Source organism: Knoellia sp. Soil729, from assembly GCF_001427985.1.
Lineage (GTDB): Bacteria > Actinomycetota > Actinomycetes > Actinomycetales > Dermatophilaceae > Knoellia.
Map to the genome: position 1 here is coordinate 678,486 of NZ_LMSA01000002.1, position 114,587 is coordinate 793,072.

108 protein-coding genes, 2 tRNA genes, 1 other RNA gene and 1 pseudogene (2 of these 112 cut by a window edge) are annotated in these 114,587 nt (G+C 69.4%); 46 read left to right on the forward strand and 66 right to left on the reverse strand.

Going from position 1 to position 114,587, the window contains the following annotated elements; translation table 11 throughout:
- Both ASG74_RS08235 and ASG74_RS08240 read left to right on the forward strand, forming a co-directional pair.
- Positions 1–208: the 3' end of an FG-GAP repeat domain-containing protein gene (locus ASG74_RS08235; protein WP_162252792.1), read on the forward strand. 2,000 nt of this gene lie to the left of the window's left edge; the window shows 208 of its 2,208 coding nt (coding positions 2,001–2,208); the start codon falls outside the window, past its left edge; its stop codon occupies positions 206–208.
- A gap of 109 nt (positions 209–317) precedes the next feature.
- A complete protein-coding gene (locus tag ASG74_RS08240; RefSeq protein WP_056141348.1) occupies positions 318–2,228 on the forward strand; it encodes an FG-GAP-like repeat-containing protein in 1,911 nt (636 codons plus the stop codon).
- Positions 2,229–2,231: 3 nt separating this feature from the next.
- On the opposite strand, the gene ASG74_RS08245 is transcribed toward ASG74_RS08240, so the two are convergent.
- Positions 2,232–3,002 carry a maleylpyruvate isomerase family mycothiol-dependent enzyme gene (locus ASG74_RS08245; RefSeq protein ID WP_200942547.1) on the reverse strand — a complete coding sequence of 257 codons (771 nt, stop codon included), beginning with the start codon at positions 3,000–3,002 and terminating at the stop codon, positions 2,232–2,234.
- 92 nt (positions 3,003–3,094) lie between these two features.
- Here ASG74_RS08245 and ASG74_RS08250 point away from each other — a divergent pair, with 92 nt between their 5' ends.
- The 4 genes from ASG74_RS08250 to ASG74_RS08265 are packed head-to-tail and all read left to right on the forward strand — an operon-like array spanning position 3,095 to position 7,937.
- Positions 3,095–3,547: an SCP2 sterol-binding domain-containing protein gene (locus tag ASG74_RS08250; RefSeq protein WP_056141352.1), complete on the forward strand. Its 453-nt coding sequence runs from the start codon at positions 3,095–3,097 to the stop codon at positions 3,545–3,547.
- 2 nt (positions 3,548–3,549) lie between these two features.
- The gene (locus ASG74_RS08255; protein ID WP_200942548.1) at positions 3,550–5,127 is read left to right on the forward strand and encodes an AMP-binding protein; all 1,578 of its coding nucleotides are present in this window, start codon (positions 3,550–3,552) and stop codon (positions 5,125–5,127) included.
- 47 nt (positions 5,128–5,174) lie between these two features.
- Positions 5,175–7,139, forward strand: coding sequence for a diacylglycerol kinase family protein (locus ASG74_RS08260; protein ID WP_056141354.1), 1,965 nt, complete (start codon positions 5,175–5,177; stop codon positions 7,137–7,139).
- Between the two features lie 9 nt (positions 7,140–7,148).
- Complete coding sequence (locus tag ASG74_RS08265; RefSeq protein ID WP_056141356.1) at positions 7,149–7,937, forward strand: dioxygenase family protein; 789 nt, start codon at positions 7,149–7,151, stop codon at positions 7,935–7,937.
- 79 nt (positions 7,938–8,016) lie between these two features.
- On the opposite strand, the gene ASG74_RS08270 is transcribed toward ASG74_RS08265, so the two are convergent.
- The 11 genes from ASG74_RS08270 to ASG74_RS08320 form a co-directional block, all read right to left on the reverse strand.
- Positions 8,017–8,313, reverse strand: coding sequence for a hypothetical protein (locus ASG74_RS08270; RefSeq protein WP_056141358.1), 297 nt, complete (start codon positions 8,311–8,313; stop codon positions 8,017–8,019).
- An 11-nt stretch (positions 8,314–8,324) separates the two neighbouring features.
- Positions 8,325–10,070 (reverse strand): sodium:solute symporter family protein, encoded by a 1,746-nt coding sequence (locus ASG74_RS08275; protein ID WP_056141361.1) that lies wholly within the window; start codon positions 10,068–10,070, stop codon positions 8,325–8,327.
- 104 nt (positions 10,071–10,174) lie between these two features.
- Complete coding sequence (locus ASG74_RS08280) at positions 10,175–10,678, reverse strand: MarR family winged helix-turn-helix transcriptional regulator (RefSeq protein WP_235498859.1); 504 nt, start codon at positions 10,676–10,678, stop codon at positions 10,175–10,177.
- 35 nt (positions 10,679–10,713) lie between these two features.
- A complete protein-coding gene (locus ASG74_RS08285) occupies positions 10,714–12,708 on the reverse strand; it encodes an ABC transporter ATP-binding protein (RefSeq protein WP_056141363.1) in 1,995 nt (664 codons plus the stop codon).
- Complete coding sequence (locus ASG74_RS08290; RefSeq protein ID WP_056141365.1) at positions 12,705–14,441, reverse strand: ABC transporter ATP-binding protein; 1,737 nt, start codon at positions 14,439–14,441, stop codon at positions 12,705–12,707. The genes ASG74_RS08285 and ASG74_RS08290 overlap by 4 nt, the downstream gene beginning before the upstream one ends.
- Complete coding sequence (locus tag ASG74_RS08295; RefSeq protein WP_056141369.1) at positions 14,441–15,061, reverse strand: TetR/AcrR family transcriptional regulator; 621 nt, start codon at positions 15,059–15,061, stop codon at positions 14,441–14,443. The genes ASG74_RS08290 and ASG74_RS08295 overlap by 1 nt, the downstream gene beginning before the upstream one ends.
- A 131-nt stretch (positions 15,062–15,192) precedes the next feature.
- On the reverse strand, positions 15,193–15,390 hold the full coding sequence (locus ASG74_RS08300) for a hypothetical protein (RefSeq protein ID WP_056141372.1): 198 nt from the start codon (positions 15,388–15,390) through the stop codon (positions 15,193–15,195).
- A gap of 32 nt (positions 15,391–15,422) precedes the next feature.
- Positions 15,423–16,922, reverse strand: coding sequence for a DUF7059 domain-containing protein (locus tag ASG74_RS08305; RefSeq protein ID WP_056141376.1), 1,500 nt, complete (start codon positions 16,920–16,922; stop codon positions 15,423–15,425).
- Positions 16,923–16,925: 3 nt separating this feature from the next.
- The gene (locus ASG74_RS08310) at positions 16,926–17,636 is read right to left on the reverse strand and encodes an AIM24 family protein (protein ID WP_056141379.1); all 711 of its coding nucleotides are present in this window, start codon (positions 17,634–17,636) and stop codon (positions 16,926–16,928) included.
- A gap of 220 nt (positions 17,637–17,856) precedes the next feature.
- Positions 17,857–20,337 carry a sodium-translocating pyrophosphatase gene (locus tag ASG74_RS08315; protein ID WP_056141383.1) on the reverse strand — a complete coding sequence of 827 codons (2,481 nt, stop codon included), beginning with the start codon at positions 20,335–20,337 and terminating at the stop codon, positions 17,857–17,859.
- 157 nt (positions 20,338–20,494) lie between these two features.
- Positions 20,495–20,866 (reverse strand): STAS domain-containing protein, encoded by a 372-nt coding sequence (locus ASG74_RS08320; RefSeq protein ID WP_056141387.1) that lies wholly within the window; start codon positions 20,864–20,866, stop codon positions 20,495–20,497.
- A gap of 129 nt (positions 20,867–20,995) precedes the next feature.
- Between ASG74_RS08320 and ASG74_RS08325 the strand changes: the two genes are divergently transcribed.
- A complete protein-coding gene (locus ASG74_RS08325) occupies positions 20,996–23,287 on the forward strand; it encodes a DEAD/DEAH box helicase (protein ID WP_056141390.1) in 2,292 nt (763 codons plus the stop codon).
- A gap of 65 nt (positions 23,288–23,352) precedes the next feature.
- Positions 23,353–23,895 carry a hypothetical protein gene (locus tag ASG74_RS08330; protein ID WP_082569599.1) on the forward strand — a complete coding sequence of 181 codons (543 nt, stop codon included), beginning with the start codon at positions 23,353–23,355 and terminating at the stop codon, positions 23,893–23,895.
- A gap of 108 nt (positions 23,896–24,003) precedes the next feature.
- Here ASG74_RS08330 and ASG74_RS08335 read toward each other — a convergent pair whose 3' ends face one another.
- From ASG74_RS08335 to ASG74_RS08380, 10 genes are all read right to left on the reverse strand, one after another.
- A complete protein-coding gene (locus ASG74_RS08335) occupies positions 24,004–24,417 on the reverse strand; it encodes an Rv3654c family TadE-like protein (protein WP_056141393.1) in 414 nt (137 codons plus the stop codon).
- A complete protein-coding gene (locus tag ASG74_RS08340; protein WP_056141396.1) occupies positions 24,414–24,773 on the reverse strand; it encodes a TadE family type IV pilus minor pilin in 360 nt (119 codons plus the stop codon). The genes ASG74_RS08335 and ASG74_RS08340 overlap by 4 nt, the downstream gene beginning before the upstream one ends.
- Positions 24,770–25,072 (reverse strand): DUF4244 domain-containing protein, encoded by a 303-nt coding sequence (locus ASG74_RS17860; protein ID WP_327034660.1) that lies wholly within the window; start codon positions 25,070–25,072, stop codon positions 24,770–24,772. The genes ASG74_RS08340 and ASG74_RS17860 overlap by 4 nt, the downstream gene beginning before the upstream one ends.
- 25 nt (positions 25,073–25,097) lie before the next feature.
- Positions 25,098–25,805, reverse strand: a complete 708-nt coding sequence (locus ASG74_RS08350; protein WP_056141403.1) for a type II secretion system F family protein — start codon at positions 25,803–25,805, stop codon at positions 25,098–25,100.
- On the reverse strand, positions 25,802–26,512 hold the full coding sequence (locus ASG74_RS08355) for a type II secretion system F family protein (protein ID WP_056141406.1): 711 nt from the start codon (positions 26,510–26,512) through the stop codon (positions 25,802–25,804). The genes ASG74_RS08350 and ASG74_RS08355 overlap by 4 nt, the downstream gene beginning before the upstream one ends.
- Positions 26,509–27,735 (reverse strand): TadA family conjugal transfer-associated ATPase, encoded by a 1,227-nt coding sequence (locus ASG74_RS08360; protein ID WP_056141410.1) that lies wholly within the window; start codon positions 27,733–27,735, stop codon positions 26,509–26,511. Before ASG74_RS08360 ends, ASG74_RS08355 begins: the two co-directional genes overlap by 4 nt.
- Entirely contained in the window at positions 27,732–28,481 is a 750-nt protein-coding gene (locus ASG74_RS08365) for a hypothetical protein (protein WP_156465329.1), read from the reverse strand. Before ASG74_RS08365 ends, ASG74_RS08360 begins: the two co-directional genes overlap by 4 nt.
- 122 nt (positions 28,482–28,603) lie before the next feature.
- Positions 28,604–29,356: an HpcH/HpaI aldolase family protein gene (locus tag ASG74_RS08370; protein WP_056141416.1), complete on the reverse strand. Its 753-nt coding sequence runs from the start codon at positions 29,354–29,356 to the stop codon at positions 28,604–28,606.
- A 537-nt stretch (positions 29,357–29,893) separates the two neighbouring features.
- On the reverse strand, positions 29,894–30,748 hold the full coding sequence (locus tag ASG74_RS08375; protein WP_056141419.1) for a Fic family protein: 855 nt from the start codon (positions 30,746–30,748) through the stop codon (positions 29,894–29,896).
- 11 nt (positions 30,749–30,759) lie between these two features.
- A complete protein-coding gene (locus ASG74_RS08380; protein ID WP_056141420.1) occupies positions 30,760–31,590 on the reverse strand; it encodes a thioesterase family protein in 831 nt (276 codons plus the stop codon).
- A 194-nt stretch (positions 31,591–31,784) separates the two neighbouring features.
- On the opposite strand from ASG74_RS08380, the gene ASG74_RS08385 reads away from it, so the two are divergent.
- From ASG74_RS08385 to ASG74_RS08420, 8 genes are all read left to right on the forward strand, one after another.
- Positions 31,785–32,978 (forward strand): sensor histidine kinase, encoded by a 1,194-nt coding sequence (locus tag ASG74_RS08385; RefSeq protein ID WP_200942549.1) that lies wholly within the window; start codon positions 31,785–31,787, stop codon positions 32,976–32,978.
- Between the two features lie 41 nt (positions 32,979–33,019).
- A complete protein-coding gene (locus ASG74_RS08390; protein WP_056143355.1) occupies positions 33,020–33,844 on the forward strand; it encodes a LytR/AlgR family response regulator transcription factor in 825 nt (274 codons plus the stop codon).
- Complete coding sequence (locus tag ASG74_RS08395) at positions 33,841–34,242, forward strand: hypothetical protein (protein WP_056141422.1); 402 nt, start codon at positions 33,841–33,843, stop codon at positions 34,240–34,242. Before ASG74_RS08390 ends, ASG74_RS08395 begins: the two co-directional genes overlap by 4 nt.
- Positions 34,235–35,767, forward strand: a complete 1,533-nt coding sequence (locus tag ASG74_RS08400; RefSeq protein WP_056141424.1) for a sodium/solute symporter — start codon at positions 34,235–34,237, stop codon at positions 35,765–35,767. The genes ASG74_RS08395 and ASG74_RS08400 overlap by 8 nt, the downstream gene beginning before the upstream one ends.
- 296 nt (positions 35,768–36,063) lie before the next feature.
- Positions 36,064–37,848, forward strand: a complete 1,785-nt coding sequence (locus ASG74_RS08405; RefSeq protein ID WP_056141427.1) for a KAP family P-loop NTPase fold protein — start codon at positions 36,064–36,066, stop codon at positions 37,846–37,848.
- Complete coding sequence (locus ASG74_RS08410; RefSeq protein ID WP_056141428.1) at positions 37,848–38,627, forward strand: hypothetical protein; 780 nt, start codon at positions 37,848–37,850, stop codon at positions 38,625–38,627. The genes ASG74_RS08405 and ASG74_RS08410 overlap by 1 nt, the downstream gene beginning before the upstream one ends.
- Positions 38,624–39,901 (forward strand): hypothetical protein, encoded by a 1,278-nt coding sequence (locus ASG74_RS08415; RefSeq protein ID WP_056141430.1) that lies wholly within the window; start codon positions 38,624–38,626, stop codon positions 39,899–39,901. Before ASG74_RS08410 ends, ASG74_RS08415 begins: the two co-directional genes overlap by 4 nt.
- Positions 39,888–40,652 (forward strand): TatD family hydrolase, encoded by a 765-nt coding sequence (locus ASG74_RS08420; protein ID WP_056141435.1) that lies wholly within the window; start codon positions 39,888–39,890, stop codon positions 40,650–40,652. Before ASG74_RS08415 ends, ASG74_RS08420 begins: the two co-directional genes overlap by 14 nt.
- A 191-nt stretch (positions 40,653–40,843) precedes the next feature.
- On the opposite strand, the gene ASG74_RS08425 is transcribed toward ASG74_RS08420, so the two are convergent.
- Positions 40,844–41,869: a transposase gene (locus ASG74_RS08425; RefSeq protein WP_235498860.1), complete on the reverse strand. Its 1,026-nt coding sequence runs from the start codon at positions 41,867–41,869 to the stop codon at positions 40,844–40,846.
- 456 nt (positions 41,870–42,325) lie between these two features.
- Positions 42,326–42,580: a hypothetical protein gene (locus ASG74_RS08430; RefSeq protein WP_056141437.1), complete on the reverse strand. Its 255-nt coding sequence runs from the start codon at positions 42,578–42,580 to the stop codon at positions 42,326–42,328.
- A 242-nt stretch (positions 42,581–42,822) separates the two neighbouring features.
- On the opposite strand from ASG74_RS08430, the gene ASG74_RS08435 reads away from it, so the two are divergent.
- Positions 42,823–43,215 (forward strand): hypothetical protein, encoded by a 393-nt coding sequence (locus ASG74_RS08435; RefSeq protein ID WP_200942550.1) that lies wholly within the window; start codon positions 42,823–42,825, stop codon positions 43,213–43,215.
- Positions 43,216–43,427: 212 nt separating this feature from the next.
- Here ASG74_RS08435 and ASG74_RS08440 read toward each other — a convergent pair whose 3' ends face one another.
- Together ASG74_RS08440 and ASG74_RS17620 are read right to left on the reverse strand one after the other, a co-directional pair.
- A complete protein-coding gene (locus ASG74_RS08440; RefSeq protein WP_156465330.1) occupies positions 43,428–43,973 on the reverse strand; it encodes a hypothetical protein in 546 nt (181 codons plus the stop codon).
- Positions 43,974–44,234: 261 nt separating this feature from the next.
- A complete protein-coding gene (locus ASG74_RS17620; protein ID WP_056141442.1) occupies positions 44,235–44,444 on the reverse strand; it encodes a hypothetical protein in 210 nt (69 codons plus the stop codon).
- 242 nt (positions 44,445–44,686) lie between these two features.
- Here ASG74_RS17620 and ASG74_RS08450 point away from each other — a divergent pair, with 242 nt between their 5' ends.
- The 5 genes from ASG74_RS08450 (at position 44,687) to ASG74_RS16920 (ending at position 46,866) form a co-directional block, all read left to right on the forward strand.
- Positions 44,687–45,577, forward strand: coding sequence for a tyrosine-type recombinase/integrase (locus tag ASG74_RS08450; RefSeq protein ID WP_200942551.1), 891 nt, complete (start codon positions 44,687–44,689; stop codon positions 45,575–45,577).
- A gap of 48 nt (positions 45,578–45,625) precedes the next feature.
- Positions 45,626–45,871, forward strand: coding sequence for a toxin HicA (locus tag ASG74_RS08455; protein WP_056141447.1), 246 nt, complete (start codon positions 45,626–45,628; stop codon positions 45,869–45,871).
- The gene (locus ASG74_RS08460; RefSeq protein WP_235498861.1) at positions 45,871–46,218 is read left to right on the forward strand and encodes a type II toxin-antitoxin system HicB family antitoxin; all 348 of its coding nucleotides are present in this window, start codon (positions 45,871–45,873) and stop codon (positions 46,216–46,218) included. The genes ASG74_RS08455 and ASG74_RS08460 overlap by 1 nt, the downstream gene beginning before the upstream one ends.
- A gap of 91 nt (positions 46,219–46,309) precedes the next feature.
- Positions 46,310–46,594 carry a type II toxin-antitoxin system Phd/YefM family antitoxin gene (locus ASG74_RS08465; RefSeq protein ID WP_056141450.1) on the forward strand — a complete coding sequence of 95 codons (285 nt, stop codon included), beginning with the start codon at positions 46,310–46,312 and terminating at the stop codon, positions 46,592–46,594.
- Positions 46,591–46,866: a type II toxin-antitoxin system RelE family toxin gene (locus tag ASG74_RS16920; protein WP_082569602.1), complete on the forward strand. Its 276-nt coding sequence runs from the start codon at positions 46,591–46,593 to the stop codon at positions 46,864–46,866. Before ASG74_RS08465 ends, ASG74_RS16920 begins: the two co-directional genes overlap by 4 nt.
- A 688-nt stretch (positions 46,867–47,554) precedes the next feature.
- On the opposite strand, the gene ASG74_RS08470 is transcribed toward ASG74_RS16920, so the two are convergent.
- On the reverse strand, positions 47,555–48,757 hold the full coding sequence (locus tag ASG74_RS08470; RefSeq protein ID WP_056141453.1) for an FUSC family protein: 1,203 nt from the start codon (positions 48,755–48,757) through the stop codon (positions 47,555–47,557).
- Between the two features lie 431 nt (positions 48,758–49,188).
- Here ASG74_RS08470 and ASG74_RS08475 point away from each other — a divergent pair, with 431 nt between their 5' ends.
- Positions 49,189–50,655, forward strand: coding sequence for an MFS transporter (locus ASG74_RS08475; RefSeq protein ID WP_235498862.1), 1,467 nt, complete (start codon positions 49,189–49,191; stop codon positions 50,653–50,655).
- A gap of 59 nt (positions 50,656–50,714) precedes the next feature.
- On the opposite strand, the gene ASG74_RS08480 is transcribed toward ASG74_RS08475, so the two are convergent.
- From ASG74_RS08480 to ASG74_RS08495, 4 genes are all read right to left on the reverse strand, one after another.
- The gene (locus ASG74_RS08480) at positions 50,715–52,856 is read right to left on the reverse strand and encodes a DEAD/DEAH box helicase (protein WP_056141458.1); all 2,142 of its coding nucleotides are present in this window, start codon (positions 52,854–52,856) and stop codon (positions 50,715–50,717) included.
- A 255-nt stretch (positions 52,857–53,111) separates the two neighbouring features.
- Positions 53,112–54,305: a glycine C-acetyltransferase gene (locus tag ASG74_RS08485; protein WP_056141461.1), complete on the reverse strand. Its 1,194-nt coding sequence runs from the start codon at positions 54,303–54,305 to the stop codon at positions 53,112–53,114.
- Positions 54,306–54,382: 77 nt separating this feature from the next.
- Positions 54,383–55,423 carry an L-threonine 3-dehydrogenase gene (tdh, locus tag ASG74_RS08490; RefSeq protein WP_056141466.1) on the reverse strand — a complete coding sequence of 347 codons (1,041 nt, stop codon included), beginning with the start codon at positions 55,421–55,423 and terminating at the stop codon, positions 54,383–54,385.
- Positions 55,424–55,442: 19 nt separating this feature from the next.
- Positions 55,443–55,958, reverse strand: a complete 516-nt coding sequence (locus ASG74_RS08495) for a GNAT family N-acetyltransferase (protein ID WP_235498864.1) — start codon at positions 55,956–55,958, stop codon at positions 55,443–55,445.
- A 231-nt stretch (positions 55,959–56,189) separates the two neighbouring features.
- On the opposite strand from ASG74_RS08495, the gene ASG74_RS08500 reads away from it, so the two are divergent.
- From ASG74_RS08500 to ASG74_RS08515, 4 genes are all read left to right on the forward strand, one after another.
- Positions 56,190–56,531: a DUF485 domain-containing protein gene (locus ASG74_RS08500; protein WP_235498865.1), complete on the forward strand. Its 342-nt coding sequence runs from the start codon at positions 56,190–56,192 to the stop codon at positions 56,529–56,531.
- 3 nt (positions 56,532–56,534) lie between these two features.
- Positions 56,535–58,178 (forward strand): solute symporter family protein, encoded by a 1,644-nt coding sequence (locus ASG74_RS08505; protein ID WP_056141469.1) that lies wholly within the window; start codon positions 56,535–56,537, stop codon positions 58,176–58,178.
- Positions 58,179–58,421: 243 nt separating this feature from the next.
- Positions 58,422–58,688 (forward strand): hypothetical protein, encoded by a 267-nt coding sequence (locus ASG74_RS08510; RefSeq protein WP_056141472.1) that lies wholly within the window; start codon positions 58,422–58,424, stop codon positions 58,686–58,688.
- Between the two features lie 124 nt (positions 58,689–58,812).
- Positions 58,813–59,349 (forward strand): AMIN-like domain-containing (lipo)protein, encoded by a 537-nt coding sequence (locus tag ASG74_RS08515; RefSeq protein WP_056141476.1) that lies wholly within the window; start codon positions 58,813–58,815, stop codon positions 59,347–59,349.
- Positions 59,350–59,427: 78 nt separating this feature from the next.
- On the opposite strand, the gene ASG74_RS08520 is transcribed toward ASG74_RS08515, so the two are convergent.
- Both ASG74_RS08520 and ASG74_RS08525 read right to left on the reverse strand, forming a co-directional pair.
- A complete protein-coding gene (locus ASG74_RS08520) occupies positions 59,428–60,318 on the reverse strand; it encodes a phenylalanine 4-monooxygenase (protein WP_056141478.1) in 891 nt (296 codons plus the stop codon).
- 176 nt (positions 60,319–60,494) lie between these two features.
- Positions 60,495–61,370 (reverse strand): hypothetical protein, encoded by an 876-nt coding sequence (locus ASG74_RS08525; protein ID WP_156465333.1) that lies wholly within the window; start codon positions 61,368–61,370, stop codon positions 60,495–60,497.
- A gap of 173 nt (positions 61,371–61,543) precedes the next feature.
- Between ASG74_RS08525 and acs the strand changes: the two genes are divergently transcribed.
- Positions 61,544–63,526 carry an acetate--CoA ligase gene (acs, locus tag ASG74_RS08530; protein ID WP_056141483.1) on the forward strand — a complete coding sequence of 661 codons (1,983 nt, stop codon included), beginning with the start codon at positions 61,544–61,546 and terminating at the stop codon, positions 63,524–63,526.
- Positions 63,527–63,637: 111 nt separating this feature from the next.
- Here the strand turns inward: acs and ASG74_RS17625 are convergent, their stop codons facing one another.
- Positions 63,638–63,886: an AMP-binding enzyme gene (locus ASG74_RS17625; protein ID WP_235498866.1), complete on the reverse strand. Its 249-nt coding sequence runs from the start codon at positions 63,884–63,886 to the stop codon at positions 63,638–63,640.
- A gap of 226 nt (positions 63,887–64,112) precedes the next feature.
- Positions 64,113–64,898: pseudogene (locus tag ASG74_RS16925) on the reverse strand (AMP-binding protein); the annotation flags it as partial.
- 239 nt (positions 64,899–65,137) lie between these two features.
- Here ASG74_RS16925 and ASG74_RS08550 point away from each other — a divergent pair.
- A complete protein-coding gene (locus ASG74_RS08550; protein WP_200942553.1) occupies positions 65,138–65,707 on the forward strand; it encodes a TetR/AcrR family transcriptional regulator in 570 nt (189 codons plus the stop codon).
- Here the strand turns inward: ASG74_RS08550 and ASG74_RS17320 are convergent.
- From ASG74_RS17320 to ASG74_RS08575, 5 genes are all read right to left on the reverse strand, one after another.
- The gene (locus tag ASG74_RS17320) at positions 65,676–66,362 is read right to left on the reverse strand and encodes a Crp/Fnr family transcriptional regulator (protein WP_056141504.1); all 687 of its coding nucleotides are present in this window, start codon (positions 66,360–66,362) and stop codon (positions 65,676–65,678) included. The two genes, ASG74_RS08550 and ASG74_RS17320, sit on opposite strands and share 32 nt — an antisense overlap.
- A 370-nt stretch (positions 66,363–66,732) precedes the next feature.
- Positions 66,733–68,313 (reverse strand): peptide ligase PGM1-related protein, encoded by a 1,581-nt coding sequence (locus ASG74_RS08560; RefSeq protein ID WP_056141506.1) that lies wholly within the window; start codon positions 68,311–68,313, stop codon positions 66,733–66,735.
- On the reverse strand, positions 68,310–69,452 hold the full coding sequence (locus tag ASG74_RS08565) for a response regulator (protein ID WP_056141509.1): 1,143 nt from the start codon (positions 69,450–69,452) through the stop codon (positions 68,310–68,312). The genes ASG74_RS08560 and ASG74_RS08565 overlap by 4 nt, the downstream gene beginning before the upstream one ends.
- Positions 69,449–69,829: a response regulator gene (locus ASG74_RS08570; protein ID WP_056141512.1), complete on the reverse strand. Its 381-nt coding sequence runs from the start codon at positions 69,827–69,829 to the stop codon at positions 69,449–69,451. Before ASG74_RS08570 ends, ASG74_RS08565 begins: the two co-directional genes overlap by 4 nt.
- Positions 69,826–72,525 (reverse strand): response regulator, encoded by a 2,700-nt coding sequence (locus ASG74_RS08575; RefSeq protein ID WP_056141514.1) that lies wholly within the window; start codon positions 72,523–72,525, stop codon positions 69,826–69,828. The genes ASG74_RS08570 and ASG74_RS08575 overlap by 4 nt, the downstream gene beginning before the upstream one ends.
- Positions 72,526–72,717: 192 nt before the next feature.
- Here ASG74_RS08575 and nhaA point away from each other — a divergent pair, with 192 nt between their 5' ends.
- A complete protein-coding gene (gene nhaA / locus ASG74_RS08580) occupies positions 72,718–74,070 on the forward strand; it encodes a Na+/H+ antiporter NhaA (protein ID WP_056141517.1) in 1,353 nt (450 codons plus the stop codon).
- Between the two features lie 47 nt (positions 74,071–74,117).
- Positions 74,118–74,504, forward strand: a complete 387-nt coding sequence (locus ASG74_RS08585) for a phage holin family protein (RefSeq protein ID WP_056141518.1) — start codon at positions 74,118–74,120, stop codon at positions 74,502–74,504.
- 90 nt (positions 74,505–74,594) lie between these two features.
- On the opposite strand, the gene ASG74_RS08590 is transcribed toward ASG74_RS08585, so the two are convergent.
- Together ASG74_RS08590 and nth are read right to left on the reverse strand one after the other, a co-directional pair.
- Positions 74,595–75,266 (reverse strand): NUDIX hydrolase, encoded by a 672-nt coding sequence (locus ASG74_RS08590; RefSeq protein WP_327034683.1) that lies wholly within the window; start codon positions 75,264–75,266, stop codon positions 74,595–74,597.
- Positions 75,263–76,045 (reverse strand): endonuclease III, encoded by a 783-nt coding sequence (nth, locus tag ASG74_RS08595; RefSeq protein ID WP_056141522.1) that lies wholly within the window; start codon positions 76,043–76,045, stop codon positions 75,263–75,265. The genes ASG74_RS08590 and nth overlap by 4 nt, the downstream gene beginning before the upstream one ends.
- A gap of 85 nt (positions 76,046–76,130) precedes the next feature.
- Between nth and ASG74_RS08600 the strand changes: the two genes are divergently transcribed.
- Entirely contained in the window at positions 76,131–76,808 is a 678-nt protein-coding gene (locus ASG74_RS08600) for a Crp/Fnr family transcriptional regulator (protein WP_056143381.1), read from the forward strand.
- 3 nt (positions 76,809–76,811) lie between these two features.
- Here ASG74_RS08600 and ASG74_RS08605 read toward each other — a convergent pair whose 3' ends face one another.
- The gene (locus ASG74_RS08605) at positions 76,812–77,606 is read right to left on the reverse strand and encodes an MBL fold metallo-hydrolase (protein WP_056141525.1); all 795 of its coding nucleotides are present in this window, start codon (positions 77,604–77,606) and stop codon (positions 76,812–76,814) included.
- A gap of 177 nt (positions 77,607–77,783) precedes the next feature.
- Here ASG74_RS08605 and ASG74_RS08610 point away from each other — a divergent pair, with 177 nt between their 5' ends.
- On the forward strand, positions 77,784–78,686 hold the full coding sequence (locus ASG74_RS08610) for a hypothetical protein (protein WP_056141528.1): 903 nt from the start codon (positions 77,784–77,786) through the stop codon (positions 78,684–78,686).
- A 99-nt stretch (positions 78,687–78,785) separates the two neighbouring features.
- Here the strand turns inward: ASG74_RS08610 and ASG74_RS08615 are convergent, their stop codons facing one another.
- Genes ASG74_RS08615 through ASG74_RS17170 form a run of 3 tightly spaced genes read right to left on the reverse strand, consistent with a single transcriptional unit; the run spans position 78,786 to position 80,167 of the window.
- Complete coding sequence (locus tag ASG74_RS08615) at positions 78,786–79,484, reverse strand: NUDIX hydrolase (RefSeq protein ID WP_056141529.1); 699 nt, start codon at positions 79,482–79,484, stop codon at positions 78,786–78,788.
- Positions 79,485–79,532: 48 nt separating this feature from the next.
- The gene (locus ASG74_RS08620) at positions 79,533–80,006 is read right to left on the reverse strand and encodes a RidA family protein (RefSeq protein ID WP_056141532.1); all 474 of its coding nucleotides are present in this window, start codon (positions 80,004–80,006) and stop codon (positions 79,533–79,535) included.
- A gap of 2 nt (positions 80,007–80,008) precedes the next feature.
- Complete coding sequence (locus ASG74_RS17170; RefSeq protein WP_156465334.1) at positions 80,009–80,167, reverse strand: DUF4177 domain-containing protein; 159 nt, start codon at positions 80,165–80,167, stop codon at positions 80,009–80,011.
- Positions 80,168–80,204: 37 nt separating this feature from the next.
- Here ASG74_RS17170 and ASG74_RS08625 point away from each other — a divergent pair, with 37 nt between their 5' ends.
- Positions 80,205–81,239: an ArsA family ATPase gene (locus tag ASG74_RS08625; RefSeq protein WP_056141535.1), complete on the forward strand. Its 1,035-nt coding sequence runs from the start codon at positions 80,205–80,207 to the stop codon at positions 81,237–81,239.
- On the forward strand, positions 81,239–82,399 hold the full coding sequence (locus ASG74_RS08630) for an ArsA family ATPase (RefSeq protein ID WP_056141538.1): 1,161 nt from the start codon (positions 81,239–81,241) through the stop codon (positions 82,397–82,399). The genes ASG74_RS08625 and ASG74_RS08630 overlap by 1 nt, the downstream gene beginning before the upstream one ends.
- Before the next feature lie 84 nt (positions 82,400–82,483).
- Here ASG74_RS08630 and ASG74_RS08635 read toward each other — a convergent pair whose 3' ends face one another.
- The gene (locus ASG74_RS08635) at positions 82,484–82,795 is read right to left on the reverse strand and encodes a WhiB family transcriptional regulator (protein ID WP_056141542.1); all 312 of its coding nucleotides are present in this window, start codon (positions 82,793–82,795) and stop codon (positions 82,484–82,486) included.
- A 205-nt stretch (positions 82,796–83,000) separates the two neighbouring features.
- Between ASG74_RS08635 and ASG74_RS08640 the strand changes: the two genes are divergently transcribed.
- A complete protein-coding gene (locus ASG74_RS08640; protein WP_082569605.1) occupies positions 83,001–85,457 on the forward strand; it encodes a transglycosylase domain-containing protein in 2,457 nt (818 codons plus the stop codon).
- A gap of 88 nt (positions 85,458–85,545) precedes the next feature.
- Here ASG74_RS08640 and ASG74_RS08645 read toward each other — a convergent pair whose 3' ends face one another.
- Positions 85,546–86,007: a GatB/YqeY domain-containing protein gene (locus tag ASG74_RS08645; RefSeq protein ID WP_056141545.1), complete on the reverse strand. Its 462-nt coding sequence runs from the start codon at positions 86,005–86,007 to the stop codon at positions 85,546–85,548.
- A 43-nt stretch (positions 86,008–86,050) separates the two neighbouring features.
- On the opposite strand from ASG74_RS08645, the gene ASG74_RS08650 reads away from it, so the two are divergent.
- The 3 genes from ASG74_RS08650 to ASG74_RS08660 all read left to right on the forward strand — a co-directional run bounded on the left by ASG74_RS08650 (position 86,051) and on the right by ASG74_RS08660 (position 88,125).
- Entirely contained in the window at positions 86,051–86,992 is a 942-nt protein-coding gene (locus tag ASG74_RS08650; protein WP_056141546.1) for a metallophosphoesterase, read from the forward strand.
- 98 nt (positions 86,993–87,090) lie between these two features.
- Positions 87,091–87,167: transfer RNA gene (locus ASG74_RS08655), tRNA-Pro, on the forward strand.
- 100 nt (positions 87,168–87,267) lie between these two features.
- On the forward strand, positions 87,268–88,125 hold the full coding sequence (locus ASG74_RS08660; protein WP_056141550.1) for an ERCC4 domain-containing protein: 858 nt from the start codon (positions 87,268–87,270) through the stop codon (positions 88,123–88,125).
- 4 nt (positions 88,126–88,129) lie between these two features.
- On the opposite strand, the gene ASG74_RS08665 is transcribed toward ASG74_RS08660, so the two are convergent.
- Positions 88,130–89,095 (reverse strand): hypothetical protein, encoded by a 966-nt coding sequence (locus ASG74_RS08665; RefSeq protein ID WP_056141552.1) that lies wholly within the window; start codon positions 89,093–89,095, stop codon positions 88,130–88,132.
- A gap of 339 nt (positions 89,096–89,434) precedes the next feature.
- On the opposite strand from ASG74_RS08665, the gene ASG74_RS08670 reads away from it, so the two are divergent.
- Complete coding sequence (locus ASG74_RS08670; RefSeq protein WP_056141555.1) at positions 89,435–90,058, forward strand: hypothetical protein; 624 nt, start codon at positions 89,435–89,437, stop codon at positions 90,056–90,058.
- Positions 90,059–90,135: 77 nt separating this feature from the next.
- Here the strand turns inward: ASG74_RS08670 and ASG74_RS08675 are convergent, their stop codons facing one another.
- The 8 genes from ASG74_RS08675 to ASG74_RS08710 all read right to left on the reverse strand — a co-directional run bounded on the left by ASG74_RS08675 (position 90,136) and on the right by ASG74_RS08710 (position 99,489).
- On the reverse strand, positions 90,136–91,335 hold the full coding sequence (locus ASG74_RS08675) for a pyrophosphate--fructose-6-phosphate 1-phosphotransferase (RefSeq protein ID WP_056141559.1): 1,200 nt from the start codon (positions 91,333–91,335) through the stop codon (positions 90,136–90,138).
- Between the two features lie 96 nt (positions 91,336–91,431).
- Positions 91,432–92,424, reverse strand: a complete 993-nt coding sequence (locus tag ASG74_RS08680; protein WP_056141562.1) for a LytR C-terminal domain-containing protein — start codon at positions 92,422–92,424, stop codon at positions 91,432–91,434.
- A gap of 129 nt (positions 92,425–92,553) precedes the next feature.
- Positions 92,554–93,615: an aspartate-semialdehyde dehydrogenase gene (locus tag ASG74_RS08685; protein WP_056141565.1), complete on the reverse strand. Its 1,062-nt coding sequence runs from the start codon at positions 93,613–93,615 to the stop codon at positions 92,554–92,556.
- Positions 93,616–93,644: 29 nt separating this feature from the next.
- Positions 93,645–94,928: an aspartate kinase gene (locus tag ASG74_RS08690; protein ID WP_056141568.1), complete on the reverse strand. Its 1,284-nt coding sequence runs from the start codon at positions 94,926–94,928 to the stop codon at positions 93,645–93,647.
- Positions 94,929–95,128: 200 nt separating this feature from the next.
- Positions 95,129–95,734, reverse strand: a complete 606-nt coding sequence (locus ASG74_RS08695; protein WP_056141571.1) for a DUF5063 domain-containing protein — start codon at positions 95,732–95,734, stop codon at positions 95,129–95,131.
- Positions 95,727–96,326, reverse strand: coding sequence for a recombination mediator RecR (gene recR, locus ASG74_RS08700; RefSeq protein ID WP_056141575.1), 600 nt, complete (start codon positions 96,324–96,326; stop codon positions 95,727–95,729). Before recR ends, ASG74_RS08695 begins: the two co-directional genes overlap by 8 nt.
- A gap of 140 nt (positions 96,327–96,466) precedes the next feature.
- Positions 96,467–97,144, reverse strand: a complete 678-nt coding sequence (locus ASG74_RS08705) for a lysophospholipid acyltransferase family protein (RefSeq protein WP_056141578.1) — start codon at positions 97,142–97,144, stop codon at positions 96,467–96,469.
- Entirely contained in the window at positions 97,141–99,489 is a 2,349-nt protein-coding gene (locus ASG74_RS08710) for a DNA polymerase III subunit gamma and tau (RefSeq protein ID WP_200942554.1), read from the reverse strand. Before ASG74_RS08710 ends, ASG74_RS08705 begins: the two co-directional genes overlap by 4 nt.
- 192 nt (positions 99,490–99,681) lie before the next feature.
- On the opposite strand from ASG74_RS08710, the gene ASG74_RS08715 reads away from it, so the two are divergent.
- The gene (locus ASG74_RS08715) at positions 99,682–100,329 is read left to right on the forward strand and encodes an ABC transporter ATP-binding protein (RefSeq protein WP_056143384.1); all 648 of its coding nucleotides are present in this window, start codon (positions 99,682–99,684) and stop codon (positions 100,327–100,329) included.
- Between the two features lie 5 nt (positions 100,330–100,334).
- Entirely contained in the window at positions 100,335–101,744 is a 1,410-nt protein-coding gene (locus ASG74_RS08720) for a hypothetical protein (RefSeq protein WP_056141583.1), read from the forward strand.
- A gap of 8 nt (positions 101,745–101,752) precedes the next feature.
- Here the strand turns inward: ASG74_RS08720 and ASG74_RS08725 are convergent, their stop codons facing one another.
- A complete protein-coding gene (locus ASG74_RS08725; RefSeq protein ID WP_056141587.1) occupies positions 101,753–102,184 on the reverse strand; it encodes a DoxX family protein in 432 nt (143 codons plus the stop codon).
- 94 nt (positions 102,185–102,278) lie between these two features.
- Here ASG74_RS08725 and ASG74_RS08730 point away from each other — a divergent pair, with 94 nt between their 5' ends.
- Complete coding sequence (locus tag ASG74_RS08730) at positions 102,279–102,980, forward strand: DsbA family oxidoreductase (RefSeq protein ID WP_056141590.1); 702 nt, start codon at positions 102,279–102,281, stop codon at positions 102,978–102,980.
- Between the two features lie 21 nt (positions 102,981–103,001).
- Here the strand turns inward: ASG74_RS08730 and ffs are convergent.
- The 8 genes from ffs to ASG74_RS08765 form a co-directional block, all read right to left on the reverse strand.
- An RNA gene (gene ffs / locus ASG74_RS16935) (signal recognition particle sRNA small type) lies at positions 103,002–103,098 on the reverse strand.
- Between the two features lie 53 nt (positions 103,099–103,151).
- Positions 103,152–104,096: a BadF/BadG/BcrA/BcrD ATPase family protein gene (locus ASG74_RS08735; RefSeq protein WP_056141592.1), complete on the reverse strand. Its 945-nt coding sequence runs from the start codon at positions 104,094–104,096 to the stop codon at positions 103,152–103,154.
- Entirely contained in the window at positions 104,093–105,013 is a 921-nt protein-coding gene (locus ASG74_RS08740; protein ID WP_056141595.1) for an N-acetylmuramic acid 6-phosphate etherase, read from the reverse strand. The genes ASG74_RS08735 and ASG74_RS08740 overlap by 4 nt, the downstream gene beginning before the upstream one ends.
- Before the next feature lie 48 nt (positions 105,014–105,061).
- Positions 105,062–105,946, reverse strand: a complete 885-nt coding sequence (locus ASG74_RS08745) for a MurR/RpiR family transcriptional regulator (RefSeq protein WP_056141598.1) — start codon at positions 105,944–105,946, stop codon at positions 105,062–105,064.
- Positions 105,947–105,955: 9 nt separating this feature from the next.
- Positions 105,956–107,680: a serine hydrolase domain-containing protein gene (locus tag ASG74_RS08750; protein WP_056141602.1), complete on the reverse strand. Its 1,725-nt coding sequence runs from the start codon at positions 107,678–107,680 to the stop codon at positions 105,956–105,958.
- Positions 107,677–109,005, reverse strand: coding sequence for an exo-beta-N-acetylmuramidase NamZ family protein (locus ASG74_RS08755; protein WP_056141604.1), 1,329 nt, complete (start codon positions 109,003–109,005; stop codon positions 107,677–107,679). The genes ASG74_RS08750 and ASG74_RS08755 overlap by 4 nt, the downstream gene beginning before the upstream one ends.
- Positions 109,006–109,100: 95 nt before the next feature.
- Positions 109,101–110,888, reverse strand: a complete 1,788-nt coding sequence (locus tag ASG74_RS08760; protein WP_056141607.1) for a glycoside hydrolase family 3 protein — start codon at positions 110,886–110,888, stop codon at positions 109,101–109,103.
- A 329-nt stretch (positions 110,889–111,217) separates the two neighbouring features.
- Positions 111,218–111,305 (reverse strand) — tRNA-Ser (locus tag ASG74_RS08765).
- A 123-nt stretch (positions 111,306–111,428) separates the two neighbouring features.
- Between ASG74_RS08765 and ASG74_RS08770 the strand changes: the two genes are divergently transcribed.
- From ASG74_RS08770 to ASG74_RS08780, 3 genes are all read left to right on the forward strand, one after another.
- Positions 111,429–113,348, forward strand: a complete 1,920-nt coding sequence (locus ASG74_RS08770) for a propionyl-CoA synthetase (RefSeq protein ID WP_056143387.1) — start codon at positions 111,429–111,431, stop codon at positions 113,346–113,348.
- An 83-nt stretch (positions 113,349–113,431) separates the two neighbouring features.
- A complete protein-coding gene (locus ASG74_RS08775; RefSeq protein WP_056141609.1) occupies positions 113,432–114,355 on the forward strand; it encodes an AEC family transporter in 924 nt (307 codons plus the stop codon).
- An 18-nt stretch (positions 114,356–114,373) separates the two neighbouring features.
- Positions 114,374–114,587, forward strand: the beginning of a protein-coding gene (locus ASG74_RS08780; protein ID WP_056141612.1) for a CDP-alcohol phosphatidyltransferase family protein. It continues 443 nt past the right edge of the window; 214 of the gene's 657 nt are visible here — the first part of the coding sequence; the start codon lies at positions 114,374–114,376; the stop codon falls past the right edge of the window.

Genomic DNA, 114,587 nt, shown 5'->3' on the forward strand with positions numbered 1-114,587 from the left:
CCGGGGCGGATTCGCATCACGCGTCCAGATCGGCACCGGCTGGGGGAACTTCGGAGCGGTGCTCCCACTGCGAGACTTCAATGGCGACGGCAAGGCCGACATCGGCGCCATCACCATGGACGGCAAGCTGTTGATGTATCCGGGCAATGGTCGCAGGGGCTTCCTCCCCGCCAAGCAGATCGGCACCGGGTGGGGCGGCTTCTTCTGATTGCCGGGCTCCACGGCACGGCAACGACTATTCTTTCGCTGCCGTGCCGTGGGGACGGTCGCACCGCGGGATGACGCATCGCCCGCCGCCATCCGAGAGGGCAACGCCAGTGCCCAGCACCCTCCGACAACTCCTGTCGTCCCTCGCCATCGCCTGCCTCGGGGCCACAGCCTTCGCTTCGTCCGCCAGCGCAACCGCCACGGCGGACACGACCGCGCCCATCCTCACCCGGGCGACCCTGCCCGAGGGCACCTACGGCCCAATGGGCGAGCACCAAGCCATGACGTTCTCACTCACCGTCACCGACGAGAGCAACATCAAGTACGTCGTGATTCGTCACCTCCATGAGGATCCGGCGCTCAGGGCCACTCCGCTCGAGGCGCGCTGGTATGGCGACGACCTCGATGTGCAGGCGCTGACCTGGACGACGTCCGGTTGGTACTCCAACCAGTCACCACTCGACGGCCCCTACCTCGGATCCTCCATCTATGTCGAGGACGTTGCGGGCAACGGCGCTGAGTACCGCTCCGATGGCTCCGTCCGGTACTCGAGCGGTGCCACCGGAACCCATGAGGTCGACCTGAGCCTCCGCCTGACGGTCGCTGCGGGACGTGATGTCACACCTCCAGTGCTGAGCAGTTTCTGGGCGCCCGAACAGGCCGTGGCCGGTTATGCCGGTCCGGAAGCCTTCTTCTCCTTTGACGTCGTGGACCCGATCCTCTCCACGATCAACGTCTTTGGCCGGGTGGGTGACGGGCAGGAGATCGACTTCGGCCGGGAGACAGCCCTGTACGGCCGGCAGAGAGGAAGCATCCTGTTCCGGCCGTCAACCATCGGCGAAGCACGTGTCACCCGCGTGGTTCTGACCGACAGCAACGGCAACCGGTCGACCTACTCCGCCGACGGTCGGGTCCTGAACCAGCCAGCGCTCGGCCTCCCGGTGACGACCACCGAGCACGATCTGGGGCTGGCCTCCCAAGTGACCCGCATCGTGTCCCCGACGATCGTCGGTCTCGGCGCCACCCCGAAGACAGGTTCCATCGATATCGCATGGTCCCAGCCCGCCTTCAACGCCTACCGCCTCACCGTCCAGCCCGGCAACAAGATCATCACTGGCGAAGTCGACTGGTCGGTCGGCTACACGCGACATGCGACCATCACGGGTCTGACGAACGGGGTGGCGTACACCGTAGCGGTCACGCAGGTCACCCAGCAGGGCCTGGACCTCGACTCGGCGACGGTCACGGCGGCTCCCCGGATGGGTCCTGTCCGGGTGTTCGGCACCGGCGACCGCAGCAAGGACGGACGCGCCGACCTCTGGGCCGCCCTCGCCCCGACGGCCACCAACCGCGCAGCCACCTGGCGCATCTACCAAGGTGCTGGCGGTGGCAAGTTCAAGAGCACCTTGAGCACCACGATCCCCGCGACCCGGGCACCGATCCCGGGATCCTCGACCGGCAAGGGGCCCGGAGCACCACTCGGGGTGCTCTATCTCAACGGTGGCGACCTCATCCAGCCGACCACCACCAGTACCCGCGTCCTCGGTCATGGGTTCAACGTCTTCCGCACCATCGACGCCTCATCGGACCTCACCGGTGATGGCATCGCCGACCTCATCGGCATCACCCCCGCCGGAGACTTCTACCGCTACACCTCCACCTCCACCGGGGCCATCGGACGGGGCGTGCGACTCGGCGGCGGCTGGCAGACCTTCCAGGCTGTCTTCTCACCCGGCGACTTCGACGGTGACAAGCGCTCCGACATCGTGGGCGTCGATGGCCTCGGCAAGCTCTGGCTCTACCCCGGCAACGGACGCGGCGGCTTCCTCACCAAGAAGCAGATCGGCAGCGGCTGGGCCGGCTTCGGTTCGGTGTTGCCCATGCGTGACTTCTCCGGAGACGGCAAGGTCGACATCGGCGCCATCACCATGGACGGCAAGCTCCTCATGTATCCCGGCAACGGACGCGGCGGCTTCCTCACCAAGTCCCAGATCGGCACCGGCTGGGGCGCCTTCCTCTGAACGTCACCACTCGACGCGGGAGACCTCGCGCCAACGAGTGAGCATCGCCTCATCGGTGGTGACGATCTCGTTCCCGCGGTTCCACAAACCGAGGTAGAGCTGTGCTGCCGTTCCACTGAACCTCACTTTGGCTGTGGCCAGCTCGCCTGAATCGCTCGTATGCCGTGTGGTCACTGCTGGCTCTTGGCTCACCGCGACGAGCCAAGCGGCATCGACGTCGATGGGGGACACCGCAATTCGCACCAGCGCATCGCTGCGGAGCCGACTCTTCGATCGCGGCAGAAAGCCGGTGAGCAGCTCGTCGAGCCCATCAGCAGCGAAGGGTGGGTCGATCTCGGCATCGTTGGCGGACGGCATACGAGCAAGGTGTGCGGACAGGGCGTCAAAGGCATGGATCGTCGTCTCATGGCACTGTCGGCGAGCCCAGAAGTCTCGCGCCGAGGGCGCATCCTTGAGGAAGACCAGCGCCTTGAGGTTGGCATGTGCGTCCTCGAGAGCCTCCACGAGCTCCAGCGAACCTTCGATGAGCCACTCGACCGGATCGGACTCGGCCAACCCCTCCTCCCTGAAGCCATCGGGCGAGTCCGCTGCGTCCGAGTCGCCGAGAACCACGGCCGTCGCCCAGCGATGGACCATGCCCTGGTGTGCCACCAGGTCGCGCACGCTCCAGCCCGGGCACGTCGGCACCGCCGCGTCCGGACCAGCAGCCCACGCTTCCTCGCCCAGTCGGTGTGCGGCGACCGAGATCGCTGCCAGGTGCTGCTCGAACCTCACCGTCCCCATCTTGGCGCCACGTCGCCCGATGTGACGGCTGGCACGGGTTCCCCTTCCTTGTCGGCATGGCTACCCACGAGTAGGGTCGGTTCATGACCGATATCGATCCCACCACTTTCGCCACGATGGAACCGGCCGAGTTCACCCAGACCATCAAGAAGCTCTCCGACAAGGAGATCAACGAGATCATGGGTGGGGAGCACCGCCAGTTCATCCTCGACGGGATCTTCGGACGCTTCCCCACGCTCTTCGTCCCCGACAAGGCCAAGGGCACCGATGCGCGCGTCAACTGGCGCATCACCGGCGGCCCCGGCGGCACGGACGACACCTACGCCGTCGTGGTCAAGGACGGGACCTGCACGGTGGAGAAGTCACCGACGCAGGAGCCCACGACCTCGCTCATGCTGGGACCCGCCGAGTTCGCGAAGCTCATCACCGGTTCGGGCAACCCGACCATGATGGTGATGATGGGCAAGATCAAGGTGCGCGGCGACCTCAGCGCGGCCATGGCCTTCCAGAACTGGTTCGACACGCCCAAGAGCTGATCATGCCGATCAGTCTCCTGACCGTGGCTGCGGTCATGGTCAAGCGCGGGCTCATCGCGCCCGGCCCACCGCACCGCCAGCTCAACCAGCTGCTAGCGCTGCACAAGTGGGGATTCGGCCTCGCGGGTGAGCTCCGCCAGGCGGCCAGCCGCAGCCCCCAGCACGTCGCAGTCGTCGACGAGGAGCGGGGGGAGGTGACCTACGGCGAGCTGCTGCGCCGGTCCGAGCGTGCCTCCGGGCTGCTGCGAGCCAAGGGCTTCCGGCCCGGGGAGCGCGTCGGCCTCCTTGCCCGCAACCACGTCGGCGCCATCGAGATCATCACCGGCGCATCCGCCGTCGGGGTCGACCTCGTGCTCATGAACACCGGACTGTCGGCGGGGCAGCTCGCCCAGGTGGCGAACGAGCAGGAGCTGACGGCCCTCATCCATGACGACGAGTTCGACGCCATGGTCGGTGAGCTCCCGGACGGACTTTCCGTCATCCGTGAGAGCGACTGGGCGAGCGAGCTGGACGCGGCGACGGACGTGCCGGACCTGGCCCCACCCCCCAAGGATGGCCGCACCATCATTCTCACCTCGGGCACGACGGGCACGCCCAAGGGCGCAGCACGCAAGTCCCCGAGCGGCTTCGGCCCCCTCGTCTCGATCATCGAGCGCATCCCCCTGCGAGCGCAGGACCGCATTCTCGTCAGCGCCCCGATCTTCCACACCTGGGGCTATGCCGCGATGCAGCTGGGCTTCGCCCTGCGCGCGACGATCGTGCTGCAGCGTCGCTTCGACCCGCAGTCGGCCAAGGACGCCCTCGAGACGCAGAAGTGTCACGCGATGTTCGCCGTCCCCGTGATGCTCCAACGGATGATGGAGCTTCCCGCCGATCCAACAGGCAGGTCACGGCGCAGCAACCTGCGCGTCGTGGCCACCTCCGGGTCGGCGTACCCCCACGGCTTCACGACGACGTTCATGGACGAGTACGGCGACGTGCTCTACAACCTCTACGGGTCGACCGAGGCTTCTTGGGTCTGCATCGCCACGCCCGAGGACCTGCGACGTGACCCCGACACCGCAGGCACTCCCCCGCTGGGCACCGTCGTCAAGATCCTCGACGCCGACAACCGCGAGGTCCCCGCAGGGGAGACCGGGCGGATCTTCTGCGGCAACGAGCTCGTCTTCGACGGCTACACCTCGGGTACGACCAAGGACTTCGTGGACGGCCTCGTGTCGACCGGCGACTTGGGGCACGAGAAGGACGGCCTGTTCCACGTCGACGGCCGCGATGACGACATGATCGTCAGCGGGGGTGAGAACGTCTACCCGGTCGAGGTCGAGTCGCTCCTCGTCGACCACCCCGCCGTCCGCGAGGTCTCCGTCGTGGGCGTGCCCGACCCGGAGTTCGGCCAGCGTCTCGCGGCATTTCTCGTGCTCAACGAGGGGGCCGAGCTCGACGCCGATGACGTCAAGGCGCACGTCAAGGCCCACCGGGCTCGTCACTGCGTGCCGCGCGAGGTCGTCTTCCTCGACGAGCTCCCCCGCAATGCCACCGGCAAGGTCCTCGTGCGGGAGCTGCGCGGCAGGGTCACCTGAGCCGTTCCCGCCCGCCGGACAGCACGGTCGTGGATACGGTTGCCCTCGTGAAGACCCTGAGCGCGGTGCCGCATCTCTGCGGCGTCGTCGTCCACCCCGGCAAGCCCCGCAGCGCGGCAGCGGTCGCTGCGCTCCGCCGGGCGGTGCGGCAGCGCGGCTGGCCCGAGCCCGTCGTCCTCGAGACGACGGCCGACTCCGACGGCGCCGCCCAAGTGGGCGAGCTGCTGGGCCAGCGCGTCGACCGGCTCGTCGCCGTGGGAGGCGACGGCACTGTGCGCGAGGTCGCGGCGGCGCTGTCACGCTCCGGAGCCGTGGCTGACCACGTCGCCCTGGGCGTCGTGCCGACGGGGACGGCGAACCTCTGGGCTCGCACGGTGGGCCTGCACGCAGCCGACCTCGATGCCGCGTCGGAGCTGGCGCTGGACGGCGACCCTGTCGACAGCGACCTCGCCTGGGTGACCCTGACAGGCGCCGACGGCACGACGCGGACCCACGACGTCCTCGTCGTGACGGGGACCGGCATGGATGCCGAGGCCTTCGCCGCCACGCCCGAGGCGCACAAGCACCGCTGGGGCTGGGCGGCCTACTTCGCGGCGCTCGGGCGTCGCATCGTCGGCGAACCGATCACCGTGACGACCCACCTCGACGACCGACCCTCGGGGCGCGAGCCGGTGCGCACTGTCCTCGTCGGCAACTGCCGGGTGCTCCCCCTCGGGCTGCCGCTCATGCCCTCGGCCTCGATGACGGACGGACGCCTCGACCTGCTCCTCGTCGCCCCGGGATCGTTGCTCGGCTGGTTCGGGGTTCTCGGCGGGATGCTCTCCCGGCGTCGCGGCGGCTGGACGGGTCTGCGGACCCACCGGGCGAGCCATGTGGTGCTCGACCTGGACCGCGAGAGCGCCGTGCACGTGGACGGCGACCCGGTGGGCAGCGCAGTGCGGCTGGAGGTCGGCGTGACCCCAGCAGCGGTGCTCGTGCGCTGTCCCCCGTCCGCGGCACGTCCCCAGGTGGGCGGCGAGGACGTGCGAGAGCTCCTCGCCGACCCCGGCCGGGACCTGGCCACCCTGGCACGCGCCCTGCAGCATGGTCGCCGCTGGTCCTCCGACCACGGGCACGAACAGCTCGTGCGCGACTCGTTCCTCGCCCTGTCCGGCACAGACCTCACGCGGTTCAAGAGCCTGCTCAACGCGGGCTCGGACCACCGCGACCTCGAGCACCTGGTCTTCGGCGTCGTCGACGACGAGGGCACGCGCCAGGACATCCTCGACCACATCGCCGCTCAGGCCGCGCTGGTCGACGTGCCCGACCTGCACGTCCTCAGCGACATCGACGACACCCTGCGGTGCGCGCTCCACGACGACCGCTACCCGCGCGGCACGGTCTATCCGGGTGTCATCGCCCTCTATCGCGCCCTCGACGCCGGCCGCTCCGGAGACCCGCTCCGCCCCGGTGACCTGACCTTCGTCACCGCACGGCCGATGGACCCGGCCGGGCTCATCGAGCAGCACACCCGCCGTGGGCTGCGCGACCTCGGGCTGCCTCCGCACGCCGTCCTGTCCGGCACGTTCAACGGGCTGCGCAGCCACGACTCGATGGCCTCGGCCAAGATCGTGAACTTCGAGCGCTTCCGCCTGCTCATGCCCGAGACGCACGTGGTCTTCATCGGGGACAGCGGGCAGGGCGACATCGAGGTCGGTCGGCGGATGCTCCGCAGCGACCCCGACGCCGTGCGTCTCGTGCTCATCCACGACGTGGTCGGTCTTCCCGCCGACCGGCGCGAGTCACTGCGTTCCGAGGGCATCATTCTCGTCGACACTCCGGTGGGCGGCGCCGTCGAGGCGTATGCCGCGGGGTTGCTCTCCGACGCCGGGCTGGCCGCGGTCGTCGACGCCACGCAGCGCGACCTGCACGCCCTCACCTGGGACACGCCTGAGCAGGAGCGCACCACCAGGCAGCTCGTGGAGCGTGACCTGGCAGCGGCGCGGGCCTCATCCAGTGGCCTGCAGGCCTAGAGTCGGGTCGTGGACACGCGCAGCCCAGTTCTCTACCTCAGCCACGGTGCACCGCCCCTCGCCGACGACGAACGATGGACGGGTGAGCTCGCCACGTGGTCGCAGGACCTGCCCCGGCCGAGCAGCATCCTCGTCGTGTCGGCCCACTGGGAGCAGGCCCCGATCTCGGTGAGCTCGACGACGCCCGGGACCCCTCTGCTCTACGACTTCTGGGGGTTCCCGCAGAAGTACTACGACGTCACGTATGCCGCCCCTCCTGCGCCCGGGCTGGCCCAGTCCGTGGCGGGTCTCCTCGGCGACACCGGCGGAGGGCTGCACCAGGACCCGTCCCGGGGACTCGACCACGGCGCCTACGTGCCGCTCGTGGAGATGTTCCCCGAGGCCGACGTCCCCGTCATCCAGCTCTCGATGCCGACCCTGGACCCCAAGGCCCTGTTCGACATCGGCACCAGGCTCGCGCCACTGCGCGACGAGGGCACGCTCATCATCGGTTCGGGCTTCACCACCCACAACCTCGGCTGGTTCAACCCGCACGCGCCCGCCGACGCCGCCCCGCCGGCGCCCTCCTCCGAGTTCGACCACTGGGCTGCCGAGGCGGTCGAGTCCGGTGACGTGGACGCCATCCTCGACTTCATGGACAAGGCACCCGCTGCCCGTGAGGCGCACCCGCGCACCGAGCACTGGGCGCCGCTCTTCGTCAGCCTCGGCGCGGCCCACGCCAGTGGTGGCATCGACGGCAGCAGCGTCATCGACGGGTTCTGGTTCGGGCTGTCCAAGCGTTCCTGGCAGTTCGCCTGAGACGACCACCCGAGAACGCGAGAACGCCTCGTATGCCGTGCAACCGGCATACGAGGCGTTCTTGGTTCTGCGGTGGAGCTCAGTGACGCGGCTTGGGCTTCTTGCGAGGTGCCGGCCGCGTCTCGTCGTCGATCACGGGCTCGACGTGGTCGGGGACCACGGTCGGGCGCGCCCTGGCCCAGCCGATGAAGAGCGCCGACACGACGATCAGCGCGAGACCCGTCCAGAGGTTGGCGTTGACCCCGCCGGTCTTGTCGAGCTCCTTGTCCCCGAGGAGACCCATGAGCGTGAGGATGATGCCGTAGAGCCCGAGGAGCATCCCGATGAAGTTGCGGATGTCGAAGGCTCCGGCCGTCTTCTTGTTGGTGTCAGCCATGTCGGGCACTCCTAGAAGAGGAAGTTGAGGAGGAGGACGAGGACACCCGCGATGATCGCGAGCGGGATGGTGCGCTGGTACCACGGACGTGCGGCCTCGTGAGGATCGACGAGGTCTTCCTTCGGGGTCTCCGAGTAGACCAGGCCCTTGAGCTCGGAGGCCGGCTTGGGCTCCGTGGCCATGGAGACGACGACGGAGACGATGATGTCCACGACGAAGGCGGTGGAGGCTGCAACGAACGCCAGCCCCTGACCCGGCAGCGAGAACAGCCCGAAGATGTCGGGGTTGCCGCACATCCACACGAGGATGGCCGACAGGGTTCCGGACACCAGGCCCATCCAACCGGCGGTGGGTGTCATCCGCTTCCAGAACATGCCGAGGATGAACGTCGCGAACAGCGGTGCGTTGAAGAAGCCGAACAACGTCTGGAGGTAGTCCATGATGTTGCTGAAGTTGCCGGCGATCGACGCGGTGAAGATCGCGATGAACGTGGCTGCGACCGTGGCGAGGCGCCCGATGCGCAGGTAGTAGTCGTCGCTGCGGTCCTTGCGGATGTAGCGCTCCCACAGGTCATAGCTGAAGACCGTGTTGAAGGCCGAGATGTTGGCCGCCATCCCAGCCATGAACGCCGCGAGCAGGCCCGCGATCGCCAGCCCGAGAAGGCCGTTGGGCAGGACGTCGCGCATGAGGAGGATGAGGGCGTCGTTGTACTGGACGTTGCCGCCGGCACCGCCCTTGGGCGCACCCCCGGCCTTGAGGTCGGCCATCTCCTTGACGAGGACCGCCGCGATCATGCCCGGGACGATGACGATGAACGGGATGAACATCTTGGGGAAGGCGCCGATGATGGGCGTCTTGCGGGCCGAGGAGATGGAGTCCGAGGCCATCGCGCGCTGGACCTCGACGAAGTTCGTCGTCCAGTAGCCGAAGGACAGCACGAAGCCCAGACCGAACACGATGCCGATTACCGACAGGATCGGCGAGTCGAAGCCGGACAGCGCCTGACCCGACCACGACGACTGCTGCTGGGCGACGGTCGCGGTCGTGTCACCGGTGGCACCGTCGATGGCCGGCTTCATCTTGTCCATGAGGCCGCTCCAGCCGCCGACCTTGTGGAGGCCGATGAGGGTCAGCGGGAGCAGCGACGCCACGATCACGAAGAACTGCAGGACCTCGTTGTAGATCGCTGCGGACAGGCCACCGAGCGTGATGTACGACAGCACGATGGCTGCCGCCACGATGAGCGCGACCCACATGGGCCAGCCGAGGAGGGCCTGGACGATCGAGCCGAGGAGGTAGAGGTTGACGCCGGCGATGAGGAGCTGGGCCAACGCGAAGCTGAGGGCGTTGACGAGGTGGGCGCCGGTGCCGAAACGGCGGAACATGAACTCCGGGACCGAGCGCACCTTGGACCCGTAGTAGAACGGCATCATCACCACGCCGAGGAACAGCATGGCGGGGATGGCGCCGACCCAGAAGTAGTGGACCGTCGGCAGCCCGATCTGCGCGCCGTTGGCGGACATGCCCATGATCTCGACGGCGCCGAGGTTGGCCGAGATGAACGCAAGACCGGTGACCCATGCCGGGAGCGAGCGCCCGGACAGGAAGAAGTCGATCGAGTCGGACACGGCGCGGCGCGCGGCCAGGCCGATGCCCATCACGAACACGAAGTACAGCGCGACCATGACGTAGTCGACGGCATTCGCGTCGATGAGTGGCTTGGCAGCCAGGGCTGCCGGTGCAAGGGCCGATGTCATCGGCGAACCTCCTCGTCATCGGGGCGGCTCCGAGAGCCCGAACGCGTTCAACCTACTCCCGCACGACGCCCGAACCGGGGACCAGAGCCACCCCGTGAGCGAGCTCAGCCGCCGGAGTCGCGTCGGTCCTGGGGCGCGGCCCCCGTCGGGTCCACCCGGGAGAGGATCGCCGCGAGGGCGTCGGACAGGGCCGCAACCTGCTTCGGCGACAACGGGTCGAGGACGTTCTCCCGCACCGTGGCCAGGTGCCCCGGAGAGGCCTCGACGATGGCCTCGAAGCCGGCGTCGGTGAGCCGGGCGTTGATCGCCCGCTTGTCCTCGGGCGCCACGGACCGCTCGACGTAGCCCTGCGCCTCGAGCCGCCGGACCACGTGCGAGAGCCTGGGGAGGGTCGCGTTGGTCTGGAGCCCGAGCAGCGTCATCCGCAACGTGCGCTCCGGCGCGTCCGAGAGCATCGCCAGCACCTGGTACTCGAAGTGCGTCATGCCGCTGTCGCGCCGCAGCTGGGAGTCGAGCACCCCGGGCAGGCGTTCTGCGACGGCGATGAGACGCAGCCATGCCGTCATCTCGGCCTCGTCCAGCCAGCGCGGTTCGTCCTTGCCACTCACGTGCCGCAGCCTAGTGGTGGGCGCGAGGGGTTCACCTACTCGACCGGCTCGGCGACAGCGGAACGGAACTGCGCGGCATACAGCTGCGCGAAGGCACCACCTGCGGCGAGCAGGTCCGCATGCGAACCCTGCTCGACGATGCGCCCGTCCTCCATGACGAGGATGAGGTCGGCGTCGCGGATCGTCGAGAGACGGTGTGCGATGACGAAGCTCGTCCGGTCCCGGCGCAGGGCCGCCATGGCCTGCTGCACGAGGAGCTCGGTGCGCGTGTCCACCGACGAGGTGGCCTCGTCGAGGATGAGCAGGGCGGGGTCCGACAGGAAGGCGCGGGCGATGGTGATGAGCTGCTTCTCGCCCGCACTGATGTTGCCGGCCTCGGCGTCGAGCACCGTGTCGTAGCCGTCGGGCAGCGAGTGCACGAACCGGTCGACATAGGTGGCCTGCGCCGCCGCGACGACCTCGTCCTCGGAGGCGTCCGGCCGGCCGTACGCGATGTTGTCGCGGATGGTCCCGCCGAAGAGCCACGTGTCCTGCAGGACCATCCCGATCTCGCTGCGCAGGTTGTGCCGCGAGAGATCGGTGATGTCGACTCCGTCGAGGGTGATCCGGCCGGAGCTGAGCTCGTAGAACCGCATGATGAGGTTGACGAGCGTGGTCTTGCCGGCGCCGGTCGGTCCGACGATCGCCACCATCTGGCCGGGCTCGACGGTGAGGTCGAGGTGCTCGATGAGCGGGGACTCGGGCGTGTACGAGAAGGAGACATCCTCGAACGCAACGCGGCCATGCGGGTCGTCGAGGACCATCGGGGTGGCTGCCTCGACCTGCTGCTCGGGAGCGTCGAGGACCTCGAAGACCCGCTCGGCAGACGCGACTCCGGACTGCATGAGGTTCGCCATCGAGGCCACCTGGGTGAGGGGCTGGGTGAACTGGCGGGAGTACTGGATGAACGCCTGCACGTCACCGAGCGACATCGACCCGCTCGCCACGCGCAGGCCCCCGATGACGGCGATGACCACGTAGTTGAGGTTCCCGATGAACATCATCGTGGGCATGATGATGCCGCTGATGAACTGCGCGCCGAAGCCCGCCGTGAACAGGTCGTCGTTCTTTTCCCGGAACGCCTCGCCTGCTTCTTTCTGACGCCCGAAGACCTTGACCAGCTGGTGACCCGTGAAGGTCTCCTCGACGATGCCGTTGAGCTCGCCGGTGGACTTCCACTGCTGCACGAAGTGCTTCTGCGACCGCTTGCCGATCGTGGCCGTCACCATGATCGTGATCGGGATCGTCACCAGGGCGATGACGGCGAGCAGCGGCGAGATGTAGAGCATCATCGCCACCATCGCGATGACGGTGAGCAGCGACGTCAGCAGCTGGCTCAGGGTCTGCTGGAGGCTCTGCGCGACGTTGTCGATGTCGTTGGTGACACGGCTGAGGAGCTCACCGCGCGGCTGGTTGTCGAAGTAGGGCAGCGGCAGCCGGTTGAGCTTGTCCTCGACGTCACGTCGCAGGTTGAAGATGGTCCGGTTGACCGCACCCGTGAGGATGTAGGCGCTGGCCCACTGCAGCAGGCTCGCGACGACATAGATGCCGAGAACGAGGAGCAGGATCCGGCCGACGGCCCCGAAGTCGATGCCGGCACCGGGGACGAGGTGCGGCATGCCGGAGACGAGGTCGGCGAACGTGTCCTGCCCGTTGGCCCGCAGGCCCGCGACGATCTGGTCGATGCTGCCCTCGGAGGGGAGCTGCTTGCCGACGACACCCGCAAAGATGTAGTCGGTGGCGCGGCCCAGGATCTTGGGGCCGATGGCGTTGAGGATGACGCTGCCCACGGCGAACGCCAGGACGCCGTAGAGCGCGATGCGCTCGGGCCTGAGCAGGCCGAGCAGGCGCTTGGCGGAGGGCTTGAAGTTGACCGACTTCTCGGCGGGGATCCCCATCGCCATCGGGCCGTGGCGGTTGCCCGCGCGCGCCCCCGGACCGCGACGCGCCTCGGCGGCCTTCTCCTCCTCGGTCTTCACACCTTCGCTCACGCCGCCGCCTCCTCTGCGCTGCGCTGGCTCTCGACGATCTCGACATAGGTCGGGCACGTCTCGAGCAGCTCGTCATGTGTCCCCGTGCCGACGACCGCCCCGTCCTCGAGGACGACGATGTGGTCGGCGTCGATGATGGTCGAAACCCGTTGTGCCACCACGATGACCGTCGTATGCCGGGTGACCGGCTGAAGTGCCGCCCGGAGCCGTGCGTCCGTGGACAGGTCGAGGGCCGAGAAGCTGTCGTCGAACAGGAAGACGTCGGGCTTGGCGACGAGGGCGCGGGCGATGGCGAGCCGTTGGCGCTGGCCTCCGGACACATTGGTGCCACCCTGCGCGATCGCCGAGTCCAGACCGTCGGGCATCGACCTCACGAAGTCCTCGGCCTGGGCGATCCGCAACGCCTCCCACAGCTCGTCGTCGGTGGCGTCCGAGTCGCCGTAGCGCAGGTTGGACGCCACCGTGCCCGTGAAGAGATAGGGCTTTTGCGGCACGAGCCCGATGCGCGACCACACGTCCTCGAGGGTCGCGTCGCGCACGTCGACACCGCCGAGCAGCACGGCCCCGTCGGTGACGTCGTAGAGGCGCGGGATGACCGAGAGCAGGGTCGACTTGCCGGAGCCGGTGCTGCCGATGATCGCGGTGGTCTGGCCCGGCTGGGCCGTGAGCGAGACGCCCTGCAGGACGGGGACGTCGGCACCGGGGTAGGCGAACTCGACCCCACGCAGCTCGACCGAGGTGCCGCCGGTGGGGAGTGGGACGGGAGCGACGGGCTGGACGACCGTCGAGTCGGTGTCGAGGACCTCCGCAATGCGGCCGGCGGAGACGGTGGCGCGCGGGATCATCATCGACATGAACGTCGCCATCATCACCGACATGAGGATCTGCATGAGGTAGCTCATGAAGGCGGTGAGCTCGCCGACCTGCATCTGCCCGTTGTCGACGCGCTGGGCACCGAACCACAGCACCGCGACCGTCGAGGCGTTGAAGATGACCATGACGATCGGGAAGACCATGGCCATGAGCCGGCCGACCGCCAGGGCGGTGCCGGTGTACTGGGTGTTGGCGTCGGCGAAGCGGGCACGCTCGTGGTCCTCTCGGACGAAGGCGCGCACGACGCGGATGCCGGTGATCTGCTCGCGCAGCACCCGGTTGACCCAGTCCACCGACTCCTGCATGAGGCGGAAGTTGGGGATCATCCGGCGGATGACGAGCGAGACGCAGAGGGCGAGCAGGGGTACGGCCACCGCGACGAGCCAGGAGAGTCCCACGTCCTCGCGCAGCGCCATGATGATGCCGCCGACCATCATGATCGGCGCGGAGACCATCATCGCGGCGCCCATGAAGACCACGGTCTGGACCTGGGTGACGTCGTTGGTGTTGCGCGAGATCAGGGTGGGGGCGCCGAAGCGCGACACCTCCTGCGCCGAGAAGTCCCCGACCCTGGCGAAGACGCCGGCTCGCAGGTCTCGTCCCATGCCGGCGGCTGCGCGCGCACCGAGATAGGTGGCCGCCACCGACGCCGCGATCTGGACGAGCGAGACGGCGAGCATCCATCCCCCCGCAGTCATGATGTAGCCGGTGTCGCCCTTGGCGACGCCCTGGTCGATGATGCGGCCGTTGAGGCTGGGCAGGTAGAGCGAGGCGATCGTCCCCACGAGCTGGAGCAGGACGAGCACGAGCAGCGCCCCGCGGTAGGGGCGCAGGTAGTCGCGCATGAGTCGAAGCAGCACTACTTCTTCTTTCGGGTCGTCGTGGTGCGAGGGGAGGTGTCGTCGGTGGAGGAGCGCAGGAGCGCGCCCTCGAGGAGGACGTCGACGAGCTGCTCCGGGCTGGAGTGCTCACCGCCGTCGAGCATCGGGTGCACGCTCGAGAGCGTCAGCATTCGGAGGTAGCCGATGAAGGTCGGCGCCGAGACGCGCAGCTGCTCCACGTCGGAACCGAGGAGCTCGACGAAGGCCGCATCCAGCTCGGCGGTGGCCTCGTGCCGACGCTTGTGCGCGTCCCCTCCCGTGGGCGGGCGCAGCGGCTGGCCCGACGACTGCAGGACGGTCATGAGCGCGAAGATGCCCTGCAGGTGCTCCTGCATGATCTCGACACCGGCCGCAAGCCTCGCGGGCATCGAGAGGGACCGGTCCACCTCGCCGAGCTCGACGACGAGCGTGGAGTTGTCGAAGGCATCGTGGATGGCCGCGTCGATGATCGCGTCCTTGGTCTCGAAGACCCTGAAGATCGTGCCCTCCGCGATCCCCGCCGCCTTGGCGATCTCCTTGGTGCTCACCGCAGTGCCCTTCGCCCGGAGCAGGGGGAGGGTGGCGGTGATGATCGAGGCCCGACGGTCGTCGGGACTCATGGCGGGAGCGCGAGGTGGCACGTCGTCAAGTATGAGTGAGTGAGCACTCACTCACAACTACTTTTCCGACCTGCCCAAATGCGGTCCCGCGGGCGCTGCCGCACCCTGTCACTCACTTCTGGAGTGGTTCCTCAGCGCGACTCGGACTCGTCGCCCGGCTCGTTGAGGTCGGTCGACCCACCATGGTCCGGGTCGTTGACGTCGGGGGTGTCGGGCACGCTGTCGGCACCCCCCAGGGCGGTCTCGGGGTTGAGGGCGCCGGAGCCTGCCTCCGAGACAGTGCCCTCGTGGTCGGCCTGGTTGTCACTGTGGTCCGGGTCGTGGCTCATGGCTCCAACATAGGTGTCCCACGGCCCTGCTGTCAGACGAGCAACCCGTCCTTGGCCGCCTCCCGCACGAACTCCACCACGTCGCGGGTCGTCTCGTCGGCGTCCAGGCCGAGGATTCCGGCGATCGCTCCGACGGCCTGTCTCGGGGTGAGCTCACCGTCCGCGACAGAGAGGTATGCCGCGGTGACTGTCGTGAGGGTGATGACCCGTCCCAGCCCCCCACCTTGGCGGGCGACGATGACCGAGGGGTCCTGCGCTCCGGGAAGGGTGTGGCGCTCCTCCGTGACGTCGGGCGTCGCCTTCCACGCCCGGTCGAGCACGTCGTCGTCGGAGTGCTCCGTGAGCCAGATGCGGGCCTCGAGGCCGACCTGCACCGCGTCGCCCATGGCCGGCGGCACGGGTCCCCGGGCGTCCATGAGGTCGAGGAAGGGCTCGCGGTCGGTGCTGGGCCGGTGCAGCGTGATGACCCCGAAGCCGATCGACTGGATGTCGCGCGACGCGAAGTCGTCGAGCCACGCGGCATACATCGCGTCGAAGTCGGCGGTCCCCGGGTGGTGACCACCGTCGCGCGACCACGTCTCGGCGTACTCCGCAGGATCCTGCACCTCGCGCTGGACCACCCACGCGTCCACGCCGGCACCCTCGAGCCATGAGCCGACGCGCTCGGTCCATGTTGAGCCGCGCGGCACCTCCCAGTTGCCGAGGAACTGGGCCACTCCCCCGGGTTCGAGGTGGTCACCGACCGAGCGCACGAGGTCGGCGACGATCGCGTCGCCGGCGGCCCCACCGTCGCGGTACTCGAAGAGGGGCATCTCACCAGAGCGCGGAGTGATGACGAACGGGGGGTTGCTGACGATCAGCGAGAAGCGCTCCCCCTCAACGGGTTCGAGCATGGATCCGGCTCGCACGTCCCAGGTGCACTCGTTGAGGGCGGCGTTGAAGCGGGCGAACGCCAGCGCCCTCTCGCTGAGGTCCGTGGCGACGATCGACTCCGCGTGCGAGCCGAGGTGGAGCGCCTGGACGCCGCAGCCTGTGCCCACATCGAGCGCCCGGCCGGCCGGGCGGCGGATCGTCCACGCGGCCAGGGTCGTCGAGGCGCCGCCGATCCCGAGGACGTGGTCTGCGCGCACGGGCGAGCCGGTGGCCACCTCCGCAAGGTCGGAGGCGACCCACCAGTGGCGGTCGTCCGCGGCATACGGTCGCACGTCGACCCGCGCGACGACTCCGTCCCCCTCCTCGTCGACGAGGCCGAGGGCGACGGCACCACTGGCCCGCAGCGTCGGGAGGGCGCGCTCGACCTCGGCGAGGTCGACGGGGTCGCCGAGTGTGAAGAGCCGGATGAGGGTGGCCACCGGGGCCTTCGACGCGGCGGCCACCCGACGGGCCGGCAGCGGCTGCTCACGCAGCAGGGCGCCGCTCGCCATGGGTCCGAGGGCGTCGGTCACCCCGGTCACGGTGAAGTCGGCGGCCGTCAGGTCATTCCTGAGCCGGGCGATGAGGTCCTCGTCGAGCCGAGGTGCGCGAAGTGACATGGCTCAGCCGTCGAGGAGGCTGCCGAGCATGCCTCCGCCGCCGCCTCCCCCGGTGCTGGCCGGAGGAGTCCACTCACTCGGCTGGACCACGACGAAGCCCGGCCCGTGGAACGCGTACTGGAACGCCTCTCCGCTTCCTCCGCGCAGCATCGAGCGCATGTTCATGCTCGAGACGATCTGTGGGGTGAGGCCGAGCGACCAGCCGACGCAGGCCTGGACGTCGACGTAGGTCGGCTGCTGCGAGCAGTCGAGGATGACGGGCTGACCGACCGTGTGGATGGCCACCGTGCCGGTGCCCTGGAGCGTGGTGTTGAAGAGCCCACCGCTCATCATCCCGACGCCCTGGACGCGCTTGATGTCCCACGCGATCTGCGAGTCGAAGGCCAGGAGGTTGCGGGCGTTGATGCTCATCCCGTCGCCGGTGAGCTCGATGAGGTGGACGAAGCCGGCCTCGCTGGCGAAGAAGACCTCTCCGTCACCGGAGACGCGCATGAGGCTGACGTCCTCACCCGTGACGACCTTCTTGAAGAGCTTGCCGACGCTGCCCGCCTTCTCGTGGTCGAAGCGCATCTGACCTTGGTAGGCGACCATCGCGCCCTTGACCGCGAGCACGTCACCACCGAGGTGCACGCGCAGGAGCTGCGGGTTCTGCAGGGCGAACGTCTGCTCGGACTCGAGCTCGAGGTTGGCCTGGTCGAAGAGCGGGGAGCGCATGGCGCCCAGCCTAGAGCCGCGCCCCGTCGCACCGGTGAGCAGTCACACTTCTGCGCCGGTCGCGCGACCGCCTGTCACCGTGGCGACCGGCACACGCATGCGGACGCCGGTGTTCAGGCCCTGCGCCGGTGGCGCGACCGGCGCAGACACGGCGGTCGGCACACCCTTTCGGGTGGGCCGACCGCCGTTCACTGCAGGTGGCGTATGCCGGGTGCGCGGGTCAGCGGGGGGCGTTCGCCTCGACGTGGTCGTCCTTGTCCAGTGACACCTCGACGGACTCACCCGGCTGAGTGACGGCACCGGAGTCGGGTGCTGAGGCGTCGAACTGCTGCACGGGCTCGCCCTCGTCGTCGCCGCCGCCGATGGCGAGGTCACGACGCTTGGAGATCGCGACCGCCGTGAAGACGATGACGAACGCGACGGCGGCGATGCCGTAACGGATCGGCGCGCTGGCGTCCTCGCCGACCGACAGCATGACGATCGCCGGGGCGATGAGCACAGCCACGAGGTTCATGACCTTGAGCAGCGGGTTGATGGCCGGGCCGGCGGTGTCCTTGAACGGGTCACCGACGGTGTCACCGATGACCGTGGCCTCGTGGGCCGCACTGCCCTTGCCACCGTGGACGCCGTCCTCGACGATCTTCTTCGCGTTGTCCCAGGCGCCGCCCGAGTTCGCCAGGAAGACGGCCATGAGGCAGCCGGTGCCGATGGCGCCGCCGAGGAACCCTGCGAGCGCACCGACGCCGAGCCCGAAGCCGACGATGACCGGGGTGAGCGCGGCCAGCAGACCGGGGGTGGCGAGCTCGCGCAGCGAGTCGCGGGTGCAGATGTCCACCACCTTGCCGTACTCCGGCTTGGTCGTGCCCTCCATGATCCCCGGGATGTCGCGGAACTGGCGACGGACCTCGAAGACAATGGCGCCGGCCGCGCGGGTCACCGCGTTGATGGCCAGCCCGGAGAAGAGGAACACCACGGCTGCACCGAGCAGCAGGCCGACCAGGGTCGAGGGGTTGGTGATGACACCCTGCGCGTCCTGGATGAACTTGTTGCCCGCCGCGATCTGGCCCTCGTCGAGCTTGGAGGCGTCGATCTCGCCGATCGTCGTCTGCCAGGCGTCGGTGTAGGAGCCGAAGAGCGCGGTCGCCGCGAGGACGGCCGTCGCGATCGCGATGCCCTTGGTGATCGCCTTGGTCGTGTTGCCGACCGCGTCGAGCTCGGTGAGGATCTGCGCGGCCTCCGCGTCGACGTCGCCGGACATCTCGGCGATGCCCTGCGCGTTGTCGGAGACCGGACCGAAGGTGTCCATCGCCACAATGACACCGACGGTCGTGAGCAGACCACAGCCGGCGAGCGCGATGAGGAAGAGCGACAGGGCCACCGACCCACCACCGAGGAGGAACGCCGCGTAGACGGCGGCGCCGATGATGACCGCGGTGTAGACCGCGGACTCGAGGCCCACGCCGATACCCGAGAGCACGACGGTCGCGGCACCGGTGAGCGAGGTGCGGGCGACGTCCTTGGTCGGGCGCTTGTCGGTGCCGGTGAAGTATCCGGTGAGCCAGAGGATGATCGCCGCGAGCACGATGCCGATGATGACCGCGCCGATGGCAACGAGGGCCGGGTTCTTGTCGAACGAGGCGATCTCCTGCTGCGACTGCGACAGCGCCTGCGGGTCGCGACCCTCGAAGAGCTCGGCGAAGGTGTGCGGGAGGTAGAACCACGCGACGATCGCCGAGAGCACGGCAGCGATGGCTGCGGAGATGTAGAAGCCCTGGTTGATGGCGTCGAGGGCGCTCTGGGAGCCGCGGGCCTTGGTGATGAAGACGCCGATCAGAGCGGTGATGGCGCCGATCGCCGGGACGAGGAGCGGGAAGACAAGGCCGTAGGAGCCGAAGGCCACGGAACCCAGGATGAGGGCGGCAACCAGCATCACGGCATACGACTCGAAGAGGTCTGCCGCCATGCCGGCGCAGTCACCCACGTTGTCACCGACGTTGTCGGCGATGGTCGCGGCGTTGCGCGGGTCGTCCTCGGGGATGCCAGCCTCGACCTTGCCGACGAGGTCGGCGCCGACGTCGGCGGCCTTGGTGAAGATGCCACCGCCGACGCGCATGAACATCGCGAGCAGGGCGGCGCCGAAGCCGAAGCCCTCGAGCACCTTGGGGGCGTCACCCTTGTAGAGGAGGACGACGACCGAGGCACCGAGCAGGCCCAGGCCCACCGTTGCCATGCCGACGGTGCCACCGGTGCGGAAGGCGATGCGCATGCCCTCGTCGCGGCCGTTCTCACCGCGTGAGGCGGCAGCAACGCGGACGTTGGCCTTCGTGGCGAGCTTCATGCCGAGGTAGCCGATGGCTGCGGAGAAGAGCGCGCCGACGATGAAGAAGCCGGAGCGACCCAGCTTCACCCCCCAGTCAGGCGCGGGCAGCAGCAGGAGCAGCCCGAAGACGAGCACGACGAAGATGGACAGCGTCTTGAACTGCCGCGTGAGGTAGGCCTGCGCCCCCTCTTCGACAGCCGCGCCGATCTCTTGCATCTTTTCGGTTCCAGCGTCCGCACGAAGAACCTGCTGACGGAAGACGAAGCCCATGACGAGGGCGATCACGGCGATGACCGCGACCCCCACGACAAGAGTGACGTTCGATCCGGTCAGGTCCAGCGTGGAACTCGCCTCGGCCGGTGCGAGCGCGAGTGCAGCCATTCCATCCTCCTTGACGGGTGCGCGTCACAGCGCCCGCGGCTCGTTGTTTGCCGCTGGCAGACGCGAGGTGGACCCTACCCGGTGACCCATGTCACGGGCACGCACCGGCGGCCAGATGTGACTCCTGTCACGCCCAGTCGCGACGCCGGCCCTGGGGTCAGGCGGTGACCTCGGGTTCGAGGAGGTCCCCGGGAGCGGCCGCGAGCGCGGCGTCGACGCTGTCGAAGATGGGGAGGACCCGGTCGAGGCCGGTGATCCCGAAGAGACGCAGGATGCGCTCGTTGGTGCAGACCACCCGCAGCCACCCGTCGAGCTTCTTGACGGCCTTGAGGCGGCCCACGAGGACCCCGAGACCGGTCGAGTCGAGGAAGGCGACCTCCTGCATGTCCACGACGAAAGCCGTCTGACCTGCGGCGATGCGCTCCTCGATCGCCGATCGCAGTTGTGGTGCGGTGTAGACGTCGACCTCGCCGGAGACGGTCAGCACGGTGACGTCATCTCTCTCCGTGGTTCCCACGCTCAGCTTCACGGCTGCTTGTCTCCTTGATGCACTCGTCGCAGGCCCTTCGGGCCCTGTGGCCGTCCGGCCTCTGCACGCACACCTGACCAACCCTCACAGCCCGAGGGTGTGTCAGTGCACGGGGTTACCGTAACGCGCGTGCCTCCATCTGCCGAGCCGACCGAGATTCTCGCTGCCCTTGCGGCCGGGGACCGCGGCGCTCGCCTACGCCATGTGGAACGACTTCCCGCCCGGGCCGCGCAGGTCGCGCAGTGGCCCGACTGGATCGCGCCGACGCTCCTGGCCAGCCTCACCGGCGCCGGCATCGAGCGTCCGTGGTCGCACCAGAGGGAGGCCATGGACCTTGCTCGCCGGGGCTCTCACGTCGTGCTGTCCACGGGCACCGCGTCCGGCAAGAGCCTGGGATACCTCGTCCCAGGGTTGACCGCGGTCCTCGACGGGCTGGCCGCGCCCACTGGTCGGGGTTCGACCCTGCTCTACATCGCCCCCACCAAGGCCCTGGCCGCCGACCAGCTGGCGCGCATCGAGGCGCTCGCGCTTCCCGGCATCCGCGCTGCCACCTATGACGGGGACACTCCGACCGATGAGCGCCGCTGGATCCGCGAGCACGCCAACGTCGTGCTCACCAACCCCGACCTGCTGCACCACTCGATGCTTCCGGGCCACCAGCACTGGGCGCCGTTCCTGCGGGCGCTCGACCACGTCGTCATCGACGAGTGCCACATCTATCGGGGCGTGTTCGGCTCGCACGTCTCCTCCGTGCTTCGCCGGCTCCGCCGCGTCTGTCACCGCTATCGCAGCGAGCCGACGTTCGTCCTCGCCTCCGCGACCGTGAGCTCCCCCGCGTCGCACGCCACTTCCCTGGTGGGTATGCCGGTGACTCCCGTCGAGGAAGACGGCTCACCCCGCGAGGCGCTCACCTTTGCCCTGTGGGAGCCGGCGACCGTCGACGAGACGCGACGCTCGGCCACGACGGAGGCCGCCGAGCTGCTCGCCGAGCTCGTCGACCGTGGCGTGCAGACCCTGGCCTTCGCCCGCAGCCGGGCGGGGGTGGAGTCCCTCGCCTCGTCGGCCCGGCGACGCCTGGGGCAGGTCGGTGCGACGCCCGAGGCGAGCATCGCGGCATACCGGGGCGGTTACCTCCCCCAGGAGCGTCGCGAGCTCGAGCGCGCGCTGCGTGATGGTGCGCTGCGCGGGCTCGCGGCGACCAACGCCCTCGAGCTGGGGGTCGACATCAGCGGGCTCGACGCGGTGCTCATGGCGGGCTGGCCCGGCCGACGGGCGAACCTGTGGCAGCAGGCCGGGCGTGCCGGGCGATCGGGACGTGAGTCGCTGGCCGTCCTCATCGCGGCCGACGACCCGCTCGACACCTATCTCCTCGACCACCCGGAGGCGATCTTCGGGGCGCCGATCGAGTCGACCGTGATGGACCCGTCCAACCCGCACGTCCTGGCGCCGCACCTTGCTGCGGCGGCGCACGAGCTCCCGCTCACCGAGGCCGACCTGCCGATGTTCGGCACCGGCGCAAGGGCCGTCGTCGACCTCCTGGTCGAGCGCGGCATCCTGCGGCGGCGCCCCGGGGGGTGGTTCTGGGCACGCGAGGACCGGCCGAGTGACCACGTCAACCTGCGAGGGACCTCTGAGGTGGTCTCGATCGTCGAGCGGCGCAGCGGCCGGGTGCTCGGCACCATCGACGAGGCGTCGGCCCACTCCCAGGTCCACACCGGTGCGGTGCACGTGCACCAGGGCGACACGTTCGTCGTCACCGACCTCGACCTCCCGGCCGCCACGGCCACCGTCGTGCGCGGCGACCCGGGATGGAGCACCCACTCGCAGTCGGTGAGCTCCTTCGAGATCCTCGGGGCTCAGCGCACTCACCAGTGGGGCGAGATCGACGTCTGCTTCGGCTCGGTGCGCGTGACGACCCAGGTCACCTCCTTCCTTCGACGCCTGCCTTCGGGTGAGGTGCTGGGTACGCACCCGCTCGACCTGCCGCAGCGCTCGCTGGTCACGCGCGGCGTGTGGTGGACCATGCCGCTGGACCTGCTGGAGGAGGCCGGCATCGAGGAGGCACAGGTGCCCGGAGCGGCCCACGCCGCCGAACACGCCGCGATCGGCATGCTTCCCCTCGTGGCGACCTCGGACCGCTGGGACGTCGGTGGCGTCTCGACCGACCAGCACCCCGACACGGGTCTGCCGACGATCCTCATCTACGACGGCTACCCGGGGGGTGCCGGCTTCGCCGAGCGGGCGCACACGGCCTTCGGCGAGTGGATCCAGGCGACCCACGACGCGGTGGCCCGGTGCCGCTGCGAGCTCGGGTGCCCGGCGTGCGTGCAGTCGCCGAAGTGCGGCAACGGCAACGAACCCCTCGACAAGGCGCGCGCGATCCGGCTGCTCGACCTCGTGCTGATGTCGCGCCCCGCCTGAGGCGGCAACACGGTTGGCCGCCCTGATCAGGCGACATGCCGTGGGACCACGCTAGCCTCACAGGCGTGATCATCCTCGGACTCATCCTCGTCCTGCTCGCCGTTGCCGCTGGAATCCTTCTCTTCGAGGCCACCTCGCAGCTCAGCGACGGAGTGGACTTCGACGTCCTCGGGGCCTCGATCAGCCTGCCTCCCCTGGCGCTGCTCATCACAGGTGCGGCCGTCATCACGGTGTTCTGGCTCGGCTGGGTGCTGCTGCGCCAGGGCGTGAAGCGCGGGGCTCGTCGGCGTCGTGCCGCCAAGGAGGAGGCTGCCCTCGCTGAGCAGCGCCGCGTCGACGGTGAGCGCAAGATGCAGGAGGAGTTCGCGCAGCGCGAGCGCCAGCTGGCCGAGGAGCGTCGCCGGCACGAGCAGGAGACGGAGGACCTTCGCCGACAGGCCCAGGAGCAGCACGTCTCCACCGAGGAGGCGCGTCGTCGCGCCGAGGTGGCTGAGGCCGAGGCCGCGCGCAACCAGTCCTCGGGCACGGGCGCGAGCCGCGTGGGCGACACGCAGCGCGACCCGGGCGAGCCGCGCAGCTTCGACCGGCGCGACAACCCCCACACCTGAGCTCCACCAGCTGCCCAGTCCCCCTCACCGGCGCAGAGGCTGACCACCGGCGCCGCGATACGGGATAAGTGCGCCGCTCGGCATGGTCTGCGCCATTTATGCCGCGGGTCACGGCGCGCTACTAGGCGGCTCGTTGCTGGACTGCGCATCCCCAGGACCTGCACGTGCGGAGGCCACGGCACGATCGGGCACTCCCGGCCAGTGGGTCGACACCTCGACGGACACGCGCACAGTCACTGACTCCCCGACGCCCAGCGAGCACGCGATGACGTCGGCGCCGTTGCGGGCAGCCACGTCGGCCACGAGAGCGCAGGGCACTCCCCCGCCGCCTCCTCCTTGGCGAGCGGTGGCGCCGGCCAGCGCCGACAGGTCAGCGGCAGCGCGGGCGCGGTGGGCTGCCGTGGCAGCCGCGCCGAGCTGGAAGCCCGCCGTCGCCAGCACCAGGAGCACCCCGATGGCAGCCACGACGAGGACCGTTCCCGAACCCTGCTCCGGGGAGCGCTCGGGCGCCCAGCGGGTCATGGGACCAGCTCGCGGGCGGCGTGGGCGACTCCTCGTGGACGGGCGCTCACACCCAACGCCCTGAGCAACGGCGGTGGCTGCGCGCTCACCTCGACCGTCACGGACTCAGGGCCGACGTCGAGGCCGATGTCGGCACCGTCGGGTGCCTGCCGAGCAACCTCGCCGCGGACCCGGCCGGCATCCTCGCCACGGGCAAGGAGCCGCGCACCCACCCGGGCCGCGTCGACGCAGCGCAGGTGGTCGGTCACCACGGCGACGGCGCCCAGAGCCAGCGTGAGCACGAGGACGAGGGCCGGCAGGGCCACGGCGATCTCCGCCGTGACCATGCCCGCCTCGTTGCGTCGGGCTTTGGTCACGTGCCCGTGCCGAGTGCAGCGGTGATGACGTTGGCCAGGGCGGACTTCACCGGCCCGGACTTGACCACCAGCATCAGGACCGCGGCGAAGGCACAGGCGGCAAGGGTTCCCACGGCATACTCCGCCGTCGTCATGCCTGCCTCGGCCGACTCCTTCACATGCGCCCATCGGCGTGAAAGACGTTGTGTCACAGCAGTTCTCCTCGATCGGTGCAGGGCTTCTCCCCGCTTGGGACGAGTCCAGCGCAGATGTCCGACGAGGACGAGGGGGAGATCGAGATCTGTGGAGGAGGACAGCATCGTCGCGCTCCTGTGGACAACTCGCTCACCCGGTGCCGAGGCTGGCGCGGGCCAGATGGAGCACGACCGGCACCACCGTCGTCGCGACGAAGCCCGGCAGGAAGCAGGCACCGAGCGGCAGCACCAGCAGCACACCGGCACGTTGCACGGCACCCTCCACCCGCGAGCTCTCCTCACGTCTCATGCGCTCGGCAGCGGCCAGCACGACTGCTGAGGGCGCGGCTCCCGACCGCTCCGCCGCCTGCCAGGCCAGCGCCGCGGGTCTCCACGCCTCCCCCACGTGCGCCCACGAGGTCGCGGCATCCTGTCCCCAACGATGCCCACTGGCGACCACTCGCAGCTGGTGCGCCACCGGGCCGGGAACGTGCGCGGCCACCGCCTCCAGGGCTTCGACCGGTCCCAGGCCGGCGCGCAGCACCAACGCGCAGAGCACCAAGGCGTCTGCTGCGTCCTCGACCGTGACCGCGCCCGGGGCAGGCATGACTTCGGCCACGTCCTCCGCAGCTTCGGCTCCGACCTCCGCGACCTCCGCGCCCTCCGCGCCCTCCGCGCCGTCGGCGCCCTCGGCCCCTCCGAGCTCGCGATGCAGTGAGCCGGCCCGGACATCACCGATGAGACGAGAGCTGGTGGCGCGGTCACCGGCGCCACCGGTACCGGCATCGACCGACCCGCGCCCAGCCGGCCACACCAGGCAGGCGCCGACGACGAGAGCCACGGCGAGCCAGAGGCTCATGAGATCTCTGCTGGGCGAAGCGCACGCCGCAGGACCGTGCGCGACCAGAACCAGCCGAGCGCCGTGAGGCAAAGGCCCAAGGACCCAGACACCAGCGAGGGCCCGCTGCCATAGACATCAGCGACCGGCAGCCCCAGCACCATCGCGACGAGGGGGCCGCTGAGGGGAAGCAGGGTGAGCAGCCACATCGAGGCTCGCGGCCCGGCTGCCAGCACCATCCTGCGATCGTCGCTGGCCGCGCGTTCGCGCAGCACCGTCGCAGAGGCCCGGGCTGCCGGTGCCGCCGCGACCCCGAACTCGTCGGTAAGCTGCCAGGCCGCAGCGAGGAAGGCCAGGTCACGATTCCCCTCGGCCGCCTGGCGCAGGCACTGCCCCACGGAGCCGCCCCCCGCTTGGGCAGCGGCCACTTGCCGGCCCAGCGCCTCCAGCTCCGGCCGGGTCGAGGCCGACCCACCCACCTCGCAGGCAAGCCTTGCAGCCTCCGCGGCCGGCAGACCGGCGTCGAGTCCCACGGCAGACAGCTCCGCGAAGTCGGCGACCCACCCGCGAGCCACCCGCCCGAAGCGCAGCTCTCGACCCCACACCGCGCGTGCCCTCCAGAGCAAGCCAGAGCCGCGTGAGGACCCCTGCACCCTCGGCAGCAGCGGCTCGCTCCGCGGCCAGAGGCAGACGGCCAGCACCACCAGGACGACCACGAGCACGGTCATGCCACGTCCACCCCCAACCGGCGCGGACCGCGACCGTCCGCACCACGCAGGAGCCGCTCGAGCTCGGCCGCCCCCGGACCGCGGCGCACCACGCCTCCTCCACCGCCGCAGCCACCGCCACCCCCACCGCCACTGCCACCGACGAAGGAGTCATCCAGCACCAGGGCTTCGTCGATGACGACCTCGGCACCGGTCCAGCGGGTCACCCCGACGGAACGCACGAAGCGCGCCGGCCCCACCCGAGCCACGTCGATGACGACCTGCAGCGCGCCACGCAGCTGGGCGTGGACGCTGGCGCGGTCGAGCCCGGCCAACGCACCCAGTGCCTCGAACCGTGCAGGCACCTCACCGGGCCCGTTTGCGTGCAGGGTCCCGGCTCCGCCGTCGTGCCCGGTGTTGAGGGCCGCCAACATCTCGCGCACCTCCGGGCCACGGACCTCACCGACGACGAGCCGGTCGGGACGCATGCGGAGGGCCTGGCGCACGAGATCGACCATGGTCACCCCGCCCACGCCCTCAACGTTGGGCAGGCGTCCCTGGAGCCGGACGACATGGGGGTGCACCGGTGCCAGCTCGCGCACGTCCTCGACCACGACGATCCGCTCGTGCGGTGCGCACTCGGCCAGGAGGGCGCCGAGGACCGTGGTCTTCCCGACGCCGGTCCCACCGATGACGACGAAGGACAGCCGGGCCGCCACCACCTTGCGCAGGACGGCGGCCAGCACATCACCCACCGCGCCAAGGCGCACCAACCCGTCCACACCGGCTGGCTGGTGTCGGGGGACCCTCAGGCTGAGGTGGGTCCCGGACTCTGCCAACGGCGGCAGGATCGCGTGGAGCCGGACACCGCCCGGGAGCACCCCGTCGACCCACGGCTGCGCCTCGTCGAGGCGACGACGAGCCAAGCCGGCCAGACGCGTGGCGAGCGCCCGGGCAGCAACGTCATCCAGGCTCATGCCGGCCGGTTCCACCCCTGACCCGCGGTCGACCCAGACCGCACCGTCGCCGTTGACGAGGACGTCCGTGACCGAGGACTCCGCGATCAACGGCTCCAACGGACCGAAGCCGAGCACCTGCTCGCGCAGCCGCGCACTCTCGACGGCCGCACCACCAGCGCCGAGCTCCACGGCGGCCGTGACGTCCTCGATGAGCGACAGGTCCGGTGCCCGACCGGCGCGGATCGCGTCCTCGACGCCCGGCCACCGCGCTGCCTCCTGCCTCATGCCACCTCCACCCGAGGCTCGAGCAGGTCCAGCACGACGCGATCCGCACTGTCCCGAAGCGCGCCTCGCAGACCGGGCCACTCACCCCGCTCCCCGTCGCGCCGCACGCGGCTGTCGTCGGTCAGGTGCGCGAGGTGTGGCACGCCCAAGTGCTCGATCACCTCCTCGAGCTCTCGCGTCGCCTTGACCTCGGAGCGCGTCACCACCCCCAGCAAGGACCCGGGTGCTGCGACCAGCTCCGACAGCAGCGCCTCGGTGTCGGCGAGCTGGCGTGCCCGCAGGCCGGAAACCACGTGGACCACGTCGGCGGACCCACCCAGCTGTCCAGCCAAGGAGGCGCGCGCCGGCACGTCGACCACGACCGGCACCACGCCCCGCATCGAGGCCAGCACGTCCAGGACCACCGACTCCGACACCTCCCCACGGCGCCCGGCCGCCGACAGCACGGGCACCTCGCCGTGGGGCAGAGCGGCGATGAGCCGGGAGCACGAGGTCGTACCGCGCAGCCGCGCCAGGTCTGGCCAACGCAAACCCGGCACGTGCTCGGTCCCGCACGTCATGTCGAGCCCGCCACCACCGACATCGGCGTCGACGAGGACGCACTCACCGAGGTGCAGGGACAGGCGCCGGGCCAGCGCCGCCGCCCACGTCGACGCGCCCAGCCCGCCGCTCGCACCCAGGACCACGACGAGCGGCGTCGTGAGCGCACGAGCAGGAGAGGGAGCGGGATCAGGAGAAGCAGTCATACCCACGACGGTGACCCGCCGCGAAGCACTGCACCACCCGGGAGAGCCGATCTGTGGACGGGCGAGCCGGCATACCCAGACTGTGGACAAACCTGCCCGGCGTCCGCGACGAGAGCCGGCGGCTAGCCGAAGATCCGCGCGAGCCCCAGCCTCAGGGCGGACGCGTCGGTGTCGAGGGCGACCAGATCGGCCTCGGAGGCCACGGCGACGAGATCGGGATTGCCAGCCATGAACCCTGCGATCTTGCCCGCGGAGCGGGCGAGGCCGATGACTTCTCGAAGGGCTTCGATGGTCTGGGGCGAACCAGGGCCGGGATACCCCGCGGAGATCGAGAGGTCATAGGGGCCGACGAAGACTCCGTCCACTCCGGGGACGGCGAGGATGTCGGCGGCGTGCTCGAGGCCGGCCGAGGTCTCCACCATCGGCAGGACGAGCTGCTGGGTGGGCGCGTGGGCCACCCCGAGCGAGGCGCGGCAGCCACCGGTGCTGCGGGTGCCCTGCGGTGGAGTCCGTGCGGCGGAGACAACGGCGCGGGCCTGGTCTGCCGAGCCCACCATGGGGATGATGATGCCGCTGACGCCGGTGTCGAGGACGCGGCCAAGGATCGCAGGGTCGTCGGAGGGCGTGCGCGCCACCAAGGGCAGGCCCGCAGCCTCCGCGACGCGCAGCAGTCCGGGGAGGTCGCGCGGTTCGAGGTTGCCGTGCTGGAGGTCCACGCCGATCCAGTCGACGCCACAGCCCAGGGCGACCTCCAGGCCATAGGGGTCCAGGCAGCCGAGCCACAGGCCTCGTCTCAACCCCCCACCTGCGCCGTGGGCAGCGGCGGTCAGCCTCGTGCGCAGGTCCTGGGGCGCGGCCTGTCCTGGTTCAACCATGGTCAAGGTCCTTCGGTGGGGCGGTGGGCGATGGCACGAGCGTCGCGATGACGCTAGTGCACGTCGCGTGACCTGCCCGGGGATAGGCGACGGCCCCGGTCGGGGGGGATGACCGGGGCCGTCGAGTGGGCCGGACTCCGGGGGGGAGGAGCCGGACCACCCTTCGCTGCAACCCCGAAGGGGAGCGATGGGTCCATCGTTGCTGATGGATGAGGCACGTGCAAGGCGAACAATGAAAGTTCACCAAAGTGACCATCCGCGCACCACCCGAACACGACCGCGATGGCCACCTCGCACGACGATGACGCCCCTGCGAGAGGGGCGTCATCCGCCGCGAGCGTGCTGGGCGACCAAGCGTGCAACTTCCTTGCCGTCATATCGGGTCAAGCCCGAACAGACCGGTCCATCAGTGGACTGCCCGCGCGTGGGTACCCGTTGCGTCTCACGGTTGTTCAGGTCGGTCGGTTCCCCGAGAGGCCTGATCCGATGCCCCCTGTCTACTCCCCTGCCCCGGGCACCACAAGACTTGACTTCTGCTCAGGAGAGGCGGCCGGCGAGGACCGCGTCGGCGATGCGCTCACCCTCGGCGGCGCCCGCGATGATCGCGTCGCAGCAGTGCGTGAGCCAGAGACCGACCCCCGCGGCGTCACCGCGCGTGTATGCCGTGAGGCCACCGAGGTAGGCCGGCCCACCTCCCGTGCCGTGCCCGGCTTCGGGGACCGCGACCCCGGTCGGGTCGAGCCCACCGGCTTGGATGACGGCCCGCTCGATGGCCCGCGCCACGACGCCGTTGCCCCGGGTGAACGGTCGGGCGGTGACGATCTCGGCGTGCGCGAGGGCGGCGACGAGGGGGACCGGCAGGGCCGCGGCGCCGGCCAGGAGCTGCACGACGCCCTGGAGCCGCTCGCGGGCTTCGGCAGCCGGAGGGGCGTCACCGATCTCCACGAACTCGCGGCTGTCCTCGCCGTCCCGGCGGGGCCGCCCGAGCTCGTCGTCGGGGACCAGGCCTGCGGCGGCGGCCGTGTGGAGGCGGGCCAGGGCCTGCATGGGGGCGTTGAGGACAACCGAGCCCAGCCGCTCTGTCTCGGCGGTCGCGCTGATGACACCGCGCATGACCTGCTCGACCGGGTCGGGGTCGTCGTGCCACGTCACGGCTCCGCGCATGAGGTCGCGCACGATCTCCACGGACAGGCGGGCACCGTCGAGCTCGCCACTGGCCCACGCTCCGCGCACGCGGGACTCGGCTGCGGCCTCCGGGATGCGACGGCGCAGGGCGTTGTGCCAGCGCAGCGCCGTGCAGGCCTCGCGCGCGGCGTCGACCTTGTCCGCGATGCCGGGCAGGGCGGCGAGGGCGTTGACGGACGCTGCGATCTCAGGAGCGGTGTCGGGCAATGGAGGCGACCTCAAGCGCTCTCGGGGGCGCGGGTCCCACGCTCTGCGTGGGCCGGCATACGCACGCCTGCGAGCTGTCGGGACTGCGCGACCACGCGACCGCGGGAGTCCCAGATGGTGGCGTCCTCCTCGAAGAGCCCGCCGATGACGTTGCGGGTCGTGATCCGCATGCGCAGCCAGCCGGGGGCGGGGCGCGAGCGGATGTGGCCGGAGAAGGCGATCGTCGGCGCCCAACCGAGCGCTCCAAAGGTGAAGGTCACGGGCGGCATCGCGTCGAGGAAGAACGGCAGCGAGTCGACGTCGGGCTCTCGACCGTCGGCGAACCGGATCCACGCGCGCATCTCGCCGTCGCGGGCCGGCTGGCCCAGCGCCCAGCCCACGGTCGCCGGGTCGATGCGCAGGTCGAGCCGGTCGAGAATGGTGATCTGCTCCGCGAACCCGGCACGGATCGCGGGCGCGCAGGACTCCGGATCGGGCAGCTCCGGCGGCGCGTCCTCGAGGTGGACCGGCTCGCTGTTGGCGTCGAGGTCGGCGAACGTCGCCGTGTGCCGGACGCGCACCGTGTCGTCCTGGCTCACGGTAACCTCCGCGGTGGAGAACGAGCGGCCGGCGCGCAGGATCTCGGTGTGGAGGGCGAGCGGACCGGGCTGGGCGGCCGAGAGGAAGGTCGTGCTGAAGGCGACGGCGTCGGTGTGGCTGCCCTGGGCGCGCATCGCCTCGGAGGCGGCCCGGGTCGCGAGCGCCATCAGCACACCGCCGTTGACGGCTTCGCCGATCACCCAACCGTCGCTGACGTCGGCGGAGCCGTCGGAGATGCGCAGGGCGTCGTCGAACTCGGTCATGGGTGCGAGCGTAGGCCGTGGGTTCGCGATGCCGCAGCCACGGGTCGGATGCTGCAGGCACGGGTCGGATGCTGCAGGCACGGGTCGGATGCTGCAGGCACGGTCGGGCGCCGCGTGACGGGTCGGGACCTCCACAGGCGGCGACCCATCACGATGGCCCGGCCCACGACCACGACAGCCCCTAGCCTTGCGCCATGTCGCCCTCCTTCCACGTCCCCACCGCCGTGGTGGTGGCGGGAGCGATGCTGCTGCTCGGGCTCGGCGTCTGGCTCGCGGGCCGTGGGCGCCGCCGGGGCTTCCTGTCGACGGTCGACCGCGTGACCTACTCGACATTGCACACGGCCTCGCTGGCGTCGCGCCACCTGGCCGACGGGCTCACGCCGGACGCTGCCGACCGCGCGGGCAAGCATCTCCTCACCATCCTCGGCGCGAGCTCGGTCGCGATCTGTGACGCCGCGGGACTGCTTGCGTGGACCGGCCCGGGAGACCACCACTCCCGCGAGGCACACGAGCACGCCGAGCCGACGCGCACCTCCGGCGCCCCCACCGTGCTCAGTGGCAGCGAGATCACCTGCAGCGACCCCGACTGCCCCATCCGTGCCGCGGTGACGGCCCCGCTCATTGCCGACGAACGTGTCGTGGGGACGTTGACGGCCTATGCACCGACCGCGTCCGCCGGACTGGCCCGGGCGACGGGTGAGCTGGCGCGCTGGGTGTCGGCCGAGCTCGACGTCGCCGAGCTGGGCCGGGCGCGCACCCGCGCCATGGAGGCCGAGCTGCGCGCGCTGCGTGCGCAGATCAGCCCGCACTTCATCTACAACTCCCTCGGGGCGATCGCCTCGTTCGTGCGGACCGACCCCGAGCGGGCTCGCGAGCTGCTGCTCGAGTTCGCCGACTTCACCCGCTACGCCCTGCGCCAAGGTGGCCCGTTCACCACGCTCGCCGAGGAGCTGCGCAACGTCGAGCGCTACCTCGTGCTGGAGCAGGCCCGCTTCGGCGAGCGGCTGCAGGTGTCCCTGCTCATCGCCCCCGAGGTGCTTCCCGTGCGCGTGCCCTACCTCGCCGTGCAGCCCTTGGTGGAGAACGCCGTTCGCCACGGTCTGGCCAGCAAGGAGGGCATCGGCCACGTGACGATCACGGCGCGCGACCTGGGGTCCGACGCCGAGATCTCCATCGAGGACGACGGCGTGGGTACCGAGCCCGAGCTGGTGCGCCAGATCCTGGACGGGCAGTCCCGGGCCGACTCCGTGGGGTTGGGCAACGTCGATGCCCGCCTGCGGCAGGTCTATGGCGACGAGTGCGGGCTGGTCGTCGAGACCGCGGTCGGAGCAGGGACACGCGTGAGCTTCCGGATCCCGAAGTACGCACCGGGGGTCCATGCGGAGTGATCGCGGGTGGGCTCGCGTCGAAGTCGTTTATCCTCGACCGCATGGCCAATGTCGGCTCCCTGAGAGCCCTCGTCGTCGATGACGAGCTCCCTGCCCTCTCCGAGGTCCGGTTCCTGCTGGACTCCGACGACCGGATCGGTTCGGTGCTCACGGCCACCAGTGGGACCGAGGCCCTCAAGATGCTTGAGGCCCACCCCATTGATGTGATCTTCAGCGACATCTCGATGCCCGGCCTGGACGGCATGGCGCTCGGGCGGGTCCTCGCGCGCTTCGCCGCTCCCCCGCAGCTGGTCTTCGTCACCGCCCACGAGCAGCACGCGGTCGACGCCTTCGCCCTGGCCGCAACGGACTACGTGATGAAGCCGGTGCGCGGCGAACGTCTCGCGGAGGCCGTCCGTCGCGTCGTGGCCAAGGTCGAGGAGTCGGGTATGCCGTCCGCTCCCGGTGGTGACGCGGGCTCCCCTTCCGGGGGTGGTGGCGGGGGGACGGCTGGCGCTGTCGGTGAAGGAGCCGCTGTCGCAGAGGCGCAGGACGAGACGATCCCGGTCGAGCTCGGTGGGGTCACCCGTTTCATCACCCGGTCCCAGATCCGCTATGCCCAGGCCTCGGGTGACTACGCCCGGCTCCACACCCGCCACGGCAGCCACCTCGTGCGCGTTCCCCTGGCCGTCCTCGAGGAGAGGTGGGCCGACCACGGCTTCATCCGCATCCATCGGTCGACGCTCGTCGCCCTGCCTCACATCACCGAGGTCCGCATGGACCACGGCCGGTGCTCGGTCGTCATCGGTGACGTCGAGCTCCAGGTGAGCAGACGGCATACGCGACAGCTCCGGGACGTCCTGCTGAGACGACCGGGCACGTCTTGACCCCCGAGCGTTCGGGGGTGCCGGCGCGGGTGCGCGTCACGAGCTCGCGACGGACCGCGGTCACGGCGGTGCATGCCCAGAGCCGGCTGCTCGCGCGCGACCTCGACGAGCAGACCGAGCTCGGGGACGTCTACCTCGAGGGCCTGATGCGGGCCCAGCTCCGGCTGGCGCTCATGGTCCTCGCGCTGATGGTCGCGGCCCTCGGAGGTTTTCCGCTGCTGCTCACCCTCGTGCCGTCGACACGGACGATGACCCTGGCGGGAGTGCCGCTGCCGTGGCTCGTGCTCGGGGTCCTCGTCTATCCCGCGACGTGGCTGCTCGCCCGTGGCTATGTGCGACAGGCCGAGCGCATCGAGGCGGACTTCGCCGACATCGTCGAGCCGCGGCGCGATGGCTGACTCCCTGTCTGTCATCGCCGTCGCGCTCGTCTGCGTGACCACCCTGGTCGTCGGCGGGTTGGGGTTGCGCCTGTCGCGGCGGACGAGCGACTTCTACGTCGCCGGCCGGACCGTGTCGCCACGCCTCAACGCCAGCGCGATCTCGGGTGAATACCTCTCCGCTGCGTCGTTCCTGGGCGTGGCCGGGCTGATCTACGACCAGGGCGTCGACCTCCTCTGGCTGCCGGTCGGGTACACCCTCGGCTACCTCGTCCTGCTCGTCATGGTGGCGGCACCGATGCGGCGCTCGGGGGCCTACACGCTGCCCGACTTCGCCGAGGCGCGACTGGGGTCGATGCTGGTCCGCCGGCTCGCGGCGGTCCTCGTCGTGGCGATCGGCTGGATGTACCTCGTGCCGCAGTTCCAGGGGGCCTCGCTGGCGCTGCAGCTCGTCACCGGCGCACCGCAGTGGGTCGGCTCACTCATCGTCGCGGTCGTCGTCGCCGGCGCGGTCGGAGCCGGCGGGATGCGCTCGATCACGTTCGTCCAGGCCATGCAGTACTGGATCAAGCTCACCTGCCTCGCAGTGCCCGCCTTCGTGCTCATCGCGCTCTGGATCCGTTCTGGCGCAGGGGCTCCCGACGTCTCCGATGCGTGGTCGCTGCCATTCGTCCCGCGCTCGGGTGACGACCACCCGATCTACCGCACGTCGTCGATGATGCTCGCGCTGTGCTTCGGGACGATGGGGCTGCCGCACGTGCTGGTGCGCTACTACACGAACCCGGACGGGGTGGCGGCACGGCGGACGACCGTCTCCGTCGTCGCCCTCCTCGGCATCTTCTACCTGTTGCCCCCCGTGTATGCCGTGCTCGGGCGCCTGCACCTGCCGTCCCTGCCGGCCGGGGTCCGGTCCGACACGATCGTGCTGCAGCTGCCCGGGCGAGTGGTCGAGGGCATCGGGGGTGACGTCCTGACGGCGATGCTCGCGGGCGGTGCGTTCGCTGCACTGCTCTCGACGGCGTCAGGTCTGGCGATGGCCGTCACCGGTGTGCTGCACCAGGAGTTCCTGCGCCCACGGCTGTCGCGGCTCACGGGCGGGGACGCCTTCGGCTTCGGCGGCTTCCGGCTGGCCGCGGTGGCGGCGGTCGTGGTGCCGTTCGTCATCGCACGGTTCGTGGAGAAGATCGGGATCGCGACGACGGTCGGGTTCGCGTTCTCGTTGGCGGCGGCGACCTTCGCGCCGCTGATGATCCTCGGAGTGTGGTGGCGAGGGCTGAGCCGGGCAGGCGCGGTGGCGGGGCTCGTCGTCGGTGCCCTGGCCTCGACGTCGGCCGGTTTGGTGACCTATGCGGCTGGTGCGCTGGGTGGCTGGCCGGGTGCGCTGCTCGCGAACCCTGCCGCGTGGTGCGCGCCGCTCGCCTTCGCCACCACGGTGATCGTGTCGTTGGCGACGCCGGCCTCGATCCCCCGCGACACCCCTCGACTCATGGTCCGGCTCCATACTCCGGAACGAGTCCACCTGGCCAGAAGCCGCCTCAGCGACTGACGTGTCTGTGCGCGAGGGCGGGCGATCTGCGAGCGCACGAGGCGAGGTGCCCAGTCCGCTTTGCCGTTGCGTCAGTCCGCCCGCACAGGGCTACGCGGTCTGGTGCGCGCGTTCGACTCACTCACATGCCGATGTGCGGTTGGACGGATGGCTCGAGACATGGCGGGTGCGGCCGATGGCTAGCCCGGTACTGCTTCAGCCGGTCGGCCGGGCACAGGACGCATGAGGCTCTTCGGGTCCAACAGGTTCGTGTCGCTGCAGCGCGGCGGGGCGACAGGTGGCGCACACTGGCAGCCATGGGGGACCAGCCGAAGCTGCCGCTGTTCGACGACAACCCGACGTCGCTGGACCTTCTCGGATTTGGAGGCGTGGTCGATGCCGTGGTGCGCGTCCTCAACTCCGGGGGACTCGATCCGGTGACCATCGGGGTCCAGAGCGGCTGGGGTGGCGGCAAGTCGACCTTGCTGAGGCTGATCGAGGACAGACTCCAAGACGAGGGACACCTGTTGGTCGTGAAGGTGGACCCGTGGGAGTTCGACGACAATCAGGACGTGCGCGGCACACTGATTGCGCTCGTGCTCAACGCCCTGCAAGAGGCGGTGCAGGCCGAGGACAGTACGGTCCCGAAGGACCGCGTCGACGAGATGGTGACCAAGCTCAACGATCTCCGGCGACGGATCGCCTGGGGCCGGGTCGCCAAGGTGCTCATCACGAGCGCGGCAGCTATGACCCCGGACATCCCGGCGCTGGTCGACGCACTGACTCCTGCGCCGCCTGGCGAAGACAAGGGCGCGGACAAGCCGCAGAGCATGGCGGGGTTCCGGGAGGACTTCGCGGCGCTTATGAAGATGGATATGGGATTCGCTCGGGTGGTCGTGCTCGTGGACGACCTCGACCGGTGCCTACCTGCATCGGCAGTGAGCACGCTAGAAGCTATCAAGCTGTTCCTGTCGGTGAAGAAGATGGCGTTCGTGCTCGCGGCCGACGAGTCACTGGTTCGGGCGAGCATCAACCTCCATCTTGGCGATTTGTCGCAGGGGGAGTTCGCCGACCGCTACACGGAGAAGATCGTTCAGGTCCCGATGTCGCTGCCCCGGCTGTCCCAGCAAGATGCCGAGGCGTACGTGGCGCTGCTCCTGGCTGACCAGCAGTCGAGCATGTCTGGCGAACAGAGCAAGGCGATGATCGAACGCGCCCGGGTTCGCCGTCGCGCGGGAGAGGCGCCGTACGCGGTGGACGACCCGGACGGGGCTCCGGGGCCCACTAGCGAGCACCAGCGGCTGGCCTCGGTGATCTCGCGCGGGCTGTCGGCGGACAAGTGGCAGACGCCCCGGGCGGTGAAGCGATTCCTGAACAACCTCGCGATCCGCGAGCACATCGCCGACGAGGCAGGCGCGCACCTGCCGCTCGACGTGCTGGTGAAGATGTACCTGCTCGAACTGCGTCACCTCAAGGAGTTCAAGGCCCTCGCGGCGCTGGAAACCGACAAGCGCACGGACCTGCTCCGACGCTGGGAGGAGTGGGCGCACGGTGAGAAGGGCGCCGTTATGCCGACCGAGGTCACCGAAGCAACTCAGCCCTGGGCGGCGAACGAGCCTCGCCTGGCTGGCCGCGGCGGAGAGATCGACCGGTACCTGAGCATCGCAGCGACGCTGCTGTCTGACGTCACGTTCGGCGGGGCGATGGACAGCGAACAGCGCAAGACGGTCGAGAAGCTGCTCAGCAAGGCCGACACCGTGCGTCGTGCCGCGGTCCAGGACGTGCTCGGGACAATTCCGGAGAATCAGGACGTCATCGTCGGTGCACTTGCCCAGTCGCTGCCCGTGCAGGAGGACGCCAGGTTCGCGTTCTCCTCGCTCACCGAGTTGGCGGCCGGCAGCGAGCGTGTTGCTCCCGAGGTGGAGGCGCTGCTTCAGCGGCCAGCCCTGATGCAAAAGGTCAAGGCGCAGTGGGTGCCCATGTTCCGAAAACTGCCGACTGTCCTGAAGGCGCTGGCAGAGGCGGACGGCTTGGACGAGGCGGTGACCAAGGCCGCGAAGACGAACCTTGACGCCGTCGAGAAGATCCGCCGGGAGGGCTGATGGGCACCTCGGGCGCCTATGGCGGCAGCGGCACAGCATCGTGGGACGACGCGCACGACCTCTATGAGCAGGTAGCCGGTGGGGGCATCCGGCCGCCGGTCGAAGACCTCGTGAGGACGCTCACCCAGGCCCTGGACAAGACTCAGGGCGGACCTCCGGCTGCGCCCGGGACGTATGCGGTTGGCCAGACTGGGCCCAGCCGCCCGGCTGGCACGGGCGCTTACACCCGAAGCAAGTCATTGAACGGCGGCGGGGGAAGACGACCGGGGCTCGCGAACAGCGCGGCGCGTGGAGCCGCCGCGGTCGCCGGGGCCAGCGCCTACCGCGCCCGAGACGCACAGGGGCTGGCGGAACTCGGTCTCGACTTGGCCGCGCTCGATGCTCTGCCCGACGACACGGCGCGGTGCGAGGCCATCGCCCAGGAGCTGCTCGGCGTCCCGGTTCACCCCGAGGACGCCGCGCTCAAGTCCGCAGCGATCGAAACTATGCTGCAAGCGATGGAGGCAGCGGAGGAGCCCGACGTCGAACGGCTCGTCGAGATGTTCACCGGCAACCTCACGTTCGAGTACGCGCTGATTGAGCTGACCTCCGAACATCGCAAGGAACCGGTACCGCCTGCCGAAGCGGCGAAGATGGAGCAGGAGATCAAGGAGTACATCGCGAGCGACATCAGCAACCCTGTGGACAAGCCGGTCGGCAGGCTCAGCAAGCAGGGCCTCATCGACAAGGCGGCGAGCCTGGCCCAAGACGTCCTGAGCATCTTCCGGAGGACCCGATGAGCAACGTCCACATCGAGCTCTCCGCCGAAGGTGACAACCAGCGCGACGCTGGCTCGACATGGCACCAGTGGCCGCTCACCGCCGTCCACACCGAAACCATGCATGCGGGCATCGACTGGCACGCGACTCAGTTCGGCCGCTCGGCGCCCGAGGCCAAGGATCTCCTGCGCGTCGTTACGGCTGCCTACATCGCTGACCGCACCGCGCGTCAGCCGGCCAAGACCCTCACCCGGGCGCTGACCCTCACCGTCCACGTTGAGCATCCCGATGCGTGGACAGAGACGGCGCTGGAACAGGCCGTGGACCTGCTCCACTGGCTCACAGGCGACGACTGGGCTCTGCGGTGCGTCCAGTCGACGGCGAAGCAGCCCGACCAGACTCTCGATGTCGACGTGTCCGCCGCCGACGACATCTGCCTTGTCTCCGGCGGCCTAGACTCACTGTGCGGAGCCCTGATACGGATCCGGGAGCCAGGAATGCCATTCTTCCTGGGCCACGCCGATACCTCGACCGTGATCCGGCGCGCGCAGCAGCATCTACAGAAGCATTTCGCCTCGCTCACCACACCCCACACCTACATCCAGTACCCCCTGCGCCACCGCGGCGACGTGAAGCACCGAACACCGAAAACCCGCTCGCTGCTGTTCATGACGATGGCGGTTGCCGCCGCGTCAGGCATGGGTGCCACTCGCGTGCTCGTCCCGGAGAACGGGTTCACCAGCATCAACCCTCCGCTAGAGCCGTCCCGCGCCGGCGTGATGACAACGCGCTCGACACACCCGTGGACCTTCCATGCGCTTGCTCGCCTGCTTACGACTCTGGGACTTGTCGGCATCACCGTGGAGAACCCTCACCACAACCTCACCAAGGGCCAACTCCTCAGGCAGGCGATGCCCGCTGCGACGACTGCCGATCAGGCCCTCGCTGCAGCGACCGTTTCCTGCGCCAAGCCCAACCCCGGCAGGCCGCCCGGTGGAAACCCGAACACCCAGTGCGGCGTCTGCATCGCCTGCCTGGTGCGCCGGGCAGCGTTCATCGCTGCCGGGCTGCCCGACCTGACCGAATACGCCGTCCAGAAGTGGGCAAGGGCGCCGGCCGAGGCAGTCCGGAGGCACCGCCGGCACGACATCGCCGCGTGGCGGTCGGCCACAGATAACGGGATCGCCAGGCACCGCGTTCTCGGCTCCGCCGTGTGGCCCCCGGGCACGAACTTCGACCACGTTCTGGACCTTGTTGACCGAGGGCTAGAGGAACTCGCGCATGTCCCCGTCTGATCTCCCGCCGCTCGACTGTCACGCGCACATCGCACCGGACGTCACCAGACCTCAGATCACCGGCCTGAATGGCGCGCTGGTGTTTGCGATGACCCGTACGCCGGGGGAGGCCCGAGCTGCCGCCCGTCGGTCCGACCCCACCCTCGTCTGGGGCTTCGGCGCTCACCCTGGCCTACCCGACGCCATCAGCCAAGTGAACGAGACCAGGCTGCGCGAGGCGGTCCGGGCGCACGCTGTCATGGGGGAGATCGGACTCGACCGCCGAGGCCCAGCCGGGCCGCAGCGCGAGGCGTTGGAGGCGCTCCTCGACGCCTGCAAGGAACAGCCCGTGGTGCTGTCGCTGCACAGCACTGGGCGCACGCGTCAACTGCTCGACGTCCTTCGCCAGCGCCCGCATCCTGGAACAATTCTCCACTGGTTTAACGGCACGCTCGACGAGATCAGCGAAGCCACCGCGCTCGGGTGCTACTTCTCGGTGAACAACGGGATGACCGACAGCCGGCTGGCACAGATCCCGACCGACAAGATGCTCCCCGAGACCGACTTTCCTGCCTCTCGCAAAACCACGCTCGCATCGAAGCCGGGCGACACCCGCGCCCTTGAGAAGCGCCTCGCCCAGCGCGATGGCATCGACGAAACCGCCGTCCGCCTCGGCTTCTACCGCACCCTTGCCGGCCTACTTGCGGTCTCTGGGGCTAGGTCGCGGATGCCCCAAGGCTTCCACGCGGCGCTTGACGCAGCTGAGGTCTAGCCGATGCGCCCCAGTAGACCTCGAGGGAGGATCTGGGTCGGTGACGGCTTCACTAGCCAAGTGCATTCCGAGCGCGGCAGCGGAGACCTCCGCTACTCACGCCCGAAAGCGCATCCGCACTGGCCAGGATGACCTGCTGCGCCCGGGTGGAGAGTGGCGTCCGACCCATCCGGACATGGCTCCCTTCTGTGTCAAGAGGCCTGGGGCAGGGTGGTCGTAGGCTTGGTGTTGGCGGGTCCGGGAAGTGGCTTGTCCGAAGTGCCGGTGTGGGCTTGTGAGCCGGTCGCGCTGGAGTCAGAGTCGTTGCCCCGTTGCCCTCCCGGGCCCGTCACTTTTCCTGCGGTGTAGTCGCCGAGAATCGTGCGGTAGACGAGATCGGACAGGCGCCGTTTGAGGCATCGCATCGCTTCCATCGAGGTCTTGCCGGCGGCTTTCCTCCGGTCGAAGTAGGCGCGTCCTTCGGTGGTGGGGGTGCGCAGCTGGACGGTGGCCATGATGTGCAGCACCCGGTTGATCTGACGGTTCCCGCCGCGGGAGAGGCGGTGGCGCACGTGGTCGCTGGAGGAGGCGTCGATGGGGACGGTGCCGGTCCAGGACGCGAAGTGGTTGCGGTCGGGGAAGCGAGACAGGTCCCCGACCTCGACCAGGAGCCGGGCGGCGCCGGAGGGGCCGATGCCGTGCAGGCCCAGCAGCGAGGTCCCGGTCGCGGCCACCAGCTCCTTCAGTTCCTTGTCGGCGGCCTTCTTGCGGGTGTAGATCCGTTCCAGGTCGGCCACGAGCTCGGCCGCGACCCGCTTGCGGGTCTTGCCCACGGCGTCACGCGGGCGCACCCCGGCCAAGAGCACCTTGGCCTGCGCTGCGGAGAGGTGCTTCTTCGCGCCACCGGGCAGCAATTCCAACAGGATCCGGTGCAGCTGGCTGATCTTGCGGGTGTGCTCGTCCCCGATGGAGCGGCGCCGGTCCACCAGCAGCTGGAGCACCTCGAGCTGGGCATCGGACACCACTGGTCGCAGCCCGGCCATGCGGGTGCCGACCAGCGCGACCGAGTGAGCGTCGGTCGCGTCGGTCTTGCGGCCCTGCCCGGTGGCGAACACCCGCGCCCGAGCGGACAGCTTGGCCGGCACGTCGACGATGTCCTGACCGTCGGCCAGGAGCCGGTGGGCGATGTGTCGTCCGAGCCTTCGCAACCCTCGATCGCCCAGACCCGATCCGGCCACGTCGCCACTGCTTCCACCATCGCCTGGTAGCCCTCGACGGTGGTGTCGAACCGACCACCGCCGACGACGGACTCGTCAGCGAGCATCACCTCGATGGTGACGCTGCGTTTGTGCGGGTCCATCCCGATCACGACCCGCGGAACCTGCTCTTCCATGACGTCCTCCCTTGCCTCGAACCTGTGTGGGTTGGGCGTGGAGGGCACCGCTACTTAGAGCAGAGCAATCCCTTCTTGAGCCTCTCCTGCCCGGCGGTGCCCGGGCGGCGCAGTCCATGTGAGAGCCACACGATCATCGTGGGCAGCCGCGGATGAGAGCGACCAACCCGGGCACCTAGACCGAGCCTTGGCCAGGCCCCGTCCTGAGGTCAATGAAACAAGTAGCCGCGATCCGCGCGGTCGTCCGATGTGCGGATGAGTACAAAGGCGGCTCCGACATGAAGTGGTGGGCCGAACGCCTTCAGGTGATGACAAACGCGTAGAGCCCGACCAAGACCAAAACGCTCGCCACCCCGATGTCATCCAGCAGGCCGACCTTCCCTGCCCCAAACGTGGCCAGAGCACGCATCAGGAACCACGCCGCTACCGCCCATGGGGCGAGCATGATGAAGATGCCGAGAGGACTGGGGCTAGGCCAATTGGCTGCTTGTTCCAGCACAGCGTCTGCCGCGATCGCAACAACGGCGCTTGGGATGAAGGCAAATCCAGGGCCCACCAGCCGAAGTTCACGTCTTCGAGGTCGATGGCAGCCCTTGCCCGTGCATGCTCCCGGTCGCGGCCGCGCCTACGAAGTCCGGCCCAGCCCATGAAGAGGGGAGCAACAAGGCGGGAGGGGCGCACGGAGCAAGGGTACGGCGATATCGGCACACGTCCGGAATTGCCGCCGACAGTGATCGCGAGCATGGCAAGGGAGGCGTTGTCGCCTCCGCTGTCGGGGAGGGATGGGAGTCTTGCCCGATGAAGTGGTTTGGTCGCGATAAGCGCACGCCGGGAGAAGGTCAGTCGGAGCGCATCCATGACGACGTCCGCGCCGCCAGGCAATCGCGGCTCACACAGACGGCCACAAGGCGCGATCTTGTCAACGCCATCTCGGCAGCTCTGTTCAAAGCCGACCCGGTCGGCATCAATTTCGACACGAACACAGATGAGTACGACGCCGAGGCAGAAACCATCGTCATCGCATTGCCGAGAGCGGCGGGGCCGGAAGACGTGAGGTCGCTGACACATGAGACCTTCGTCCAGTGGTTCGACGCTGAGACTGCCGGACCCATTGAGCGGTACACGGCTGTCGCTCATGAGATATGGACCCTGTGGCGCCGTCACGAGGGGCAGAGCGAGCCGACGGGCTAGAACGAATGCTTCTGCCGCAGACTGCGGGCGTTGCGGCGATCATCCGGAATTGCCGCGGGGTGTGTGAGGCGCAGAATCAGTATTCGCAGCCCTGGCTAAGGTCTGCGACCACACAAACCACGGCGCCGATTGAGATGCGCTGAGCAAGNCTCATGCCGCGTGGAGGAGGCTACGCTCGTCCGACTTTGCCGCGGGGTGTGTGAGGCGCAGAATCAGTATTCGCAGCCCTGGCTAAGGTCTGCGACCACACAAACCACGGCGCCGATTGAGATGCGCTGAGCAAGTGGGCGCCCATCCATCGTGTAGTCGACCACGAGCGTGTCAGATGACCACGACCCGATCGAGCGAGCACGAACAAGAATCGCCACGCCAACCGGTTCCTGGGCGCCGACCACAGCGCCAGCAGGCTGCTTCAACTTCCAGCCATTGCTGCCGTTGATGCCGGTCAAGCTGGACTCGGTGATCGCGCCGATGCCGCCGCTCTCCGCCATCGAGTAGACGTTGACGCCAAGGACCTGCCCGGCCCGATCGGTGACGTGGTCGCCCTCAACGCGTAAAGCGACCAGCTTGGCCGACGTCCCCGGATCTACGAGCTGCAACGTGCCAAGACCGATCACGGCCGTCGTCCCGGGCGTGACAGGTAGCCCAGAGTAGGAGAACCCCTCAGGTGCCTCGAAGGCGTGGGATGCATCGTTGCCCGAGCAGCCGACCAAGAACCCAACCAAGGCCGCTGCGGCGACGCGCATCAAGACTCTCACGGGTTGATGATGCCGTCAGGCCGCGTTAGCAACGCAGCGAACGCACCTCCCGCGTCGGTCCCGAGATAGATGGGTATGCCGGCCNGTGGGATGCATCGTTGCCCGAGCAGCCGACCAAGAACCCAACCAAGGCCGCTGCGGCGACGCGCATCAAGACTCTCACGGGTTGATGATGCCGTCAGGCAGCGTTAGCAACGCAGCGAACGCACTCATTTGCCGCGATCCGCTCGTGCCAATGAGCGTGCGACAAGGCGTAGGCGGTTAGTGCTTGGTCGGGTCGTCGCGGTCCGGCAGCAGGTATGGACCGTCCTCGTAGAAGAGGATCATGGCGCGGCGGTCGTCGCTTTCCCACCGCTCGGCCATCACCACGGTCTTGGTCCGTCCCTTGCGCTGAGCCTTCTTGAAGAGCCGCTCACGCTCAGCGGGTTCGATCAGGTGGCGACGCACATAGGCGACGCCATGCTGGTCCACCGGAGAGTCACCCGACCGCGAGACCCCGCCGCCGCACCAGAGAATCGCCCATGGAGTCCCGTGATCGACCGCGTCCAATGCTTCCTGCGCTCCGAGTGCCTCGTGGGTCCGGGTCCACTGCGCTGACATGCAGCCGAGAATAGGACGCCGTGTCCGCTCATGCCGCGTTGGTGTGACTGCTTGACCGTCGGAGTTGTTCGGGCGGACTCTGCGGAATGGCTACTTCACAGATTCTGACCCCCGTGGTCCTGCCTCCGCTCTCGGACCGTCTTCGCCGCGCAGTCGCGGCCTACCTCGCCCGGTTCAAGGGCCAGTCGCGCGTGCACACCGAGTCCGACCTGCGCTCCTTCGTCACGTGGTGCGAGGAGCGCGGCCTGGACCCCTTGGCCGCCCAGCGACCGCACATCGAGCTCTATGTGCGATGGATGCAGGAAGTGCGCCGCTACAAGCCGTCCACGATCAGCCGCCGGGTGGCAGTCATGGCTGGCTTCTACCGGACCTGCGTCATCGACGAGGTCCTGGCGCACTCACCAGCGGAGTACGTCCGCCGGCCCAACGTTCCGCCGGAGTCACCCACTTTGGGCCTGACCCATCTGCAGTTCGAGGCGATGCTGGCCACCGCGCGCCAGTCCAGCAACATCAACGACTTCGCCCTGGTGGCGATGCTCGGTTTGCTCGGCCTGCGGATCTTCGAAGCGTGTGGCGCGAACATCGAAGACCTCGGCGAGGAGCACGGCCACCGCGTACTGAAGGTCCGCGGCAAGGGCGGCAAGGTCGCACTTACCCCGCTTCCCCCGGCCGTGTCCCGCGCCATCGAACGAGCCGTTGCTGAGCGGGAGTCCGGGCCAATCCTGCTCACCCGGCGCCGCACCCGGATGGACCGGCACTGCGCAACCCGCCGACTTCACCGCCTGGCACAAGCTGGGGGTGTGCACTCCGCCCGGATGCACCCGCACATGCTGCGACACACCTTCGTGACCACCATGCTCGATGCCGGAGTCGACCTGCGTGATGTGCAGATCGCCGCCCGTCACGCTGACCCGCGCACCACCATGCGCTACGACCGGGCCCGCAAGAATCTGGACCGCCACCCGAACTACATCCTTGCCGCGTACATGGCGTCCGGAACCTGAGCAGTCCACCTCTAGGCGGAATGGTACCGCTAGTAGTACCATTGGATTGTGGCGTCCATCGAGAAGATCCTCACTGCCATGAGGGCCAACGCGAAGAACGTCCGCTACGCCGACCTGCACAAAGTCTGTGAACACTACTTCGGTCCACCCCGCACCACCGGTGGATCCCACGCCGTGTTCCGCACACCGTGGCCCGGCGATCCCCGCGTGAATATCCAGAACGACCAAGGCAAAGCCAAGCCCTACCAGGTGCGGCAGGTTCTTACCGCGATCGAGAAGAAGGAGGCCAACTGATGCAGACCATGTCGAGCACTGACATCTCTCACTACACCTACCGGGTCACCTGGTCCGCCGAGGACCAGGAGTTCGTGGCCACCTGCCTTGAGTTCCCGTCCCTGTCCTGGCTGGCGGCCACCCAAGTCGACGCCCTGACCGGACTCGAGAACCTGATCGCCGAGATCGTCCAAGACATGACCGCTCAAGGCGAGACAATCCCCGACCCTCTCGCCGAACGGACCTACTCGGGCAAATTCAACCTACGCGTCGGCGAATCGCTGCACCGACGCCTAGCCCTCGAAGCAGCCGAAGAGAAACTCAGCATCAACCAACTCATCGTCCGGCGACTCAACACAGCAAGCTGAGCGAAATACGTCCGGACTTGCCGCACAGCGACCTGGCATCGGGGCCTTCAGGGCCGCACCCATCGATCGGCACTGCACTATAATTCTGTACATGACGACACTCTCGGTGGCCGCGGCACGAGCAGCGTTCTCCAAGCTGGTGGAATCAGCCTCAACGACCCACGAGCGCTTCGAGGTAACCCGCAACGGCAACCGAGCCGCGGTCCTGATGGGCGCTGATGACTACGACGGCCTCATGGAGACTGTCGCGATCCTCAGCGATTCTGACGCCGTGGCCGCAATCCGTAGCGGCATCGATGATCTTGAAGCTGGTCGCTCTGAGACCGCCGACGAGGTGCGGGCGGCGATGGTGCGGGTCGGGCGGCTGGTTGAGTGAGCGAACGATACGAGGTTCGTTTCAGCAGGTCCGCCAAACGTGCCCTGACCCACGACCTGCCTGAGAAGATCGCTGCTGCGGCATACGAGTTCATCACCGGCATCCTCGCTGGCAATCCACAGAGGCTGGGCAATCAGCTGAACGAGCCGTTGTATCCGCTGTATTCAGCCAGACGAGGTGAGTATCGAGTGATCTATCGAATCGTCAACGAAAAACTCGTCATCGAGATCATCTCGATCGTGCACCGACGCGACGCTTACCGCAATTTTTAGGTGACGGGCTTGCGCCCGTCGCTTGGCGGGTCGTTGCCCAGACCCATCTTGGCCGCTTCGCGATCGATTTCTTCTGGCTACGTGTGCACGTCCTGTCAGAGGAACCCCTGACGGCCTTCTGCACGCCCTCGCTCAGCGAGCGGCTCCATAGGATGCATGTGTGGACCGAGCGTTAGTAGCTCGCACCAGATTCCTTGGGACTGAGGCACTCATCCACCGAGGATCCAGACAAGCCAGTGAGACGACGCGCGTCTCGGCATGTTGTCCCCCGCAGGTCACGCGGCTTGCACCTCGGACAAGATCCGCCTGAACCTACAGGGATCGCCCTGCGCGACCCGTCGCTTGCACCGTGTGGCCACCGGCACCTGACCGACTGCCGCTCTCGGCGGAGGGCGGTCATGGCGGCTCCGGCCGTTAGCGGTAGATGTCGGCGCGGTGCTCAATCGCTGTGATCGTCACGTGGGTCGTCGCCATTCAAGGCATCGCGATGTGTCGGGTGGGGGCCGCGGTGCTGCGATCCCCTCATCCACGTGACTGCATAGAAGCCGATAGCCAGGATCAACGTGCCGAACCAGAGCCACGGGACCCAGCCAGCGCGTCAGTCCGCCGACGGTGCGACATGCGGGGTCGCAGCCAGCGCCGTTCGGTGCCCAGCTCGTTGCCGTGCCGCGTCGACATCGGCCAATGCTCACAGGCTCCGCTGTGAGGGTGGTCCGTGAGCGCTTCCCGCTCCCCGTCGACGCCTGCTGCGGCCGGGCTGCAGGCCGCGGGGAAACGGCCGGTCCGGGTGAGGTAGCACGTCCTGGAGGATCCGCGGGAGTTGGACAGAAGGCCGCCGCAGCTGCTCCTCCTTCCACGTGGCGTGAAGCCGTGCCCGGTCCTCGAGGTTCAACCGCGACAGCACCTGATCGACCGCGGCGAGGATGGAGCCGCGCAGCAGCCACGACGAAGTGTCCTGCTGCGCCCGGACCATGATGAGCTCGGTCAAGATGGCTTGGGTCTCGCGGAGGATGTCGAGACTCTCGGCCAGAGCTCGCTCGGTCTCCTGCTCCCGACCCTCCGCCTCGGCGACCGCGAGACTGCCGAAGGCGCGCAAACAGTCGGCTGTGTCGTGAAGGACCACCGCGAACGCCGCGCGCAGCTCCCCGCCGTAGGGGTCGTCTGGTTCTGCCTCTGGCGGTATCTCGCCGAGCAGGACCGCGAACAGTGCGCGGATGGCGAGCAGGCAGTGTTCGAGGGTGTCGAGGGCCGACGCCAGCACGGGTTCGACATCGACAGTGCCGAAGGCTCGAGGGTTGAACCGTCGACTGTCCTTGAGCAAGGCGATGGTTTCGGTGGCTGCTGCGACCTGCCGGTTGGCGGATCGCACCCGGTCAATCAGCTCGCCGAGCCGGTGCCGAGTCAGTGGACCGGCGAGCAGGTCGTCGGCGGCCGCATCCAACGGGGCCGCGCCAGCCTCGACCACGCGGATCAGCGCCTGCCGCGCAGACGCCGTGGGCATCGCCGGCGGGTAGATTAGGTTGAACCCGACGCCGACAGCTGCGCCGATCAAGGTGTTCAGGATCCTGGTCTCGGCGGCGACATCATGGTTGCTCACCGCCAGGATGAGCATGGCGCTGATCGGCGTCTCCAGAGCCTGCTCGCCAAGGCGAAGCACCTTGGCCAGCAGCAGCGAGGCGGCGATGGCCGCACCCAGACTCCACCAGGTCAGCCCGATCCACACGGACAGCAGTGTCGCCACGAGAATTCCGGCCAAGACCGCGCCAACCCGAACCGCGCCCATCTTGATCGTGGAGAAGGCAGAAGCCTGAACAACCAGCAGGGCCGTCAGCGGACCGGTCAGGTCGAGCGCGCCGTCAGTTACCAGCTGCGAGATCAGGTACGCGACCACCGCAGCGGTCGTCAGCCGCAGGACAGTGACCAGTGTGGGCCGCAGCCGCCCCGGAAGGTCGCGCCAAGCAGTGGGGCGGCCAGGCCAGGCCCAGTCAGCCAGGCGGTGCCACCGAGATGCCCCGCTCTGCTGCGTTGATGGCATGCGCCGCTCTCAGGTGTGCGATGTGTCCACTCGGTTTCACGGCCTGCCGACTGAAGCCCGTACTTCACATCGTACGAGTCGGGGCTGCGTGCGGCCTGGCCTCGCCGATCATCCAGCTGCGGGTAGTTGGGAGAGGACGGAAACAGGTCCGCCTTGCGGGGCGCCCTTCCACTGCAGCATGACGACCGCGAGCGATGAAACCTCGACCGGGCCCCAGTGCGCTTTCTCCATCACGAGAACGCTTGTCCAGTTCGCAGGAAGATACCCCCCAGGGGTACCGTTGCAGTGTGAGCAGCGAATCGAGCCGAGAGGTCCACATGTCCCAGCCGAAGGCCGCAGCAGGCGCCAGCAGCACCCTTGTCCCATTGCTCGTCATCAGCACGGCTCAGCTGATGCTGGTGCTCGATGACTCCATCGTGAACATTGCCCTCCCAACGATCCAAGAGGCTCTCGGCGTCCAAGCCGTGCACCTGCCCTGGATCGTCAACGCCTACATCCTCACGTTTGGAGCACTGCTCCTGCTCGGGGGACGCATCGGTGACCTCTGGGGACGCCGACGCACGCTGCAGTGGGGTGTGGTGATATTCGCTCTCGGCTCCTTGGGCGGCGGTCTGGGACAGACCACCGGCATGCTCATCGCCGCGCGTGCCGCCCAGGGCATCGGCGCTGCCTTGACCGCACCCAACGCTCTGGCCCTCATCGCGACCACGTTCTCCCAGCGCAAGACTCGGGACACCGCCCTTGCCCCGTACGGGGCCATGTCGGGCCTCGGCATTGTGGCCGGTCTACTGATGGGAGGCGTACTCACGGACACCCTGGGCTGGAGGTGGGTGTTCTTCATCAATGTCCCGATCGCTCTGCTCGTCCTGCTGGGCAGCCGCACACTGGTGGGCGCCAAGACCGAGCACGGGCAGATGGGCGCGCTGGGGGCAGCGTTGGGCACCGCCGGCATGGTCGCCTTCGTCTACGCCATCACACGCTTCGGCGAGTACGGCTTCACCGAGCCCATTGCGCTGATCCTCGTCGCGGTGGCCGTTCTCCTGCTGGTGGCCTTCGTGCGCACACAGGTCAGCAGCCCCAACCCGCTGTTGCCGTTGAGCCTGTTCCGGGACCGCCACCGCACCGGGGCCTACCTCACCATGCTGCTGCTGGCGATCGGGCCGATGGGCACCTTCTACGTCGTGACGCTGCACCTGCAGCAGGTCCAGCACTTCAGCCCGTTGCAAGCGGGAGCCGCCTGGCTGCCGTTCGCGCTCGGCATCGTCCTGGGCGCTGGCATGGCACCCAACCTCCTGCTCAAGGTCTCGCCCCGGTCAGTGGCCGCGACCGGTGCTCTCCTCAGCGCCGCAGCGACGCTCTGGCTCTCCTTCATCACCACCGACACCAGCTACTGGCTCCACCTGGCCCCGGCCATGCTGGTTCTGGCCCTGGGGTTCGGTCTGGGCGTCATGGCTCTCACCCAAGCCGCGATCTATGGGGTCGACCCGGACAAGGCCGGCATCGCCTCCGCGCTCCTGAACTCAGCACAGCAGGTGGGTGTCGCCCTGGGCCTCGCGGTGCTCGCTGGCGTGGCTGCCACCGTGAGCGCCGGCTCCGCCAACACTGACGTCGCACCAGACGTGGCACTCGTTGACGGCTACAGCACTGCTTTGCTCGTGGCCACTGGCCTGCTCCTCACGGCAGCGGCCCTGGCTTTCACCACCCTCAGTTCACGCCCCTCCCCCGCGCACGAGGCCAAGGCCATCCCCGCCTGAGAAGCGCCCCGACAGACGTCCTCAGACACCCCCAGGATCGGCTGGGCAAGACCGGAACCTCACGCCACCGGTGCTTCAGCCTCCAGCGCCTCGGTCAGCAGCGACACCAGTGCCTCGAGCTGCACGTCCGCCGACGAGCCGACCTCCTCGTCGGAGCCATCGAGCGCACGAGCAGCCAATCCCGCCTTGTCGTCGATCAGCTGGGCGAGCCTCGAGTCGATCGTCTGTGCGGCGATGATCCGCCACGCGGTCACCGGCTCGGTCTGACCAATGCGGTGCACGCGGTCGATCGCCTGGGTCTGCTCCGCGGAGGTCCACGACAGCTCGGCCAGCACCACGTTCGAGGCCACCTGGAGGTTGATCCCGACGCCAGCCGCGGTCAGCGAACACACGATGACGGAGACGTCCGGATCGGTGAGGAACGCCTCGATCGCCGCCTTGCGGACCCTTGGAGTCTGGTCGCCACGGATCGAGGAGAAGCCCACACCGCGCTTGGTGAAGGTCGCCTCGGCAGTGTCCATGACATCGACGTGCTTGGCGAAGAAGACGACCTTGCCGACGTTACGGGCCAGTTGGCCGGCGTAGTCGGCTGCGAGACCGGCCTTGGCCTGACCGATCTTGCGCATCACGGTGAAGACGTTGTCGCCCGTCTTGCTCGTGCCCGCGTTCTTGAGCTCGGCAGCAGCCACCCGGCGGACGAGGTCGTGGTCGATGCGTTCGCCGGCGTCGAACGACTTCCGAGCCGCCTGCGACGCGGTGTAGCGCTTGACCAAGCGTCGTGCCAGCTCCTGCTCGGCCGCCCGGATCGAGCGACCGGCCTCGTCGTCGAGCTCCACCGGCAGGTCTGCGACGCGTCGAGCCGGGATGTCGGCGGCGACGTCCACCTTGCGACGTCGCACGATCCCCATGTCGATGACGCACTTGCGCGCGGCTGCGTAGAAGCCGGGGTCCGAGGGCGACAGCCCCGTGTCCTCGAGCGCGGCCATGAGGGCGTTGCGTGGCTTCTTCTCGTCGATCCAGCCGAGCAGCTGCCAGATGGCCCGGAAGTCCTCGATGTCGTTGATGAGCGGCGTACCCGTCAGCGCCATGAACAGCGCGTTGCTGCTGCGCTCGCGGATCTTCTCGGAGAGCTCGAGGACGTGCCGGGACCGCTGCGAGGTCTTGTTCTTGATGAAGTGCGCCTCGTCGACGACCATCCCGCGGAAGCCGTGGCGGCCCAGCCAGCCGACGTGGCGGTCGAGGATCTCGTAGTTGACGATGACGATGTCGGCGAAGCCGTCGATCGTGTCGCCGTCACCGTGCACCACGGTCGCGCTGTGGCGCGGAGTCCACAGCGCCGCCTCGTTCGCCCAGTTCGCCTTGACGACGTTGGGCACGACGACGAGCAACGGGAACGCGTCGGCGGCATCGGCGGCGAGCAGTGCCTGCGCCGTCTTGCCCAGACCCGGTTCGTCCGCGAGCAGGAACGTGCGGTGCCCCTCGGCCGCAGCCGCAACGACCTGCGCCTGGTGGTGCATGAGCTCGAGACCACGCACTCCGCGCACGATGCCCGACGGCTCGGGCAGCGGCATACAGCTCGAGTCCCCGCCGTACTCGAACGCACGGAAGAGCGGGCTGAGCAGCTCCCAGTTGCTGAGCCGGTGGGTGGTCGGACGGCGGGCCGGCACGGACGAGAAGTCCGGCGCCAGGAAGGGGTTCGCCAGCTGGCGGGAGATCACGGCCTGCGGGACCACTCGCCGCGGCTGCGGGGGCCGGTTCTCGGCCGCAAGCTCCTGCGGTTCCGCGTCCGGCTCGGGCTCGCGCCCCGCCGCCTTGAGCATGTCGTTCTTGAGGCTCATGGCGTCGTACGAGACGACCGCGCCCTCGGCCAACAGCTCCAGCAGCGAGGTGTCGCGCGCCGCCGTCTTGGCCAGGATCGTCGCGATGCCGTCGAGCCGCGTCAGCACCGCGGTCCGCTCGGCTTCGGACACCGAGCTGTCCTCCTTGATGCGTGAACGCTCCTCGCGCAGCAGGATGGCGACAACCTGGTATGCCGTCCGCCCGCTCGGGCGGACCTTGCCGCGTTGTGCAGCGGCCTCGACCTGCCGGACGGCCTTGGCCAGGACCGGGACGATGCCCTCGTTGTCGCGGGGTCGCGTCGGGCGCCGGTCGCGCGACTGGGTGCGCGGTGCGCCGGTGCGGCGCGGAGATCGCTGAGCCAAGCGAAACCTTCTCGTGAGTCGGACACGGCCGGAGGCGACGGCGCTGTGCGCACCGAGCGTTGGGGCAACGCGGTCACCGAGCCAGAGGCACGGCATACCGGATCAACGCGAACGCGCGCCGGGGACGAACGCCCGGGCGGCCCCTGACCGCTGAAGTGCCCCGCCAAGCGACGGGACATGGGTCAAGAGTACGTGCTCGAGTGCGGGCACGGCGATCCCGCCCGGCGATTCCTCGCAGCGGGGGCCGTCTCGGGCTCAGGCCTTCGCGTCGCGTGCCGAGGCGAACACCTCGACACAACGGCGGACGTCCGCCTCGGAGTGGGCGGCCGAGAGCTGCACGCGGATGCGCGCCTTGCCCTTGGGCACGACCGGGAACGAGAACGGGATGACGTAGACGCCCTCGGCCAGCATCCGGTCGGCCACCTCCGCGGCCAGCCGCGCTCCGTCCTCGCCGGGGAACATCACGGGCGTGATCGGGTGCGACCCCGGGAGCAGCTCGAACCCGGCCTCCTCCATGAGCGAGCGGAACAGCTGGGTGTTGCGCTGCAACGTCTCTCGCGCCTCGCTCGACGAGTCCACGAGCTCCAGGGCCTTGAGGGAGCCGGCCACGACACCGGGGGCGACCGAGTTGGAGAACAGGTAGGGGCGCGAGCGCTGGCGCAACAGGTCGACGATCTCCTGGTGGGCCGCGACGTAGCCGCCGGACGCGCCACCGAGCGCCTTGCCCAAGGTGCCCGTGATGATGTCGACCCGGTCCTGCACGCCGAACAGCTCGGGTGTCCCGCGCCCGTTGGGCCCGACGAACCCGACGGCGTGGGAGTCGTCGACGAGCACCATCGCCTCGAACTCGTCCGCGAGGTCGCAGATCTCGTCGAGCGGGGCATAGAACCCGTCCATCGAGAACACGCCGTCGGTGACGATGACCCTGCGCCTGGCACCGGCCGCGACAGCCGCCTCGAGCTGCGCCCGCAGGTCGGCCATGTCCGCGTTCCTGTAGCGGTACCGCTGTGCCTTCGACAGCCGCACACCGTCGATGATCGAGGCGTGGTTGAGCTCGTCGCTGATGATGGCGTCCTCGGCACCGAAGAGCACCTCGAACACTCCGCCGTTGGCGTCGAAGCACGACGAGTACAGGATCGTCGCCTCCGTCCCGAGGAAGGTGCTGAGCGCCTGCTCGAGCACCGAGTGCTGGGTCTGCGTGCCACAGATGAACCGCACCGACGCCATCCCGAAGCCCCACTCGTCGAGCGCCTTCTTGGAGGCCTCGACCACCTCGGGGTGGTCGGCGAAACCGAGGTAGTTGTTGGCACAGAAGTTCAGCGCCTCACCACCGCTCGTGCCCACGTGCGAGCTCTGCGGAGTCGTGAGCTCGCGTTCGCGCTTGAAGAGGCCGGCGGCCTCGATCTCGGCCAGCGTCGCAGCGAGCTCGGCCTTCACGGATCCGTACACGGCATACCTCTCGTTGGTGCTTCGTCGCAGACGCAAGCCAGCGTATGCCGTCCGCCCACCCCGCCGGATTCGTCGCCTCAGCTCCAGTCGAGGACGACCTTGCCGCAGTGCCCCGAGCGGGCGATCTCGAAGCCCTTGGCCCAGTCCTGCGCGGGGAAGCGGTGGGTGATGACCGACTGCACGGACGTCCGTAGCTCCGCACTCGTGGCGAGCATGGCCCCCATGAGGTACCAGGTCTCGAACATCTCACGCCCATAGATCCCGCGGATCGTGATCATGTGCGTGATGACCCGGCCCCAGTCGATCGGGTACGGGTCCTTGGGCAGTCCGAGCATGGCGACGCGCGCACCGTGGTTGAGGTTGGCGAGCATGTCCTCGACGGCGCGGGGGGCGCCGGACATCTCGAGGCCGATGTCGAAGCCCTCGAGCATGCCCAGCTGCTGCTGCGCCCAGGCGAGGTCCTCACCACGGGTGACGTTGACGCACAGGTCCGCACCGGCGCCCTTGGCGAGCTCGAGCCGCTCGTCGCTCATGTCGGTGACGGCGATGCGCCGGGCTCCGGCGTGCCGGGCGATCGCGACGGCCATGACCCCGATGGGGCCGGCTCCCGTCACCACCACGTCCTCACCGACGACCGGCCACTGCAGGGCCGTGTGGGTGGCGTTGCCGAGCGGGTCGAAGATGGCGCCGAGGTCGGGATCGAGGTCGGCGGGCTGGACCCAGGCGTTCATCGCCGGGATGACGACGTAGTCGGCGAAGGCGCCGTCCCGGTTGACCCCCACGCCGATGGTCTTGATGCACAGGTGGCGGCGACCGGCGCGGCAGTTGCGGCAGTTGCCGCAGACGAGGTGCCCCTCTCCGGAGACCCGGTCACCGACCGAGATGTGGTCCACGAGCTCGCCCACCTCCACGACCTCGCCATAGAACTCGTGACCGATGGTCATGGGGACCTTGACGACCGACGCCGCCCAGTCGTCCCACTGCTCGAGGTGGAGGTCGGTCCCGCAGAGACCTGCCCGCAGGACGCGGATCTTGACGTCGGCGTCCCCACACGTGGGTTCGGGAACGTCGATGAGCTGGAGTCCGGGGCCGGCTTCGGTCTTCACGAGTGCACGCACGAGCCCATCATGCCGGGAGCTACTCGAGGTCGCGCAGGTCCTTGCCGAAGCACCTCACCAGGGGCGAGTCGGCGTAGTGGCCGAAGGGTTCAACCGGTGTGTAGCCGGTGGCCTCGTAGAGGGCGATCGCCTCGGGCTGCACCAGCCCTGTCTCGAGGACGAGCCGCTCCACCCCGTCGGTCCGCGCACTCTCCTCGAGGAACGCCAGCAGCCGGCGGGCATGACCACGCCCGCGTTCCCGTGGGGGCACGAACATCCGCTTGACCTCCGCGACCCGGTCCCCTCCGAAGCGGTCGGTGAGGTCCGGTCGCCAGCGCCACCCGCCCATCGCGACCGGCTCACCGTCACGGTGGTCCAGCGTGCCGTCGCGGTCGTCGATCCCGATGACGAACCGCCCTCTGGGGGGCTCGAACTCGCGCGGGTCCACGGGCGACTCGTCGGGCGTGCCATAGAGCACGACGTAGTGCGCCTGAACCTCGGCGACGAGCTCCTGCACCCGCGGGTCGACGAAGGGGACTTCCACGAGACTCAGCACCGAGTCATCTTGCCCCAACCGGTGCGGCCAGAAACCGAAGAGGACACTGTCAGTCCCTGACCGCTCGGCGCGCCCCACCTACCGCTCACCCTCGGGGAGTTCGCCACCGAACGAAGGTGCGCCTCCACCCGGCGCGACACGACCCTGGAGGGGGTGCACCCGGCATACCGGAACCCCGACAGTGTGGGGTGACCCGGACCACAGCCGGGACCGACCACTGGAGGTGCACCCGTGAGCAACGACGCTCGCACCCGCGGCGACGAGGATCCTTACGTCGCCATGCAGACCACGGACGAGTTCCAGGCGCTGCGCAAGAAGTTCCGCGGCTTCGTCTTCCCCATGACGGCCTTTTTCCTCGTCTGGTACTTCGTCTACGTCCTGCTGTCGATCTTCGCTCCCGGATTCATGGGGACCAAGGTCTTCGGCAACATCAACCTCGGCCTGCTGTTCGGGCTGGGCCAGTTCGTCACGACCTTCGCGATCACCTTCATCTACGCCCGCTGGGCCAACCGTGAGCTCGACCCGCTGGCCGACGCCATCGGCGCGACCCTCGACGGACAGAAGGAGCACTGAGCCATGACCTCCCTCATCTCCGCGGACTCGACCGCGGTCGGCTCCCCGGCCCTCAACATCGCGATCTTCGCCGGCTTCGTCCTCGTCACGCTGGTCGTCATCATCAAGCTGGCGAGCGGCAAGAAGAGCGCCGGTGAGTTCTACACCGCCAGCGGCGGCTTCTCCGGTCGCCAGAACGGTGTCGCCATCGCCGGCGATTACCTCTCTGCCGCAAGCTTCCTCGGCATCGCCGGGGCCATCGCGCTGCAGGGTTATGACGGCTTCCTGTACTCGATCGGCTTCCTCGTCGCCTGGCTCGTCGCCCTGTTGCTCGTCGCCGAGCTCATGCGCAACACGGGCCGACTGACGATGGCCGACGTGCTGTCCTATCGCCTCAAGCAGCGCCCCGTGCGCATCGCGACGGCCATCTCGGTGCTGTGCGTGTCGTTCTTCTACCTGCTCGCCCAGATGGCCGGCGCCGGTGGCCTCGTGTCGCTGCTGCTCGGTGTCTCGGGTGAGGGCGCGCAGAACATCGTCATCGCCCTCGTCGGCATCGTCATGATCACCTACGTGCTCATCGGGGGCATGCGTGGCACGACGTGGGTGCAGATCATCAAGGCCCTCCTGCTCATCGCGGCCACGGCGATCATGACCGTCTGGGTCCTGGGCAAGTACGGCTTCAACCTCTCGGGTCTCATGCAGGCCGCCGTCGACAAGAACCCCAAGGTCGGCGAGAAGCTGCTGGCACCCGGCGTGAAGTACGGCGCCACGACGACGACCAAGATCGACTTCATCTCGCTGTCGCTCGCCCTCGTGCTCGGCACCGCCGGTCTGCCGCACGTGCTGCAGCGCTTCTACACCGTCCCCACGAGCAAGCAGGCCCGCAAGTCGGTCGAGTGGGCCATCTGGCTGATCGGTGGCTTCTACCTGCTCACCCTCGTGGTCGGCTACGGCGCCGGCGCCCTCGTGGGACCGGCCGAGATCAGCGCCGCACCGGGCAAGGCCAACTCGGCCGCACCGCTGCTCGCGTTCCACCTCGGTGGCAGCCCGTTCCTGGGCATCGTGTCGGGCATCGCGTTCGCGACGATCCTCGCGGTGGTCGCCGGGCTGACGATCACGGCGAGCGCGACGTTCGCGCACGACATCTACAAGGAGGTCATCAAGCGCGGGGACACCACGTCCGACCAGGAGGTCCGGGTCGCCCGGATGTCAGCCATCGCGATCGGTGTCATTGCCATCCTCGGTGGCATGTTCGCCAAGAGCCAGAACATCGCCTTCCTCGTGGCGCTGGCCTTCGCTGTGGCAGCCTCGGCGAACCTGCCGACGATCCTCTACTCGCTGTTCTGGAAGCGGTTCAACACCCAGGGCGCACTGTGGTCGATCTACGGCGGCCTCATCTCGACCATCGGCCTGATCATCTTCAGCCCGGTCGTGTCGGGCAAGGCTCCGCTGCCCGGCACCACGGTCAGCCCGTCGATGATCACCAACCCGGACATCGACTTCTCATGGTTCCCGCTCGACAACCCCGGCCTCATCACCATCCCGCTCGCCTTCTTCCTGGGCTGGCTGGGCACCGTGCTGAGCAAGGAGCACAACCAGCAGAAGTACGCCGAGATGGAGGTCCGCAGCCTCACCGGCCACGGTGTGGCCAAGGCGCTCGAGCACTGACGCTCGGCCCTTCTCACCTCGTGTGCCCCAGCGGAACCTCTGCGTTCCTCTGGGGCACACGACGTTGAGTGGGTATGCCGCCCGCCCCGGCCCCGCTCCTCGCTCGCGTCCGCCGTCCTGGTTGCCATCACGACCACGTCTGCGGACGCAACAGGGGCTACTGCGTCGGGCCGCGACTCTCACATGTGAGGGTGGCTCAACGACGCTGCCCGGCCCTTCCTCCCCCAGCTCCCTGGTGACGCGATGGAGCCGCCCCTCTCCCCCGGTTTGCACGTTCATCTGGTATCGCTCGAACAGCTTCTCGCAATGAAACTGGCGGCCGGCCGAGCACGCGACCACGCGGACATCGTTGCCTTGGCGGAGGCCTTGCAGGTCGGCCCGGACGAAGCAGTCAACTTGACGATCGACGCATATGGCAGAGATGCCCTCGACCTACTGGCCACCGTGGCGGACGTGACAGCCGACGCACGGGCGTTGATCCCACGCCGTCGCCCCAACGGGCTCGACTGATCTGAGCGCTTGCTGGGTTGACACGCGCACGTATCTGGCGGGGCACGTCGTCCTCCTGACGTGTCAACCGAGCAGGCCGGCATACGCGTCTTCTCGGTATGGACACACCCACCAGGAGGACGCCATGAACCGCACGACCCTTCGCCGCAGCGCCGCAGCCCTCGCACTCGGGCTCGCCGCCGCCACCGCACCCGCCGCCATCGGCGCATCGACCGCTTCCGCCGCTCCCTACTGCGGCATCACCTGGGGATCTCTCGCCAAGTCCTCGAGCAGCATGAAGGTCACCTCGCTCACGCGCGTGCGGGCCGGGCAGCACGACTGCTACGACCGGCTCGTCATCGACTCGCGCGGCCCGGCCACGGGCTTCGACGTCCGCTACGTCTCACAGGTCACCTCGGACGGCTCGGGCCTGCCGGTCGCCGTCGCGGGCGGGGCCAGGCTCCAGGTCGTCGACCGGGCCGGCCGCACCACAAGCGTGCCGGCGATGCCCAACGTCTCCGGCTACAGGACGTTCCGCCAGGTCAAGTGGGCCGGCTCCTTCGAGGGCCAGTCGACCGTGGGACTCGGGGTGCGGGCGCGACTGCCGTTCCGGGTCTTCACGATCAACGATGCGGCAACCGGCACGAGCAGACTCGTCATCGACGTCGCCCACCGGTGGTAGTTCGACTTATTGCCCGTTTGGCTCCTCTTCGAGCATCGGCTCCGCGCTTGCGGTCACGGCCAAACGGGCAATAAGTCGTCAGCTGGCGGCTTCGGCGCGCAGCTTCGCGGCGAGGTCGTCATCCACCTCATCGAAGAACGCACCGACGACGTCCTCGAGCTCGTCCATGCCCTCGGCGCAGAACAGCACCGGCTGGTAGGCCGTGATGTCGTAGTTGAGCGTGCCCATGTCGGCCAGGTCGAGCGCGCGGTGCTCCATGTGGGCGAACTCGTCCATCTCGCCGTAGCTGCTGAGGATGCCGGCGCCGTAGGCCTTGACCTCACCGTGCTCGCGCATGATGCCGAACTCCATCGAGAACCAGAACACGTCGGCGACGAACTTCATCGCCTCGTCGCTCTCGAGCCGCAGCGACGCCTTGCCTGCGGCCTCGGTGATCCGCGCGAACCGCGGTGAGGCGAGCTGGTTCCCGTGCCCGATGACCTCGTGGATGATGTCCGGCTCGGGGGTGTAGAGCGGCTGGCTGCCGTAGCGGAGGTACTGCGTCGAGTTGAACGTCCTCGACCCGAGGTCGCCATAGAAGTCGCGCAACGCCACGAGACCGGGCGCGGCGATGTAGGTCCAGCCGGTGATCGGCTCGAGCAGCTCGCTCACCTCGTGCAGCTGGGGCACGTGCTCGGTCGGCAGGCGCAGCGCGTGCTTGGCCGCGAGGTACTCGCTGTGCGCGTACTTCTCGTGCTTCGGCGCGAGCTCGTGGCTGACGGTCCGCCAGATCTGGTGCTCGGCCTCGGTGTAGGCGATCTGCGGAATCGGCTCACCGCGCGTCCACGACAGGGCCGCGTCCGCGATCTCGCCGCGGCGCTCCATGTAGGCGGGGTCGTTGCGCCCCGGGTGGTTCTCGCTCAGGTGGACCTCAACGGTCCCGTCCTCGCGCCGGGTCACGGGCGAGTACAGCTGGCCTTCGACGAACATGGCCCACCTCCTTGTGGTCGTGTTGACCTCAGGGAACCATTCGACCGCGCAAACCGACACCGTTGCCGGACACGCTGGGCACAGCGTGCACGTTCCGACCACCCGGACTCCCGGCATACCGGGCACTTTGTCCAGCAGTTAGAGGAGCAGGTATGCCGCCCGCCCGAGGTGCGATCTCAGCTCGCCTTCGCGCGCCGACGCTTGAGAACCTGGGCGGCCACGACGAACGCGACTGCCAGCACGACGGCCAGCCAGATCCACGACGTGTAGGTGCGCGCGGCGGCCTGCGCCACCTCGAGCCCGCGCTCACGCACGGTGTCGACAAAGCCTCCGCCCACGGTGCGGGCCGCGTCTGCCGGCTTCGCGAGCCCACCGGCAGGAACCTTGCTGAAGCCGGCCTGCAGGCCCACCGAGACGATGACGGCGACGAGCCAGGTCAGGACGACGCGCACGACCGCCAGGATGGTGGGTGCCACCCGGTCGGAGGTGGCGGCCCAGAACGGCAGGGCCACCGCGACCGCCAGGAGTGGGCCCCGCGTCCACGTGCCCGGCGACAGTCCAGCAACCAGGGCGATGAAGGAGGCTGCGGCGACGACGCCGCGGCTGGCACGAGCACCGACGGCGAGACCGAGCAGCATCCCCAGGCCGGCGAGCCCGGCCAGGACCGGCCGCTCGCCGGGGGCGAATGTCACGTCACCCTCACTGAGCACCCACGCGACGGCGGTGAGACCCGCCGCGATTCCGAACTTGGGCCAGGCCGAGGCCACCAGGGCGGACACGAGGGCAGCCGCGACCAGCGCACCGAGAAACACGGCATCGCCGGTGCGGTAGCCCGCACCGCCGGAGCCCGACGAGAACGGGAGGTGCATCCACGGCGCACGCCCGCCGAAGCCGGTCGGCCACCAGAGCATTACGGCAAGGACCATCGCGGCCACCGGCCACAGGCGCCTGCCGTGTGCCCACCAGTCGCGGGAGCCGGCCGGAGCGCCGGGAGCCTCGCCGTCGGACCGTCCCTGAGCCTTCACGTCCGCGCGTGTCTGTGCTTCGCCCATGGCGATGAGGTTACTGCGGGTCAGCAGCGGGTGGCTGCAGCGTGTGCCGCTTGTCGCACCGTCCGTCGCAGGTCTGGTGCCTCCCGGCGACAAGAAACGGGCCCACTGTTGATGCCCGGGCCCGGACGCGGTTGCATGGACTCGAAGCGGTGTTGTGCATCACACAGATCCCGATGACGAGGAGTCCCGAAGTGACCGACGACAGCCTGTCCAGCCACCTGGCCGATCTCGACCTCTCTCCCAGCGAGGAGATCAGGTCCCAGGCCGTGGGCACCGAGGACCTCTATGCCGAGGCCGACGCCGACTACGAGGCCTTCTGGGCCCGGCAGGCCCGCGAGCGCCTGACCTGGAGCAAGGACTTCGACCAGACCCTCGACTGGAGCGAGGCGCCGTTTGCCAAGTGGTACGTCGGTGGCGAGCTCAACGTCGCCTACAACTGCGTGGACCGCCACGTCGAGGCGGGCCACGGCGACCGGGTCGCTATCCACTTCGAGAGCGAGGGCGGAGAGGCGCGCACCATCACGTATGCCGACCTGCTGGCGGACGTGTCCCGTGCGGCGAACGCTCTGGTCGAGCTGGGCGTCCAGAAGGGTGACCGGGTCGCGATCTACCTGCCGATGATCCCCGAGGCCATCGCGACGATGCTGGCGTGCGCCCGCCTGGGTGCCCCGCACTCGGTGATCTTCGGCGGCTTCTCGGCCGAGGCGCTGCGGACGCGCATCAACGACGCAGAGGCCAAGGTCGTCGTCACCGCTGACGGGCAGTGGCGCCGCGGCAAGGCGGCTCCGCTCAAGCCGGCCGTGGACGAGGCCCTCGCCGGTGGCAACACCCCCGTCGAGAAGGTCCTCGTCGTCAAGCGCACCGAGTCCGAGGTCGACTGGACCGAGGGCCGCGACATCTGGTGGCACGACCTCGTCGACGGCCAGAGCCCGGAGCACACGGCCGAGCCGATGGACTCCGAGCACCCCCTCTTCATCCTCTACACGTCCGGAACCACCGGCAAGCCCAAGGGCATCTTCCACACGACGGCCGGCTACCTCCTGCAGAACGCCTACACCAACGCCGTGGTCCACGACCTGCACCCCGAGTCCGACGTCTACTGGTGCACGGCCGACATCGGCTGGGTCACCGGCCACTCCTACATCGTCTACGGGCCCCTGGCCAACGGTGCGACGCAGGTGCTCTACGAGGGCACGCCGGACACCCCGCACCAGGGTCGCTGGTGGGAGATCATCGAGAAGTACAAGGTCTCGATCCTCTACACCGCGCCGACGGCGATCCGCACGTTCATGAAGTGGGGCGATGACATCCCCGCGAAGTTCGACCTGTCCTCGATCCGCGTGCTCGGCTCGGTCGGTGAGCCGATCAACCCCGAGGCCTGGCTCTGGTACCGCAAGAACATCGGCGGCGACAAGGCCCCGATCGTCGACACGTGGTGGCAGACCGAGACCGGCGCCATCATGATCAGCCCCCTCCCGGGCGTGACGACGCTCGAGCCCGGATCGGCGCAGCTGCCGATCCCCGGGGTCAGCGCCGAGATCCTCGATGACGAGGGCAAGCCGTTCACCGAGGCCGACAAGGTGGGTTACCTCGTGCTCACCAAGCCGTGGCCGTCGATGCTGCGCGGCATCTGGGGCGACCCGGAGCGCTACAAGGAGACGTACTGGAGCCGCTTCGGCGAGAAGTACTACTTCGCCGGTGACGGCGCGAAGTACGACGAGAAGGGCAACATCTGGCTCCTGGGTCGCGTCGACGACGTCATGAACGTCTCGGGCCACCGGCTCTCGACGGCCGAGATCGAGTCCGCGCTGGTGTCCCACCCGTCGGTCGCCGAGGCCGCAGTGGTCGGTGCGACCGACGACACGACCGGTCAGGCCGTCGTCGCGTTCGTGATCCTGCGCGGTGGGGCGGCCGACGAGGGCGAGGAGACGATCCAGGCGCTGCGCAACCACGTGGCCAAGGAGATCGGCCCGATCGCCAAGCCGCGCCAGATCATGGTCGTGCCCGAGCTGCCCAAGACGCGTTCGGGCAAGATCATGCGCCGCCTGCTCAAGGATGTGGCCGAGAACCGTGAGGTCGGCGACGTCACCACGCTGGCGGACTCCTCGGTCATGAACCTCATCCAGCAGGGGCTGTCCAAGGACTCCTCCGACTGACCTGAGGTTCGACTTATTGCCCGTTTGGTCTCCTTCCAGCAGAGGTTCGCCAACTGCGGGAGTGGGGCCAAACGGGCAATAAGTCGTTCTGGGCCACGGTCGGCGGGCTCGTCAGGTTGTCAGGGTCGTCTTGATCTCGGACTTGAGGACTTTGCCGACCTTGGAGCGGGGCAGGTGCTCGCAGACCCAGACGTCCTTGGGTGCCTTGACGCTGCCCAGGCGCTGCTTGACGAAGGCGATGCCGTCGGCGGGCTCGAGCTCGGCGTCGGGCTGGGCCTGCACGACGGCGACGACCCGCTCGACCCACTTGCCGTCGGCCAGGCCCACGACGGCGCAGTCGCGGACGCCGGGGTGGGCCATCAGGGCCTGCTCCACCTCGGTCGAGGAGACGTTGAACCCGGCCCGTGATGATCATGTCCTTGGCGCGGTCGACGATGAACAGGTAGTTGTCCTCGTCGAGGTAGCCGATGTCGCCGGTGTGGTGCCAGCCGTGGCGAGACGCCTCAGCGGTCGCCTCGGGGTTCTTGTGGTAGCCGCGCATGACGAGCGAGCCGCGCACCACGATCTCGCCGCGCTCACCCGTGGGCAGCAGCCGACCAGAGTCGTCCATGATCGCCACGGTGATGAGCGGTGCCGGACGACCTGCGGAGGCCAGACGCGTCGTGGCGACCGTGCCGTCAGCGATGAAGGGCTCGCTCGGCGGCAGCAGGGACACCATCATCGGCGCCTCGGTCTAGCCGAAGAGCTGCGCCATCACCGGGCCGATCCGCTCCAGTGCCTCACCCAACCGGTCGACGGACATCGGGGCCCCGCCGTACCAGAAGCACTGCAACGACGAGAGATCCGCGCGATCGAGCGACTCGTGGCCGAGCACCATGTAGATCAACGTGGGTGGGAGGAACGTGTGGGTCACGTGGCGCTTCTCGATGTTCGCGATGAACTCACCGACGTCGGGGGCGCGCATGATGACGATGGACCCGCCGTGGCTGAGGATCGGGAAGCACAGCACCCCAGCCGCGTGCGTGAGCGGCGCCAGCGCGAGATAGGTCGGGACACCCGTGAACGGGTACCCCATCAGCGTGATCGCCGTCATCGTCTCGAGGTTGGTGCCGGTGAGCACGACTCCCTTGGGCCGCCCGGTGGTCCCACCGGTGCCGACGATCATCGCCACGTCGTCGACGGCCTCCCGATCGACCCGTTCGTCGACCGAGCCACGGGCCAGGAACTCGTCCAACGTCAACGATCCCGGCGTCTCCCCGTCGAGGCAGACCCACGTGTGCACGGCCGGCAGGCTGTCCCGGATCTGCTCCACCATCGGCGCAAACGACTGCTGATGAATGACGACGGCACAGTCGAAGAGCACGTCGGCCATCTCGTCAACCTGGCCGAGGCGGCCGCCGGGTGTCAGGTCGATGACCGCGGCGACCGCAGCGTCGGCCGACTCGAACAGGCCGATGGCCGCCGCGTCGTCGGCCAGCCTTGCCCCCAGCAGAAGTCGGCCCAGCGACGCGACGAGCTCGTCGACTCGGCCCTCGCCACGCTCGGGGAACTCGGTGTCGCACGGACCTCGCTGCGGGAGGTCGCGCGAACTCGACCTTCAGCAACGGCGTCGTGCACTACTACTTCAGCGACAAGGCTGAGCTGATCATCGCGAGCGTCCGCCGCTACAAGGCGACCTGTGTCACGCGCTACGACGATGTCGTGGCCACCTCCACCACCCCGGCCGAGCTGGTGACCGGGTTCGCCGACAAGCTCTGCGAGACCATCGTCGACGACGCGTCGATGCACCGCCTCTGGTACGACCTGCGCACCCAGAGCATGTTCGACGAGTCACTGCGTCACGACGTCCTCGAGATCGACGCGACCCTCGAGAACATGATCGAGCGGGTCCTCACGCGCTTCGCCGAGCTGGGCTCAGCGGCGTTGAGCATGCCGATCGGCACGGCCTACGCGATGCTCGACGGGATCTTCGAGCGCGCCCTGCTGCGGCACATCGCCGGCGTCCACGGGGTCCTCGAGGAGCTGCGGGCGACGACGGGCGAGCCGCTCCCCCCGCCTTTTCACACCTACCCCCGTCTGACGCAGTTCACGCTGTGCGCAAGGGGTCTGGGGTCCCAGGAACGCGGGCACACGGCATCTCGACGTCTGTTCATCCACCGCTGCGTGACACGCCCAGCGTGAGCCCGTCCCGACGGCGAAGAGTGTCGCGGTCGAGAACCAGGACCCGGCCGCGACCCAGCCGGACGAGTCCGTCGGACTCGAGGCCCCGCAGCACCCGGTTCGTCGTCGGGCGGGTCGCACCGGAGAGCTCAGCGATGTCCGACTGGGTCAACGGGACAAGCACCTGCTGGTCCGCGGACTCTGCGTACTGATCGCACAGGTCGAGGAGCCTGCGCACAACTCGGCGATCACTGGGCAGGAAGAAGGCATCGAGCAACTGGTCGGACAGTCGTCTGACTCGAGCAGAGAGCAGTGTTGCGAGGTGCTGCTGGATGCCGGGATGAGCCGCGCACAGTCGACGGAACTCCTCGAAGCCGACAGAGAGGGTGGTGGTCGCTTCCAGGGCGACGATCGTCGACGAGCGCCGCGCGTTGGACGAGGACACCGAGACGTCGCCGAGGGCACGTCCACGGCCGATGACCCGGAAGGCCACGGAATCGCCTGCCTCTGTGGTCCGGCGCGCCATCACCCGCCCCTCGGCGATGAAGTGGAGCGAGTCGGCGGGATCGCCCTCGTGGAACAGGACTTCGCCGCGTGCGAATCTCCGCCGGTGGGCAAGAGAGAGCACCAGCCGCCGGTCGGCCTCTGACAGCTCGTTCAGCAGCTGCCACTCCATCACGCCGCCCTCCACCCAACGTCTGCATGCGTCGGCGCAGCTGTGTCTCGGTGGGCACACGGCACGCGTACTCGTCGGGACAGACCGCGGGATGCGGTGGGGGCACCGTGGAACCAGGCATCCGCACCGATCACAGAACACCAGAGGAGGCGGCACCCATGAACAGCAACGGCCACCGTCGACGGATCGACCGGGCACACCACCACCCCCACGTGCGAAAGGTGCGTGGTACCTGGGCGTGGGACTGCGACTGCGGCGGCGCGTCGTGCCGCACAGTGCACCCACCGCTGGAATGGAACGACGCCGTTGGTGAGGCGCTGCGTCATTCGGCCACGATCGCCGCGTGAGCGGGTTTGCCAAAGGGCCCCGTTCACGCGCGCACCGGCTGGGGGGCGACGGCCGAGCGGGCCTCCGCGAGGAGGATCCGCTCGGCCCGGTCATAGACCTCGCGGGCCTGCTGCGCCGAGTCACCGACGGCGGTCATGCCGACCCGCCCGACTTCGGTGACCGAGCTGATCATGTGGAACACGACGCCGGTCTGGCTGGCCGGGTCGAAGTGCAGGCCGGTCCGCGCGACAACGTCGAAAAGGTCACCCACCCGCAGGCCGCGCAGGCTCGAGTCCTCGAGATGGTCCGTCGCCATGAGGTGCTTCTCGCGGCCGGTTGGCGTCGTGAAGAGCGTTGTGTCGCCGTGGTAGCGGCCGTCGGTGAGGAACTGGAGGGTGAGGAAGGGGTGCGTCGTGCCACCCTTGCGGAGGTTGACCTCGATGGCGTCTGCCGACCAGGTGTCGCCACGTCGGACGACGACGAAGTCCACCGCGAACCGCCCCAGGACACCGAGCTCGGCCAACCGGACGCCGATCTTCTCGGCCTCCCCCGTGATGGTGCTCGCGTATCCGGGGGCAGCAGGGAAGGTGCACCCGAGGTAGGACTGCCCTGTCGGGCCACCGAGGATCTGGTCGTGGGTCGAGAGGACCTCCACGTCCCCCAGTGGCGTGATCCGCAACTGCACGCTCGGGCTGAGTACCTCGTCGCCGACGATTCGCTCCTCGACGATTCCGCCCCTCTGCTCGAACTTGGCGAGGTAGGCGTCGATGGTGACGGTGCGGCCCTCGAGCTGCATACCACGGACCCGCTCGAGCAGGGCCGCACGCTCGTCCGCGGTACCCGGCTCGGGCAGGTCAGCGAGGTCGACCACGGCGTTTCCGGATCCGGAGACACCTTCGTTGAGCTTGACCATGGCCACCGACGCAGCACGACGTCGGGTGCGGAGTCGGGAAAGCGCGTCCACGATGTCGTCGAGGGAGTTGAGGTCCTCGAACCCGATCGGATAGGCCACGCCGGACTCATCGAAGAGCTTGCGACAGCCCGACTTCGTGCCCAGCGCGAGGTGGCGTGGGTCTGCCCCATACATGGGGATACCGAGCTCGAGCGCCAGGTCGCGCTCCAAAGTGGTCGTGGTGTATGGCACGAGGTGCGACCGGAGCGGATTGGGGACGAGGGCCGCGATGTCGGCCAGGATGCGCGGGCGCTCAAGCAACTTCTCGGTGAGCGGACGTGCTGTCGAGTCCCCCACCGACACCATCGTCAGGCGGGCGCGGGCATGGCTCGGGATGACGCCGGGCAGCAGGGCCAGGTAGTACTCGACGATGGCTGGGTCGACGGGGCCGGAGGTCACGTAGACCATCCGCAGCCGTGGTTGACGCAGCAGCAGGAGCAGGAAGAGGTATCGCTCCTCCATGGCCTGGTTCATGGCCCCGGGCCGGGGGTCGACCCGGTCGAGCGACACGGAGGGCACGACCACGACCGACTCGTCGGGCTCGTTGAGACGCATCGACCGCCACACATCGGGCAGCCGCGACTGGAGGCGGCCGAACGCAGCGTTGCGCTCGTCCTCGTTGAGGTCGGCCAAGGGACGGGACTCGGCGCGCTGTCCACCGCTGACAGTCATGAGGTCGTCCGCGCCGCATCGAGTCCGAGCACCTCGAACGCCTCCATCGGTTTGGCGATCCCACGCAGTTGCAGGGCGCCGACCGGTCGGGTCACGGCGATCTCCGTAGCCCCGGCCTCGACGCGTTGCGTGATGAGGATCTGACCGGCGGCGGCGAGCGATGAGAGCCGAGCGCTCACGTTGGTCACGGTTCCGATTGCCGCGTAGTCGTAACGCCCCTCGAAGCCAACCCTCCCGAGAGTCGCGTAGCCCTGGGCGATACCCACCCCGAAGCCGAGCTCGTGTCCGCGCCGACGCCAACCCTCCGCGAGCTGCTCGACCCGGCTGCGCATCGCGACGGCCATCCGCACGGCGCGCTCGGGTGCGTCAGGGCACGGGATCGGATCGTTGAAGAAGACGAGGAGCCCGTCACCGGCGAAGTGCTCGAGGGTCCCCTCGAAGCGAAAGACGAGATCGCCGAGCGCCTCGTGATAGTCCCGCAGCACCGCCATGACCTCCTCGGGCTCGGCGGTCTCGGCGAAGGCGGTGAACCCGCGCAGGTCGCAGTAGGTCGCGGTGATCTCGGCGCGATGGCTGTCCAGGAAGCCCTCGTCGCCGCTCTCCACGACCAGGCCCGCCACCTGCGGGGAGAGGAAGCGGCGCAACCGGCCGACCCGTTGCAGCTCGTCCACCTGCGATGCCACCTTCTCCTCGAGCTCTCGGTTCCACGTCGCGAGCTCGACGGCCTGACGCTCGATGGTGTCGTGATAGCGCTTGATCCGGATGAGCGATCGCACCCGAGCCAAGAGCTCGGCCTGCTCGAACGGCTTGGTCACGAAGTCGTCGGCTCCGGCCTCGATGGCGCGCAGCTTCTGCTCGTTGCCGGACGCGGTCACCATGACGACGGGGAGGAAGGCCGTGCGCTCATCTTCCCTGAGCCGTCGACAGGTCTCGTAGCCGTCGATCCCGGGCATCTGGATGTCGAGCAGGACGATGTCCGGCAGCTGCTCGGCAAGCCACGCGAGCGCCTCTTCACCCGATTCTGTGCCGTGGACCGTGAAGCCGCGAGGGGAGAGCACGGCGTCCATGAGCTTGCGGTTGGCCTCCAGGTCATCGACCACGAGGACCACGACTTGGTCGGACTCGTTGGGCACGTTCATGGTTGCTCCGTTCGAAGGTGACGCCGGACCTGGTCCGGGAACTGCCGGACGCTGATCGGCTTTTCCAGATAGCCGTCGAACCCTGCGGCATCGGCGCGCTCATGGTCCTCTCGCATGGCGAAGGCGGTCAGGGCGACGACGGGGATTTCGGCAGTGCGCGTGTCGGCTCGGAGCCGGGCCAGCGCCGTGTGCCCGTCGATCCCCGGCAGCTGCAGATCCATGAGGACGATGTCGGGCACAGCAGCCCTGGCACGATCGAGCGCCTCCTCTCCCGACATCGCCACGAGCACCGTGAACCCAGCGAACTCGAGGACGTCGCGAGCCAGCTTGAGGTTCTTCTCGTTGTCCTCAACGAGCAGCACCACCACGCTGGTCACGGGCCTGCACCTCCCCACGTCATGGTCGGCATCGAGACCTCGCTGAGACGGCTGGCGAGAAGTCCCAGATCCATCGCGTTCTTGGAGGTCACGAACTCGATCCGACCCTCGAGCATGCGGCGGTCGGACGCCGTCAGGGTCTTGGAGGTCAGCACGACAATGGGCACGGACGCGGTGACCGGGTCGCTGCGCAGTCGGTCGACCACCTCGAAGCCGTCCATGTCGGGCATCAACAGGTCGACGAGCACGACCGAGGGCCGCGACTCGCGCACCAACCGAAAGACCTCGTCGGCCTGGGTGCACGTGCGCAGCGTCCACCCGGCGGGTTCGAGCGCCAGGCGAGCGAGCTCGATGGCGGCGGGATCATCATCAACCATGACGGCGACCCGGTGGCCCGACTCTTCGGTCCGCAGGGGGACCATGCGCCCGAGTGCCTCCAGGAGATCGTTGCGAGTCACTGGTTTGACGAGGTAGTCGGAGGCGCCAAAAGCGATGCCCCGAGTGCGATCCGGGAGGACCGACACGACGACGACCGGCGTCGCTGCCACGAGCGGGTCGCTCTTGATCGCCGTGAGGACGTCCCACCCGTCCATTCCGGGCAGTCGGATGTCGAGCACGACGACATCGGGATGGACCTCCTGGACCGCCCGCAGCCCGGCCCTCCCGTCCGACAGCACCACGGTGCGCAGGCCTGCAGCTGCGAGGTGGAGCGACAGGAGCTCAGCCGAGCTCGGGTCGTCCTCGATGATGACCGCCGTGGGCCGATCGTCCTCGGCGCCCTGCCCACCCTCCTGAGCGTCCTCGGAGTTTCGATCGCGCTCATCGCCCCGATCCGGCTGCGCGTGGTGCTGGCCCCCCATCGGGCGGGGCTCCGCAGGTGGCAGGACCGTGGGCAGGGTGAAACCGAACGTGCTCCCGTGCCCGAGCTCACTGCGCACCCAGAGCTGACCGCCGTGGAGCTCGACAATGCGCCGGGTGAGGGTGAGCCCGAGGCCGGTGCCCTCGACCTTGCGCGCAGACCTGCTGCCCTGCTGGAAGGAGTCGAAGATCCGTTCCTGTTCCGTGGTCGCAATTCCCACGCCGGTGTCCGAGACGGTCACCTCCAGGCTGTCGGGAAGGCGGGTGGCCGCGACCACGACGCTGCCACCGTCGGGGGTGAACTTCACGGCGTTCGTGATGAGGTTCAGCAGAACCTGCGTGAAGCGCAGCTCGTCCGCGTTCAGCAGTCCGAGCCCAGGATGGATCTCCGTCCGCAGGGCGATGTGATGGTCAAGCGCCCGCTCCCTGACCATGGACAGGGCGTAGTTGATTGCTGGCTCGACGGGGAAGTCGGTCCGGTCCAGCTCCATCTGTCCGGCCTCGACCTTGCTCAGGTCGAGCACGTCGTTGAGCAGGGCGAGCAGGTGGCGCCCCGAGCTGAGGATGTCGCGCAGGTAGTCCTCCTGCCGCTCGTTGATCTCTCCGAACATCCGCTCGAGCAACACCTCGGAGAAGCCAATGACGGCGTTGAGCGGAGTGCGCAGCTCGTGCGACATGCTCGCGAGGAACTCGGATTTGTGCCGACTCGCCTCAGCCAGCTGAGCGCTCTGCACCTCGAGCTGTCGGTGAATTCGCGCATTGGTCAGCGCGATCGCCGACTGGCTCGCGAACGCCTCGAGCAGGTCGCACGTCTCGTCACTGAAGCCGCCCGGGGCCTTGCGCCGGACGACGAGGGCACCCACAATCCTGTCCCAGCGGATGAGGGGCACGACGACGACCGAACGCCACCCCGCGGCATACAGTATCGACAGGTGGGCATCGAGCTCAGCGGTCGCGAGGTCCTCCACCTGCACCGGAGCGCGTTCCCGGCAGGCTCGCCCGATGAGCGTCTCATCGATGTGGATTCGACTGTCCCGCAGCGCCTGCAGCACAGCAGCGCTCGTACCCGTGGCAGCCCGGACACTGAACAGACCGGTGTCCTCGTCATAGTCCACTAACGACCCGCCACGCGCGCCGGAGATCTCGACCGCGTGGTTGACGATCGTGGCGAGGACCTCATCGGCGTCGAGGCTGGAGCTCACGGCCTCGCCCACCTCCGACAGCGCCTCGAGCTGGTTCACGCGGCGCGCCAGTTCCTGGGACCTCGCCTCGAGTGAGCGCATGAGCTCGACGTTGCGGACGGCAAGGGCTCCCTGAGCGGCAAACGTCGTCAGCAACGAGACCACCCTGTCGTTGAACGGTGACACGGTCGTACGCCACACCGACAGCACCCCGACGACCTCCCCGTCGATGAGCATCGGTGCCCCCAGGATGGTCCGGTAGCCACCGACACGCTGGAAGTCGGGGCGGTCGTACTCCGGATCTGCCAGGACGTCCTCGATCTGCTGGGTCGTGTGGTCGAGGCTGACGCGACCGATCATGGTCCTACGGTCGCTCTTGATCGGGGCGACCTCGTTGAGCTCGACGTACTCCGCGCTCAGGCCGACGGAGCGGACCAGCCGGTAGACGCCATCCCGGTTGAGGTGGATGGACGCGATCTCGGAGCGGCAGAGGGTGCGGGCACGTTCGACGATCGCTCCGAAGACGTCCTCCGGTGCCGCAGAGGAGGCCGCGAGGATCGCCAGGATCTCACTCGTCGCAGCCAGCTGTTCCCGCGTCTCGTGGAGTTCGTCGTGCGCGGTCCGGCCAGCCGTGTCCTCCTTCTCCGTGGCAGCCACCCGAGACTCCGTTCCACCCCGGCGATGGCGTCGTCGAGGCCCTAGAACGAGTGTGCTCTCGCCGGTGACTGCGCGACAGAGGAACGCGCAGATGGATCGGCACCGAGCCGGACGGCATACAGACGGTAATCTTCTCCGGAGGTGCGCCGGGAAGTCTGGTCGGCAACGTTGTCTCCGACCCCGAAAGGCCCCATGATCTCCCCCCGGCACCGCGATCGCCTCTTCCGGCGGCCCACCTGGTCCGAGGCCCAGCGCGTCACCAGGGCCCTGCGTACCGAGACGGTCGGCGGGGCGATCCTCCTCGGGGCCGCCGTCGTCGCCCTCATCTGGGCCAACTCGCCGTGGCGCGACGCCTACACGGCGCTCCGCGACCTGCGCGTGGGGTTCGAGCCGTGGCATCTCGACCTGTCCCTGGGGCAGTGGGCCGCGGACGGGCTGCTCGCCATCTTCTTCTTCGTGGCCGGGCTCGAGCTCAAGCGCGAGTTCCTCGTCGGGGACCTGCGTTCACCGGCCAAGGCCGCGGTCCCGGTCATCGCGGCGGCGGCCGGGGTCGCCGTGCCCGCACTCCTGTTCACGCTGACCGTGATGGCGGCCGGCGATCGCGAGGGGTTGCGGGGCTGGGCCATCCCGACGGCCACCGACATCGCGTTCGCCCTGGCGGTGCTCGCCGTCATCGGTTCGCACCTGCCGTCGGGGCTGCGCTCGTTCCTGCTGACGCTCGCCGTCGTCGACGACCTCATCGCCATCACGATCATCGCCATCTTCTACACCTCGGGCCTCGACGTCGTCTCGTTGCTGCTGGCCGTCATCCCCTTGGGCCTGTTCGCCTTCCTCGTGCAGCGTCGCATCGTCATCGTGTGGCTCCTGCTCCCGCTGGCGTTCGCGACGTGGACGCTCGTCCATGCCTCGGGGATCCACGCGACGGTCGCCGGGGTGCTGCTGGGCCTGGTCGTGCCGGTCAAGCCGCGGGCCAGCGTGCCCACCGTCTCCACCCTCGCGGCCGACACCGACGTCGCCGAGCGGCTCGAGCACCGGCTCCGGCCGCTGTCCGCCGGACTTGCCGTGCCCGTCTTCGCGTTCTTCGCCTCCGGCGTGAGCATCGTCGGTGGCGGCGCCAGTGGGGCGCTGCGTGACCCGGTGGCCCTCGGTATCGTCATCGCCCTCGTCGGCGGCAAGCTCATCGGGGTCTTCGGCAGCACCTTCGTCATGGCCCGCTTCACCCGGGCCGAGCTCGACGCCGACCTCTCGTGGAGCGACGTGCTGGGCCTGTCGCTGCTCACGGGGGTGGGCTTCACCGTCTCGTTGCTCGTCGGAGAGCTGGCGTTCGGCCCCGGATCCCCGCGCGACGAGCACGCCAAGCTGGCCGTCATCGCCGGGTCCGTCCTGGCCGCGATCCTGGCCTCGATCGTCCTCCGGCGACGCAACACCGTCTATCGCCGGATCCAGCAGGAGGACTCGGTCGATGCCGACGCGGACGGCATCCCCGACACCTTCCAGGAACGCTCAGGGGTGGACGGGCCACATCGGCCCGGGACCACTCGGTAGGGTCGACACAGTTCCACTGATACCTCCTGACCTGCGAAGGTGAAAGCATGACAACCGAAACCGGACCCGAGCGGACCATCGGCCAGCTTGTCGCCGATGCCACCCACGACGTGCAGGGCATCGTCCGCAGCGAGATCGCTCTCGCCAAGGCCGAGGTGTCCTCGGGCGCCAAGGTCATGGGCAAGGGCGCCGGCCTGCTGGGTGGGGCGGCGTTCATGGGGCTCCTCGGTGTGGTCTTCCTGTTCCACACCATCGCCCGCGTGATCGGCGAGTGGCTTCCCGTCTGGGCCGGCTACGGCATCGTGACCCTGGTGCTCTTCATCGTCGCGGCGGTGCTCGGGCTGCTCGGCAAGAAGGCTCTGGCCAAGGCCAAGCCGGCACCGAAGCGCGCCATCGCCGAGGCCCAGCAGACGATCGCCACCCTCAAGTCCTGACACCCCGAGGCCACGGACTGCGGCGTCGTCCCCCGCTGGGCACGAGGAGCGCAGCCGCGTCGTGTCCCAGCGGGGCACGACGCCGGTCCTTCAGGGGCGCTTGCGCATCCAGTCCGACAGCACGTGCTCGGGGATGGGCCGCTCGACCTTGGGGTCCCAGAGCTGCGTCAGCCCCGCCAGGTCGAAGACCGCGGAGAGCAGCATGGCGGTGAAGCCCCAGACGAAGAGGCCACCGGCCTCGAACCCCGGCCCTCGGTAGCCCGAGGGGTGCGCGACAGTGAAACGTCGGGCGGGGTCCAGCAGCTCCGCCACGGGCACGCGCCCCACCCGCTCGACCTCACCGGGGTCGACCACCCGAACCTCGCCCGGTGTCGGCCACCAGGCGAGCACCGGCGTCACCGCGTTGCCACTCGGGCTGAGGAACAGCGGGGGCATCGACCCCACGACGTCGACGCTCGCCGGATCGACACCGACCTCCTCCTGCGTCTCGCGCAGCGCGGCCTCGACGGGACCGGCGTCACCCTCGTCGACCCGACCTCCGGGGAACGACACCTGCCCGGGGTGGGCGCGCAGGTCCCGCGAGCGCGCCGTGAGCACGACGTCGTGGCCACCGTCGACGGAGGGCGAGAACAACATGAGCACGGCCGACACCCGCTCCGGGTCGACCGGCGGGGCGAACGCAGCGAACGCCTCGTGCGCCTCCTCCTCGACGGTCCTCAGCACCCGGGCCATCCACTCGGGACGAGGCGCACCGGTGCTCACGCCGGCCCTCCCTGCTCCCCCTGCAGGCGCCCGGGCGGCGGGTCGGGGAGCTCGGCGCCCGGAGCCAGCTCGTACTTGAGCAGCGTGAGCGCCCTCGTCGGGTCGGTCTCACCCTCGCCGAAGGCAGGACACCACTGGGACACCGGGCAGGCACCACAGGCGGGCCGGCGGGCGTGGCACGTGCGCCTGCCGTGGAAGATCAGGACGTGGCTGAGCATGACCCAGTCCTTGCGCGGGAACAGCGCACCGACGGCGTGCTCGACCTTGACCGGGTCGGTCTCCTCGGTCCAGCCGAAGCGCCGCGCCAGCCGGCCGAAGTGGGTGTCGACGGTGATGCCCGGCACCCCGAAGGCGTTCCCGAGCACGACGTTGGCCGTCTTGCGTCCCACCCCGGGCAGCGTCACGAGGTCCTGGAGGCGTCCGGGGACCTCACCGCCGAACCGGTCCACGAGCGCCTGGCTCAGCGTGATGACCGAGTTGGTCTTGGCCCGGAAGAACCCGGTCGGCTTGAGCACGGCCTCCATCTCGGCGCGGTCCGCCGCCGCGAGCGCCTCGGCGGTCGGCCACCGGGAGAACAACGTCGGTGTCACCTTGTTGACCGTGATGTCGGTGGTCTGGGCGGACAGCACCGTCGCGACGAGCAGCTGCAGCGGGGTCTCGAAGTCGAGCTCGGCGTGGGCATAGGGGTAGCGGTCGACCAGCGCTCGATAGATCCGTCGGGCCCGGCGCGTGCGAGCGACAGGTGACAGAGCAGCATACGAAGCAGTGGTGGCAGGCACGCAGCCACACTACGGCGGCGCACCGACGACGGCCCGACCACCGCGGCACCGCCGTCGCTCCCACCGCTCGTGTCACACTGTGGCCGTGAACCACGACGTCGTGCGCAAAGCCCCGCTCTTCGCGGCCCTCGATGACGAGGCCGCCGAGAGCCTGATCGCGTCCATGACGCCCCAGCACATGGAGCGGGGGGACGTGCTGTTCCACGAGGGCGACGCGGGCGACCGGCTCTACGTCATCGGCGAGGGCAAGATCAAGCTCGGCCGCTCCTCCCCCGACGGCCGCGAGAACCTCCTTGCAATCCTCGGTCCGGGCGAGATGTTCGGTGAGCTCAGCCTGTTCGACCCCGGACCCCGCACCGCCACCGCGACGGCCGTGGCCGAGACCCAGATCGTCGGCTTCACCCACGAGCAGCTCAAGTCCTTCCTCGAGGAGCGACCCGGCGTCGGCACCACGCTGCTCGCGGCCCTGGCCAAGCGCCTGCGTCGCACCAACGAGTCGCTCGCGGACCTCGTGTTCACCGACGTCCCCGGCCGGGTCGCCAAGGCCCTGATCGACCTCGCCGGCCGCTTCGGTCGTCCGGTCGACGGCGGCGTCATGGTCAGCCACGACCTGACCCAGGAGGAGCTCGCCCAGCTCGTCGGCGCCTCGCGCGAGACAGTCAACAAGGCGCTCGCCGACTTCGCCACCCGCGGCTGGCTCAAGCTCGAGGCCCGCGCTGTGCTCGTGCAGGACATGGAGCGCTTGCAGCGGCGCGCCCGCTGAGCCTCAGCGCACACCCAGGTAGTCGAGCTGGGCGCGGATGCTCATCCGCGCCGCTGGCCAGACCTCGCGCGGCACGTCCGCATAGACCCGCTGCAGCACACCTTCGACCTTGTCGGGTTCCTGCGCCGCACCGTCGCTGAGCGCCTGACGCACTTGCTCGAGCCGCTCCCGGCGGTGGGTGCGATAGAACGCAACCATCGCTGAGGCGTCCCAAAGCGCGGGACCGTGGCCGGGCAGGATGCTGCTCACCTCTCCGTTGCCCGTCAGGTCGGCGATGCGTTCCAACGACGCGAGGTATGCCGCGAGCTCACCGTCCGGGTGCGCGACCACCGTGGTGCCCCGGCCGAGAACCGTGTCGCCGGTCAGCAGGGCAGAGTCGGCCTCGAGCGCGAACGAGACCGAGTCGCTCGTGTGGCCGGGGGTGGCAACGACGCGCACCTCGAGGGCCCCGGCTCGGAGGACGTCACCGTCGGCGAGGTCGTCGTGGCCGCGGCCGACGGCCCGGATCCGGCTGCTCGTGAGCTCGGCGAATCGCGGGGCCGCCTCGGCGTGGTCGTGGTGCCCGTGGGTGAGCACCGTCTGGGTGACGCGAGCGCCGGCATCGGCGACCACGCGGCATACGCGCTGCAGGTGACCCTCGTCGAGCGGACCGGGGTCGATGACGACGGCCTCGGTGCCGCCCGGCTCCATGAGGACCCAGGTGTTCGTGCCGTCGAGCGTCATGGCCCCCGGGTTGGGGGCGAGGACGCAGTGCGCCCGGGTCGTGATCTGCCCGCCGGCCCACGCGTTCTCACTCATCCCCCCACCCTCCCACCCGGTGCACACCGGGCGCGGCAAACACTGGCGATCCTCGGCTCTCTGGCCCTTCCTGAGCACGAACCCCTCTTGGCTCTGGTGGCTTTGCCGCGCTCCAGGCCCGGCCCGTCCTGTGGAAAACCAGACAGCGGGTGCAGCGATGTGAGTCAGGCTGAGCGAATGTCAGTGGCACAGACGATCGAGCGCTTGGGTGGGTGGGCGACCCGGCGTGAGTTGCGCAAGGTCCACCCCCGCCGTGCCATCGAGCGTGCCGTGGTCGAGGGGTCAGTCGTCAAGGTCGGTCGATTTCGGTTCACCGCACCCACGACGGCCAAGGCCCTGCAGCATGCGGTCCGGCTCGACGGGCACCTGAGCCATCTCAGCGCAGCCCTGCACCACGGCTGGAAGGTCAAGACCGTCCCGACGGACACGTGGGTGACCATCCCTCGCAAGCGCGGCGCCCTGGACTGTGACACCGCTGGCGTTCACGTCCACCGCAGCGACGTTGGGCCCGACGAGTCCCGAGATCGCGTGACCACGCCGCTACGCACTGTGCTCGACTGCGCCCGGACCCTGCCGTTCGATGAGGCCCTGACCGTCGCGGACTCTGCCCTGCGATCGGGCAAGGTCGATCGAGATGAGCTCCGGGCCGCTGCGGCGAAGGCGGCGGGTCCGGGCTCGGTGCAGGTCCGCAGAGTCGCCCGGCACGCGAGCGCCAAGGCGGCCAATCCCCTCGAGTCCGTGCTGCGCGCGCTGACCATTGAGGTCGGACTTGAGCTGACGCCACAGCTTCAGGTGGCCGAGTCGGGGATGTTTGCCGTCGTCGACCTGGGCAACGAGGACCTCCTGCTCATCGTCGAGGCAGAGGGCTACGAGACTCATGGGACCCGCAAAGGGTTGCGACGGGACTGCGTGCGCCACACCGAGTTCGCCGTGTTCGGCTGGACGTCCCTGCGTTACGCCTACGAGGACGTCATGTTCGAGCAGGAGTGGCTGCGCTGGACCCTCTTGGCGTGGCTGGCCCACCGAGCCGGGACAAATAAGCCCGCCTGCCCCAAGCACGTTCTCCCGCGGGCAGCCTGAGCACGAGCCACGGCAATCGACTCTCGGCGCCTGCATTTCCAGCGACTCTGAGCACGGCCACAGCGTGTTCGGCCCTGGTTTGCCGCGGCCGGTGCTCGGTCAGGGGATGTCGGAGCGCATGACCAGGCGGTCGCCGAGGTCGACGAGCTCGGGCGAGACCACGGTGAGGAGTGGGGCGTCGGCCAGGAAGTCGGCAACCGAACCAAACCTGGCCAGCTGCTCGAGCGCCACCACCGTGGGTGGCAGCATCACGGCCCTGCCTTCGGCGTATGCCGTGAGGAGACTTTTCGGGGTGACCCAGGCGTCGTGGTCGGTCTCGGTCGTGGTGCCGAGCGCCTCCTGCCCGTGAGGCATGGGGGCAGCGAAGAACCACGTGTCGTAGCGGCGCTTCTCGAAGGGCGGCGTGACCCAGTGGGCGCGAGGGACGAGGTCGGCGACGTCGAGGCGCAACCCACACTCCTCCTCGACCTCGCGCAGAGCGGCCGCCAGCAGCGGCGTGGCCTCCTGGGCCGTGAGCTGCATCCGCTCGGCCAACCTCGCGACCTCAGCCGGGTCGAGGTCAGCTGACCCGTCCTGCGCGTCGACACCTCCACCGGGGAAGACGAACATCGACGGGGCAAAGGCCATCGACGACACCCGGCGCTGCACGAACACCATCGGCCCGTCGCTCGAGTCCCGCACGACCATCACGGTCGAGGCGCCCCGGGGCACCAACGGCTCACCGGGAGAGGCCAACCACGCGCGGGCATTGTCGACCCACGCCTGCGAGAGGGGGGTAGGGAAGTCGCGTGACGGCATACCTGCGTGTCCTGTCCCCAACGGGGGAATTGGTGAGTTGGGGACGAGTCAGTCGGCGACGTGGACGATGATCTCGACCTCGACGGGCGCGTCGAGCGGGAGGACCGCCACACCGACGGCCGAGCGCGCGTGGACGCCCTTGTCGCCGAACGCCTTGCCGAGCAGCTCGCTGGCACCGTTGATGACGCCGGGCTGGCCGGTGAACGCGGGGTCGGAGGCGACGAAGCCCACAACCTTGACGACGCGCACGACCTTGTCGAGGTCGCCGACGACCGACTTCACGGCGGCGATGGCGTTCAGTGCGCAGACCTGCGCCAGCTCCTTGGCCCGCTCGGGCGTGACGTGGCCGTCACCGTCGCCGACCTTGCCTGTCTCGGCGAGCGAGCCCGCAACCATCGGCAGCTGGCCGGAGGTGAAGATGCGCGAGCCGTCCTGCACGGCGGGGACGTAGGCCGCGACGGGCGCCGCGACGTCGGGGACGGTGAGGCCGAGCTCGGCGAGACGGTCTTCGACTGCACTCATGGTCAGGCTCCCTTCGGACGCTTGAAGTAGGCCACGAGGCCGTTGCCGTCAGGACCGGTCAGGACCTGCACGAGCTCCCAGCCGTCCTCGCCCCACTGGTCGAGGATCTGCTTGGTCGCGTGGATCATCAGCGGCACCGTTGCGTACTCCCAAGTCTGCATGTCGCCCACCCTAGTGGAGCCCCCGTAGGCTGGCACCGTGCCCTCACCCGCCCCCTCCACCGACCTCGGCGCAGCCCGGCTGCACATCGTCACCGGGAAGGGAGGGGTCGGCAAGACGACCGTGGCCAGTGCCCTCGCCCTGGCCCTCGCTGCGACCGGCAAGCGCGTGCTCGTCGTCGAGGTCGAGGGTCGGCAGGGACTCTCGCAGACCTTCGACGTCGCACCCCTGGGCACCGACGAGGTCAAGCTCGTCACCCACCCGAGCGGCGGTGAGCTGTGGGCCCTGTCGGTCGACGCCAAGGTGGCCCTGCTCGAGTACCTCCAGCTCTTCTACAAGCTCGGCCGGGCCGGCTCGGCGCTCGAGAAGATCGGCGCCATCGACTTCGCGACGACGATCGCGCCGGGCGTGCGTGACGTGCTCCTGATCGGCAAGGTCTACGAGGCAGCGGGTCGACCGCAGGGCGGACGCGGCGGCAGCAAGGCCACCAAGGGGACCAAGGGCGGTCTGCACTACGACGCGGTCGTCCTCGACGCACCGCCCACCGGCCGGGCCGTGCGCTTCCTCAACGTCAACGCCGGGGTCGCCGACGTCGCCAAGATGGGCCCGATCAAGAGCCAGGCCGACTCGATCACCCGCATGCTGCACGACAGCCGCACCCTCGTGCACATGGTGACCCTCCTCGAGGAGATGCCCGTGCAGGAGAGCCTCGACGGACTGCGCGACCTCGAGGCGGTCGGGCTCCACCTCGGCGCGATTCTCGTCAACCAGATCCGCGAGTCCCACCTCACGCCCGCCCACCTCACGGCCCTGCAGGGCTCCGACGACGACCTCGACGCCCTCCTGCGGACCGAGCTCACCACCGCTGGGCTGCGGCCGACCAACCCGATGGTCAAGGGCCTGATCAGCGAGGGGCGCGACCACGCCCAACGCCTCGAGCTCCAGGACGAAATGGCCCGCGAGATCGCCGACGCCGGGCGTCCGGTCATCGAGCTGCCCGCCCTCGTGGGCGGCATCGAGGGCGGGGGCATCGCCGTCCTCGCCGACGAGCTGATCGAGCAGGGAGCCCTCTGATGGCCGCTCGCACGAGTCCCGAGCACCCGCGCCTCGACGTCGACGCACTGCTCGCCGACCCCGATGTCGGCATCATCGTCTGCTGCGGCGCCGGCGGCGTCGGCAAGACCACCACCGCTGCGGCCCTCGGCATCCGCGCTGCCGAGTCGGGTCGCAAGGTCGTCGTCCTCACCATCGACCCAGCGCGCCGCCTGGCGCAGGCACTCGGCCTCGTCGAGCTCGACAACACCCCGCGCCCGGTGGCCGGGGTCGACCTGGCCGCCGGCGGCTCCCTCGACGCGATGATGCTCGACATGAAGCGGACCTTCGACGAGGTCGTCGAGGCGCACTCCCCTCCCGACAAGGCCGCCCAGATCCTCGCCAACCCCTTCTACCAAGCGGTGTCGAGCTCGTTCGCGGGCACGCAGGAGTACATGGCGATGGAGAAGCTCGGTCAGCTGCGCGCGCAGGCCGAGCGCGAGGGCACGTGGGACCTCATCGTCGTGGACACGCCGCCCTCACGCTCTGCGCTCGACTTCCTGGACGCGCCCAAGCGGCTGGGGTCCTTCCTCGACGGCCGCTTCGTGCGGCTGCTCATGGCGCCGGCCAAGGCCGGTGGCCGCGCCTATCTCAAGGTGTTCAGCGTCGGCGTGGACCTGGCGCAGCGCACGCTGAGCCGGGTGCTCGGTGGGCAGATGCTGCAGGACGTGCAGACCTTCGTGGCCGCGCTCGACACGATGTTCGGCGGGTTCCGTGAGCGCGCTGACGTCACCTACGCGTTGCTCAAGGAGCACACGACGGCCTTCGTCGTCGTCGCGTCCCCAGATCGTGACGCGTTGCGTGAGGCGGCCTTCTTCGTCGACCGGCTGGGCGAGGAGCGTATGCCGCTCGCCGGGGTCGTCGTGAACCGTCTCCAGTCGCTCGGTGCAGCAGCGCTCACCGCCTCCCGCGCCGAGGACGGTGCCGAGCAGCTCGCCGAGCAGGGCGCCGACGACACCCTGACCGCTGGCCTGCTGCTCCTGCACTCGGACCTGGCGTCGACCTCGGCCAGGCAGACTGCCGTCGTCACGCGGTTCGCCGCGTCCCATCCCGACGTGCGGATCTCGACCGTGGCCGCCTCGGCCACCGACGTCCACGATCTCGACGGGCTGCGCGAGGTGGGCCGGCTGCTTGCCGGCTGACACCTCGCCCTGCCCGGTGGGAGACCTGGTCCGCACGGACCGGTCGGGCGCCACACAAGGTGGCGACCCGGCATACGGGCGCTGTCAGAGCGTGGCGCGGCCCATGGTCTTGCTGAGGACCTGGCTCCAGGAGCGCACTGCCGGGTGGCGACGGAGGAGGGCGCGGCGCTCGCGCTCGGTCATCCCACCCCAGACACCGAACTCGGTGCGGTTGTCGAGCGCATCGGCCAGGCACTCGAGTGCGACCGGGCAATCGCGGCACACGACCTTGGCGGTGCGCTGCTCCTTGCCCTGGACGAACAGTGCGTCCGGGTCGGTCCCGACGCACGTGCCGCGCGTCGACCAGTCGGACGTGTTCTGGCTGTACTGGGGAAGTGGTACTGCGGTGATCGTCATGCCTTCTGTCCCTTGGCTGAGGCCCGTCCCTCCCGACTGGCGCTACCCGAAAACTAGGCAGTAGGTGAAACATGCACCATGACGATTTTGGGGACTAGTTACATAGTCCATCGTAACTAGTTACCTGTCTAGGCACCAACCGCGGCCGACCCCGCCTCCGGTGCGGCTCGCGGGGGTGCACATTTTCCCGAGTTACCCTGCTGGTATGGAAGGTCGCGCCCACAATCTCTCCCACGTCCTGCGTCTGCTGACGGGGCTCGTCGTCCTGAGCGCCCTCATGGGGCTGCTCATGGCCGGGCTGGCCATCCCCGCCATCGGCGCCGGCGGCAGTGCCACCAAGAGCGGCGTCCAGGCCTTCAACGACCTGCCGAGCGAGTTCTCCGTCTCCCCACTGGCCCAGCAGTCACGCATCATCGACGCGAGTGGCAACCTCATTGCCAACCCCTATGACGAGAACCGCATCATCGTGCCGCTCAAGCGGATCTCGCCGTGGATGCAGAAGGCTCAGATCGCCATCGAGGACTCCCGCTTCTATGAGCACGGTGGCCTCGACGTGCGTGGGTTCACGCGCGCCATGGTGTCCAACGCCACGAGTGGTGACGTGCAGGGCGCTTCGACGCTGACCCAGCAGTACGTCAAGATCACGCTGCAGGAGAACGCTCTGCGCGCCGACGACCAGGAGGCCGCCAAGGCCGCCGTCGCCAAGACCTACACCCGCAAGCTGCAGGAGCTGAAGTACGCGCTCGACGTCGAGCGCAACTTCACCAAGGACCAGATCCTCGCGGGCTACCTCAACCTCGTCTACTACGGCGACCAGGCCTACGGCGTGGAGGCGGCCGCCCAGAACTACTTCGGCGTCAGCGCCGCGAAGCTCAACCTCGCCCAGGCCGCCCTCCTCGCCGGCATCGTCCAGCAGCCCACCACCTTCAACCCGGTCATCAACCCCAAGAACTCGCAGGCGCGGCGCAACGCGGTCCTCGACCGCATGCAGCAGCTCGGAGTGGCATCCGCCAAGGACGTCGCGGCGGCCAAGAAGATCCCGGTCACCAAGATGCTCGGCAACCGCAAGCCGCCCAAGGGGGTGTGCCAGCGCTCGAGCGAGCCGTTCTTCTGCGCCTACATGATGGAGTACCTCCAGAAGTCGCCACAGATGGCCGTCCTGGGCAAGACCCCGGCCGAGCGCCTCAAGAACATCAACCAGGGCGGTCTGACGATCAAGACCACGCTCGACCCCAAGCTTCAGAAGGCGGCTCTGCGCGAGCTGACCAAGGCCGTGCCGATCGGCAACAAGAGCAACCTCGGTGGGGCCTCCACGGTCATCGAGCCGGGCACCGGCAAGATCCTTGCGATGGCCCAGGCGACCAACTTCGCCAAGAGCCAGCTGAACCTCAACGCCGACCAGCGCTACGGCGGCAGCCAGTTCGGCTACCAGTTCGGTTCCACCGCCAAGATGTACGCCCTGGTGACGGCGCTCGAGTCGGGCATGCCCCTCGACGGCATCATCGACGCTCCCGAGGCCGGCCCGGGCAAGCCCTACCTCTTCCCGGTCAAGGAGATGAAGGACCGCTGCAACGCCCAGGAGGCGTGGCCGGTGTCGAACGACTACACCAGCGGCGGCAAGATGCCGCTGGCCGAGGCCACCGCCGAGTCGATCAACACCGCGTTCGCGCAGCTCGTCATCGACCTCGGCGGCTGCAAGGTCCACGAGACGATGGACCGGATGGGCCTGCACCAAGGTGACGGCAAGCCGATCAGCTCCTCGATCTCCTCCATCACGCTCGGCGCGGGAACGGTCACGCCGATGACGCTGGCCTCGTCATACGCCACCCTCGCCGCTCGCGGGATGCACTGCGAGCCCACGCCGATCGAGTCGGTCACGACGTCGAACGGCAAGACCATCAAGGTCCCGCCAGCGCAGTGCGAGCAGGTCATCCGGGCCGACATCGCCGACGGCGTCAACGAGCTGCTCCAGGGCCCGCTGGCGGCGAAGCGTGGCACCGCCAAGGGTGTGTGGGACGTGAGCAAGCGGCCCGCCGCAGGCAAGACCGGCACCACCGACAACCACAACCAGTCCTGGTTCGTCGGCTACACGCCGCAGCGCGCCGTGGCGGTGTGGGTGGGCAACGTCAAGCCCGCGCGGGCCAACGGCAAGCTTCTGACCCTCAACCACAAGTGCTTCGGCGAGTACGGCTGCCGGGCCAAGGTGTTCGGTGGCACGATCGCCGCGCCCGTCTGGGCGGCGATCATGCACGCTGCCACTGACGCGCTGCCGGTCGAGAAGTTCACCGAGCCCTCCGAGAGGGTCAAGAACGGCAACTACATCAAGCTCCCGGACGTCGTGGGTGACAGCGTCGACACGGCCACCGGGAAGCTCGAGGATGCCGGCTTCAAGGTGACGGTCGGCGACAGCGTCGACAGCTCGGTCAGCGAGGGTCGTGTCGCGCGCACCAGCCCCACCGTTCGCGCACCGAAGGGCGGCACGATCACGCTGTTCACCTCGCGTGGCTACACGCCTCCGGCGTACACCCCACCGGCGTACACCCCACCGGCGTACACGCCGCCGCCCGCGCCGCGCCCGAAGCCGAAGGCGACGCCCCAGTCGACGCCGACCCCCAAGGCCACGAAGACCAAGGGTCCGAAGACACCTCCCACGCCCAAGTGAGCCCAACGCAAGGGCCGGAGCGACTCCCACGAGTCGCTCCGGCCCTTGCGTTCGACCCGGCTGGACCCAGGACGCGTCCCGGGCTGGGTCAGCCGGCCAGCACCCGCTTGACGATGGCGGCCACGCGGCCACCGTCGGCGCGCCCGGCGATCTCGCCCTGCGCGGCCTTCATGACCTGACCCATCTGCGCCATGCTGCTCGCGCCGGTCGAGTCCACGGCGGCACGCACGATGCGCTCGAGCTCGGCGTCGTCGAGCTGCTGCGGCAGGTAGTCCTCGAGGATGACCAGCTCGGCGTCCTCTGTGGCGGCGAGCTCGAGGCGGCCGGCGCCCGTGTATGCCGTGGACGCCTCCTTGCGCTTCTTGGCCTCCTTGGCGATGACCTTGAGGACCTCGTCGTCGCTGAGCTCCTTGGCCTCGGTCCCGGCCACCTCGGCGTTGGTGATCGCGGTGAGGGTCATGCGCAGGGTGCCGGCGCGGACCTTGTCCTTGCTGCGCATGGCGTCGTGGAGGTCGCTTCGCAGCGTGTCCTTGAGAGTGGTGTCGGTCATGGGGCCCAGTCTCGCACCCAGCGTCAACCGGGATACTGGGGCGATGACGTCGATGACCAGGACTGTTCTGCGCACCGCGGCCGGTGTCGTCGCCACCGGGGCGGCGGGCGTGGCGTACGCCGGGCTCGTCGAGCGCAACCTGTTCACGGTGCGCCACTTCGACGTGCCGGTGCTACCGCCGGGGGCAGCGCCCGTGCGCATCCTCCAGGTGAGCGACCTCCACCTCACTCCCGGTCAGCGTCGGAAGATCGAGTGGGTGCGCCAGCTCGCCTCTCTCGCACCCGACTTCGTCGTCAACTCCGGTGACAACCTCGCAGCCATGGACGCCGTTCCCGGCCTGCTGCGCGCGATGGAGCCGCTCATGGAATTCCCGGGGGCGTTCGTGCTCGGCTCCAACGACCGCTACGGGCCGGTGCCCAAGAACCCCAGTCGCTACCTCACCCGTGACCATGCGCGGGCACCGAGCATGGCCCGGCCCACCCTCCCGGTCGACGACCTCACGGCCGGCCTGCGCGGCGGCGGCTGGCTGGACCTCGACAATGCCCGCACGACCGTGACGATGGGGCCGCACCGCGTCGAGGTCGTCGGTGTCGACGACCCCCACATCGAGCTCGACCGGTATGCCGCCGTGTCGGCTCCCGCCGCCACCGACGTCGCGCTGACGCTGGGTCTGGTGCACGCGCCCTACCAGCGGGTGCTCGATGCCATGACCGCCGACGGCGCCAAGCTGGTCCTGGCCGGGCACACCCACGGCGGGCAGCTGGCCCTGCCGTTCTACGGGGCGCTCGTCACCAACTGCGACATCGACACCGGGCGGGCCAAGGGCGTGTCCCGTTGGTGGCCCGGAGCGGGAGGCGACGTGCCCACGCAACCCAGCGACGCGGCATACCTGCATGTGTCTGCCGGGCTGGGGACCTCGCCCTATGCGCCAGTGCGTTTTGCCTGTCGGCCGGAGGCCACGTTGCTCACCTTGGTCGGTCGCTGAACCCGTGGGACCGTCCTGTCCGTGGATCGGATTTCGGGTGGCGGGTCGCCGTCGGCTATCCTCTGGTGTCGCCGCCTGCGAGGGCGAGGACACTGCCACGGGGTGTGGCGCAGCTTGGTAGCGCGCTTCGTTCGGGACGAAGAGGTCGCAGGTTCAAATCCTGTCACCCCGACCAGGAAACCGCAGGTCGAAGGCCCTTTGCTCATGAGAGCAAAGGGCCTTCCTGCGGTGCCGGCGCCGCACCACCCGGGGAGGTCGCGAGCTAGGCTCGTGGGGTGGTCGAGACGGGTCCGGTGCTGGTCGACCATCGAGAGCGGGGCAGCGCGATCCCGGCTGCTCTGGTGGCGGCCGGACTTCACGTGGAGATGGTGGACCTGCCGGTCGGTGACTACGTCCTTGGCCCTGGTCTCGCGGTCGAGCGCAAGGGTCCGACCGACCTGGGCGCCTCCATCCGTGACGGGAGGCTGTTCGACCAGGCGGTGCGCCTGCAGTCGGCGTTCCCGCAAGCCGTGCTCGTCATCGAGGGAGAGCCGCGCTGGATCGCCGAGGACGCCTGGCGGGGCGCGGTGTGCCGGCTCATCGAGGACGGGTTCACGGTGCTCCACAGCCTGGATCCGGAAGACACAGCGGCCTGGATCGTGCGCCTCGCCAAGCGCGCCCGGCGCGCCGCGCCGACCATCCGCACCGAGGGACCGCGGCGCGCTCCGCGCCACCCGTCAGCCCAGGCCGAGCTCATGCTCTCGGTCGTCCCCGGCATCTCCACGACGATGGCCCGCAGCCTCGTCGCCGCCTACGGCAGCGTCTCAGCAGTAGCCGCGGCAGCGCCGGAGGGACTGCGCGACCATCCCGGTATCGGCAGGGTGCGTGCGGCTGGCCTCGCGGAGGCGTTGAACGGCAGCTACATCGCACCGACCGACCGGGAGGAGGAGCCCCTGCGGCCCTCACGAGGCACGCCACGGCTGCGGCGCTGGCTCCTCAGTGGCCCCGGCGACGATGCCGAGGCCCAGTCCTTCGACCGCCGGGCCATCGCGCTGCGCGCTCTGCGGTCCGCCGAGGAGGGAACCCAGCTCGTCGACGGCCTGACCGGTGAGGTCGTGGAGACAAAACCAGGGAGAACGGGCGACACGTCGTGAGCTGTCAACGGGCGCCGTTGGGCACCGGGTGCGCAGTCGCGGCCTCCTCCGGGAGCCCGTCCGCCCAGTAGTCGAAGGTCTGAGCCACCCAGAAGGTGGCGAACGAGACGAGCAGCACGACCTCCACCCACAGCACCCACTCGTCGGGCGTCCCACCACCGAAGAACTGGTCCATGACCACGAGGACGATGGCCACGGCAAAGGTCGCAGCCATGACCCCGGCCACGATGCCGTAGATGGTGGCGTAGGACGTCGCGGCCCGCCCGGCCACCCCAGCCCGGCGGTCGGACGCCCGGCGGGCGTTCACGTAGGCAACCCCGGTCATGAGCCCGAAGAGGGGCACGGCCGCACCGAAGTGGGCCCCACCGAGGAAGGACTCGCGGCCGAACCGGAACCACAGCGCGAACGCGACCCACGTGGCGGCCACGACGACGAACCCGATCCGTGTGCCCCGCGATGTCTCGGGGCGCCGGATGATCGTGACCGCGCCGAGGAGGATCCCGGCGAGCCCCAGGCCGAGCAGCCCCCAGACGTTGTTGACGACAGAGGGCACGAACTCGGGCGGCACCGAGCACCGGCCGTCCGGGTCGCACGGAGCTCCACCGGCCCCTCGCGGCGTCGGCACGAAGGCGACCACCGGGGCCAGCATCCCGGCGATGTTGAGCGCCGAGTCCTCGAAACCGCGACGGCCGACGATGGCCGCGAGGCTGATGCCGATGGCGACGAGAGCGCCGACGAAGACGCTGCGCGACGGGGTGTAGTAGTACGCGCTGATCGACCCGAGCCGCTGGTTGGCAGCGATCCCGGTGGACCGCTCGAGGAACACCGACCCGAGAAGCAGCAGCACGAGCCCCACCAGGCTCAGCCGCAGGTAGCGATAGGTGCGCACCGCCGCGCTGGCGCGCACTCGCTGCGGTGTGATCGGTGCGGCGGTGGGACCAGTGGGGGTTCCCTGGGCGAGGTCGGTCATGGCGGTCTCCTTCGCAGCGACGTGGGCGTCAACACCTCACAGGAGGTGCGTCACCACCTCCAGATACCTGTCGCGAGGGCGTATCTCGGCCCGTGCCTGGCGCTCCTGAGCGATGACGGCAGACGCACGCACAACGGCCGCCGAGCTGACAGCGGCACCCGCGAAACCGGCATACCCGGCTGAAAGACGTCGGGTATGCCGTGTGCCCGCCCTGGGGTGAAAGGGCACCTGACGTGCCGAGAGACCCACCTCCACTCCCCCGTTGGGCCCGGATTCGTGGCAGGTTCGGACCAGGCCCAACTCCCTGGTCGGGCATGCCACATCCGAAGGAGGACGAACATGCAACCCATCTACTGGTGGATCATCGCGGTGGTCGTCGTGCTGGTGATCATCTGGCTCGTCGCGCGCGCCATGAGCGGACGGCGCGCCGAGCAGCACCGCGAGCAGGCTGCCGAGATCCGCACCGACGCACAGCAGCACGACCGAGACTTCCGCGAGCGCCAGGCCAAGGCCGACGAGGCCGACGCCCAGGCACGACGCGCGCAGGCCGAGGCGGACGAAGCCAACGCCAAGGCTCGGCAGCTGCAGACCGAGGCCGAGCGTCGCGGGGAGTCCGCCGAAGAGGTGCGCTCCGAGCGGGACGACCGCCTGCGCCATGCTGACTCGCTCGACCCCGATGTCGAGACCGACAAGGACGGCAACCGGGTCGGCACGGGAGCCGCTGGGAACCGGGCGGCCTACGGCGACCGTGACGCGGACGGCGACGTCGGCCTCGACGACCGGCTCGAGAACCGGGCCGACTCCAGCGTCGGTCGCGACAACCCCCAACACAATGACCTCGGCGACGGTCACGACGACGCCACGTGGGACGGTGACGACCGCAGAAGCGGCGACAGGCTACGCGGCACGGCGGCCGACGTCCGCGGGAAACGCGACACCGACGGGGACGGCCACCGCGGCTGACCCAGCTTGACGTCTCGGCCCCCGGTGCACCCTGGCACCGGGGGCCGAGCTGCGTCAGGGGCTCCGAGGCCTACCGCTCAGGCGTGCCCGATCGCGGCACGCAGCTCGGCGAACCACGGCACCGAGGCGTCGAAGGCCTTGCCGCCGGCCACCCGTGGGAACTCGACGGCCCGCAGCTCGTTGCCGCGTTCCTCGTCCTCGCCCACGAGACCGGACTCACCGCGCAGGGCGGCGTCGACGGCATACTCCGTGCACTGGCGGATGAGCGCGAGGTCCTCCTCACCGGCAGCGGCGGAGCGCGAGAAGTAGCCGGACTTCTGCACCATGACCTTCTCGGCACCCAGCAGCTCGGCGAACTGCTTGCCGAACCAGGCGCCCGGGCTCACCTTGTCGAGCTGCACGTGGCCGAAGGGGTCGCGAGGGACCTCTTGCCCAGCCGCCTCGAGCTCGGCGACGACCTCACTCACGCCCGCGCCCTCGGACAGGAAGATGTTGACGCATCCCACCTCGTCCATGACGGACGTGAGCCGGGCACTCTCGCCGGGCAGGTCGATGGGCGACTCGGGGACGAAGACGGCGTGGACGTCCCACCGGCGAGGGTCGAGCCCGATGCCGGGAAGCCACTCCTGCTCGCCCACCCAGGCGTGGTGGCGGCGAGCCGTCTCGGCGGTGAGCCAGCCGCAGTGGCGCCCCATGACCTCATGGATGATGAGCATCCGGGGGTTGGACGAGTGCTCGGCCAGGATGTTGCGGGCGAAGATCGCGCCCTGCTCGGCGGCGGTCCACGCACCGAGGGACTGGCGGATCGGGATGATGTCGTTGTCGATCGTCTTGGGCAGCCCGACGACCGTGAGGGGGTAGTCGTTGTCCGCGAGGTACGCGGCGAGGTCGGCCGCTGTCGTGTTCGTGTCGTCCCCACCGATGGTGTGCAGCACATCGACGCCGTCCCTTGTGAGCTGCTCGGCCGCCACGCGCAACGGGTCCTGCCCCTCCTGGACGAGGCCGCGCTTCACGCAGTCGGCGACGTTGGTCAGCTTGACCCGGCTGTTGCCGATCGGGGAGCCCCCGAAGCGGTGGAGCAGCGCCGCGCCGGCGCGTACCTCGCGCGTGACCTCCACCGAGCGGCCGGTGAGCAGGCCGGCATACCCGTTCTGGTAGGCGATGATCCGCACGTCCGGCGCAACCGCGGTGTAGCGCTCGATGAGTCCGCCCACCGCTGACGAGAGGCAGGGCGCGAGTCCACCGGCGGTGAGCAGGGCAACGGTCTGGACAGGCATGGACGGGCTCCTCGGGCACGGGTGGGGGTCAGGGACCAGTCTCTCAGTGTGACCGGCAACACACGCAGCGCCCTACCGACTGGTGGACAGTGGCCGTCAGGTGCAGGGGCGCGTCACCGTGGGCGGGGGGTCCTTGCGCTGGGCCTTCTTCTGCGGCAGCTCGGCCTTGGGCGTGACACCCTCGAACTTGTTGCCGAGCAGGACGTCGATCGTCATGTTGTCCCGGGCGACCTCACGCAGGGTGGCGCCCTTGAACTGCTGGGCGACGAGCGCGGCAGCGAGGTCGGCGTCGGGTCCGTGGAGGATGACGGCGACGTCGTCGGGCAGGAAGGACCCGTCGGGGTTGTTGCCCTGCTTGCCGGTGCTGAAGCCGCGCTTGGTGAGCTCGTCGAAGGCCGACTTCGCCAGGCCACTGCGCCACGTCGTGTTGTAGACGTTGACGGTGAAGTCGCTCAGCTCCGGGGGCTTCGGCGGTGGGGCGGGCAGCATCTTGGTGAAGTCGCCGCCGAGGACGAAGGAGATGGAGGTGCCGGAGCGGCCGTCGTTCTGCAGCTCGGCGCCGTCGATCGTCTGCGCGGCGAGGAGGGCCTGGTCGAGTCCCGCGTTGCCGTGGTAGATCCGGGCGGGTCCCTTGACCCACAGGGTGCGGGGTGCGGTCGTCACCTCGGCGACGGTGAAGCCGCGGCGGGCGAGGTCGCGACCCACGGTGTGGCCCGCGCCGTCCTGGCCCGAGGCGTTCATCACGGTGACCTTGAAGGAGTCGGTCGCCGGGGCCAGCACGACCAGGGGCTGGCAGACCACCTGCGGGTCAGGGGTCATGAGGCCGGTGCCGTAGGCCGCGGCGATGCTGGCCGAGCCGAGCAGCAGGGCGGGGATCGTGATGAACGCGGCGAGGTGGCGGAACTGGTAGCGACGCCAGATCTGCTCGTCGCTCAGGGCCTCCTGGGTCTTCGCGCGCTCGAGCAGCTCCTTGTGGACGGTGTTGCGCGTCATGCCCAGGCTGCGCCGGGCAAGGTCGCGGGAGGCGGCAGCGGCGCGCGCGGGCAGACGTGACCCTTCGGGCTGCTGCTGCCCCTGCTTCCTGAACACGGTGCCTCCTCGGCGCTCGGTACGACCCAGCGGTCCCACAACCGCTGCAGGAATTGCACCACGAGTCACACAAGTCACACCAGTAACACGCCGAACCTGTCACCTGACCGAGACCAATGGCGGACGAACTCAGAGCGTGGCCGCGACCAGCTCCGCCGTCTGCAGCATGTTGAGGGCCGCGCCCTTGCGCAGGTTGTCGCCGCAGACGAACAGGTCGATCGTGCGCGGGAAGTCGATGGCCTGGCGCATCCGGCCCACGAAGCGGGGGTCCGCGCCGACCATGTCGGCCGGAGTCGGGAACTCCCCCTGCTCGGGGTCGTCCATGACGACGACACCGGGTGCCTCGACGAGCGCCTGGCGGGCCTTGGCGACGTTGATCGACCTGGTGAAGGTGGCGTGGACCGAGACGGAGTGCGCGGAGACGACCGGGACCCGCACGCACGTCGCCGACACCTTGAGGTCAGGCATGCCGAGGATCTTGCGCGTCTCCTGGCGGATCTTGGACTCCTCCGAGCTCCAGCCGTCACCGACGTGGGTCCCGGCGAACGGGAGGACGTTGAGGGCCAGGGGACCGCCGAACATGCTCGGCCCGAGCTCGTGGTCGATGGCTCGGCGCACGTCACCCGGGCGCATGCCGAGCTCGCGGTCACCGGCCACGACGGCGATCTCGTCGTGGAGACGGGCCATCCCGGCCCGGCCGAGCCCTGACGCGGCCTGGAAGCTCGTGACGACGAGCTCGGTGAGCTCCCACTGCGCGTGCAGCACGGCGAGCACATCGATCATCGTCATCACCGTGGCACCCGGGTTGGCGATGATGCCTCGCGGCCGGTCTCTCACCGCCTCCGGGTTGATCTCCGGGACGACGAGGGGCACGTCGGGGTCGCGGCGGAACGTCGGGCTGTTGTCGATGACGATGGCACCGTGCTCGACGGCGACCTTGGCCCACTCGGCAGAGATCTCCGGCGGCACGTCCACCACCGCCACGTCGACGCCGTCGAAGAACTCCGGCGTCAGGGCCTGGATGGTGAGATCCTCGCCGGCCACCCGGCATACGGAACCGACGTCCTCGGCACCGGCGGCGAGGCGCACCTCTCCCCAGATGTGGCGACGCATCGGCAGCACGTCGAGCACGACGGTCCCGACGGCGCCCGTCGCGCCGACGACGGCCAGAGTCGGGGCAGCAGTCGTCACAGGGTCCTTCCGATCCGGGCCATCTTGCCTCAGCGGCCGGTGCCGGCGTAGACGACCGCCTCACCGTCCTGCGAGTCGAGCCCGAACGCGGTGTGCACCGCCTGCACGGCCTCGTCGAGGAGCTCGCTGCGGGTGATGACCGAGATGCGGATCTCGGAGGTGGAGATCATCTCGATGTTGACGTCGGCGTCGGCGAGCGCACGGAAGAAGGTCGCCGAGACGCCCGGGTTGGAGCGCATGCCGGCACCGACGAGCGAGAGCTTGCCGATCTGGTCGTCGTACTGCAGGCCGGTGAAGCCCACCTGCTCCTCGATGGCCTTGAGCGCCTCCATGGCCCGCTGCCCGTCGGCCTTGGGCAGGGTGAACGAGATGTCGGTGAGGCCCGTGTCGGTCGCCGAGACGTTCTGGACGATCATGTCGAGGTTGATCTCGGCGGCAGCGACCGCGTGGAAGATCTGGGCCGCCTTGCCGGTGGTGTCGGGCACTCCGACGACGGTGATCTTGGCCTCGCTGAGGTCGTGTGCGACACCGGCGATGATCGGGGCTTCCACGGCTTCTCCTTCGGGACCCTTGGGGGCCGGCTGGTCACTGACGATGGTGCCTTCCTTCGGGGTGAAGGAGGACCGGACGTGGATGGGGATGTCGTAGCGGCGGGCGTACTCGACGCTGCGCAGGTGCAGGACCTTGGACCCGCTGGCGGCCAGCTCGAGCATCTCCTCGGCCGAGATCCGGTCGAGCTTGCGCGCCCGGGGCACGATGCGCGGGTCGGCCGTGAAGACGCCGTCGACGTCGGTGTAGATCTCGCAGACCTCGGCGTTGAGCGCGGCCGCGAGCGCGACAGCGGTGGTGTCGGTGCCTCCGCGGCCCAGGGTGGTGATCTCCTTGGTCGTCTGGCTCACGCCCTGGAAGCCCGCGACGATGACGACGTGACCCTTGCCGAGGGCCTCGGTGATGCGGCCAGGCGTGACGTCGATGATCTTGGCCCGGCCGTGCGCCTCGTCGGTGATGACGCCGGCCTGGCTGCCGGTGAACGAGCGGGCACTGATCCCGAGGTCGTGGATGGCCATGGCGACGAGGGCCATGCTGATGCGCTCACCCGCGGTCATGAGCATGTCGAGCTCGCGGGGCGGCGGCACGGGGCTGACGTCCTGGGCGAGGTCGAGCAGCTCGTCGGTCGAGTCACCCATCGCGGAGACGGCGACGACGACCTCGTTGCCCGCCTTGCGGGTCTCGGCGATGCGACGTGCGACCCGCTTGATGCTCTCGGCATCGGCGAGCGAGGAGCCGCCGTACTTCTGGACGACGATGGGCACGTCTGGCACTCCCATGCGGGGTTCGCGGGTCTGCGGGTGGTCGCCAGTGAGTCTAACGGCGGCTTCTGGGCGGGTTTTCCACGCCCGTATGCCGGTCGCCCACCGCGCGTGCGCGGCTCACCTCGCTGGGCCGGGGCGACGTGTGACGCGGAGATCGTGGATCGTCCCGGTTGCAACCGGGACGATCCACGATTTCTGCGTCAGGGATGGAGGGCGTCGAACTCGGCCTCGGCGACCGCGTCAGGGTCGGCATCGAGGCGCACGTGCGCGAGGAGGGCCTGGAGGACCCGCAGGGCACTCGCGGCGCGCTCACCCCAGTCGGAGAGGTAGCTGAACTGCCACCACCACAGGGCCTCGAGGATGCGGCCCTCCTCGTGGTGGCGCAGGCCGTGGGCCAGCGCCGAGGCGATCACGGTGAGGTCGTTGGACAGCGAGCCGGTCGTGAGCTCGGGCTCGGTCACCGGGTCGACGACGTCGGCGTAGTCGTCGAGACCTTCGAGGAGGTTGGTGAGGTTCTCGCGCAACGGGTCGAGCTCGACGTCGGGGCCTGGGTCCACCTCGAAGCGGTCCTCCGGGACGATGTCCTCGATGGCTCCGAGGCGGGCGCCCATGACGAGCACCTGCGACACGGCGAGGAGCCCGAGCGGCAGGGCCGCAGCTGGGTTGGCACCGGAGGCGATGTCGGTGACGGTGGTGAGGTAGACGCGCGCCTCCTCCGCCGAGTCGGCGGCCAGGGCGCGCAGGTCCGAGAGCTGGTCGCCGGCGGACTCCAGGGTGGCGCTGGCGGTGCTCTCGTCGTCACGCATCGAGCAGCCTCCGTCCCTCGAACGCCCGGCCGAGCGTGACCTCGTCGGCGTACTCGAGGTCACCGCCCACGGGCAGCCCCGACGCGAGACGGGTGATCTTGATGCCCATGCCCTTGAGGAAGCGGGCGAGATAGCTCGCCGTGGCCTCACCCTCGAGGTTGGGGTCGGTCGCGATGATGACCTCGGTGACCTCGTTGCTCGCGAGCCGGGTCATCAGCTCACGGAAGGTCAGGTCGTCGGGCCCGATGCCGTCGATGGGGCTGATCGCGCCACCGAGGACGTGGTAGCGGCCACGGAACTCACGCGTGCGCTCGATGGCGACGACGTCCTTGGGCTCCTCCACGACACAGATGCTCGCGAGGTCGCGGCGCGGGTCGGCACAGATGCGGCACTGCTCGGACTCGGCAATGTTGAAGCAGGTCACGCAGAAGCGGACCTTGGCCTTGACCTGGGTGAGGGCATCCGTGAGCCGCTGCACGTCGACCGCATCGGACTGGAGCAGGTGGAAGGCGATGCGCTGCGCGCTCTTGGGGCCGACGCCCGGGAGTCGTCCGAGTTCGTCGATGAGGTCCTGCACTGCGCCTTCGTACACACCCCGAGCCTAGGCCACGTGGCCGTCACTGGCTCCCGCCGCGCGGGGGAAAGCCGACCGGACGGAACCGTGGGGGTCCGGAGGGTTCACAACCCTCCGGACGCCAAGGTTCCCGCATGGGGAGCAAAAGTCGGGGTGGGTCAGGGCTCCTCGGTGGCGCCGCGCTCGTTGTAGCCGGGAGCGCGCTCCTGCCCGGTGAGCGCGGCGATGGAGTCCATGACGTCGTCGGTGAGCTGGCGGCGAGCGCGGCCGGCGGGCAGGCCGGCATACGTCGAGGGCAGGATCGGGGTCCCGAACGCGATGGTGACATCGGCCAGCTTGAGCCCCCGCTCTCCCACGGGCTGCACCTTGTCGGTGCCGATGAGACCGACCGGCACGACGGGGACGTCGGCGGTGAGCGACAGGAACGCGACCCCGGTGCGCCCGCGATAGAGGCGCCCGTCCCGTGAGCGCGTGCCCTCGGGATAGATACCGAACGCCTTGCCGTCACGCAGCACCTGCAGCGCGAGGTCGAGCGAGTCGCTCGCGCCGCGCGAGCTGTCCCGGTCCACGGGGATCGCGTCACCCGCCTCCATGAACCCGCGGATGAGGCGACCCCGGATGCCGGTGCCCGTGAAGTACTCGTTCTTGGCCAGGAACGACACCTTGCGTGGCGCCGCGACGGGGATGGCGAAGCTGTCGATGAAGGACAGGTGGTTGCTCGCGAGGAGGACGCCACCGGTGGCCGGGACGTTGCCCTTGCCGAGGATCGTGGGTCGCCAGACCGCATGGGCGAGCGACATCATCGCGGTGCGGCCGACCCAGTAGTAGGTGTTCATGCCTGCTCTTCGTGGATGACCGTCCCGCCGAGAACACGCTCGATCACGGGGACGCCCACCTCCCCGAGGCCTTCGATGTCCTCGTCGTCCTCGCTCATGGCGGAGTCGTCGGCGACCGGTGGCTCGTCGGGGTCGGGCTCGGCGGCGACGGCCTCCTTGGCGCGGGCAAAGGGGCTGACCGGCTGGGGGTCGGCCGTCTCGGGCTGTTGCGTCGCCCAGGCGGGGGCGGCCGCGGCGCTGCTGCCTGCGCTGCCCCACTCGGCCTGCGTCGTGGGCGGGCTGCTCGGCACGTATGCCGCGGGCTCGCCTGCGCGCTGCTGCTCCCCCTGCGCCGCGGCACCGTTGGCCTGCGCGCGTTCGACCGGTGACTGCTGGGTGGCCGGGGCACGCGTCGGCTCAGGGGCGCTGCGGGGCGCGGGCTCGGGCCGGTTGGGGTTGATCGTCGCGACGCCGGGGACACCGCCCTCGGGGGCGGAGCCGTCGGCGGGGACGCCCTCGACGCGGGCATCGATACCGAGGACGTCGATGAGGGCCTGCTGGACATAGGTCGCGTGGGGCCCGCGTCGGAACGTGTTGGCCAGGCCGGTCGTGGAGATGCCCAGCAGCAGGCGCTCGCCGTCGTAGTCGAGGACCTGGGCGTGCTCGGACACGAACGTCCACGTCGTGCGCCGCAGCTCGAACACCTTGGCCAGGACGTCGGGCCAGGAGCGGCGGATCGCGGCCGTGTCGAGACCACCGGGACGAGCCGAAGGGGCCGAGGGAGGTGCGGTGTCGGCTGCTGTCTCGGGCGTTGCCGCAGGGGTCACGGACGCAGGAACCTGCTGCGGCGCTGCCTGCTGGGGTGCCGGCGGCATGGCGTGCGGAGACCGGGGCTCAAGGAACTCCGGCTCGTGGGGCTCGTACTCCGGCTCGGGCTCGGCCTCGTCGTGGCGAGGCCCGGGCGCCGACGGCGACGCCGCCGGCGGGAGGGTGTGCTGCGGCGGCTGGAGATCCGGCTGGGACGAGGGCTGCACCGCCGGGGCGACCGGAGGCTGCACCGACACCGGAGCCTGCTGCTGGGTGGGTGCCGACGCCTGCTGGCTCGGTGCCGGAGCCTGCTGGACCGGCTGCTGTTGAGCCGGCTGCTGCTGGCTTGGCGCTTGGCGGACCGGCACCGGAGCCGCGCCCGAACCGGACGGAACTCCGCCGACCTCGAGGCGACGTTCGAGACGGTCCAGGCGCGCGGCATACCCGGCTTCTCCGACGGCGCCAGGAAGCAGGATGCGCGCGGCGATGAGCTCGAGCTGGAGGCGGGGCGCGGTGGCGCCCGTCATCTCGGACAGGCCTGCGTTGACGATGTCGGCTGCTCGCGACAGTGCCCCGTGGCCAAAGGCCGCCGCCTGCTGGCGCATGCGCTCGAGCTGGTCCGGCGGGAGCGCGCGGAGCACGGCGGAGGCACCGTCGGGCACCGCGGCGACGACGATGAGGTCGCGCAGACGCTCGAGAAGGTCCTCGATGAAGCGGCGCGGGTCGAGCCCGGTCTCGATGACGCGCTCGATGGCCGAGAACGCACCCGCACCGTCGGCAGCACCGAACGCGTCGATCGCGGCGTCGAGCAGCTCGCTGTCGGTGAACCCGAGCAGGGCTGCCGCCGACTCGTAGGTCAGCCCCTCCTCGCCCGAGCCCGCGATGAGCTGGTCGAGCACCGACAGGGAGTCACGCACCGAGCCACCACCGGCGCGCACGACGAACGACAGGACCCCGGGCGCCACGGAGACGCCTTCGGCCACGCAGAGCCGCTCCATGTACTCGGTGAGCTGGCCCGGCGGCACCAGGCGGAACGGGTAGTGGTGGGTGCGCGAGCGGATCGTGCCGATGACCTTTTCGGGCTCGGTCGTCGCGAAGATGAACTTCACGTGCTCGGGCGGCTCCTCGACGATCTTGAGCAGGGCGTTGAAGCCCTGCGGCGTCACCATGTGCGCCTCGTCGATGATGTAGATCTTGTAGCGGCTCTGCGCCGGGCCATAGCTGGCGCGTTCGCGCAGGTCACGGGCGTCGTCGACACCGCCATGGCTGGCCGCGTCGATCTCGATGACGTCGACGGTGCCCGCTCCGCCACGAGCGAGCGCCACGCACGAGTCGCACCGACCGCAGGGCGTCGGCGTCGGGCCCTGCTCGCAGTTGAGGCAGCGCGCGAGGATGCGCGCGCTCGTCGTCTTGCCGCAGCCGCGGGGGCCGCTGAAGAGGTAGGCGTGGTTGACGCGCTCGGTCCGCAGCGCCTGCATGAGCGGCTCGGTGACGTGCTCCTGCCCGATGACGTCGTCGAACGTCTCGGGGCGATAGCGGCGGTACAGGGCGGTGCTCACGGCCCCCAACCTAGTCGCCGTGCAGGACAGCCGGTATGCCGCGTTCACCGCCCCCCACCCCCCACTGCCCCAACTTTTGCTCCCCGTGCGGGAACCTCGGGCGACCGGTGGGTTCATTTCCCTCCCGACTCCAAGGTTCCCTCCGGATGGGCGCGCGAGGTGGCGGTCGAGGGGGTCGATACCGTGCCCTTCATGGATGTCCGGGCCGAAGACGTGTCGAAGGTGATCGGACCGGCGACCCTGCTCGCCCCCGTCTCGGTCACCGCACCCACCGGCTCCTGCCTCGTGCTGAGAGGGCCCAACGGCTCCGGCAAGACCACCCTGCTGCGCATCCTCATCGGCATGATGCCGCCCACCACCGGCAAGGCGTTCCTCGGCGACCTCGCCGCCGACGAGCGCGACCCCGCCGTCCGTGCGGCCGTGGCCGCCCTCGCCGGTCCTCCCGCGACCTATCGCGACCTCACCCTGCGCGACCACCTCGTCCTGCTCGACGCGACCTGGGCCGGCGACCCCGAGACCAGCGACGACCGCGTGGCAGCGGCTCTCACCGACCTCGGCATCGGTGAGCTGGGTGGCCGCTTCCCCCACGAGCTGTCGTCGGGCCAGACCCAGCTCTTCCGGCTGGCCCTCACCCTCTTCCGGCCGAGCGAGGTGCTCGTCCTCGACGAGCCCGAGCAGCGCCTCGACACCTCCAAGCGCGCTCTGGTCGCCGACCTCATCGCCGCTCGACGGGACGCGGGCACGACCGTCGTCCTCGCCTGCCATGACCCGCTCATCACCGAGCGTGTCACCGCCGGCGACGCGGACCAGGTCGTCGACCTCGTCGCTGCCGAGGGCTGACCCGCATGAGTGTCACCGCCGACTCCGAGCGCCTCACCGACACCGTCCACGTCCTCCATGGACCGGGCGGGAACCCGGCCCGCAAGGAGGTGGCGTATACCGCGTACGTCGCCGTCATCGTCGTCGGCCTCTACGGCTTCCCCCTCCTGCGCTCCCTCGTCATCGCGGCCGACCGCGAGGCCATGGCATCGGCCCTGCGCTCCCCGTGGGCTGCCCTCGTCCTGGTCGTACTCGTTGCAGCGGTGGCCGTGGCGGCACGGGAGGCAGGAAGGGTGCGCGGGCCCGTCGTGGCGCCGGTCCCGTGGATCGACCACGTCGTCGCCTCGTCGATCGACCGGTGGGCGAGCCTGCGACCGTGGTTCGGCTACTCGCTCTTCGCCGCGCTGTTCGCGGGCGGCCTCGCCGGGCTCCTCGTCGGGGCGGCATTCGCCGGCGCCCGGGCCGCCGGCTGGTGGATCCTGCCGGTCAGCCTCGTCGTGGGCGTCCTCGTCGGACTGCTGGCCGGTGCCGCCTGGCTCCTGGGTCAGAGTCGCCTCTCCCCCGAACCCCTGACGACCTCGACACCAGGCCCCAGTGGGGCACGAAGCCGGCCCTGGGTGCGCGAGGTGCGACGGCTCGGGATCCACGAGCTGCGCACCCAGTCGTCCCGTTCGAACCGGATCGTCGGTGGCGTCCATGCCGGCGACCTGCGTGCCGTCCGGCTGGAGGCTGCTCGACCCATCGCCCGCGGCCGTGGCCTGCACCTGCGGCACCACGGCCCGGTCATGACGCTCGTCGCGCGCGACGTCCTCGGCCTGCGTCGTGCACCTGCAGCCGGTGTGGTGGGCCTGTTCCTGTGCGTGGTCGCCGCCTGCGCGCTCGGCGCCACGCTGGGCAGCACCGCCGTGCCACCGCTCGTCGGCTTCGTCGCGGCCCTCGTGAGCTTCCTGGGCTTCAGCGCACTGTCCGAGGGGCTGCGGCTGGAGGCCGACACGATGGGCACGCCTCCCCTCTTCGGCGCCCCGCCGGTGCGGGCCGCTGCTGCGCACGTCCTGCTCCCGGGCACCGTCCACCTGGTCACGACGGTGGTCGTCGGCAGCGTCACGGCCGTAGCCCTGGGCGCGGACGTCGGAGCCGTCCTGCCCTGGCTTGTCATGACGACACCGTTCCTCGCGGGCGGGGCGCTGCGCGCGGCTTACCGGGGTCGGCCGCCGACGAGCCCGTTCAACCCCGTGCCGAACCCGCAGATGGTCGCCCTCTGGTACGCCTCACCGGTGCTGCTGTGCACGGTGCTCATCGGCGCGATGGTCTGGGGCGCGACGCGCTTCCCCACCAACGGCTGGTTCGTCATCGCGACCTGGGTCGCTGCCTTCTGGCTGTTCTACTCCGGGCTCAACCGCGTGCAACGCGAGAACCTGGCCCACCGCGACGTCTGACGGGAGCCTCACTCCGAAGGGGAACGGCGGCGCTCGGGCAGCCCCGCGGCATACAGGGCGGCTGCGACGAGCACGGGCTGGAAGAAGAGCCGGACGAGCCGCTTGGTGTCCGTGTCGAGACCGAACGCACTCACGCCGTCGACGTACTGCGCGATGTTGCCCGGGAAGATCACCACGTAGAACGCCGCGAGCGCCACGCCGGTGAGGCGCCTGTACCTCGGCAGGGTGAGCAGTGCCACCCCGAGAGTGACCTCGACGACCCCCGATCCGAGCACCACGAGGTCGGCGTCGACGGGCACCCAGCTCGGCACCTGCGCGCGGAAGTCGTCGCGCGCGACGGTGAGGTGCAGGGTGCCCGCTGCGGTCATGAAGGCGCCCAGCACGATGCGGGTGAGGTTCTGCGCGAGCGATGCACCGACCCGGCGTGTGAGGAAGCCCATGGCGTCACGCTAGAGCGCGGCAGCACGGACCAGCCGAGCGGCCCCGGGAACTGCGGTTGAGGTGCGCCGACAGGGTGGACGTATCGTCGAAGGCATGCGCATCGATGTCTGGTCCGACCTGGTCTGCCCCTTCTGCCACATCGGCCGCCGCCGCCTCGAGCTCGCGCTCGAGCAGTTTGAGCACGCCGACGAGGTCGAGGTGACCTGGCACAGCTATGAGCTGGACCGGTCGGCGCCGCCCGTGGTCGAGGGGTCCAACGTCGACCGCATTGCCGCCAAGTACGGCCGCCCGCGCGAGGAGATGGTGGCCCAGCACGAGGCCATGGCCGCGGACGCTGCCGAGGTCGGGCTCGACTTCCAGTGGGACAAGGTCGCCGGCGGCAACAGCTTCGACGCCCACCGCGTCCTCCACCTCGCCCGCGCCCGCGGCCTCGAGAAGCCCGTGACGGACCGGGTCATGCGGGGCTGGTACACCGAGGGCGAGGCGATCGGCGACACCGACACGTTGGTGCGGCTCGCCGTCGAGGGCGGGCTCGGCGAGAAGGACGTGCGCGAGATGCTCGGCTCCGACGCCTACGGCTACGACGTGCGCGCCGACGAGGCGACCGCCAACCAGATCGGCATCACGGGCGTCCCGACGTTCGTGCTCGACCAGAAGTTCGCCGTCACCGGCGCCCAGCCCGTCGACGGGCTGCTGCGCGCGCTCGAGCTCACGTGGGAGGACCGGGGCAATGCGCCCGAGCAGCGCGGCGGTGGCTGCGGTGGGTGCGAGGGCGGCTGCGCCTGCGGAGCCTGACACCCCGTCGGGCCAACAAACGACGAAGACACCCCGCGTACCTGGAAGAGCTCACCTGCCCTTGCTGCATTCCTGCCCTGGGGGAGTTCGGCGAGGTACCACCACGCGGGGTGCCGGTCCCCATGCTAACCCGACGCGAGGGACGTCCTCCAACTCAGGTTGCGTGCGCGGTCAGGCCAGATGCACGTATGCCGGGTGCCTGGGGATCGTGCCCGTCTCGCCGAGCAGGGTGGCGAGGTGCAGGGCCCCGTCGAGCGCACCGCCCACCGCCGGCGTGAGCGTGGCACCGGCGGCCCGGACGGCCGCCTCGAGGGACTCGCGCACCGGCGAGGCGTCGAGCAGGCCGCCGGTCGCCACGAGGGTGGGCTCCGTGATGCCCCGGGCCGCGGAGAAGAGGGACTCGGCCAGCGCCTCACCGGCCTCCCGGCAGATCCGTGCGGCGACAGCATCACCGACGGTGGCCGCCTGAGCGACCCGCGGCGCGAACGAGGCGAGGAGCTGCGGCGATTCCGCGCCGGTCATCACGCGCCGGGGCCAGTGCGAGGTCGGGCCGAAGGCCGCCTCCCCGTCCACGAGCAGGCGTTCGGAACCGTCCGGGAGCCCGTCGTGGTGGCGCAGACCTGCACGCAGTCCGGCAAGGCCGACCGAGGCCGCGGACCCGCGGTCCCCGAGGACGTGGCCCCAGCCGTCGACGAGCCGCCACACCGACGTGTCCGCCGACCCGAAGTCCGACCCGAAGGCCACGGCACCGGTCCCCGCAGCCACGACCGCCCCGGGACGCACCTCGCCCAGTGCCCCGACGAGGGAGGCCACCGCGTCACTGACGACAGCCGTGCGCGCCGCACCCAGGCCGGACGAGACTGCCCCCACGACCTCGGTCGGGTTCGAGAGGAACAGCAGTCCCCGTTGGGACCAGCACACCGCTGCCACGTCACCCACGGCCACTCCACCCTCGCGCAGCAACCGGGACGCATCGGCCACCAGCGCACCCACGTCGACCCCTCGCTCCCCGATCCGAGCTCCGGGTGCGGTGAGCACGGAGCTCAGCCGGCCGGCATACCGGAAGGTCAGGCGCAGCCCGGAACCGCCGACGTCCACGCCGACGACCGCACTCACAGGGGTTGAGGGGCGCCGAGTGCTCGCAGCGCCACCGCCACGGAGTCGTCGTGCGCCGCGAGCGACGCGACCGCCTCCGCGACGGGCACGCCCGCCAGCAGCGAGAGCAGTGACGGCTTGAGCTGGCCGTCAGCGGCGTCCAGCGCGGCGCGGGCGTCGCCGTCGGAAGCGCCACTGGCCTCACGGAGGATCCGCACCATCCGCCCACGGAGCTTGGCGTTGGTGGCGACGACGTCGACCATGAGGTTGGACCAGGTGCGTCCCAGCCGGATCATCACGGCCGTCGAGAACGCGTTGAGCACGAGCTTCTGGGCGGTGCCCGCCTTGAGCCGAGTGGACCCGGTGAGGATCTCCGGTCCGGTCGCGGGGGCGATGAGGTGGTCGGCGTATGCCGCGAGCTCGGCTTGCGGGTTGGCCGTCACGAGCGCGGTTCGCGCGCCTCGCTCCCGGGCGGCCTCGAGCGCCCCCCGGATGTAGGGAGTGCGTCCCGAGGCGGTCAGCCCGATCGCGATGTCGAGCCCGGTGAGCGAGGCCGCCTCGGCACATCCGAGGTCGATGTCGTCCTCGACGTTCTCGACGGCGTTGACGAGGGCGGCGTTCCCCCCGGCGTGGTGGGCGACGAACAGCCCGGCCGGCACGTTGAAGGTCGGCAGCAGCTCGGCGGCGTCGAGGACCGCGAGACGCCCCGAGGTCCCCGCACCGAAGTAGTGGATGTGGCCGCCGGCCCGGATCGCCTCGACCGCGTGGTCGACGAGGAGGGCCAGCTCGGGGAGCACGACCGCGACCGCGTCGGCGACCGTGCGGTCGGCCTCGTTCATCAGCGTGAGGACCTCGAGCGTCGACGCGGTGTCGATGGCGTAGGTGCCCGGGTGGCGCTCCTCGGTGGGTGCAGACACGCTGACGTCGTCGATGGCCATGATCGCAGGTTAGTTTCCCACGAGTAGTGCGTCAATCATGTGAATGAGTCACGCGACATGGTGCCCGGCGACGGCCTTGCGGCTGTCCGCGACGTGCTTGCGGGCTCGGGGGAGGTCGCGCTGGGCCACGGCGATGTAGAGGCAGTCGATGACCGTGAGAGCGGCGATGCGGCTCGCCGTCGCACCCGAGCGCAGCGTCGTCTCACGCGCTGCGGTGGTGAGGACGATGTCGGCCGCCGCTGCGAGGGGTGAGAGCGGGAAGTTCGTGATCGCCACCGTCGTGGCGCCCTGTCCCCTGGCGGCGGCCAGCGACTCGACCGTCTCGCTCGTCGCGCCCGAGTGGGAGATGCCGATCGCGACGTCCTTCCTCCCGAGCAGGGTCGCGCTCGTCAGGGCGATGTGGGGGTCGTTCCACGCGAACGAGACGACGCCGATGCGGTGCAGCTTCTGCTGCAGGTCGGTGCCGACGATGGCGCTCGCGCCGATCCCGTAGATGTCGACGCGGCCCGCGTCGGCGATCGCACCGACCGCAGCGCGCAGGGCGTCACGGTTGAGCTGCTGCGCCGTCTCCTCGACCGCGCTCGAGTCGACGGTGGCGACCTTGGCGATGATGTCGTCGATGGTGTCGGTGGCGCTGATGTCGCTGGCGGCCATGCGCTGCTCGCGCGGCATGGCCGACTCTGCGGCGAGCCCCAGGCGCAGCTGTGGATAGCCCCGGAGTCCCAGGCGCTTGCAGAACCTGAGCACCGTCGTCTCCGAGGTCTCCGCCGCCTGCGCCAAGGCGGTGATGGTGAGGTCGGAGGCGCGGCGGGCGTCCTCCAGCACCACCGTGGCGACGCGGTCCTCTGCCGGTGTCAGCGTGGGGCGGATCCCTCTCAGGCGGACGAGAAGTGGCGCGTCAGCCACGTCAGGCTGGGCATCGGGTGAGGACATGAGGCAAAACTACGACCTCGTGGTCCTCGTCCAGCCAGAAGCGACGAATGTCTCCGGCGCCGCGTCGCTGTCGACGACCACTCCTCCCGCACCCACGACCCGGATCCGGGTCACGGCGACCCCTCGACCGAGGGTGTTGGCGTCCGTCGTGTAGCGCCACCTGAGGTGCTGCTGCCCATCCGGGAGGCGGGCACGGACGGTGGCCCAGCGCCGCTCCCCCGGGGTGCCGCTCACCGAGCCGTCCTCCTCACCGGTGCGCGTGTCACCTGGATGGCGGATCTCCAGGGGCACCAGTGACCAAGCGCTGCCGTCCGTCGAGGACTCGAGACGCAGCACGTCGCTCGCCTCCGTCTCGGCGATGAGGTCGAAGCCGAGCCGGGCACCTTCGGACGGCACGGCGAGCGGGACGGACAGGATGGCGTTCGCGGCGTGCTGCGCCTCGGTCTCCCAGGCGACATGGCTGCCGCGCGGCGTGATCGGCAGGGCGCGCCCCAGGCCACCGGCCCACTCTCGGCGGGCAGGGTTGTTGCTCCCCCACGAGCGCGAGGGGTGGACGCGGTTGGTGAGCAGGATCGCCACGGACCGCGACGTGAAGTCGATGACGATCGAGGTGCCGGTGTAGCCGGTGTGCCCGGCGGTGCGCGGGCCGCTCAGGGCGTCCATGTACCAGATCTGGTTGAGCTCGAACCCGAGCCCGTGGTCGTCACCGGGGAAGGCCTGGTTGAAGTTGGTGATGAGCAGAGCGACGCTCTTGCGGTCGAGGATGCGCGTCCCCCGATAGGTGCCGCCGTTGAGCAGCGCCTGCGCGAGGACCGCCATGTCGTCGACGGTCGAGAAGACTCCCGCGTGGCCGGCGACTCCGTCGAGCGACCAGGCGTTCTCGTCGTGGACCTCACCCCAGACCATGCCGCGAGCTGGCACGGCCTGGTACTCGGTGGCTGCGGTGCGCTCCCTGACCGCTGGGTTGTAGCCGGTGTCCTTCATGCCCAGCGGACCCGTGAGTCGCGACGCAACGACCTCGTCGAGCGACTGGCCCCGCAGCCGTGCAACGAGGACACCCAGCGTGATGAGGTTGAGGTCGCTGTAGAGGTAGACCGTGCCGACGGGGTTCGTCAGCGGTTGGTTCATCACCGCAGCGATGCGTGAGGGCACGTCGGGGTACGCGCTGTAGAGCGGGAGCCAGGACGTGAACCCGCTCGTGTGGGTGAGCAGGTGCCGGATCGTCACCGACTCCTTGCCCGCCGCCGCGAACTCCGGCAGGTAGGTGGCGACCGCCGCCTCCAGCTCGACCCGCCCCTCCTCGATGAGCTGGACGACGGCGATCGACGTGAAGAGCTTCGACACCGAGGCCATGTCGAAGATCGTGTCCCGGCGCATGGGGATCCACTCGGAGCGGGGCAGCTCCTGCATGGCGTTCGCGTAGCGCAGGGCGAAGCCGTCGGCCTGGGTGGCGACGACGACACCGTCATGCGCCATGAGCCCGACGTGGCCGGCATACATGGGGTGGCCCCCGGGCGGTGCCACCTGGTGGCTGCGCACCTGCTCCTTGGCGAGCTCGATGGGCCCCGGGTCGAGCCCCACCGAGGCGGGAGTGCCGTCCCGCAGCACCGTCGATGGCGGCGCGAAGCCGTTGAACGGCTTGTCGAAGTCGTCCGCACGCGCCACCCCGGGCGCGAAGAGCGCTGTCCCGACGGCAAGTCCGCCCCCGAGCACCAGGCGCCGGGACAGGTTCATCGGGCGGGACCTCCATAGATGAGGAACGGCTGTCGCGCCCTGTCGAAGGCCGCCAGCTCCTCCTGCCAGGCGCCGATGACCGTGTCGGCGTCGGCACCCGCGGTGATCTGGTCGCGCAGTCGCGTGGAGCCCGTGAGCTTGTCGATCCAGTAGGGGCGGGCCTTGTCGTAGGAGTCGTAGCGCCACGCGAAGTCGGAGTACAGGGACTTGGCCGCCACGAGCATCTCGACGCCGACGCGGAGCGGGTCGATGGCCGACGGGTCGGTGATGTGCACCTGCACGCCACCGCAGACCTTGCCGACGTGCTTGCTGAACGTCGGCGTGAAGTAGGCCTCGCGGAAGCCGACACCGGCGACCCCACGGCCCTCGAGCGCCTCCGCCCAGCGGTGGTCGACGTACGGCGCACCGACGAGCTCGAACGGCCGGGTGGTCCCCCGCCCCTCCGAGAGGTTGGTGCCCTCGAACATGCCGGTGCCCGCATAGACGAGCGCCGTGTCGGGAGTCGGCATGTTGGGACTGGGCATGACCCACGGAAGCCCGGTGCCGGCATACGTGACATCACGTCGCCAGCCCTTGACCTCGACGACGGTGATCTCCGAGACGTGGGCACCGTCGGTGTCGGTCGGGAGGATGATTGCGTCGAGGTAGCGGGCGAGCTCACCGACCGTCATACCGTGCGCCTGGACGATGGCCTCGGCACCGACCCCGGACGTGAACTCCTCCGTCATCATCGGGCCGAAGGCCTTGCCGCCGATGGGGTTCGGCCGGTCGAGGACGACGAGTGACGCACCCGTCTCGACGCAGGCCTTCATCGCCGTGTACATCGTCCAGATGTAGGTGTAGAACCGCGCACCGACGTCCTGGATGTCGAAGACGACGGTGTCCACCCCGGCCGCTCGAATCATCGAGGCGAACTTCGCGGTGGTGGCGCCGTAGGCGTCGTAGACGGTGATGCCGGTGCGCTCGTCGACGTAGGTGTCCTCCGCCTCACCCGCCTGGGCGGTGCCGCGGAAGCCGTGCTCGGGCCCGAAGACGCCCCGGATGTCGACCGTGCCGGCGTCGTGCATCTCGTCGACGATCGAGTGCAGGTTGGTGAGGATGCCGGTCGGGTTGGTGACGATGCCGACCTTGCGCCCGGCGAGGACGGACCAGCCGGCGGCCGCCGCGACGTCCGCGCCCGGGGTCACCTTGCGCTTCGGGTCGTTCGACGCCTGCGGGTATGCCGTCGGGCTGGCGAACGCCGGCTGCGCCCCCAGGGTGAGGGCGGCGGCCCCGGCCAGGCCGGCACCTACGGTGAGGAGCTGTCGTCTGTTGGGTGCAGTCATCTCGGGGTCTCCATTTCAACGAGCCTTGTGTGCCTGAGCGCGAGCTCTGGCTCGCGCTCAGGCACACGAGACCGGGGTGTGGCGGGGGTGGCGGGTCAGTAGCTGAGGCCGTGGCCGAACGGGAAGAGCACGGAGCTCGGGTCGTCCTTGGTGGGGATGTCGACGGGGAGCTTGCCGGTGGGCGACACCGAGCCGGTGATGACCCGGGCGACGGACTCGATGGCGACGGGGCTGTAGGAGTACGTCGCGAGGTAGGTCGCCGTCCCGGGCAGGTAGGCGATGTCATAGGGGTCACGCGTGGCGACGACGATCACGGGCACTCCGGTGTCCTGCAACGCCTTCACGAGCTTCTGCTGACTGGCAGTGCCCCAGGCCTTCATCGTCGTGACGACCACCGCGTCCTTGCCCTGAGCGGCAGCGACCGCACCGGCGATGGCACTGGCGCTCGGTGACGTCCCGGTCTGGCGGACCGTCGTCGTGGCGCCGGCCGCGGTGAGCCCGTCGGCGAGGGTCTGGGTCGTCGATACTCCATAGCCGGTGACGAGCACGTCCTTGCCCGGTGCGGACACCGGCAGGACACCGTCGTCGTTGGCCACCAGCGTGGTCGTCCGGTTGGAGACGGCCGCGGCTGTGGCGAGGTGGTCGGCGGTGCCGACGACCGAGTCGAGGGCAGCCGGGTCGACCATCGGGTTGGCGACGATGCCCCGCTCGACCTTGAGCTCGAGGACCCGGCGCACCTTGGCGTCGAGGTCGGAGCGGCTGATGCGCCCGGTCTTCACCGCGTCGACGACGGCGGCGTAGGCCGCGTCCATCTCGGGCGTCATGAGCAGCTGGTCCACCCCGGCCTCGAGGGCGCGGACCGCGACCTCCGCGTCGCCGTAGAGGTCGCGCACCCCCTGCATGTTGAGGGCGTCGGTGATGATGACGCCCTTGTAGCCCAGCTCGCCGCGCAGGAGGTCGGTGAGGATCGGCTTGCTCAGCGTCGCCGGGTTGCCCGAGTCGTCCAGGGCCGGGAAGGACAGGTGGGCCGTCATGATCATGTCGATGCCCTGCTCAATCGCTGCCTTGAAGGGCGGCGCGTCGATCTGCTCCCACTGGGCACGGGTGTGCGTGATGATCGGGAAGGCCACGTGGCTGTCGGTCGCGGTGTCACCGTGACCCGGGAAGTGCTTGGCGCTGGCCGAGACCTTGCCGTCCTCCTGGTAGCCCTTGACCTGGGCGGCGACCATGTCGGCCGCGAGCTGCGGGTTGCTCGAGAAGGAGCGGGTGCCGATGACGGGGTTGAGCGGGTTGACGTTGACATCCGAGACGGGCGCGAAGTCGGTGTTGATGCCCATGGCCCGCAGCTCCTGGCCGGTGATGGCTGCAGCCGTGCGGGCGTCCGTGGTCGAGCGGCCGGCGCCCAGCGCCATCGAGCCGGGGAACTGGGTCGCCGGTGGCCCGATGCGGGTGACGATGCCCTGCTCCTGGTCCACCGAGATGCCCAGCGGGACATGCACCTTGGAGTCCTGCGACAACGCCGCCTGCTGCAGACCGTTGGACAGGCCGGCGATCTGTGGCGGGTTGTTCACCGAGTCGGTCCACGCGAAGTAGATGACCCCGCCGAGGTGGTACTTCTGCACCACCTCGGCGGGACTTGCGACGCCGTACAGGGGAAGGTTGCGGGCGTCGGGCGTAGTGGCATCGGACCCGTAGACGTTCTGGACGAAGAGCTGGCCGACCTTCTCCTCCAGCGTCATGCGCGCGAGGGTGGACTGGACCCACCCCTTGGGGCCGGCAGGGACCGCGGCGTCTGCGGAGGTGACCGGGATGGCCCCGGCGGCGAGTGCCGCGGCGACCGCTGAGGCGATCGCGGTGCGACGAGTGATCGATGGACGAGACATGGGGGCTCCGATTCATCAGTGTCCACGACAGTGTGAACAATTAACGCACTATGCCTTCCTAGTGGAACTTAGCCACAGAGGGTGACGCGCGCAACACCTACCGGCTGGTCATTTCGGGCACGGGTGAGTTGCGGTTCCGCGCGTCGCCACACCTGCAGGTCCCCCACCGGCATGTCGTTCTCGCTCGCGCATGGCGCCAGGGCGGCATGCCCCGGCGAGATCGACATGCCCCGGCGCGAGGTGAACCCGACTGCGGGGACACGGCACCAAGCCCGCGCGGTGCCAAGCACACGCAAAGGGCCCCGGCACGAAGCCGGGGCCCTTCACGTTGGCGGAGGATAGGGGATTCGAACCCCTGAGGGTGTTAACCCAACGCGCTTTCCAAGCGCGCGCACTAGGCCACTATGCGAATCCTCCACCGCGGAGATTACCCGAGCGTTCATGCGCCACGAAATCCGCTCGCCGCATCGCCGCCACCACTCGTCTCGCCGCTCGGCAGGACACTGGCCCAACCGGCCGCGAGCCACGACGATGGGCGACATGAGCACCGACGGCTACGCAGCGGCATACGGGCAGTCCCTCGACGACCCCGACACCTTCTGGCGCGACGCTGCCGAGCAGATCGAGTGGATCACCGCCCCGATGACGGTCCTCGACAGCTCCAACGCGCCCCTGCACCGCTGGTTTCCCGGTGCGACGCTCAACACGTGCTTCAACGCGCTCGACCGGCACGTGCGCGACGGTCGCGGCGAGCAGCCCGCACTGATCCACGACAGTCCCGTCACCGCGACCAAAGAGACCATCACGTATGCCGACCTGCTGGCTCGCGTGGCAACGTTCGCCGGTGCGTTGGCGAGCCTGGGCGTCGAGAAGGGCGACCGGGTCGTCATCTACATGCCGATGGTCCCCGAGGCCGTGGTCGCGATGCTGGCGTGCGCTCGGCTGGGCGCGATCCACTCGGTCGTCTTCGGTGGCTTCGCGCCGACCGAGCTCGCGGCCCGCATCGAGGACGCGCAGCCCAAGGTGGTCGTCGCCGCGAGCTGTGGGATCGAGCCCAGCCGTGTCGTCGAGTACAAGCCGATGCTCGACGCGGCCCTCGACCGCAGCAGCCACAAGCCGGAGTCGGTCATCGTGTTCCAGCGCGAGCAGGCTCGAGCCGCCGTCGGCGAGCGAGACACGGACTGGGAGGAGCTCGACTGGGCGGACGTCGTGGCGGACGCCGAGCCGGCCGACTGCGTCGAGGTCGAGGCCACCGACCCGCTCTACATCCTCTACACCTCAGGCACCACCGGGCGACCCAAGGGCATCGTGCGCGACAACGGCGGTCACGCCGTCGCTCTGCGGTGGTCGATGGACAACATCTATGGCATCAACGCCGGTGACGTGTGGTTCACCGCGAGCGACGTCGGATGGGTCGTCGGCCACTCCTACATCGTCTACGCACCGCTGCTCACCGGCGCGACCACCGTTCTCTACGAGGGCAAGCCGGTCGGCACACCCGACGCCGGCGCGTTCTGGCGAGTCATCGTCGAGCACAAGGTGCGGGCCATGTTCACCGCCCCCACGGCATACCGCGCCATCAAGCGCGACGACCCCAGGGGCGAGCTGCTGGCGCAGCACGACCTCAGCTCGCTCGAGACCGTCTTCCTCGCCGGCGAGCGCCTGGACCCCGACACCTACGAGTGGGCCGCCTCGACACTCGGCGTGCCGGTCGTCGACAACTGGTGGCAGACCGAGACAGGGTGGCCCATCGCCGCGAATCCCCGTGGCCTGGAACCGATGCCGATCAAGGCGGGCTCCCCCACGGTCGCCATGCCGGGCTATGCCGTGTCCATCCTCGACGAGACGGGTGCACCGTTGCCGGCCGGCGAGGAGGGCGCGATCGCCATCCGGCTGCCGTTGCCCCCCGGGACGCTGGTGACGCTCTGGGGCGACGACCAGCGCTACATCGACGGCTACCTGTCGACCTACCCGGGCTACTACGCGACGGGTGACGGTGGCTATGTCGACGAGGACGGCTACCTGTTCGTCATGGGCCGCACCGACGACGTGCTCAACGTGGCCGGACACCGGCTCTCGACCGGTTCGATCGAGGCCGCGCTCGCTGGGCACCCCGATGTCGCCGAGTGCGCAGTCATCGGAGTTGCCGACGAGCTCAAGGGCCAGCTGCCGCGCGGGCTCGTCGTCCTCAAGGGCGGCATCGACGGCTCCGGGGCCGAGGGCGAGCGCATCCGCAAGGAGCTCGTGCAGCGGGTGCGCGACGAGGTCGGTGCCGTGGCCGCGCTACGGCAGGTCGACATCGTGGCCGGCCTGCCCAAGACGCGCTCCGGCAAGATCCTGCGCAAGACGATGCGCGAGATCGCCGACGGTCGCACCCCCACCATCCCCGGCACGATCGAGGACGCCTCCGTCCTCGACACCCTCACGCCGGTGCTGCGGCCGCAGGCAGCAACGAGCTGACCCACGCAGGCCGGTCAGGATGGCCCGGGTCCGCCGACGAGACGGTGGCGCCCGGACGGCACCGTTGCCTCTAGCCTGTCCCGGTGCAAGGCGTCTTCACGGGGTTCGCGACGATCGGCGTGGTCATTGCCGTCGGCGCCCTGCTCGCCCACCTGCGCATCCTCGACATGACGGCACAGCGGGTGCTGTCGCAGGTCTCGTTCTTCGTCGGGTCACCGGCGCTCATGGTGATGACGTTGGGCCGCGCCGACGTGCAGGACGTCCTGTCCGCCAACCTCGTCGCCACCACCGTGGCCGTCGTCGTGCCCCTTGCCGCGTATGCCGTGTGCGCCCGTTTCGTCTGGCACCGACGCCTGGGTGACGCGACCATCGGAGGCCTCTCCGCGGCATACGTCAATGCGGGAAACCTCGGAATCCCGGTGGCCAGCTATGTCCTCGGTGACGCGTCCTACGTCGCGCCGACCCTGCTGCTGCAGCTCATCGTCCTGCAGCCGATTGCACTGGCGCTGCTGGACACCGACGCGCTCGGTCGTTCGCCGTCGTTCGCCCAGCTCGTCACCCGGCCCTTTCGGAACCCCCTCACGGTCGGCTCGCTCCTGGGGGTGCTCCTGTCGGTCACGGGGTGGACGTTGCCGGAGTTCGTGGGCAACCCGCTCGAGCTCCTCGGCAACCTGGCGGTCCCCGCGATGCTCGTGGCCTACGGCATCGCGCTGCGGCTCGGACCCGGCCTGGGCACCGCCGGCTCGGTGAGCGAGCTGGCGACCACGTCCCTGCTCAAGCTCGTCGTGCAACCAGTGGTCGCGTATGCCGTGGCGCACTTCGCGCTCGGCGTCGACGGTCACGCCCTGCTCGCCGTCGTCGTCACGTCCTCGCTCCCGACGGCGCAGAACATCTTCGTCCACGCGACGCGCTACGACCGGGCGACGGTGCTGGCCCGGGACACGATCCTCATCACGACGATGGGGTCGGTCCCCGTGATCCTCGTGGTGGCCGCGCTGCTCGGCTGAGAGCCGTAGCCTGAGCCCATGCGGGGACCCATGCTCGAGGACGAGACCGGGGCCGACGTCGGGATCGGGCTGGAGCGCCTGTGGACCGGCGCGACGGTCATCACGGCCGTGCGCACGGTTGCCTCCGCCGCACTGGCCGCGTGGGGAGCGGTCGAGGGCAGCCTGACGATCCTCGTCGTGGCCCTCGCGACCTACTGGGTCGGTGACATCGCCGACGGCACCTTCGCCCGGA

Excerpts from the sequence above, each read along its gene's own strand:
- ASG74_RS08380 (WP_056141420.1), bottom strand. The coding sequence starts at position 31,590 with ATGACCGAGTTCGACGACGCCCTGCGCATCTCCGACGGCTCCGCCGAC.
- ASG74_RS17170 (WP_156465334.1), bottom strand. The coding sequence starts at position 80,167 with ATGCAGACTTGGGAGTACGCAACGGTGCCGCTGATGATCCACGCGACC.
- ASG74_RS08525 (WP_156465333.1), bottom strand. The coding sequence starts at position 61,370 with ATGGGCGAAGCACAGACACGCGCGGACGTGAAGGCTCAGGGACGGTCC.
- ASG74_RS08370 (WP_056141416.1), bottom strand. The coding sequence starts at position 29,356 with ATGGTTGAACCAGGACAGGCCGCGCCCCAGGACCTGCGCACGAGGCTG.
- ASG74_RS08640 (WP_082569605.1), top strand. The coding sequence starts at position 83,001 with ATGGAAGGTCGCGCCCACAATCTCTCCCACGTCCTGCGTCTGCTGACG.
- ASG74_RS08630 (WP_056141538.1), top strand. The coding sequence starts at position 81,239 with ATGGCCGCTCGCACGAGTCCCGAGCACCCGCGCCTCGACGTCGACGCA.
- nhaA (WP_056141517.1), top strand. The coding sequence starts at position 72,718 with ATGATCTCCCCCCGGCACCGCGATCGCCTCTTCCGGCGGCCCACCTGG.
- ASG74_RS08610 (WP_056141528.1), top strand. The coding sequence starts at position 77,784 with ATGTCAGTGGCACAGACGATCGAGCGCTTGGGTGGGTGGGCGACCCGG.
- ASG74_RS08305 (WP_056141376.1), bottom strand. The coding sequence starts at position 16,922 with ATGTCACTTCGCGCACCTCGGCTCGACGAGGACCTCATCGCCCGGCTC.
- ASG74_RS08385 (WP_200942549.1), top strand. The coding sequence starts at position 31,785 with ATGTCGCCCTCCTTCCACGTCCCCACCGCCGTGGTGGTGGCGGGAGCG.
- ASG74_RS08270 (WP_056141358.1), bottom strand. The coding sequence starts at position 8,313 with ATGGCTGACACCAACAAGAAGACGGCCGGAGCCTTCGACATCCGCAAC.
- ASG74_RS08410 (WP_056141428.1), top strand. The coding sequence starts at position 37,848 with ATGGGCACCTCGGGCGCCTATGGCGGCAGCGGCACAGCATCGTGGGAC.
- ASG74_RS08670 (WP_056141555.1), top strand. The coding sequence starts at position 89,435 with ATGCAACCCATCTACTGGTGGATCATCGCGGTGGTCGTCGTGCTGGTG.
- ASG74_RS08715 (WP_056143384.1), top strand. The coding sequence starts at position 99,682 with ATGGATGTCCGGGCCGAAGACGTGTCGAAGGTGATCGGACCGGCGACC.
- ASG74_RS08635 (WP_056141542.1), bottom strand. The coding sequence starts at position 82,795 with ATGACGATCACCGCAGTACCACTTCCCCAGTACAGCCAGAACACGTCC.
- ASG74_RS08605 (WP_056141525.1), bottom strand. The coding sequence starts at position 77,606 with ATGAGTGAGAACGCGTGGGCCGGCGGGCAGATCACGACCCGGGCGCAC.
- ASG74_RS08665 (WP_056141552.1), bottom strand. The coding sequence starts at position 89,095 with ATGACCGACCTCGCCCAGGGAACCCCCACTGGTCCCACCGCCGCACCG.
- ASG74_RS08745 (WP_056141598.1), bottom strand. The coding sequence starts at position 105,946 with ATGTCCTCACCCGATGCCCAGCCTGACGTGGCTGACGCGCCACTTCTC.
- ASG74_RS08740 (WP_056141595.1), bottom strand. The coding sequence starts at position 105,013 with ATGGCCATCGACGACGTCAGCGTGTCTGCACCCACCGAGGAGCGCCAC.
- ASG74_RS08705 (WP_056141578.1), bottom strand. The coding sequence starts at position 97,144 with ATGAACACCTACTACTGGGTCGGCCGCACCGCGATGATGTCGCTCGCC.
- ASG74_RS08465 (WP_056141450.1), top strand. The coding sequence starts at position 46,310 with ATGACGACACTCTCGGTGGCCGCGGCACGAGCAGCGTTCTCCAAGCTG.
- ASG74_RS08350 (WP_056141403.1), bottom strand. The coding sequence starts at position 25,805 with ATGAGCCTCTGGCTCGCCGTGGCTCTCGTCGTCGGCGCCTGCCTGGTG.
- ASG74_RS08335 (WP_056141393.1), bottom strand. The coding sequence starts at position 24,417 with ATGACCCGCTGGGCGCCCGAGCGCTCCCCGGAGCAGGGTTCGGGAACG.
- ASG74_RS17625 (WP_235498866.1), bottom strand. The coding sequence starts at position 63,886 with ATGGCCCACCCCGGCGTCCGCGACTGCGCCGTCGTGGGCCTGGCCGAC.
- ASG74_RS08275 (WP_056141361.1), bottom strand. The coding sequence starts at position 10,070 with ATGACATCGGCCCTTGCACCGGCAGCCCTGGCTGCCAAGCCACTCATC.
- ASG74_RS08400 (WP_056141424.1), top strand. The coding sequence starts at position 34,235 with ATGGCTGACTCCCTGTCTGTCATCGCCGTCGCGCTCGTCTGCGTGACC.
- ASG74_RS08750 (WP_056141602.1), bottom strand. The coding sequence starts at position 107,680 with ATGAACCTGTCCCGGCGCCTGGTGCTCGGGGGCGGACTTGCCGTCGGG.
- ASG74_RS08755 (WP_056141604.1), bottom strand. The coding sequence starts at position 109,005 with ATGACTGCACCCAACAGACGACAGCTCCTCACCGTAGGTGCCGGCCTG.
- ASG74_RS08730 (WP_056141590.1), top strand. The coding sequence starts at position 102,279 with ATGCGCATCGATGTCTGGTCCGACCTGGTCTGCCCCTTCTGCCACATC.
- ASG74_RS17860 (WP_327034660.1), bottom strand. The coding sequence starts at position 25,072 with ATGCTGTCCTCCTCCACAGATCTCGATCTCCCCCTCGTCCTCGTCGGA.
- ASG74_RS08565 (WP_056141509.1), bottom strand. The coding sequence starts at position 69,452 with ATGAACGTGCCCAACGAGTCCGACCAAGTCGTGGTCCTCGTGGTCGAT.
- ASG74_RS08360 (WP_056141410.1), bottom strand. The coding sequence starts at position 27,735 with ATGAGGCAGGAGGCAGCGCGGTGGCCGGGCGTCGAGGACGCGATCCGC.
- ASG74_RS08365 (WP_156465329.1), bottom strand. The coding sequence starts at position 28,481 with ATGACTGCTTCTCCTGATCCCGCTCCCTCTCCTGCTCGTGCGCTCACG.
- ASG74_RS08315 (WP_056141383.1), bottom strand. The coding sequence starts at position 20,337 with ATGGCTGCACTCGCGCTCGCACCGGCCGAGGCGAGTTCCACGCTGGAC.
- ASG74_RS08615 (WP_056141529.1), bottom strand. The coding sequence starts at position 79,484 with ATGCCGTCACGCGACTTCCCTACCCCCCTCTCGCAGGCGTGGGTCGAC.
- ASG74_RS08405 (WP_056141427.1), top strand. The coding sequence starts at position 36,064 with ATGGGGGACCAGCCGAAGCTGCCGCTGTTCGACGACAACCCGACGTCG.
- acs (WP_056141483.1), top strand. The coding sequence starts at position 61,544 with ATGACGAGGAGTCCCGAAGTGACCGACGACAGCCTGTCCAGCCACCTG.
- ASG74_RS08355 (WP_056141406.1), bottom strand. The coding sequence starts at position 26,512 with ATGACCGTGCTCGTGGTCGTCCTGGTGGTGCTGGCCGTCTGCCTCTGG.
- ASG74_RS08510 (WP_056141472.1), top strand. The coding sequence starts at position 58,422 with ATGGAGCCGCCCCTCTCCCCCGGTTTGCACGTTCATCTGGTATCGCTC.
- ASG74_RS08560 (WP_056141506.1), bottom strand. The coding sequence starts at position 68,313 with ATGACTGTCAGCGGTGGACAGCGCGCCGAGTCCCGTCCCTTGGCCGAC.
- ASG74_RS08415 (WP_056141430.1), top strand. The coding sequence starts at position 38,624 with ATGAGCAACGTCCACATCGAGCTCTCCGCCGAAGGTGACAACCAGCGC.
- ASG74_RS08515 (WP_056141476.1), top strand. The coding sequence starts at position 58,813 with ATGAACCGCACGACCCTTCGCCGCAGCGCCGCAGCCCTCGCACTCGGG.
- ASG74_RS08300 (WP_056141372.1), bottom strand. The coding sequence starts at position 15,390 with ATGAGCCACGACCCGGACCACAGTGACAACCAGGCCGACCACGAGGGC.
- ASG74_RS08675 (WP_056141559.1), bottom strand. The coding sequence starts at position 91,335 with ATGCCTGTCCAGACCGTTGCCCTGCTCACCGCCGGTGGACTCGCGCCC.
- ASG74_RS08695 (WP_056141571.1), bottom strand. The coding sequence starts at position 95,734 with ATGCGTGACGACGAGAGCACCGCCAGCGCCACCCTGGAGTCCGCCGGC.
- ASG74_RS08250 (WP_056141352.1), top strand. The coding sequence starts at position 3,095 with ATGACCGATATCGATCCCACCACTTTCGCCACGATGGAACCGGCCGAG.
- ASG74_RS08725 (WP_056141587.1), bottom strand. The coding sequence starts at position 102,184 with ATGGGCTTCCTCACACGCCGGGTCGGTGCATCGCTCGCGCAGAACCTC.
- ASG74_RS08620 (WP_056141532.1), bottom strand. The coding sequence starts at position 80,006 with ATGAGTGCAGTCGAAGACCGTCTCGCCGAGCTCGGCCTCACCGTCCCC.
- ASG74_RS08390 (WP_056143355.1), top strand. The coding sequence starts at position 33,020 with ATGGCCAATGTCGGCTCCCTGAGAGCCCTCGTCGTCGATGACGAGCTC.
- ASG74_RS08435 (WP_200942550.1), top strand. The coding sequence starts at position 42,823 with ATGAAGTGGTTTGGTCGCGATAAGCGCACGCCGGGAGAAGGTCAGTCG.
- ASG74_RS17320 (WP_056141504.1), bottom strand. The coding sequence starts at position 66,362 with ATGGAGTGGCAGCTGCTGAACGAGCTGTCAGAGGCCGACCGGCGGCTG.
- ASG74_RS08420 (WP_056141435.1), top strand. The coding sequence starts at position 39,888 with ATGTCCCCGTCTGATCTCCCGCCGCTCGACTGTCACGCGCACATCGCA.
- ASG74_RS08650 (WP_056141546.1), top strand. The coding sequence starts at position 86,051 with ATGACGTCGATGACCAGGACTGTTCTGCGCACCGCGGCCGGTGTCGTC.
- ASG74_RS08585 (WP_056141518.1), top strand. The coding sequence starts at position 74,118 with ATGACAACCGAAACCGGACCCGAGCGGACCATCGGCCAGCTTGTCGCC.
- ASG74_RS08645 (WP_056141545.1), bottom strand. The coding sequence starts at position 86,007 with ATGACCGACACCACTCTCAAGGACACGCTGCGAAGCGACCTCCACGAC.
- ASG74_RS08520 (WP_056141478.1), bottom strand. The coding sequence starts at position 60,318 with ATGTTCGTCGAAGGCCAGCTGTACTCGCCCGTGACCCGGCGCGAGGAC.
- ASG74_RS08770 (WP_056143387.1), top strand. The coding sequence starts at position 111,429 with ATGAGCACCGACGGCTACGCAGCGGCATACGGGCAGTCCCTCGACGAC.
- ASG74_RS08505 (WP_056141469.1), top strand. The coding sequence starts at position 56,535 with ATGACCTCCCTCATCTCCGCGGACTCGACCGCGGTCGGCTCCCCGGCC.
- ASG74_RS08460 (WP_235498861.1), top strand. The coding sequence starts at position 45,871 with ATGCAGACCATGTCGAGCACTGACATCTCTCACTACACCTACCGGGTC.
- ASG74_RS08720 (WP_056141583.1), top strand. The coding sequence starts at position 100,335 with ATGAGTGTCACCGCCGACTCCGAGCGCCTCACCGACACCGTCCACGTC.
- ASG74_RS08255 (WP_200942548.1), top strand. The coding sequence starts at position 3,550 with ATGCCGATCAGTCTCCTGACCGTGGCTGCGGTCATGGTCAAGCGCGGG.
- ASG74_RS08760 (WP_056141607.1), bottom strand. The coding sequence starts at position 110,888 with ATGTCTCGTCCATCGATCACTCGTCGCACCGCGATCGCCTCAGCGGTC.
- ASG74_RS08310 (WP_056141379.1), bottom strand. The coding sequence starts at position 17,636 with ATGCGCTCCCCGCTCTTCGACCAGGCCAACCTCGAGCTCGAGTCCGAG.
- ASG74_RS08295 (WP_056141369.1), bottom strand. The coding sequence starts at position 15,061 with ATGAGTCCCGACGACCGTCGGGCCTCGATCATCACCGCCACCCTCCCC.